This window comes from Variovorax beijingensis (assembly GCF_007828835.1).
GTDB lineage: Bacteria > Pseudomonadota > Gammaproteobacteria > Burkholderiales > Burkholderiaceae_C > Variovorax > Variovorax beijingensis_A.
The window spans coordinates 448,595-550,305 of the sequence record NZ_VIVL01000004.1 but is presented as its reverse complement, the minus strand read 5'-3'; the positions used below and the strand labels follow the sequence as shown (position 1 = coordinate 550,305).

At 67.7% G+C, this 101,711-nt stretch carries 99 protein-coding genes, 1 tRNA gene, 1 pseudogene and 1 riboswitch (1 of these 102 cut by a window edge); of the genes and pseudogenes, 53 read left to right on the top strand and 48 right to left on the bottom strand.

Annotated features, from left to right (window positions below):
* Positions 1 to 1,070: AMP-binding protein (locus tag FB547_RS16125; RefSeq protein ID WP_145743834.1), on the bottom strand; the 1,070-nt coding region annotated here is incomplete at its 3' end.
* A gap of 130 nt (positions 1,071 to 1,200) precedes the next feature.
* A complete protein-coding gene (locus FB547_RS16120) occupies positions 1,201 to 2,997 on the bottom strand; it encodes a carboxylesterase family protein (protein WP_145743887.1) in 1,797 nt (598 codons plus the stop codon).
* A 200-nt stretch (positions 2,998 to 3,197) separates the two neighbouring features.
* Here FB547_RS16120 and FB547_RS16115 point away from each other — a divergent pair, with 200 nt between their 5' ends.
* From FB547_RS16115 to FB547_RS16090, 6 genes are all read left to right on the top strand, one after another.
* The gene (locus FB547_RS16115) at positions 3,198 to 4,274 is read left to right on the top strand and encodes an AraC family transcriptional regulator (protein ID WP_145743832.1); all 1,077 of its coding nucleotides are present in this window, start codon (positions 3,198 to 3,200) and stop codon (positions 4,272 to 4,274) included.
* A gap of 65 nt (positions 4,275 to 4,339) precedes the next feature.
* Positions 4,340 to 5,824 carry a protein adenylyltransferase SelO gene (locus tag FB547_RS16110; protein WP_145743830.1) on the top strand — a complete coding sequence of 495 codons (1,485 nt, stop codon included), beginning with the start codon at positions 4,340 to 4,342 and terminating at the stop codon, positions 5,822 to 5,824.
* Positions 5,821 to 6,231: a peptide-methionine (R)-S-oxide reductase MsrB gene (gene msrB, locus FB547_RS16105; protein WP_012748038.1), complete on the top strand. Its 411-nt coding sequence runs from the start codon at positions 5,821 to 5,823 to the stop codon at positions 6,229 to 6,231. Before FB547_RS16110 ends, msrB begins: the two co-directional genes overlap by 4 nt.
* A gap of 25 nt (positions 6,232 to 6,256) precedes the next feature.
* Positions 6,257 to 6,796 carry a septation protein A gene (locus FB547_RS16100; protein WP_145743829.1) on the top strand — a complete coding sequence of 180 codons (540 nt, stop codon included), beginning with the start codon at positions 6,257 to 6,259 and terminating at the stop codon, positions 6,794 to 6,796.
* On the top strand, positions 6,793 to 7,074 hold the full coding sequence (locus FB547_RS16095) for a BolA family protein (protein WP_145743827.1): 282 nt from the start codon (positions 6,793 to 6,795) through the stop codon (positions 7,072 to 7,074). The genes FB547_RS16100 and FB547_RS16095 overlap by 4 nt, the downstream gene beginning before the upstream one ends.
* 125 nt (positions 7,075 to 7,199) lie before the next feature.
* Entirely contained in the window at positions 7,200 to 7,985 is a 786-nt protein-coding gene (locus FB547_RS16090) for a peptidylprolyl isomerase (protein ID WP_145743826.1), read from the top strand.
* A 69-nt stretch (positions 7,986 to 8,054) separates the two neighbouring features.
* On the opposite strand, the gene purL is transcribed toward FB547_RS16090, so the two are convergent.
* The gene (gene purL / locus FB547_RS16085; protein ID WP_145743824.1) at positions 8,055 to 12,077 is read right to left on the bottom strand and encodes a phosphoribosylformylglycinamidine synthase; all 4,023 of its coding nucleotides are present in this window, start codon (positions 12,075 to 12,077) and stop codon (positions 8,055 to 8,057) included.
* A gap of 115 nt (positions 12,078 to 12,192) precedes the next feature.
* Between purL and map the strand changes: the two genes are divergently transcribed.
* The 4 genes from map (at position 12,193) to FB547_RS16065 (ending at position 17,912) form a co-directional block, all read left to right on the top strand.
* Positions 12,193 to 13,017 (top strand): type I methionyl aminopeptidase, encoded by an 825-nt coding sequence (gene map, locus FB547_RS16080; RefSeq protein WP_012748043.1) that lies wholly within the window; start codon positions 12,193 to 12,195, stop codon positions 13,015 to 13,017.
* A gap of 34 nt (positions 13,018 to 13,051) precedes the next feature.
* Positions 13,052 to 15,658 carry a [protein-PII] uridylyltransferase gene (locus FB547_RS16075; protein WP_145743822.1) on the top strand — a complete coding sequence of 869 codons (2,607 nt, stop codon included), beginning with the start codon at positions 13,052 to 13,054 and terminating at the stop codon, positions 15,656 to 15,658.
* Between the two features lie 94 nt (positions 15,659 to 15,752).
* Positions 15,753 to 17,408, top strand: coding sequence for a phosphoglucomutase (alpha-D-glucose-1,6-bisphosphate-dependent) (gene pgm, locus FB547_RS16070; RefSeq protein ID WP_145743820.1), 1,656 nt, complete (start codon positions 15,753 to 15,755; stop codon positions 17,406 to 17,408).
* Positions 17,409 to 17,435: 27 nt separating this feature from the next.
* Positions 17,436 to 17,912: a putative immunity protein gene (locus tag FB547_RS16065; RefSeq protein ID WP_145743818.1), complete on the top strand. Its 477-nt coding sequence runs from the start codon at positions 17,436 to 17,438 to the stop codon at positions 17,910 to 17,912.
* Here the strand turns inward: FB547_RS16065 and FB547_RS16060 are convergent.
* Genes FB547_RS16060 through FB547_RS16050 form a run of 3 tightly spaced genes read right to left on the bottom strand, consistent with a single transcriptional unit; the run spans position 17,909 to position 20,996 of the window.
* The gene (locus tag FB547_RS16060; RefSeq protein WP_145743816.1) at positions 17,909 to 18,967 is read right to left on the bottom strand and encodes an amino acid ABC transporter permease; all 1,059 of its coding nucleotides are present in this window, start codon (positions 18,965 to 18,967) and stop codon (positions 17,909 to 17,911) included. The two genes, FB547_RS16065 and FB547_RS16060, sit on opposite strands and share 4 nt — an antisense overlap.
* A complete protein-coding gene (locus tag FB547_RS16055) occupies positions 18,964 to 19,965 on the bottom strand; it encodes an ABC transporter permease subunit (RefSeq protein WP_145743814.1) in 1,002 nt (333 codons plus the stop codon). Before FB547_RS16055 ends, FB547_RS16060 begins: the two co-directional genes overlap by 4 nt.
* Positions 19,962 to 20,996, bottom strand: a complete 1,035-nt coding sequence (locus tag FB547_RS16050; RefSeq protein ID WP_145743812.1) for an amino acid ABC transporter substrate-binding protein — start codon at positions 20,994 to 20,996, stop codon at positions 19,962 to 19,964. The genes FB547_RS16055 and FB547_RS16050 overlap by 4 nt, the downstream gene beginning before the upstream one ends.
* Before the next feature lie 172 nt (positions 20,997 to 21,168).
* On the opposite strand from FB547_RS16050, the gene FB547_RS16045 reads away from it, so the two are divergent.
* Positions 21,169 to 21,564, top strand: coding sequence for a DoxX family protein (locus tag FB547_RS16045; RefSeq protein ID WP_145743810.1), 396 nt, complete (start codon positions 21,169 to 21,171; stop codon positions 21,562 to 21,564).
* Between the two features lie 48 nt (positions 21,565 to 21,612).
* On the opposite strand, the gene def is transcribed toward FB547_RS16045, so the two are convergent.
* From def to smc, 5 genes are all read right to left on the bottom strand, one after another.
* On the bottom strand, positions 21,613 to 22,152 hold the full coding sequence (gene def / locus FB547_RS16040) for a peptide deformylase (RefSeq protein WP_145743809.1): 540 nt from the start codon (positions 22,150 to 22,152) through the stop codon (positions 21,613 to 21,615).
* Positions 22,153 to 22,186: 34 nt separating this feature from the next.
* On the bottom strand, positions 22,187 to 22,618 hold the full coding sequence (locus tag FB547_RS16035; RefSeq protein ID WP_145743807.1) for a hypothetical protein: 432 nt from the start codon (positions 22,616 to 22,618) through the stop codon (positions 22,187 to 22,189).
* Positions 22,619 to 22,724: 106 nt separating this feature from the next.
* Positions 22,725 to 24,809: an NAD-dependent DNA ligase LigA gene (gene ligA / locus FB547_RS16030; protein ID WP_145743805.1), complete on the bottom strand. Its 2,085-nt coding sequence runs from the start codon at positions 24,807 to 24,809 to the stop codon at positions 22,725 to 22,727.
* Between the two features lie 22 nt (positions 24,810 to 24,831).
* Positions 24,832 to 25,935, bottom strand: coding sequence for a cell division protein ZipA C-terminal FtsZ-binding domain-containing protein (locus FB547_RS16025; protein ID WP_145743803.1), 1,104 nt, complete (start codon positions 25,933 to 25,935; stop codon positions 24,832 to 24,834).
* A 12-nt stretch (positions 25,936 to 25,947) separates the two neighbouring features.
* Entirely contained in the window at positions 25,948 to 29,463 is a 3,516-nt protein-coding gene (smc, locus tag FB547_RS16020) for a chromosome segregation protein SMC (RefSeq protein WP_145743802.1), read from the bottom strand.
* A 113-nt stretch (positions 29,464 to 29,576) separates the two neighbouring features.
* On the opposite strand from smc, the gene FB547_RS16015 reads away from it, so the two are divergent.
* From FB547_RS16015 to FB547_RS16000, 4 genes are all read left to right on the top strand, one after another.
* Positions 29,577 to 30,338 carry a hypothetical protein gene (locus FB547_RS16015; protein WP_145743800.1) on the top strand — a complete coding sequence of 254 codons (762 nt, stop codon included), beginning with the start codon at positions 29,577 to 29,579 and terminating at the stop codon, positions 30,336 to 30,338.
* A gap of 60 nt (positions 30,339 to 30,398) precedes the next feature.
* Positions 30,399 to 30,728: a helix-turn-helix domain-containing protein gene (locus tag FB547_RS16010; RefSeq protein WP_145743798.1), complete on the top strand. Its 330-nt coding sequence runs from the start codon at positions 30,399 to 30,401 to the stop codon at positions 30,726 to 30,728.
* Positions 30,725 to 32,023, top strand: coding sequence for a type II toxin-antitoxin system HipA family toxin (locus FB547_RS16005; protein WP_145743796.1), 1,299 nt, complete (start codon positions 30,725 to 30,727; stop codon positions 32,021 to 32,023). Before FB547_RS16010 ends, FB547_RS16005 begins: the two co-directional genes overlap by 4 nt.
* A gap of 65 nt (positions 32,024 to 32,088) precedes the next feature.
* Positions 32,089 to 32,781, top strand: coding sequence for a mobilization protein (locus FB547_RS16000; RefSeq protein WP_012748058.1), 693 nt, complete (start codon positions 32,089 to 32,091; stop codon positions 32,779 to 32,781).
* Here the strand turns inward: FB547_RS16000 and FB547_RS15995 are convergent, their stop codons facing one another.
* From FB547_RS15995 to FB547_RS15955, 8 genes are all read right to left on the bottom strand, one after another.
* The gene (locus FB547_RS15995) at positions 32,782 to 33,285 is read right to left on the bottom strand and encodes a disulfide bond formation protein B (RefSeq protein WP_145743794.1); all 504 of its coding nucleotides are present in this window, start codon (positions 33,283 to 33,285) and stop codon (positions 32,782 to 32,784) included.
* Positions 33,282 to 34,379: a sulfate/molybdate ABC transporter ATP-binding protein gene (locus tag FB547_RS15990; RefSeq protein WP_145743779.1), complete on the bottom strand. Its 1,098-nt coding sequence runs from the start codon at positions 34,377 to 34,379 to the stop codon at positions 33,282 to 33,284. The genes FB547_RS15995 and FB547_RS15990 overlap by 4 nt, the downstream gene beginning before the upstream one ends.
* 18 nt (positions 34,380 to 34,397) lie before the next feature.
* Positions 34,398 to 35,300 carry a sulfate ABC transporter permease subunit CysW gene (gene cysW / locus FB547_RS15985; RefSeq protein ID WP_145743777.1) on the bottom strand — a complete coding sequence of 301 codons (903 nt, stop codon included), beginning with the start codon at positions 35,298 to 35,300 and terminating at the stop codon, positions 34,398 to 34,400.
* A gap of 130 nt (positions 35,301 to 35,430) precedes the next feature.
* The gene (cysT, locus tag FB547_RS15975) at positions 35,431 to 36,318 is read right to left on the bottom strand and encodes a sulfate ABC transporter permease subunit CysT (RefSeq protein WP_145743775.1); all 888 of its coding nucleotides are present in this window, start codon (positions 36,316 to 36,318) and stop codon (positions 35,431 to 35,433) included.
* Entirely contained in the window at positions 36,319 to 37,335 is a 1,017-nt protein-coding gene (locus tag FB547_RS15970; RefSeq protein ID WP_145743773.1) for a sulfate ABC transporter substrate-binding protein, read from the bottom strand.
* On the bottom strand, positions 37,332 to 37,907 hold the full coding sequence (locus FB547_RS15965) for an RBBP9/YdeN family alpha/beta hydrolase (protein ID WP_012748064.1): 576 nt from the start codon (positions 37,905 to 37,907) through the stop codon (positions 37,332 to 37,334). Before FB547_RS15965 ends, FB547_RS15970 begins: the two co-directional genes overlap by 4 nt.
* Before the next feature lie 20 nt (positions 37,908 to 37,927).
* Positions 37,928 to 38,569, bottom strand: coding sequence for a peroxiredoxin (locus FB547_RS15960; protein ID WP_145743771.1), 642 nt, complete (start codon positions 38,567 to 38,569; stop codon positions 37,928 to 37,930).
* Positions 38,570 to 38,681: 112 nt separating this feature from the next.
* Positions 38,682 to 39,596, bottom strand: coding sequence for a LysR family transcriptional regulator (locus tag FB547_RS15955; RefSeq protein WP_145743769.1), 915 nt, complete (start codon positions 39,594 to 39,596; stop codon positions 38,682 to 38,684).
* A gap of 130 nt (positions 39,597 to 39,726) precedes the next feature.
* On the opposite strand from FB547_RS15955, the gene FB547_RS15950 reads away from it, so the two are divergent.
* Complete coding sequence (locus FB547_RS15950) at positions 39,727 to 40,374, top strand: FMN-dependent NADH-azoreductase (protein WP_124957836.1); 648 nt, start codon at positions 39,727 to 39,729, stop codon at positions 40,372 to 40,374.
* A gap of 69 nt (positions 40,375 to 40,443) precedes the next feature.
* On the opposite strand, the gene FB547_RS15945 is transcribed toward FB547_RS15950, so the two are convergent.
* Positions 40,444 to 41,001, bottom strand: a complete 558-nt coding sequence (locus tag FB547_RS15945) for an NADPH-dependent FMN reductase (RefSeq protein WP_145743767.1) — start codon at positions 40,999 to 41,001, stop codon at positions 40,444 to 40,446.
* Between the two features lie 186 nt (positions 41,002 to 41,187).
* On the opposite strand from FB547_RS15945, the gene panE reads away from it, so the two are divergent.
* Positions 41,188 to 42,123 (top strand): 2-dehydropantoate 2-reductase, encoded by a 936-nt coding sequence (panE, locus tag FB547_RS15940; RefSeq protein ID WP_145743765.1) that lies wholly within the window; start codon positions 41,188 to 41,190, stop codon positions 42,121 to 42,123.
* 13 nt (positions 42,124 to 42,136) lie between these two features.
* Positions 42,137 to 42,814: an Asp/Glu/hydantoin racemase gene (locus FB547_RS15935; RefSeq protein WP_145743763.1), complete on the top strand. Its 678-nt coding sequence runs from the start codon at positions 42,137 to 42,139 to the stop codon at positions 42,812 to 42,814.
* 4 nt (positions 42,815 to 42,818) lie between these two features.
* Here FB547_RS15935 and FB547_RS15930 read toward each other — a convergent pair whose 3' ends face one another.
* The 13 genes from FB547_RS15930 to FB547_RS15880 form a co-directional block, all read right to left on the bottom strand.
* Positions 42,819 to 44,186 carry an NAD(P)/FAD-dependent oxidoreductase gene (locus FB547_RS15930; RefSeq protein WP_145743761.1) on the bottom strand — a complete coding sequence of 456 codons (1,368 nt, stop codon included), beginning with the start codon at positions 44,184 to 44,186 and terminating at the stop codon, positions 42,819 to 42,821.
* Between the two features lie 73 nt (positions 44,187 to 44,259).
* Positions 44,260 to 45,174, bottom strand: coding sequence for a serine O-acetyltransferase EpsC (gene epsC / locus FB547_RS15925; RefSeq protein ID WP_145743759.1), 915 nt, complete (start codon positions 45,172 to 45,174; stop codon positions 44,260 to 44,262).
* A gap of 114 nt (positions 45,175 to 45,288) precedes the next feature.
* On the bottom strand, positions 45,289 to 45,504 hold the full coding sequence (locus tag FB547_RS15920; RefSeq protein ID WP_007829250.1) for a molybdopterin-binding protein: 216 nt from the start codon (positions 45,502 to 45,504) through the stop codon (positions 45,289 to 45,291).
* Positions 45,505 to 45,566: 62 nt separating this feature from the next.
* Positions 45,567 to 46,853 carry an O-acetylhomoserine aminocarboxypropyltransferase/cysteine synthase family protein gene (locus tag FB547_RS15915; RefSeq protein ID WP_145743757.1) on the bottom strand — a complete coding sequence of 429 codons (1,287 nt, stop codon included), beginning with the start codon at positions 46,851 to 46,853 and terminating at the stop codon, positions 45,567 to 45,569.
* 39 nt (positions 46,854 to 46,892) lie between these two features.
* Positions 46,893 to 47,723 carry an ATP-binding cassette domain-containing protein gene (locus tag FB547_RS15910; protein WP_145743755.1) on the bottom strand — a complete coding sequence of 277 codons (831 nt, stop codon included), beginning with the start codon at positions 47,721 to 47,723 and terminating at the stop codon, positions 46,893 to 46,895.
* Positions 47,720 to 48,694 (bottom strand): aliphatic sulfonate ABC transporter substrate-binding protein, encoded by a 975-nt coding sequence (locus FB547_RS15905; RefSeq protein ID WP_145743753.1) that lies wholly within the window; start codon positions 48,692 to 48,694, stop codon positions 47,720 to 47,722. Before FB547_RS15905 ends, FB547_RS15910 begins: the two co-directional genes overlap by 4 nt.
* An 11-nt stretch (positions 48,695 to 48,705) precedes the next feature.
* On the bottom strand, positions 48,706 to 49,560 hold the full coding sequence (gene ssuC, locus FB547_RS15900; protein ID WP_145743751.1) for an aliphatic sulfonate ABC transporter permease SsuC: 855 nt from the start codon (positions 49,558 to 49,560) through the stop codon (positions 48,706 to 48,708).
* A gap of 8 nt (positions 49,561 to 49,568) precedes the next feature.
* A complete protein-coding gene (ssuD, locus tag FB547_RS15895) occupies positions 49,569 to 50,738 on the bottom strand; it encodes an FMNH2-dependent alkanesulfonate monooxygenase (RefSeq protein ID WP_145743749.1) in 1,170 nt (389 codons plus the stop codon).
* A gap of 22 nt (positions 50,739 to 50,760) precedes the next feature.
* Entirely contained in the window at positions 50,761 to 50,910 is a 150-nt protein-coding gene (locus tag FB547_RS33330) for a hypothetical protein (protein WP_186454174.1), read from the bottom strand.
* Positions 50,910 to 51,866, bottom strand: coding sequence for a sulfonate ABC transporter substrate-binding protein (locus FB547_RS15890; protein WP_145743747.1), 957 nt, complete (start codon positions 51,864 to 51,866; stop codon positions 50,910 to 50,912). The genes FB547_RS33330 and FB547_RS15890 overlap by 1 nt, the downstream gene beginning before the upstream one ends.
* Before the next feature lie 34 nt (positions 51,867 to 51,900).
* Positions 51,901 to 52,035 carry a hypothetical protein gene (locus tag FB547_RS33605; RefSeq protein ID WP_261380295.1) on the bottom strand — a complete coding sequence of 45 codons (135 nt, stop codon included), beginning with the start codon at positions 52,033 to 52,035 and terminating at the stop codon, positions 51,901 to 51,903.
* Between the two features lie 120 nt (positions 52,036 to 52,155).
* Positions 52,156 to 52,740 (bottom strand): NADPH-dependent FMN reductase, encoded by a 585-nt coding sequence (gene ssuE / locus FB547_RS15885; RefSeq protein WP_145743745.1) that lies wholly within the window; start codon positions 52,738 to 52,740, stop codon positions 52,156 to 52,158.
* Positions 52,741 to 52,791: 51 nt separating this feature from the next.
* The gene (locus tag FB547_RS15880) at positions 52,792 to 53,832 is read right to left on the bottom strand and encodes a sulfate ABC transporter substrate-binding protein (protein WP_145743743.1); all 1,041 of its coding nucleotides are present in this window, start codon (positions 53,830 to 53,832) and stop codon (positions 52,792 to 52,794) included.
* 136 nt (positions 53,833 to 53,968) lie between these two features.
* Between FB547_RS15880 and FB547_RS15875 the strand changes: the two genes are divergently transcribed.
* The 5 genes from FB547_RS15875 (at position 53,969) to msrA (ending at position 59,536) form a co-directional block, all read left to right on the top strand.
* The gene (locus tag FB547_RS15875; RefSeq protein ID WP_012748083.1) at positions 53,969 to 54,241 is read left to right on the top strand and encodes an oxidative damage protection protein; all 273 of its coding nucleotides are present in this window, start codon (positions 53,969 to 53,971) and stop codon (positions 54,239 to 54,241) included.
* Between the two features lie 7 nt (positions 54,242 to 54,248).
* Positions 54,249 to 56,108 carry an FAD-dependent 5-carboxymethylaminomethyl-2-thiouridine(34) oxidoreductase MnmC gene (mnmC, locus tag FB547_RS15870; protein WP_145743741.1) on the top strand — a complete coding sequence of 620 codons (1,860 nt, stop codon included), beginning with the start codon at positions 54,249 to 54,251 and terminating at the stop codon, positions 56,106 to 56,108.
* Between the two features lie 33 nt (positions 56,109 to 56,141).
* Positions 56,142 to 57,041 (top strand): transglutaminase family protein, encoded by a 900-nt coding sequence (locus tag FB547_RS15865; protein WP_225612985.1) that lies wholly within the window; start codon positions 56,142 to 56,144, stop codon positions 57,039 to 57,041.
* Positions 57,042 to 57,224: 183 nt separating this feature from the next.
* A complete protein-coding gene (locus tag FB547_RS15860) occupies positions 57,225 to 58,739 on the top strand; it encodes an alpha/beta hydrolase family protein (protein WP_145743737.1) in 1,515 nt (504 codons plus the stop codon).
* Between the two features lie 95 nt (positions 58,740 to 58,834).
* Positions 58,835 to 59,536 (top strand): peptide-methionine (S)-S-oxide reductase MsrA, encoded by a 702-nt coding sequence (gene msrA / locus FB547_RS15855; protein WP_145743735.1) that lies wholly within the window; start codon positions 58,835 to 58,837, stop codon positions 59,534 to 59,536.
* 3 nt (positions 59,537 to 59,539) lie between these two features.
* Here the strand turns inward: msrA and FB547_RS15850 are convergent, their stop codons facing one another.
* Positions 59,540 to 60,571 carry a class I fructose-bisphosphate aldolase gene (locus FB547_RS15850; RefSeq protein WP_145743733.1) on the bottom strand — a complete coding sequence of 344 codons (1,032 nt, stop codon included), beginning with the start codon at positions 60,569 to 60,571 and terminating at the stop codon, positions 59,540 to 59,542.
* A 57-nt stretch (positions 60,572 to 60,628) separates the two neighbouring features.
* Positions 60,629 to 61,801 (bottom strand): NAD(P)/FAD-dependent oxidoreductase, encoded by a 1,173-nt coding sequence (locus FB547_RS15845; RefSeq protein WP_145743731.1) that lies wholly within the window; start codon positions 61,799 to 61,801, stop codon positions 60,629 to 60,631.
* An 87-nt stretch (positions 61,802 to 61,888) separates the two neighbouring features.
* On the opposite strand from FB547_RS15845, the gene FB547_RS15840 reads away from it, so the two are divergent.
* Positions 61,889 to 62,782, top strand: coding sequence for a LysR substrate-binding domain-containing protein (locus FB547_RS15840; RefSeq protein ID WP_012748096.1), 894 nt, complete (start codon positions 61,889 to 61,891; stop codon positions 62,780 to 62,782).
* Here the strand turns inward: FB547_RS15840 and FB547_RS15835 are convergent.
* A complete protein-coding gene (locus FB547_RS15835; protein ID WP_145743729.1) occupies positions 62,779 to 63,807 on the bottom strand; it encodes an aldo/keto reductase in 1,029 nt (342 codons plus the stop codon). The genes FB547_RS15840 and FB547_RS15835 overlap by 4 nt on opposite strands.
* 265 nt (positions 63,808 to 64,072) lie before the next feature.
* Here FB547_RS15835 and FB547_RS15830 point away from each other — a divergent pair.
* From FB547_RS15830 to FB547_RS15820, 3 genes and pseudogenes are all read left to right on the top strand, one after another.
* Positions 64,073 to 64,649, top strand: a pseudogene (locus FB547_RS15830) (N-acetylmuramoyl-L-alanine amidase).
* Complete coding sequence (locus FB547_RS15825; protein WP_145743727.1) at positions 64,646 to 65,209, top strand: hypothetical protein; 564 nt, start codon at positions 64,646 to 64,648, stop codon at positions 65,207 to 65,209. The pseudogene FB547_RS15830 and the gene FB547_RS15825 overlap by 4 nt, the downstream one beginning before the upstream one ends.
* 99 nt (positions 65,210 to 65,308) lie before the next feature.
* A complete protein-coding gene (locus FB547_RS15820; RefSeq protein WP_145743725.1) occupies positions 65,309 to 65,767 on the top strand; it encodes a GNAT family N-acetyltransferase in 459 nt (152 codons plus the stop codon).
* Positions 65,768 to 65,769: 2 nt separating this feature from the next.
* Here the strand turns inward: FB547_RS15820 and FB547_RS15815 are convergent, their stop codons facing one another.
* On the bottom strand, positions 65,770 to 66,228 hold the full coding sequence (locus tag FB547_RS15815) for a MerR family DNA-binding protein (RefSeq protein ID WP_145743723.1): 459 nt from the start codon (positions 66,226 to 66,228) through the stop codon (positions 65,770 to 65,772).
* 242 nt (positions 66,229 to 66,470) lie between these two features.
* Between FB547_RS15815 and FB547_RS15810 the strand changes: the two genes are divergently transcribed.
* From FB547_RS15810 to FB547_RS15735, 15 genes are all read left to right on the top strand, one after another.
* Complete coding sequence (locus tag FB547_RS15810; RefSeq protein ID WP_145743721.1) at positions 66,471 to 67,436, top strand: MurR/RpiR family transcriptional regulator; 966 nt, start codon at positions 66,471 to 66,473, stop codon at positions 67,434 to 67,436.
* Entirely contained in the window at positions 67,433 to 68,389 is a 957-nt protein-coding gene (locus FB547_RS15805; RefSeq protein ID WP_145743719.1) for an isoaspartyl peptidase/L-asparaginase family protein, read from the top strand. The genes FB547_RS15810 and FB547_RS15805 overlap by 4 nt, the downstream gene beginning before the upstream one ends.
* 25 nt (positions 68,390 to 68,414) lie before the next feature.
* A complete protein-coding gene (locus FB547_RS15800; RefSeq protein WP_145743717.1) occupies positions 68,415 to 70,292 on the top strand; it encodes a dipeptide ABC transporter ATP-binding protein in 1,878 nt (625 codons plus the stop codon).
* 70 nt (positions 70,293 to 70,362) lie between these two features.
* Positions 70,363 to 71,916 (top strand): glutathione ABC transporter substrate-binding protein GsiB, encoded by a 1,554-nt coding sequence (gene gsiB / locus FB547_RS15795; RefSeq protein WP_145743715.1) that lies wholly within the window; start codon positions 70,363 to 70,365, stop codon positions 71,914 to 71,916.
* Between the two features lie 80 nt (positions 71,917 to 71,996).
* Positions 71,997 to 72,917, top strand: coding sequence for a glutathione ABC transporter permease GsiC (gene gsiC, locus FB547_RS15790; protein ID WP_145743714.1), 921 nt, complete (start codon positions 71,997 to 71,999; stop codon positions 72,915 to 72,917).
* A gap of 10 nt (positions 72,918 to 72,927) precedes the next feature.
* A complete protein-coding gene (gene gsiD, locus FB547_RS15785) occupies positions 72,928 to 73,848 on the top strand; it encodes a glutathione ABC transporter permease GsiD (RefSeq protein ID WP_027730556.1) in 921 nt (306 codons plus the stop codon).
* 14 nt (positions 73,849 to 73,862) lie between these two features.
* On the top strand, positions 73,863 to 74,939 hold the full coding sequence (locus FB547_RS15780) for a P1 family peptidase (protein WP_145743712.1): 1,077 nt from the start codon (positions 73,863 to 73,865) through the stop codon (positions 74,937 to 74,939).
* Positions 74,936 to 75,757 carry a M55 family metallopeptidase gene (locus FB547_RS15775; protein WP_145743710.1) on the top strand — a complete coding sequence of 274 codons (822 nt, stop codon included), beginning with the start codon at positions 74,936 to 74,938 and terminating at the stop codon, positions 75,755 to 75,757. The genes FB547_RS15780 and FB547_RS15775 overlap by 4 nt, the downstream gene beginning before the upstream one ends.
* 830 nt (positions 75,758 to 76,587) lie before the next feature.
* Positions 76,588 to 78,366, top strand: a complete 1,779-nt coding sequence (locus tag FB547_RS15765; RefSeq protein WP_145743707.1) for a nitrite/sulfite reductase — start codon at positions 76,588 to 76,590, stop codon at positions 78,364 to 78,366.
* Positions 78,363 to 78,758: a DUF934 domain-containing protein gene (locus FB547_RS15760; RefSeq protein ID WP_145743705.1), complete on the top strand. Its 396-nt coding sequence runs from the start codon at positions 78,363 to 78,365 to the stop codon at positions 78,756 to 78,758. Before FB547_RS15765 ends, FB547_RS15760 begins: the two co-directional genes overlap by 4 nt.
* Before the next feature lie 21 nt (positions 78,759 to 78,779).
* Positions 78,780 to 79,415, top strand: a complete 636-nt coding sequence (locus tag FB547_RS15755; RefSeq protein ID WP_145743885.1) for a phosphoadenosine phosphosulfate reductase family protein — start codon at positions 78,780 to 78,782, stop codon at positions 79,413 to 79,415.
* Between the two features lie 43 nt (positions 79,416 to 79,458).
* Positions 79,459 to 80,412 (top strand): sulfate adenylyltransferase subunit CysD, encoded by a 954-nt coding sequence (gene cysD / locus FB547_RS15750; protein WP_145743704.1) that lies wholly within the window; start codon positions 79,459 to 79,461, stop codon positions 80,410 to 80,412.
* Positions 80,412 to 81,749 carry a sulfate adenylyltransferase subunit 1 gene (locus tag FB547_RS15745; RefSeq protein ID WP_145743702.1) on the top strand — a complete coding sequence of 446 codons (1,338 nt, stop codon included), beginning with the start codon at positions 80,412 to 80,414 and terminating at the stop codon, positions 81,747 to 81,749. The genes cysD and FB547_RS15745 overlap by 1 nt, the downstream gene beginning before the upstream one ends.
* Before the next feature lie 43 nt (positions 81,750 to 81,792).
* Positions 81,793 to 82,122, top strand: coding sequence for a ferredoxin FdxA (gene fdxA, locus FB547_RS15740; protein WP_145743700.1), 330 nt, complete (start codon positions 81,793 to 81,795; stop codon positions 82,120 to 82,122).
* Positions 82,119 to 83,153, top strand: coding sequence for an NAD(P)/FAD-dependent oxidoreductase (locus tag FB547_RS15735; protein WP_145743698.1), 1,035 nt, complete (start codon positions 82,119 to 82,121; stop codon positions 83,151 to 83,153). Before fdxA ends, FB547_RS15735 begins: the two co-directional genes overlap by 4 nt.
* Here FB547_RS15735 and FB547_RS15730 read toward each other — a convergent pair.
* Positions 83,140 to 84,450, bottom strand: coding sequence for an aspartate aminotransferase family protein (locus tag FB547_RS15730; protein WP_145743696.1), 1,311 nt, complete (start codon positions 84,448 to 84,450; stop codon positions 83,140 to 83,142). The genes FB547_RS15735 and FB547_RS15730 overlap by 14 nt on opposite strands.
* A 117-nt stretch (positions 84,451 to 84,567) precedes the next feature.
* Positions 84,568 to 84,675, top strand: a riboswitch (TPP riboswitch).
* Between the two features lie 76 nt (positions 84,676 to 84,751).
* Between FB547_RS15730 and FB547_RS15725 the strand changes: the two genes are divergently transcribed.
* Complete coding sequence (locus tag FB547_RS15725) at positions 84,752 to 86,092, top strand: purine-cytosine permease family protein (protein WP_145743694.1); 1,341 nt, start codon at positions 84,752 to 84,754, stop codon at positions 86,090 to 86,092.
* On the opposite strand, the gene thiD is transcribed toward FB547_RS15725, so the two are convergent.
* Complete coding sequence (gene thiD / locus FB547_RS15720) at positions 86,040 to 86,903, bottom strand: bifunctional hydroxymethylpyrimidine kinase/phosphomethylpyrimidine kinase (protein ID WP_145743693.1); 864 nt, start codon at positions 86,901 to 86,903, stop codon at positions 86,040 to 86,042. The genes FB547_RS15725 and thiD overlap by 53 nt on opposite strands.
* A gap of 140 nt (positions 86,904 to 87,043) precedes the next feature.
* Between thiD and FB547_RS15715 the strand changes: the two genes are divergently transcribed.
* The 6 genes from FB547_RS15715 to FB547_RS15690 all read left to right on the top strand — a co-directional run bounded on the left by FB547_RS15715 (position 87,044) and on the right by FB547_RS15690 (position 92,456).
* Positions 87,044 to 88,135 carry an FAD-dependent oxidoreductase gene (locus FB547_RS15715; protein WP_145743691.1) on the top strand — a complete coding sequence of 364 codons (1,092 nt, stop codon included), beginning with the start codon at positions 87,044 to 87,046 and terminating at the stop codon, positions 88,133 to 88,135.
* Entirely contained in the window at positions 88,132 to 88,335 is a 204-nt protein-coding gene (thiS, locus tag FB547_RS15710) for a sulfur carrier protein ThiS (RefSeq protein WP_145743690.1), read from the top strand. Before FB547_RS15715 ends, thiS begins: the two co-directional genes overlap by 4 nt.
* A 36-nt stretch (positions 88,336 to 88,371) precedes the next feature.
* Positions 88,372 to 89,196: a thiazole synthase gene (locus FB547_RS15705; RefSeq protein WP_145743688.1), complete on the top strand. Its 825-nt coding sequence runs from the start codon at positions 88,372 to 88,374 to the stop codon at positions 89,194 to 89,196.
* Entirely contained in the window at positions 89,193 to 90,125 is a 933-nt protein-coding gene (gene thiE / locus FB547_RS15700) for a thiamine phosphate synthase (RefSeq protein ID WP_145743686.1), read from the top strand. The genes FB547_RS15705 and thiE overlap by 4 nt, the downstream gene beginning before the upstream one ends.
* On the top strand, positions 90,122 to 92,290 hold the full coding sequence (locus tag FB547_RS15695; protein ID WP_145743685.1) for a TonB-dependent siderophore receptor: 2,169 nt from the start codon (positions 90,122 to 90,124) through the stop codon (positions 92,288 to 92,290). Before thiE ends, FB547_RS15695 begins: the two co-directional genes overlap by 4 nt.
* Positions 92,291 to 92,380: 90 nt before the next feature.
* Positions 92,381 to 92,456, top strand: a tRNA-Asn gene (locus FB547_RS15690).
* A gap of 69 nt (positions 92,457 to 92,525) precedes the next feature.
* Here FB547_RS15690 and FB547_RS15685 read toward each other — a convergent pair.
* Positions 92,526 to 92,777, bottom strand: a complete 252-nt coding sequence (locus tag FB547_RS15685; protein WP_261380293.1) for a hypothetical protein — start codon at positions 92,775 to 92,777, stop codon at positions 92,526 to 92,528.
* Between the two features lie 297 nt (positions 92,778 to 93,074).
* Here FB547_RS15685 and FB547_RS15680 point away from each other — a divergent pair, with 297 nt between their 5' ends.
* The 3 genes from FB547_RS15680 (at position 93,075) to FB547_RS15670 (ending at position 94,271) form a co-directional block, all read left to right on the top strand.
* Entirely contained in the window at positions 93,075 to 93,482 is a 408-nt protein-coding gene (locus FB547_RS15680; protein WP_145743681.1) for a hypothetical protein, read from the top strand.
* A 119-nt stretch (positions 93,483 to 93,601) separates the two neighbouring features.
* Positions 93,602 to 93,835, top strand: a complete 234-nt coding sequence (locus FB547_RS15675) for a hypothetical protein (RefSeq protein WP_145743679.1) — start codon at positions 93,602 to 93,604, stop codon at positions 93,833 to 93,835.
* A 226-nt stretch (positions 93,836 to 94,061) separates the two neighbouring features.
* On the top strand, positions 94,062 to 94,271 hold the full coding sequence (locus FB547_RS15670; protein ID WP_145743677.1) for a hypothetical protein: 210 nt from the start codon (positions 94,062 to 94,064) through the stop codon (positions 94,269 to 94,271).
* Positions 94,272 to 94,286: 15 nt separating this feature from the next.
* Here FB547_RS15670 and FB547_RS15665 read toward each other — a convergent pair whose 3' ends face one another.
* The 5 genes from FB547_RS15665 to FB547_RS15645 all read right to left on the bottom strand — a co-directional run bounded on the left by FB547_RS15665 (position 94,287) and on the right by FB547_RS15645 (position 98,988).
* The gene (locus tag FB547_RS15665) at positions 94,287 to 94,589 is read right to left on the bottom strand and encodes a hypothetical protein (protein WP_145743675.1); all 303 of its coding nucleotides are present in this window, start codon (positions 94,587 to 94,589) and stop codon (positions 94,287 to 94,289) included.
* Between the two features lie 20 nt (positions 94,590 to 94,609).
* The gene (locus FB547_RS15660; RefSeq protein WP_145743673.1) at positions 94,610 to 96,085 is read right to left on the bottom strand and encodes a DegQ family serine endoprotease; all 1,476 of its coding nucleotides are present in this window, start codon (positions 96,083 to 96,085) and stop codon (positions 94,610 to 94,612) included.
* Between the two features lie 93 nt (positions 96,086 to 96,178).
* On the bottom strand, positions 96,179 to 97,507 hold the full coding sequence (locus FB547_RS15655) for an ATP-binding protein (RefSeq protein ID WP_145743672.1): 1,329 nt from the start codon (positions 97,505 to 97,507) through the stop codon (positions 96,179 to 96,181).
* Positions 97,504 to 98,163, bottom strand: coding sequence for a response regulator (locus tag FB547_RS15650; protein ID WP_028256376.1), 660 nt, complete (start codon positions 98,161 to 98,163; stop codon positions 97,504 to 97,506). Before FB547_RS15650 ends, FB547_RS15655 begins: the two co-directional genes overlap by 4 nt.
* 54 nt (positions 98,164 to 98,217) lie before the next feature.
* Positions 98,218 to 98,988 (bottom strand): IclR family transcriptional regulator C-terminal domain-containing protein, encoded by a 771-nt coding sequence (locus FB547_RS15645; protein ID WP_145743670.1) that lies wholly within the window; start codon positions 98,986 to 98,988, stop codon positions 98,218 to 98,220.
* Between the two features lie 131 nt (positions 98,989 to 99,119).
* Here FB547_RS15645 and pobA point away from each other — a divergent pair, with 131 nt between their 5' ends.
* Positions 99,120 to 100,301, top strand: a complete 1,182-nt coding sequence (gene pobA, locus FB547_RS15640; RefSeq protein ID WP_145743668.1) for a 4-hydroxybenzoate 3-monooxygenase — start codon at positions 99,120 to 99,122, stop codon at positions 100,299 to 100,301.
* Here pobA and FB547_RS15635 read toward each other — a convergent pair.
* The 3 genes from FB547_RS15635 to FB547_RS15625 all read right to left on the bottom strand — a co-directional run.
* Positions 100,298 to 100,696 carry an SRPBCC family protein gene (locus tag FB547_RS15635; RefSeq protein ID WP_145743666.1) on the bottom strand — a complete coding sequence of 133 codons (399 nt, stop codon included), beginning with the start codon at positions 100,694 to 100,696 and terminating at the stop codon, positions 100,298 to 100,300. The genes pobA and FB547_RS15635 overlap by 4 nt on opposite strands.
* 65 nt (positions 100,697 to 100,761) lie before the next feature.
* On the bottom strand, positions 100,762 to 101,673 hold the full coding sequence (locus FB547_RS15630; protein WP_145743664.1) for a helix-turn-helix transcriptional regulator: 912 nt from the start codon (positions 101,671 to 101,673) through the stop codon (positions 100,762 to 100,764).
* Positions 101,674 to 101,710: 37 nt separating this feature from the next.
* On the bottom strand, position 101,711 holds a 1-nt sliver of the coding sequence (locus FB547_RS15625; RefSeq protein ID WP_145743662.1) for a xanthine dehydrogenase family protein molybdopterin-binding subunit. 2,330 nt of this gene lie beyond the right edge of the window; just 1 of its 2,331 coding nucleotides falls inside the window; the start codon falls outside the window, past its right edge — the gene reads right to left on this strand; the stop codon is cut by the window's right edge — 1 of its three bases falls inside, at position 101,711.

Genomic DNA, 101,711 nt, shown 5'->3' with positions numbered 1-101,711 from the left:
CGGATCTGCAGCTGCGCATCGGGCGGCAGCGACAGGTGCTTGTTCTTGAGCGTGCACAGCGTGCCCAGCGGGCTCATCTCGGTCATGCCCCAGGCGTGCAGCACCTCGACGTTGTAGTTCTCCTGGAACGCCGTGATCATGGCCGGCGGACAGGCCGAGCCGCCGATCACGGTGCGGTTGAGCTTGCTGAACTTCAGGCCGTTGGCCTGCATGTGGCCGAGCATCATCTGCCACACGGTGGGCACGCCGGCCGCGAAGGTGACACCTTCGGATTCGATCAGCTCGTACACCGACTTGCCGTCGAGCGCGGGGCCGGGAAACACGAGCTTGCAGCCCACCAGCGCGGCCGAGTACGGAATGCCCCAGGCGTTGACGTGGAACATCGGCACCACCGGCAGCACCGAGTCGCGCGCCGACAGCCGCATGACGTCCGGCAGGGCCGCGGCGTAGGCATGCAGCATGGTCGAGCGGTGGCTGTAGAGCGCGGCCTTGGGGTTGCCCGTGGTGCCGCTCGTGTAGCACATGCTCGAGGCCGAGTTCTCGTCGAAGGTGGGCCAGTCGTAGCCGGTGGATTGCCCGCCGATCCAGCTTTCGTAGCTCACGAGGTTGGGCACGCCGCTGTCCGCCGGGAGCTTGTCGGCATCGCACAGGGCAATCCATTTGCGGACCGTGGGGCACTTGGCATGCACCGCCTGCACCAGCGGCAGGAAGCTCAGGTCGAAGCACAGGATCTGGTCTTCGGCGTGGTTGGCGATCCAGGCGATCTGGTCGGGGTGCAGGCGCGGGTTGATGGTGTGCAGCACGCGGCCGCTGCCGCTCACGCCGTAGTACAGCTCCAGGTGCCGGTAGCCGTTCCAGGCCAGGGTGGCGATGCGGTCGCTGAACAGCAGCTGCTCGCCGTCCAGCGCATTGGCCACCTGCCGGGCGCGAGATGCGATACCGCCCCACGTCGTGCGGTGGATGTCGCCCTCGACCCGGCGCGAGACGATCTCGCCGTCGCCGTTGTGGCGCTCGGCGAACTCGATCAGCGACGAGATCAAAAGCGGTTGGTCTTGCATCAAACCCAGCATCTACGGACTCCTTTTTGAAATGACTTCATGAAAGCTTGCGGACAACGGATTCACGCAAGCTTCGGCCACTTCCACAATGACACAAACCCGCACTGCCGGATTGAACGCAGCGGCTCATTGATGCGCCTGATCAAGGCACGGCCTGCACCGGCGTGACCACGGCCGCCGAGGGCGCGGCGTCGAGCCGCAGCTGCGACGGCCATGTCGCCCAGGTTGCACCAAGTTCGGGCGTGTTCGGGTCGCCCTTGCGCATGAAGGCACCGACGCTGGCCATCACGGCCCTGGACAGCGCGAGCCGGCCCGGCTGGTTGGCCTTGCCGCCCATCACGTTGCTGAGCAGCGAGCCGCTGAAGTTGCCGAACACGAACGGCAGGTCGAACGCATGCGCAGCCCCGTACACGTCGCTCCACGGCGAGGGCTCCTGCGCCCAGTCGAGGCGGTAGTGCCAGATGTTCGACTGGTGCGTCTTCATCGTGTTGAGCAGGTTGTCGCGGTTGGCCTCGAACAGGCCCTTCGTGATGACGGCGGTGGCCGCGTTGTAGCCCGTGCCGGGCGTGTCTACCGGAAGGTAGGACGGATCGATGATGTCGGCCGCCGTGAGCGTGGACTGCGCATCGGGGTCGAAGTTGAACATCATCGAGAAGCGCTGGGCATCGGTGACGATCCAGCCCGGCTTCGGGAAGCCGATGGTTCCCAGCAGCGAGGCGAAGAGCTTGCCCTCGTCGCGCGTATTCCCGGCGAGCATCGGCACCTTGGCGTAGTTGCCAGCCGCGATCGCGCCGATGGGATCGGCAGGTAGCACCGTGCCGTCGGGAATGGGCGCAACGCTGCCCAGGCCATTGGCGACCACCGTCGCCAGCATCGCGCCGCCCTCCTGCGCGCGCAGGTATTCGGCAATCTGCGCCGGCGTGCGCGTGCCGATGTAGGCCTTGGCGGCGGCTGCGTCGGCGGCAGTGCCATCGGCCACGAGCAGCTTCTCGAGGATCGACTGGCCCTGCGCGAGCGAAGCCGAGGCCGGCGCCAGCGTCGGCAGCGTGCCTGGCGGCAGGTTGCTTGCGAGCGAGATCCCGCCGCTCATCTCGAAGGCCTTGTGGAACAGGCCCTTCGCCATCGGCGATGTCATCACAGCCAGCAGGTTGGTGGCGCCGGCCGATTCGCCCGAGAGCGTGACGTTGCCCGGATCGCCACCGAAGTTCGCGACGTTGTTCTTGATGAAGCGCAGCGCCGCCATGACGTCGAGCAGCGCAAAGTTGCCCGAGTCGTCGCCCGCGCTGCCGCCCGGACGCAGTTGCGGCATGTTCAGGAAGCCCAGGATGCCCAGGCGATAGCTGGCGGTGACGACCACCGCGTTGGCGGCCTTGGCGAGCCGGGCGCCGTCGTAGAGCGGATCGGCCGTGTAGCCCGAAATATTGCTGCCGCCGTGCACGAACAGCAGCACCGGCAGGTTCTGCTCGTCCGTGGCCGGGCGCCAGATGTTGACGAACAGGCAGTCCTCGCTGCCGACCGGCTTGCCCAGCATGGTGCCGATGGTGGCGTCGTAGGTGTTGTTGGCACCGGGGCTGAAGAGGCGGCCGATCTGCAGGCAGGCATTGCCGAACTTCGCGGCCGGGCGGATGCCGCTCCAGCCCTCGGGCTCCACCGGCGCACGCCAGCGCAACGCCCCGACCGGTGGCTGCGCGAAGGGAACGCCCTTCCAGAACCAGGTACCCGAGCTGGCGCTGTCGTCCACGCCCTCGACCTTGCCGGCGGTGGTCTGGCGCACCATGGGGCCGTCGGCGGCCGGTGGCGGCGCGGCGGGCGGCGGCGCAGGCGGCGCGGCCGGCAGGAACGAGAACGACCCGCCCGAGGAGCCGCCGCCGCAGGCCGCGAGGGCCAGGCAGGCGGCCGCGGCCAGTGCCCGCGCCGCCGCCGTGGTCGTTGCCGCCACGCCCTGGTTTTCTGGCCGGGCGCGTACCGCTGCTGTCAGTGCCGTATCCATTTTTTGTCTCCACACCGGGTTAATCGGAATTCCTGCCTGCGCGTCCGGTGGCCATACTCCGGCCCGCCGAACCCCTTAAAAATTCTAGGAACGCACGCCGTTTCCGCCGCTATCGCAAGCGCGCCAATTCAATGACTTCAGGAGCCTCCATGCCGCATGCCCAGCGCCGGCCGCAACGCCGGTCCGGCTGCGCGCAGCAGCCCGAGCTGCGGACCAGTTCGGCCGCCTGGCTCGAAGGCGTGCTCTCGATGTTCGAGGCCGAGGGAATCGACGTGCCCTCGCTGCTGCGCGATGCGGGCTTCGATCCCGATTCGCTGCATCGGCAGAACGCCCGCATCCCGGTGGACGAGATCTCCGTGCTCTGGCAACTGGCAGTGGCGCGCGCCGGCAAGCCCACGCTGGGCCTCGCCCGCGACCTGGCCGCCACGCACAGCAAGCTGGGCACGGTCGGCCACGCCATGGCCTGCAGCGCCGACCTGGGCGCGGCGCTGGTGCGGCTCACGCGCTACATGGCCGTCATCTCCGACGCGACCGCCTTCTCGCTGCAGCGCGAGGCGCGCGGCTGCTGGATGGTGATGGAGCACACCGGCGGCAGCCTCCCGATTCCGCGCCAGCGCGTCGAATACGCCCTGCTGACCGTCTTCATGCAGTGCCAGTGGCTCACGCGGCGCGAGCTGCAGCCGCTGGCGCTCGACTTCGTCTATCCGCCGCCCGTCGACGACCGGCTGCACCGCGAGGCCTTCGGCTGCGCCATCCGCTACAACGCGCCGGCCAACCGGCTGCTGCTGTCGGCAGCCGACATGGCGATGCCGCTGCCCACCCACCACCCCACGCTGGGCGAGATGCAGGAGCACCTGCTGGACGACCAGCTGAACCTGCTGGGCCAGACCACCACCAGCACCCTGGTGTGCGCCGAGATCGCACGGCGGCTGCCGCAAGGCGAACCGCGCCGGCAGGACGTGGCCGCCGGCCTCGGCCTCGCGGAGCGCACGCTGCAGCGGCGGCTGCAGCAGGAATCGGTGTCGTTCCAGTCGCTGCTCGACCGCACCCGCCGCGAACTGGCGCAGCAGTACCTGGCGGAAGACCGGCATACGCTCACCGACGTGGCCGACATGCTCGGCTTCGTCGACAGCAGCAATTTCTTCCGGGCCTGCAAGCGCTGGTTCGGGCTGCCGCCCGCCCAATACCGGGCGCGCATCTGGGACACGCCGGCGCTGGCCCACTGAACGGGCCTCGACCCGCCGATGGCCCGCATCGCCAGGGGTCTCGCGCTCTGCCGGACAATCCGGGCATGAGCTTGCTTGCTGAAGACACGGCCGCCGCGGACCTGGGATTGCGCTGGAAACCCGGATTCCGGGCGCTGGGCCCCGCCTTTCTTACCGAACTGCGGCCGACGCCGCTGCCCGATCCCTCCTACTGGGTGGGCCACAGCGAGGCGACGGCCCGCATGCTCGGCCTGCCGTCCGATTGGCGGCAATCGGACGGGACGCTGGAGGCATTGACCGGCAACCTGCCCGTGGCCGGCACGCAGCCCTTCGCCACCGTGTACAGCGGCCACCAGTTCGGCGTCTGGGCCGGCCAGCTCGGCGATGGCCGCGCCATCATGCTTGGCGAAACCGAAGGCGGGCTCGAGGTTCAGCTCAAGGGCGCGGGCCGCACGCCCTACTCGCGCGGCGCCGACGGCCGCGCCGTGCTGCGCTCCAGCATCCGCGAATTCCTCTGCAGCGAGGCCATGCACGGCCTGGGCATTCCGACCACCCGCGCGCTCTGCGTCACGGGCTCCGACGCCCGGGTGTATCGCGAAGTGCCCGAAAGCGCTGCCGTCGTGACACGCGTGGCGCCCAGCTTCATCCGCTTCGGCCACTTCGAGCACTTTTCGGCCAACCAGCGCGATGCCGAACTGCTTGCGCTGGCCGACTACGTCATCGACCGCTACTACCCGGCGTGCCGCACCACCGATCGCTTCAGCGGCAACGCCTACGCGGCCTTCCTGGAAGCCGTGAGCGAGCGCACCGCCGCCCTGCTCGCGCAGTGGCAGGCCGTGGGCTTCTGCCATGGCGTGATGAACACCGACAACATGAGCATCCTCGGGCTCACCATCGACTACGGGCCGTTCCAGTTCCTCGACGGCTTCGATCCGCGCCACATCTGCAACCACAGCGACACCAGCGGGCGCTACGCCTTCAACCAGCAGCCCAACGTGGCCTACTGGAACCTGTTCTGCCTCGCACAGGCCCTGTTGCCGCTGATCGGCGACCAGGAAATCGCCGTCGCGGCGCTGGAGTCCTACAAGACGGTGTTCCCGCGCGAATTCGAGGGCCGCATGCGCGCCAAGCTCGGCCTCGCGCAACCGGCCGAAGGCGACCGTGCGCTCATCGAGGGCGTGCTGAAGCTCTTGGCCGCCGAAAAGGTCGACTACACCATCTTCTGGCGCCGCCTTTCGCAGCACATGGCCGACAGCAACGCCGAACCGGTGCGCGACCTGTTCCTGGACCGCGCGGGCTTCGATGCCTGGCTGCTATCCTTTTCGCAGCGCCATGCGCAGGCGCCGCGCGCGGAAGCCGCAGCCCTGATGCTCGAATCCAATCCGAAGTACGTGTTGCGGAACCACCTGGGCCAGCAAGCCATCGAAGCGGCGAGCCAGAAAGACTTCTCGGCTGTGGCAACCTTGTTGGCCCTGCTCGAAACCCCATTTGAAGAACATCCCGGCGCCGATGCCTATGCCGGGTTCCCGCCCGACTGGGCTTCCACGATCGAAATCAGCTGCTCATCATGACCACTCCCATCGAGAAAACCGACGCCGAATGGAAGGCCCTGCTTGCCGAAAAAGGCGCCGAGCCCGCGGCCTTCGAGGTCACGCGCCACGCGGCCACCGAACGGCCCTTCACCGGCAAGTACGAGGCGCACTGGGACGACGGCACCTACCATTGCATCTGCTGCGGCGCCAAGCTGTTCGAATCATCCACCAAGTTCGATGCGGGCTGCGGCTGGCCGAGCTTCTCGCAAGAAGCCGTGCCGGGCGCCATCCGGAACATCGTCGACCGCTCACATGGCATGGTGCGCACCGAGAATGTCTGCGCCAATTGCGGCGCCCACCTGGGCCACGTGTTCCCCGACGGCCCCACCGAAACCGGCCTGCGGTACTGCATGAATTCCGCCTCACTCGACTTCAAGAAAAAATAAGCAACCGAACCGGCCCGCCCAGCGCATGAAACTGATCCTCGACTTCTTTCCGATCCTGCTGTTCTTCGGCGCCTACAAGCTGGCCGACATCTACACCGCCACCGGCGTGCTGATGGCCGCCACCGTGCTGCAGATGGGCATCATCTACGCGCTCGACCGCAAGCTGCAGGCCATGCAGAAGGCCACGCTGGTGCTGATCCTGCTGTTCGGCACGCTCACGCTCGCGCTGCACGACGACCGCTTCATCAAGTGGAAGCCCACGGTCCTGTACGGCGCCATGGCCATCGCGCTGGCGGTGGCGCTCTGGGCGCTGAAGAAGAACTTCCTCAAGATGCTGCTGGGCTCGCAGCTGCAGCTGCCGGACCGCATCTGGGGGCGCCTGAACGTGGCCTGGATCGGCTATTGCCTCTTCATGGCGGCCATCAACGGCTACGTGGCGGCGTACTTCACGACCGAGGCATGGGTCAACTTCAAGCTCTGGGGCTACGCGTTCCCGATCGTGTTCCTGGTGGCGCAGGGACTCTACATCTCGCCGCATCTCAAGAACGACGAACCCTCCGTATGAGCACCGCCACCACCCATCCGCTGCCCACGGCACGCGAGCTCGAAGCGGCGCTGCGCCAGGCGCTGCAGCCCACCATGCTCGAGGTGATCGACGAGAGCGGCGCCCACGCCGGCCATGCGGGCGCCAATGCCGAGGGCCGGGGCACCCATTTCCGGGTCCGCATTGCTTCCCCACTGTTCGAAGGGAAGCCCCGCGTGGCGCGCCATCGCCTTGTGTATGATGCCCTCCAAGTTTTTATCGCACAGGGTCTGCACGCCATCGCCATCGAGGTGCTCTGAGTCGTTCGATTGCCGGCACGCGCCGAGACGGCCGCGGCGGCCCGACCCCTTTCTTCCCGCTCCTTCGCTTTTTTTCCACGCGCTTTTCCTATCCGCGCATTTCCCTCCAGCCTGATATTCATTTCATGAAAAAACAACTCTTGCAGGCCGTTGCGGCCGCAGCGCTGCTCGGTGCGATTCCTCTGGCGGCCCAGGCGCAGAACGCAGCCATCGTCAACGGCAAGCCCGTGCCCAAGGCGCGCATGGACGTGCTGGCCCAGCAACTGGCGGCAGCCGGCCGGCCAGTCACGCCGGAGATGCAGGGCCAGCTGCGCGAGGAAATCGTCGCGCGCGAAGTGTTCATGCAGGAAGCGCAGAAGCAGGGCCTCGACGCCACCGAGGACTACAAGAACCAGCTCGAACTCGCCCGCCAGGCCATCCTGATCCGCGCCCTGTTCGAGAACTACCGCAAGACCAGCCCGGTCTCTGACGCCGACGTGAAGGCCGAGTACGACAAGTTCGTGGCGGCCAATGGCGGCAAGGAATACAAGGCGCGCCACATCCTGGTCGAAACCGAAGACCAGGCCAAGAAGATCATGGCCGACCTCAAGAAGGGCGCCAAGTTCGAGGACATCGCCAAGAAGCAGAGCAAGGACCCGGGATCGGGCGCCAATGGCGGCGATCTCGACTGGGCCAACCCCGCGAGCTTCGTGCCCGAGTTCTCCGAGGCGATGATCAAGCTCAAGAAGGGCGAGACCACGGCCGCCCCCGTGAAGACGCAGTTCGGCTACCACATCATCCGCGTCGACGACATCCGCCAGGCGCAACTGCCGAAGCTGGAAGAAGTGCAGCCGCAGATCACGCAGCAGCTGCAGCAGCAGCGCCTGCAGAAGTACCAGGAAGAGCTGCGCGCGAAGGCAAAGGTCGAGTAAGCCCCGCGGCTTTCCTGCCCCATGAAAAAAGCGGCCCGCGGGCCGCTTTTTCGTTTCGGGCTTTTTCCTTCAGCCTACCCAGCGGCGCGCATTGCGCCAGATGCGCATCCAGGGGCTCAGCTCGCTCTTGTCGCCGCCGGTCCAGCTCATCTGGATGTTGCGGAACACGCGCTCGGGATGCGGCATCACCGCGGTGAAGCGGCCGTCCGGCGTGGTCACCGAGGTCAGGCCGCCGGCGCTGCCGTTCGGGTTGAACGGGTACTGCTCGGTCGGCTGGCCGTGGTTGTCCACGAAGCGCATGGCGGCAATGGCCTTGGCGGCATCGCCGCGGTGCTTGAAGTTGGCATAGCCCTCGCCATGCGCCACCGCGATCGGCAGGCGCGTGCCGGCCATGCCCGCGAAGAAGATGCTCGGCGATTCGAGCACCTCGACCATCGACAGGCGCGCCTCGAAGCGTTCGCTCTGGTTGGTGGTGAAGCGCGGCCAGGCTTCGGCGCCCGGGATGATGTCGGCCAGCTCGGCAAACATCTGGCAGCCGTTGCACACGCCCAGGCCGAAGGTGTCGGTGCGGCCGAAGAAGGCCTTGAACTGTTCGGCCAGCTTCGGGTTGAAGGTGATGCTGCGCGCCCAGCCGATGCCGGCGCCCAGCGTGTCGCCATAGCTGAAGCCGCCGCAGGCCACCACGCCCTTGAAGTCGGCGAGGTCCGCCCGGCCCGCCTGCAGGTCGGTCATGTGGACGTCGAAGGCTTCGAAGCCGGCTTCGGTGAAGGCGTAGGCCATCTCGACATGCGAGTTGACGCCCTGCTCGCGCAGGATGGCGACCTTGGGGCGCGACGACAGCAGCCCCGGGCCGAGTTCGCCCCAGCCGTTGCCGAGCGGCGGCGAGACATGCCAGTGCAGGCCCGGGTCGCCCGGCTCGCCGGCCGCGGCGTGCTCGGCATCGGCGCAGGCCGGGTTGTCGCGCTCGCGGGCGATCTTCCAGCTGACCGAATCCCACACCTGGTGCAGGTCCTGCAGCGTCGCGCTGAACACCGACCTGGCATCGCGCCAGACCTCGAGCTTGCCCTTGCCGGCCTCCATCGTGGAGCTGGCAGGCCGCGTCTTGCCGACGAAGTGGCTGTGGGCGCTGAGGCCGTGGGCGCGCAGCACCTGCATCACCTCGTTGCGCTCGGCCGTGCGCACCTGCAGCACCATGCCGAGCTCTTCGTTGAACAGTGCCTTGAGCGTGAGTTCCTCGCGCCGCGCGCTGACCTGCTGCGCCCAGTTCTTGGCGTCGCCGGTCTCCATGCGGCTGTCGGAAATGCCGTCGCCTTCGGTGACCAGCATGTCGACGTTGAGCGCCACGCCCACGTGGCCCGCAAAGGCCATTTCGCAGGCAGTGGCGAACAGGCCGCCGTCGCTGCGGTCGTGCATGGCCAGGATCTTGCCGTCGGCGCGCAGCGCGTTCACGGCATTGACCAGCGCCACCAGTTGTGCCGGGTCGTCGAGGTCGGGCACCGTGTCGCCGCTCTGGTTCAGCGTCTGCGCCAGGATGCTGCCGGCCATGCGGTGCTGGCCGCGGCCCAGGTCGATCAGCACCAGCGTGGTGTCGGCCTCCGTGGCGTCGAGCTGCGGCGTGAGCGTGCCGCGCACGTCGGCCAGCGTGGCGAACGCGCTCACGATCAGGCTCACGGGCGAGGTGACGTTCCGGGCTTCGTCGCCGTCTTTCCACTGCGTGCGCATCGACAGCGAATCCTTGCCGACCGGGATCGACACGCCCAGCGCCGGGCACAGTTCCAGCCCCACGGCCTTGACGGTTTCATACAGCGCGGCGTCTTCGCCGGGCTCGCCGCAGGCCGCCATCCAGTTGGCCGAGAGCTTCACGCGCGAGAGCTCGATCGGCGCGGCCAGCAGGTTGGTGATGGCCTCGGCCACGGCCATGCGGCCCGAGGCCGGCGCGTCGAGCGCGGCCAGCGGCGTGCGCTCGCCCATGCTCATCGCCTCGCCGGCAAAGCCCTTGTAGTCGGCCAGCGTGACGGCGCAATCGGCCACCGGCACCTGCCAGGGGCCGACCATCTGGTCGCGGTGGCTCAGGCCACCCACGGTACGGTCGCCGATGGTGATCAGGAAGCGCTTGGAGGCCACCGTCGGGTGCGACAGCACGTCGATGGCGGCCTTCTGCAGGTCGACGCCCGTGAGGTCGAGCGGCTTGAAGGTGCGGGCAACGGTCTTGACGTCGCGGTGCATCTTGGGCGGCTTGCCGAGCAGCACGTCCATCGGCATGTCGACGGGTTGTACCTCGGCGCCCTCGTCGGCCACCAGCAGCTGGCGGTCTTCGGTCGCCACGCCCACCACCGAGAACGGGCAGCGCTCGCGCTCGCAGAAGGCCCTGAACTGTTCGAGCGATTCCGGCGCGATGGCCAGTACGTAGCGCTCCTGGCTTTCGTTGCACCAGATTTCCTTGGGCGCCATGCCCGACTCTTCGAGCGGCACGGCGCGCAGGTCGAAGCGCGCGCCGCGGCCGGCGTCGTTGGTCAGTTCGGGGAAGGCGTTGCTCAGGCCGCCCGCGCCCACGTCGTGGATCGCGAGGATCGGGTTGGCCGCGCCCTGCTGCCAGCAGTGGTTGATGACTTCCTGGGCGCGGCGCTCGATTTCGGGGTTGCCGCGCTGCACCGAGTCGAAGTCGAGTTCGGCCGCGTTGGCACCCGTGGCCATGGAACTCGCGGCGCTGCCGCCCATGCCGATGCGCATGCCGGGGCCGCCGAGCTGGATCAGCAGCGAGCCGGCCGGGAACTGGATTTTTTTCGTCTGCGTGGCGTCGATGCTGCCGAGGCCGCCCGCGATCATGATGGGCTTGTGGTAGCCGCGCTGCACCGTGTCGACGTCGCTCGCCACGGTCTGCTCGTATTCGCGGAAATAGCCCAGCAGGTTGGGCCGGCCGAACTCGTTGTTGAAGGCGGCGCCGCCCAGCGGGCCCTCGGTCATGATCTGAAGCGGGCTCGCGATGTGCTCGGGCTTGCCGTAGTGGCCCTCTTCCGGCCAGAGCTTCGACACCGTGAAGCCGGTCAGGCCGGCCTTGGGCTTGGAGCCGCGGCCGGTGGCCCCTTCGTCGCGGATCTCGCCGCCCGCGCCGGTAGAGGCGCCCGGGAACGGCGAAATGGCCGTCGGATGGTTGTGCGTCTCGACCTTCATCAGCACGTGGCTCAGCGCGCTATCTTTTTGATAGCCTTGCGAATCCGAAGCCGGAATGAAGCGCTCGACCGTCGTGCCCTCCATCACCGAGGCGTTGTCGGCATAGGCAATGACGGTGTGTTGCGGGTTCTGCTTCTCGGTGTGGCGGATCATCGAGAACAGGCTCTGCGGCTGGGCCTGGCCGTCGATCGCGAAGCTGGCGTTGAAGATCTTGTGGCGGCAGTGCTCGCTGTTGGCCTGCGCGAACATCATCAGCTCGACGTCGCTCGGGTTGCGCCCGAGCCGGGTGAAGGCTTCGACCAGGTAGTCGATCTCGTCTTCCGCCAGCGCCAGGCCGAAACCCGTATTGGCCGCCACCAGCGCGGCGCGGCCGCCGCCCTGCACGTCGACCAGCGCCATCGGCTGGGCCGGCAGCTCGCTGAACAGGCTGGCGGCCTGCTCCACCGTGGCCAGCACCGATTCGGTCATGCGGTCGTGCAGCGGGCCGGCCACGGCAGCCAGCAGGTCGCCTTCGAGCACGGGCGCCTTGCCGATCAGCGGGGCCTTGAGCTTCAGGTGGTACTGGGTGACCCGCTCGACCCGGCGCAGCGCCAGGCCGCAGTTGTGGGCGATGTCGGTGGCCTTGGAGGCCCAGGGCGAGACGGTGCCCAGGCGCGGCGTGACGACCACCGAAGCGCCCGCCTTGGCCGGGGCCTCGAAGGGCTCGCCGTAGGTCAGGAGCGCCGCGAAGCGCTCGCGGCCGGCCGCATCGAGTGCCGCATCGGTGACCACCAGGTGCACGAAACGGGCACCGATGCCCTCGATGCGCGCATCGATCGCCTGCAGCTTCGGCAGCAGCTGCCGCGCACGGAAATCGCTGAGTGCGCTGCCGCCCTCGAAAAGGGTTACGACGGGAAGGGCTTGAGGTGCGGGCTGCGTCACGGTCGATGGGGCCTGGGGCCGCGTTGGGAATCAAGAAAATCGGGGGGGATGGCCGCTGACTGGGGCCATCCGCGTAAGCCCTGAATTTTAGCCGGGTGAATGGGATAATTCCGGGATGAGCATTACCTACAAAGACGCCGCAGGCATCGAAGCCATGCGCGTCGCCTGCCGCCTGGCTTCCGAGGTGCTGGATTACCTCACGCCCTTCATCAAGCCCGGCATCACCACGAACGATGTCGACCGCCTGGCCGCCGAATACATGGTCAAGCAGGGCACCACCTCGGCCACGGTGGGCTACATGGGCGCGAGCAGCGTGCCCTTCCCGAAGTCGCTCTGCACCTCGGTGAACCACGTGGTCTGCCACGGCATTCCCAATGACAAGCCGCTGAAAAAGGGCGACATCATGAACGTCGACGTGACCGTCATCAAGGATGGCTGGTTCGGCGACAACAGCCGCATGTACATCATCGGCGATGCCTCCATTGCCGCCAAGCGCCTGTGCAGCATCACCTTCGAAGCCATGTGGCACGGCATCCTGCAGGTGCGCCCCGGCGCGCACCTGGGCGACGTGGGCCATGCGATCCAGAAGTTCGCCGAAGGCCAGGGCTATTCGGTGGTGCGCGAATTCTGCGGCCACGGCGTGGGCCAGCGCTTCCACGAAGAGCCGCAGGTGCTGCACTACGGCCGTCCGGGCACGCTGGAAGAACTCAAGCCCGGCATGATCTTCACCATCGAGCCGATGATCAACGCCGGCAAGCGCGAGGTGAAGGAAGACTTCAAGGGCGGCCAGTACGACGGCTGGACCATCGTCACGCGCGACCATTCGCTGTCGGCGCAGTGGGAACACACGGTGCTGGTCACCGAAACGGGCTACGAGGTGCTCACGCTGTCGGAAGGCAGCCCACCCCTGCCCTCGTTCGTCACCTCCACGAAAACGTGAGCCGCGCGAGCGGCGCGCGGCCGAGGACACAGCCGTGATCGAACCCGCCAAGATCGATGTCGCCACCCTGCGCGAAGCCTATCGCGCCAGGAAGCTGGCGCTGTTCGACACCCTGCGCTTTGCGCGCGCGCCCACGCGCAGCGTTCACACGGTGCTGCGGCAGCTGTCGGCGCTGGCCGACCAGACGCTGTGCGCGCTCTGGCGCGAGGCCGATTTCGGCGACGCGCTCGCGCTGGTGGCCGTGGGCGGTTTCGGCCGCGGCGAACTGTTCCCCTACTCCGATGTCGACGTGCTGCTGCTGCTGCCGCCCGAGGGCGAGGCCGGCGCGATCGATCCGGCCCGCATCGAGGCCTTCATCGGCCACTGCTGGGATGCGGGGCTCGAGATCGGCTCCAGCGTGCGCACCGTCGACGAGTGCCTGGCAGAGGCCGAGAAGGACGTCACGGTCCAGACCTCGCTGCTCGAATCGCGGCTGATCACGGGCGACAAGAAGCTCTTCGTGGGCTTCCGCAGGCGCTTCGCTCGCGCCATCGATCCGCAGGCTTTCTTCGTGGCCAAGTCGCAGGAAATGCGCCACCGCCACCAGAAGTTCGACAACACGCCCTACGCGCTCGAACCCAACTGCAAGGAATCGCCGGGCGGCCTGCGCGACCTGCAGACCATTCTCTGGATGGCCAAGGCCGCCGGCTTCGGCAGCCGCTGGGACGATCTGGCCAAGAACGGCCTGGCCACCTCCTTCGAGGCGCAGCAGATCAAGCGCAACGAAGCGCTGCTCTCGCTGATCCGCGCGCGCCTGCACGTGATTGCCAACCGGCGCGAGGACCGCCTGGTGTTCGACCTGCAGACTGCCGTGGCCGCGAGCTTCGGCTATGAAAGCGAATCGCAGCGCAAGTCGAGCGAGGCGCTGATGCGGCGCTACTACTGGGCGGCCAAGGCGGTTTCGCAGCTCAACCAGATCCTGCTGCTGAACATCGCGGAGCGGCTGCAGCCGGTGGACGAGCAGCACACGCCGATCAACGAGCGCTTCTTCGAGCGTGCGGGCCTCATCGAGATTGCGAGCGACGACCTCTACGAGCGCGAGCCGCATGCCATTCTCGAGACCTTCCTTCTCTATCAGAAGACCATCGGCGTGAAGGGCCTGTCGGCACGCACGCTGCGCGCACTCTACAACGCGCGCCACGTGATGGACAGCAAGTTCCGCAACGACCCGGTCAACCACCAGACCTTCATGCGCATCCTGCTGCAGCCCTACGGCATCACGCATGCGTTCCGGCTCATGAACCAGACCTCGGTGCTGGGGCGCTACCTGCGGGTGTTCCGCAGCATCGTGGGACAGATGCAGCACGACCTGTTCCACGTCTACACGGTGGACCAGCACATCCTGATGGTGCTGCGCAACGTGCGGCGCTTCTTCATTGCCGAGCATGCGCATGAATACCCGTTCTGCTCGCAGCTCGCGGCAGGCTGGGACAAGCCGTGGATCCTTTATGTGGCGGCGCTGTTCCACGACATCGCCAAGGGCCGCGGCGGCGACCATTCCACGCTCGGCGCACGCGACGTGCAGCGTTTCTGCAAGCAGCACGGCATCGCGCGCGAAGATTCGAGGCTGATCGAATTCCTGGTCGCGGAGCACCTGGTGATGAGCCAGGTCGCGCAGAAGCAGGACCTGAGCGACCCCGAGGTGATCGGCGCCTTCGCCAAGCGCGTGGGCAACGAGCGCTACCTCACGGCGCTCTACCTGCTGACGGTGGCCGACATTCGCGGCACCTCGCCGCGCGTGTGGAATGCCTGGAAGGGCAAGCTGCTCGAAGACCTGTACCGCTTCACCCTGCGCGCGCTCGGCGGCCGCATGCCCGACCCCGACGCAGAGGTGGAATCGCGCAAGCGCGAGGCGCTGGTGCAGCTCGCCCTCCGCGCACAGCCCTTCGAGGCCCACAAGGCGCTGTGGGCCACGCTCGACGTCGGCTACTTCATGCGCCACGATGCCACCGAGATCGCCTGGCATGCCAAGCAGCTCTCGCGTTTCGTGCCGCCGCCCAACGTTCCCGTCGATCCGAAGGCGCCGCCGATCGTGCGGGCGCATCTTTCACCGGTCGGCGAAGGCCTGCAGGTGGTGGTCTACACGCCCGACCAGCCCGACCTGTTCGCGCGCATCTGCGGCTACTTCGACCAGTCGTCGTTCAGCATCCTTGACGCGAAAGTACACACCACGAGCAATGGCTACGCGCTCGACACGTTTCAGGTGGTGACCACCTTCCTGCCCGACCACTACCGCGATCTCATCAGCATGGTGGAGTCGGGCCTGGCGCAGACGCTGACCGAAGCCGGCCCCCTGCCCCCACCCAGCGTGGGCCGCGTGTCGCGGCGCGTGCGCAGCTTCCCGATCAAGCCGCGCATCAGCCTGCTGCCCGACGACAAGGCGCAGCGCTGGCTGCTCAACATCTCGGCCAGCGACCGCACCGGGCTGCTTTATTCGGTGGCGCGCGTGCTCGCCCGGCATCACCTGAACCTGCAGCTCGCCAAGGTCACGACGCTCGGCGAGCGCGTGGAAGACACCTTCCTGATCAGCGGACCGGAACTGCAGGGCCAGAAGACGCAGCTGGCCATCGAGACCGAGCTGATGGAAGCGCTGGCCTCCTGAGGCCCTGAGGCACGCTTGCCGCTTGTTTCATCCGCAGGCACATCCTGCGGCATGATGGTGCCGACTTGATTCAACTCGAACGGCAACCCTCGACATGAGCCAGAAAACCAATCCCCTCGCGGGCCAGCCCGCACCGCTGGACCTGCTCGTCAATGTCCCGCGCCTCGTCTCGGCCTACTACGCGGGCCGGCCCGATCCCTCGGTGCCCGCGCAGCGCGTGGCCTTCGGAACCTCGGGCCACCGCGGTTCTTCCTTCGACAACGCATTCAACGAATGGCATGTGCTGGCCATGAGCCAGGCCATTGCCGACTACCGGCGCCAGAAGGGCATCGACGGGCCGCTGTTCCTCGGCATCGACACGCATGCGCTTTCCACGCCCGCCTTCAACAGCGCGGTGGAAGTGCTGGCGGCCAACGGCGTCGAGCTGATGCTCTCGAAGGACGACGAATACACGCCCACGCCCGCCGTCTCGCATGCGATCCTGGTCTACAACCGCGGACGCACGGCGGGGCTGGCCGACGGCATCGTGATCACGCCTTCGCACAACCCGCCCGAAAGCGGCGGCTTCAAGTACAACCCGCCCAACGGCGGCCCCGCGGGCACCGACATCACGTCGGCGGTCGAAGCCGCGGCCAACGCCTTTCTTGCGGCGGATCTCAAGGGCGTGAAGCGCCTGCCGCTCGCCCAGGCGCTGCACGCCCCGACCACGCACCGCCACGACTACCTGAACACCTATGTCGAAGACCTCGCGCAGGTGCTCGACATGGATGCGATCCGCGGCGTGCAGATCGATTTGGGCGTCGATCCATTGGGCGGCGCGGGCGTGCGCTACTGGCCGGCCATCGCCGAGCGCTACAAGCTCGGGCGGCTCAACGTGCTGAGCCAGGAGGTCGATCCCACCTTCCGCTTCATGTCGCTCGACTGGGACGGCCGCATCCGCATGGACCCGTCGTCGCCCGATGCCATGCACAAGCTGATCGGCCTGCGGGAGCGCTTCGGCATCGCCTTCGCCTGCGACACCGACCATGACCGCCACGGCATCGTCACGCGCAGCGCGGGGCTGCTGCCGCCCAACAACTACCTGGCCGTGATGGCCGACTACCTCTTCACGCACCGGCCCCAATGGGCGGCGCATGCGGCCGTGGGCAAGACGGTGGTCAGCAGCCAGATGATCGACCGCGTGGCCGCCAGGCTGGGCCGCAGGCTGTACGAAGTGCCGGTCGGCTTCAAGTGGTTCGTCGACGGGCTGGTGGATTCGTCGCTGGGCTTCGGCGGCGAGGAAAGCGCGGGCGCCACCTTCCTGCGGCGCGACGGCTCGGTCTGGACCACCGACAAGGACGGCATCGTGCCCGCCCTGCTCTCGGCCGAGATCGCCGCACGCACCGGACGCGACCCCGGCGAGCGCTTTGCCGAACTCGCCCAGGCGCTGGGCCAGCCGGTGGCCAACCGCGTGGACGCAGCGGCCACCGTCGAGCAGAAGAAGAAGCTTTCGAGCCTCTCGCCGCAGCAGGTGCTGTCCACCGAGCTCGCAGGCGAGAAGATCCAGAACGTGCTGAGCCACGCCCCCGGCAATGGCGCGGCCATCGGCGGCGTGAAGGTGGTCACCGAGAACGGCTGGTTCGCCGCGCGGCCCTCGGGCACCGAGAACATCTACAAGATCTACGGCGAGAGCTTTCTCGGCGCCGAGCACCTGGGCCGCATCCTCGAGGAAGCGCAGCAGCTGGTGGACAAGGCGCTGGCGGCGGGCTGAAACCTTCATCGAGCGTGCGGCGCCGCCATGAACACCGAACTGTCGCGTCTTGCCGCCGAGGTCGGCCTGAACGATCCCCGGCAGGCATCCCTGCGCCTGGCCTTCGGCCTGGCCTGCGCGGACCGCATCGGACATCTGCTGGAAGACCCGCGCGCCATCGAAGGCCTCGCGGTGGCGCATGCCTTTCTCGACGGCAAGGCCGACGAAGCGGCCTTGAAAGCGGCTCGCGCGGAGTTGGCGGCCGTGGCGAACGGGCACCGTGGCTCGAACTCGATCGATGGCTCGGCGCATGCGGCGGTTTCCGCCACGTATGCGGTGGCCAATGCCCTGGCAAGCCGCGCCCTCGAGGCCGCGAGCTACGCAGCCTACGCGGCGGTCTATGCCTACGGTGGCTATGCGATCACCGACCCGACGGCCTTCGAGGATGAATTCGCGTGGCAGGTCCAGACTCTCAAGGCACTCGCGCAACCGAATGCGAAGGCATCCTTGGCCGACCCGGCCTAGCGCGTGCCCTTTGCCAGCCGCCGCTCGAGCCACACGCTGTAGCGCGACAGCCCGAAGCACAGCAGCCAGTACACGGCCGCAATGAAGAGATAGCCCTCGAGATAGAACGGCCGCCAGGTCGGGTCGCCGCCGAGCGCGAGGCCGAGCGCACCGGTCAGCTCGAACAGGCCCACCACCGTGACCAGCGAGGTGTCCTTCAGCGTGCCGACCACACTGTTGGTCAACGCCGGCACCACGAGCCGCAGGGCCTGCGGCAGCACGATGTCCCGCTGCACCGGCCAGCGGCCGAAGCCCAGCGCCATCGCCACTTCGGTCTGGCCGCGCGGCACGGCCTGCAACCCGCCGCGGATGATCTCGGCCAGGTAGGCCGCCACGAACAGCGTGAGCCCCGCCAGCACGCGCACCAGCACGTCGGGCTGCCAGCCCGCGGGCCACAGCAGCGGCAGCAGGAAGGAAGCCATGAACAGCACCGAGATCAGCGGCACGCCGCGCACCAGCTCGATGTAGCTCGCGCAGAGCGTGCGAACCACCGGCCAGCCCGAGCGGCGTCCCAGCGCAAGCAGCAGCGCCAGCGGAAAAGCCAATGCCAAGCCCACCACGGCAAGGCCGATGGTGAGCGGCAGACCGCCCCAGCGGCTGGTCGGCACGAGGACAAGTCCCGCCACGCCGCCGCGCATCAGCAGCACGAACAACAGCAGCGCCGCAAGCCAGAGCGGCGCCAGCCACCAGCGCCAGCTGCGCGGCCAGGCGCTCAGCACGGTCACGGCGGACAGCACGGCCACGGCAATGGCCGGACGCCATTGCTCTTCATAAGGGAAGCGCCCGAACAGCATCGGCCGCCATTTCTCGGCCACCACGCCCCAGCAGGCGCCATGCTGCACCGCGCGGCAGGCTTCTGCATCGGGCCGGAACACCGCGTGCAGCACGCCCCATTCAATGGCGTGGAAGCCGCCCCACGCCAGCAGCGCGAGCAGCAGCACGGTGGCCAGCACCCGCAGCGGCGAACCCCAGAGTTCGCTGCGCCACGCAACAGGGCCCTGGGCCGCGTTCCTCATCGCCAGCCCCTGAGCGCGACGCGCGCGTTGTAGCGGTTCATGCCGAAGGAGATCACGAGCGACAGCAGCAGGTAGACCGCCATGATGATGGCAATGCACTCGAAGGCGCGGCCGTTCGAGCCGATGGTGGTGTTGGCCACCGACACCAGCTCCGGATAACCCACGGCCACCGCAAGCGATGAATTCTTGACGAGGCTCAGCAGCTGGTTGGTGAGCGACGGCACGATCACCCGCAGCGCCTGCGGCAGGATCACGATGCGCAGCTGCTGCACCGGCGCGAGCCCGAGCGCCTGCCCGGCCAGCACCTGCCCTTGCGGCACCGAGAGGATGCCGGCGCGCACGATCTCGGCCACGAACGCGGCCGAATAGAAGGACAGGCCCGCGACGATGGTCACGTACTCCGGGCTCAGCGCCGCGCCGCCGCTCACGCCGAAGTCGCCGCGTTCGGGCCATTCGAGGTGCGTGGGCCACCAGCCACCGCCCTCCCCCGACGCCGGCCAGGGCACGCTGAGGCCGCCCTTGCTGAGCCACACGCCCGGTAGCAGCCGCACAGGCTCGGTGGGATCGGGCAGCAGGTTGGCAATCGCAAAGGCCAGCATCAGCAGTTGCACGAGCAGCGGCACGTTGCGCAGCAGTTCGACATACGCGGTGCAGATGCCGCGCAGCAGCACATGCGGTGCGAGCCGGCCGATGCCGATCAGGGTGCCGAGCACGACCGAAAAGATGGCGGCGGGCACCGAGGCGCGCACCGTGTTGACCAGGCCCGCGAGAAAGGCGCGCCAGAACGGCTGGCTGGCCTCGAAGCCGAGCCAGCCTTCGCTGATGGAGAAGCCTGCGGGCTCGGCGAGAAAGTCGAAGCCCGAGCGCACGCCCCGCGCCCGCAGCACTTCGAGCGCATGGTTCACGACCCAGGCCGCGCCGGCCACGACGGCCAGCACCAGCAGCACCTGGACGACCCAGGCCAGCCAGGCGCCGCGGCGCGAGGCTTGACTGCTCATCGAACCGGTGGTGCGTAGATCAGGCCGCCCTTGTTCCAGAGGTTGTTCGAGCCGCGCGGCAGCTTGAGCACCGACTTGGGGCCCACGTTGCGCTCGAACATCTCGCCGTAGTTGCCCACGGCCTTGATCGCGCGGAACGACCAGTCCTTGTCCAGGCCCAGCAGCTTGCCCAGGTCCTCGCCGGTGCCGACCAGGCGCTGCTGCGCCGGGTCCTTGCTGCTGGCCTTGAGCTCGTCGGCATTGGCCTGCGTGACGCCGAATTCTTCGGCCTCGATGAGCGCGTTGGGCACCCACTTGGCAATGGCAAACCATTCGTCGTCGCCGCGGCGCACCAGCGGCGCGAGCGGTTCCTTGGAAATGAGCTCGGGCAGGATGATGTAGTCGTCGGGGTTCGGCGCTTCCTTGTTGCGCAGGCCGGCCAGCGCGGAGGCGTCGGTGGTGAAGGCCTGGCAGCGACCCGAGAAGAAGGCCTTGAACGAGGCTTCGAAGCTTTCGAACACCACCGTCTTGACCGGAATGTTCTGTGCGCGGAAGTAGTCGGACACGTTCTTCTCGTTGGTGGTGCCCGACTGCGTGCAGATGGTCGCGTTCTTGAGCTGCCTGGCGCTCGTGACCTTGAGCTTCTTCGGCACCAGGAAGCCCTGGCCGTCGTAGTAGGTGATGGTGGTGAAGTTGAAGCCCAGCGACGCATCGCGCGTGAGCGTCCAGGTGGTGTTGCGCGCGAGGATGTCGATCTCGCCGGCCTGCAGGGCCGAGAAGCGCTGCTGCGAATTGAGCGGCACGAAGTCGACCTTCTTCGGATCGCCCAGCACGGCCGCCGCAATGGCGCGGCAGGTGTCGACGTCCAGGCCCGACCAGTTGCCCTGCGTGTCGGGCGCGGAAAAGCCGGCCACGCCATTGGTCACGCCGCACTTGACGGTGCCGCGCTGCTTGACGGCATCGAGGGTCTTGCCGGCAAGGGCAGGCGCGGCAGTGGCAAGCGCGGCAACGGTTGCGGCAGCGGCCAGCGCGGGACGGAATCGATTCTTCATTGGTGTGTTCTCCTCAACAACAAGCAAAAGGCAGTGTACGAGGCTGCGCGCCGCCCTGCCAAGGAACCAGCAGTTGAATGCATATGCTGCGTGCGCCGCTGTCCACGGGTTTTTCTTGCCGGCTGCATTCACTAACATACGGGCCTCCAACAACTTCACCAGGAATCTGCACATGACCAAATCCGATGACACCGGCAAGCTCGTTCTGCGCGTTGCACTCGGCATCCTCATCCTGCTGCACGGCATCGCGAAGGTCGGCAAAGGCGTCGACGGCATCGGCGGCATGCTGGCGTCCCATGGCTTGCCGGCGGCTTTGGCCTACCTGGTCTATGTCGGAGAGATCCTTGCGCCGGTGCTGCTCATCGTGGGGCTGTTCACCCGTCCGGCGGCGCTGATCGTCGCCCTCAACATGCTGGTGGCGATCTGGCTCGTGCATCAGAAGGACCTGGGCGCGCTCAATGGCCAGGGCGGCTGGGCGCTGGAACTGCAGGGCATGTTCATGTTCTCGGCGATCGCGATCGCGCTCTTCGGCGGCGGCCGGTTCGGCCTGGGCGGCAAGTACAACTGAAAGAAAGAAAGAAGGCACGCGGCCGGCGGTGTACCGGCCGTTCTTTCGTCAATCGTCGTCGTTGGCGTCCAGCCCTGGAAACAGGACGTCGGTATAGCCGAAGCGCGAGAAGTCGCGCACCCGCATCGGATAGAGCTTGCCCAGCAGGTGATCGACTTCGTGCTGCACCACGCGCGCATGAAAGCCGCTTGCGATGCGGTCGATCGGATCGCCGTAGGGATCGAAGCCGGTGTAGCGGATGTTGGCGAAGCGCGGCACCACGCCGCGCAGGCCCGGCACCGACAAGCAGCCTTCCCAGCCTTCTTCTTCCTCGTCGCCGATCGGCGTGATGACCGGATTCAGCAGCACGGTGCGAGGCACCGGCGGCGCATCGGGGTAGCGGGGATTGACGACATCGGTGCCGAAGATCACGAGCTGCTGGTCGACACCGATCTGCGGCGCGGCCAGGCCGGCGCCGTTGGCGGCCAGCATGGTCTCGAACATGTCGCGCACCAGCAGGTGCAGCTCGTCGGTGTCGAAGGCAGCCACCGGCTGCGCAATGCGCAGCAGCCGGGGGTCGCCCATTTTCAGGATTTCGCGGATGGCCATGGCGGGGATTATCGCGAGCGGCCCCGCCGTCCGGTCATGGAGGGGTTTGCCCCTTGGAGTCCGGCGACGTCCACAACCGCTCCGAGCCGCGCGGCGGCTGCGACCGGTACTGCGGAAGCGGCGACACGCCGGCGGCATTGCCCGACGGCCGTCCGCCGCCGCCCCAACCGGGACGAGAAGGCACCGGCACAGGGACCGGCACTGGCACCGGGCGCACCGCCGGATAGCCCGGACGCCCGTAGTAGCGTCCGTCGTAGTAGGGACGGTCGTAATAGCGGCGTCCGCCTTCGTAGTAGCCGCCACCCTGGATATAGACTGGCGCCGGATTCACCACCACCGGGTCCGCGTAGTACGGCTGCGAATAGCCCCCACTGTAATAGGGGTCGCCAGGAACAGCCACGCAGCCGCCGAGCAGCGCGAAGCCGCCAACGGCGACACAGATACCGAGAACACGAATTTTCTGCATGAGGGACTCCTTGTCAGCCTTCTGTTTTCAACGCCGGCTTGTAGACCCTGTTGACTGCGCGGGTGTGAAGTCGCGTAACTGCCGGTAAGAACCGCGCTTCACCCCTTCAACCCGGCACACCGCTGGCGAGCAGCTCCAGCATACGCGCCTCGTCGATCACCTCCACACCGATCTCGCGCGCCTTGTCGAGCTTGCTGCCGGCCTCCTCGCCAGCCACGAGGTAGCTTGTTTTCTTGCTGACCGAGCCCGCCACCTTGGCGCCGGCTGCCTCCAATTTATCCTTCGCTTCGTCCCTGCTCAGCGTAGGAAGGGTGCCGGTGATCACGAAGGTCAGTCCCGCCAATGGCTTGGGCGCCCGGGCGGCGGGTTCGCCCTCTTCCCACGCCAGCCCGCATGCGCGCAGCTGCTCGACCACTTCACGGTTGTGCGGCTGATCGAAGAAGGTGCGCAGGCTTTGCGCGACGACCGGGCCGACGTCGTTGACCTCGAGCAGCTGCTCCTCGGTCGCATCCATGATCGCGTCGAGCTTGCCGAAGTGCTTGGCGAGATCCTTGGCGGTGCTCTCGCCCACGTGCCGGATGCCCAGCCCGAACAGGAAGCGCGGCAGCGTGGTCTTTTTCGAGGCCTCGAGCGCGTCGACGAGGTTCCTGGCCGACTTGTCGGCCATGCGGTCCAGCCCCGCCAGCGTGGTGAACCCGAGCCTGTAGAGGTCGGGCAAGGTGCGGATCAGGTTGGCGTCGACCAATTGCTCGACCAGCTTGTCGCCGAGCCCGTCGATGTCGACCGCGCGCCGCGCCGCAAAGTGCAGGATGGCCTCCTTGCGCTGCGCCGCGCAGAACAGGCCGCCGGTGCAGCGGTAGTCGACCTCGCCTTCTTCGCGCAGCGCCTCCGATCCGCACACCGGGCATTGGTGCGGCATGGTGAACAGCGGGCCCCGCTCGCTGTCGGGCCTGGCGAGGCTTTCGGGCACCACGCCGACCACTTCGGGGATCACGTCGCCGGCACGCCGCACGATGACCTTGTCGCCCACGCGCACGTCCTTGCGGCGTGCCTCGTCCTCGTTGTGCAGCGTGGCATTGGTCACGGTCACGCCGCCGACGAACACCGGCGCCAGCTTGGCCACCGGCGTGAGCTTGCCGGTGCGCCCGACCTGCACCTCGATGCCCAGCACCTCGGTGATCTGTTCCTGCGCCGGGTACTTGTGCGCCACGGCCCAGCGCGGTTCGCGCGACACGAAGCCCAGCCGCCGCTGCAGCTCGATGCTGTCGACCTTGTAGACCACGCCGTCGATGTCGTAGGGCAAGGCATCGCGCTGGCGTCCGATGTTCTCGTGGAAGGCAATCAGTTCGATGGCACCGATCGCACGGGCGGTCTGCGTGGCCACCGGAAAGCCCCAGGCATGGAACTGCTGCAGCCATTCGAACTGGGTCGGAAAATCCGGCCCGCCTTCGCTGGCCGGCGTGACCTCGCCGAGGCCATAGGCAAAAAAGCTCAGCGGCCGCGCCGCCGCAATGGCCGGGTCGAGCTGGCGCACCGCGCCGGCCGCGGCATTGCGCGGGTTGACGAAGACCTTCTCGTTCTTCTGCCCGGCCGCGATCTTCTCGCGCTGGCGCTCGTTGAGCGCCTCGAAGTCGGCGCGCTTCATGTAGATCTCGCCGCGCACCTCGACCACCGGCGGCGCCTTGCCGTTGAGCCGCAGCGGAATCTCGCGCACCGTGCGGATGTTCTGCGTGACCTCCTCGCCGACCTCGCCGTCGCCCCGCGTCGCGGCCTGCACCAGCACGCCATTCTCGTAGCGCAGGTTCATGGCCAGGCCATCGAACTTGAGTTCGCAGACGTACTCGACCTGCGGACCGTCCTCGGCCAGGCCCAGTTCCTTGCGCACGCGGGCATCGAAGGCGCTGGCGCCGCCGGGCGAGATGTCGGTCTCGGTGCGGATCGACAGCATCGGCACCTTGTGGCGCACCTTCACGAAGCCTTCGAGCACCTTGCCGCCGACGCGCTGCGTGGGCGAATCGGGCGTGCGCAGTTCGGGGTATTCGGCTTCCAGCGCCTGCAGCCGCTGGAACAGCCGGTCGTACTCGGCGTCGGGCAGCTCGGGGGCATCGAGCACGTAGTAGAGATGAGCGTGTCGGTGAAGCTGTTCGCTCAGTGCGGCGGCTTCGCGTGCCGCTTCGTCGCGCGTGGTCATGGGTGTCTCCCGAACGATCGGATCAGCTGAAAAGGCGGCGCGCCAGCGGCGAGCCGGCGGCCAGGTCGCGTGATTCGAGCGTGTCGTAGAGCTGCTCGAGATCGGCGCCGATCACGTCCATGGTTTCTTCGCGCAGCAGCTGGCCGTCGCTGTCGGTGACCACGCCGTCCATCTCGCGCGCCAGCGTGGCGGCGGCTTCGCGCATGCGGCGGAACGGCTGCTCGGCGCGGTCGACCTGCGGCACGTCCAGGCTCAGGCTGAGCTCGCGGATGGCCGACTGCGCCGGATCGTCGGCCAGCGCAGCCTGCGTGTCGAACGAAAGTCCGAGGATCGGCGGCAGCCCGGCCTCGCTCGTCGGCAGCACCATGCGTCCCGGAATGATGCCGGCCACGAAACCCAGGCGGGCGGCGTTCTGCTGCACGTAGCCGGGACTCCAGGCCGCATGCAGTGCGCGCAGCACGAAGCCCAGCTGGGCATCGTGCGCACTGGCGAACTGGTCGAGCTCGCGGGCGCGCGCCACCTCGTCGAGCATTTCGGGAAACTCGAGCGCGCCGTTGACCGCATCGGCAAAGGCCTGCGCCTTGACGACGAATTCGGAATACTCGATCTCGTTGAGCGCCCCGGTGCGGTTGGCCAGCTGCACACCCACCTGGAAGGCGCTGTAGCGCTGGCCCGGCACTGGCGGCTCCCACTGGCCGGTGTGCTCGTTCAGGCCTTCGATGGCCACGGGCTTGCTGCCTGCGCGCCGCGTGGGCGGCATGGCGGCAATGGCTGCGTCGCCCGACGCGAGCCCGTCCAGCGACACCGGCGCGATCACGTCGATGAGCGGATCGAGCCCGCCGCGCCGCTCGGCCGTGGGCACCGGGCTCGCGCTGGGCGCGGGCAGGTCGGGGTCGAACAGAGGCTCGTGGCGTTCCTGGCTCGGCAACTGGTGCGGATCGACGTGCAACGTCGGCTCCACGCCGTCGGACGAGGACGATGGCCGATGGTCCGCTTCGGACGGGTCGCGCTCAGCGGCGTCGGGCTGGCGCGGCGCGTTGCGGCGCGAGGTCACGGTGTTGTAGGCAACGACGGCCGCGAGGACGAGGCCGCCGAGGATGGCCAGGGCGAGAGTGAGATTGCTCATGCGCTGCCCGGCTCAAGCAGCTTCGACCATGGAGGCGGCCGCTTCCATGTCCACCGCGACGATCCGCGAGACGCCCTGCTCCTGCATGGTGACGCCGATCAGCTGCTCGGCCATTTCCATGGCGATCTTGTTGTGGCTGATGAAGAGGAACTGGGTTTCGCGGCTCATGGCGGTCACGAGTTTGGCATAGCGTTCGGTGTTCGCGTCGTCCAGCGGCGCGTCCACTTCGTCCAGCAGGCAGAAAGGCGCCGGGTTGAGCTGGAAGATCGCGAACACCAGCGCGATGGCCGTGAGCGCCTTCTCGCCGCCCGAGAGCAGGTGGATGGTCTGGTTCTTCTTGCCGGGCGGCTGCGCCAGCACCTGCACGCCGGCATCGAGGATCTCGTCGCCTGTCATCACGAGCCGTGCATTGCCGCCGCCGAACAGCTCGGGGAACATGCGGCTGAAGTGCTCGTTGACGATCTTGAAGGTGCCCCCCAGCAGGTCGCGCGTCTCGGCGTCGATCTTGCGGATGGCGTCTTCCAGCGTGCCGATGGCTTCGTTCAGGTCGGCGGACTGCGCATCGAGGAAGGTCTTGCGCTCGCTGGCCACGGCAAGTTCGTCGAGCGCGGCCAGGTTGACCGCGCCCAGCGCCACCACTTCGCGGTTCAGGCGGTCGATCTCGCCCTGCAGGCCGGTGAGGCGGACCTTGTCGGCTTCGATCGACTGGGCAACGGCCTCGAGGTCGGCGCCGGCGTCGTCGAGCAGTTGCTGGTACTGCTCGACACCCAGGCGCGCGGCCTGCTCCTTGAGCTGGAATTCGGTGATGCGCTGGCGCAGCGGATCGAGTTCGCGCTCCAACTGCAGCCGGCGCTCGTCGCTGGCGCGCAGCTTCAGCGTGAGGTCGTCGTACTGGCTGCGGGCCGCACCCAGCGCGGCCTCGCGCTCGAGCTTGAGCGCCAGCGCGTCCTGCAGGCCGGCCTGGGCCGCGGCGTCCGACAGGCGGCCGAGTTCGGCGCGGGCGCGCTCGTCTTCGTCGGTAAGCGACAGCACCTGCTGCGATGCGGTTTCGATCGCGCGGTTCAGCTCGCCGCGGCGGGCTTCGAGCGTGCGCTGCGAGAAGGTGGCCTCCTGCGCCTGCCGTTCGAGGCTGCGGTGCTGCTCGCGGCTCGCGGCCAGCGCGCGGCCGGCTTCGATCACGCGTTCGTCGAGCTGCGCGTGGCGCTCCTGGCTGTCGGCCAGCTGCATGTCGAGCTCTTCGAAGCGGCCTTCGGCGGCCATGCGCTTTTCCTGCAGTTCCTCGAGCTGCGCGTCGACCTCGGCCAGGTCGGCGGCCAGCTGCTGGCTGCGCGCGCGCGTCTGCTCGGCAAGCTGCGTCATGCGCAGCGTCTCGACCTGCAGTTCATGCGCACGAGATTGCGTTTCGGCCGCTTCGCGGCGTGCCGTGACGAGGCGCTGCGCGGCATCGGCGTAGGCAGCTTCGGCGCGGACCAGCGCCGTGCGCGCCTCTTCGCTGATGAGGGCCTGGGCGCGCAGTTGGCGCTCGAGGTTTTCCATTTCCTGCTGGCGCGCCAGGAGGCCGGCCTGCTCGGAATCCGGGGCATAGAAATTGACGCTGTGCGAGAACACGGCGTGGCCGCTCTGCACATAGATGACTTCGCCCGGCTGCAGCGTCGCGCGCTGCGCGAGCGCCTCTTCGAAACTCTGCGCGGTGTAGCAGCCGTGCAGCCAGTCGGTCAGCAGGGCCTGCAGGCCGGCATCGTTCAGGCGCAGCAGGCTCGACAGGCGCGGCAGCGCGGCAGCGCCTTGCGGCACGCCGGCTTCGGGCGGGCTGTAGAACGCGAGCTTGGCGGGCGGTGCATCGTTGCCGAAGGCGCGCACCATGTCGAGCCGGCTGACCTCGAGCGCACCCAGGCGCTCGCGCAGCGCCGCTTCGAGCGCGTTTTCCCAGCCCTGCTCGATGTGGATGCGGCTCCAAAGCCCCTGCATGCCTTCGAGCCCGTGCTTGGCGAGCCAGGGCGCCAGCTTGCCGTCGGTCTTGACCTTTTCCTGCAGCGCGCGCAGCGCCTCGAGCCGCGCCGAGAGCTCGGCATGGCGCGCGCCTTCGGTGTTGACGGCCTGCTGCTTCGCGCGGCGGTCGTCATCGAGCTGCGGCACCGATTCCTGCAGCTCATGCAGGCGGGCGTCGGCCTCGCTCGCGCTTTCCTGCGCGGCCGCGTGCTCTTCCTGCAGGGCTTGCAGGCGTGCCTCGTCGGGCGCGGCCAGCGCGTTCTGGTCGGCACGCAGGCGTTCGCTGCGCTGCGTGAGCTGGCGGCTCTGCTCTTCGATGTTGCGCTGGTCGGCGGCCAGCACCTGGATCTGCTGCTGCACCTGCGAGACGGTGCTGCGCTGGGCATTGGCCTCGTCCTGGGCGCGCTGCACGGCTTCCTCGAGCTCGGGCATGCGCGCGTCGTGTTCCTCGAGCTGCGCGGCCAGCAGGACGGCCTGCTCTTCCGCGTCGACGCCCTGGCCGGCCAGGGTTTCGATCTCCGCCTCGGCCTCTTCGCGGCGGCGGCCCCACTGGCCCATCTGCTCGCGCAGCTGGACCAGCCGCTGCTCCACGCGCTGGCGGCCTTCGACCACGAAGCGGATCTCGCCTTCGAGGCGGCCCACTTCGGCACTGGCTTCGTAGAGCTTGCCCTGGGCCTGGTTGACCTGGTCGCCGGCCGCGTAGTGGGCCTGGCGCACGGTTTCGAGTTCGGATTCGATGCGGCGCAGGTCGGCGGTGCGCGACTCGAGGTCGTTGATCGCCTTTTCCGAGTCGGCCTTGATCCTGGCCTGATCGGCATCGCTTTCGCTGCGCTTGAGGAACCACAGCTGGTGCTGCTTCTTCGTGGCTTCGCCCTGCAGCGCGTTGTAGCGCGCGGCCACCTCGGCCTGCTTCTCGAGCTTTTCGAGGTTGGCGTTGAGTTCGCGCAGGATGTCTTCCACGCGCGTGAGGTTCTCGCGCGTGTCGCCCAGGCGGTTCTCGGTTTCGCGCCGGCGCTCCTTGTATTTGGAGACGCCCGCCGCCTCCTCGAGGAACAGGCGCAGCTCTTCGGGCTTGGATTCGATGATCCGGCTGATCGTGCCTTGGCCGATGATGGCGTAGGCGCGCGGGCCGAGGCCGGTGCCCAGGAACACGTCCTGCACGTCGCGGCGGCGCACCGGCTGGTTGTTGATGTAGTAGCTGCTGGTGCCGTCGCGCGTGAGCACGCGCCGCACGGCAATTTCGCCGAACTGGTTCCACTGGCCGCCTGCGCGGTGGTCGGCGTTGTCGAACACCAGTTCCACGCTCGAACGGCTGGCCTGCTTGCGCGTGGTCGTGCCGTTGAAGATCACGTCCTGCATCGACTCGCCGCGCAGCTCCGACGCGCGCGACTCGCCCAGCACCCAGCGCACCGCATCCATGATGTTCGACTTGCCGCAACCGTTGGGCCCGACGACGCCGACCAATTGGCCCGGCAGCAGGAAGTTGGTGGGTTCGGCGAACGACTTGAAGCCCGAAAGCTTGATGGAATTGAGACGCACGACTTGTCGGCCTGCCTTGGCACGACGCCAAGGTGTTGATTTGTAAGGAAAATTGCACGGACCTGCCGTTCGAGACAGGCCGCCGCCCCAGCCGTGGATGATAACGTCAGGGCATGAGCGATTCCCTGGTTTCATCCCCCCTTGCCGTACGCCGCGCTTACGTGCTGGCCGGTGCGGCCACGCTGCTGGGCCTTGGCGGCTGCGCGGCCGTGCGTTCCACCGACCGCGCCGAGCCCTATACCAACCAGGAATGGTTGCAGTCCAGCGCCAACCGCATCGCCAACCTCTCCCTGCGCGACAACCTGCAATCGATCCGGCGCGTGCAGACCACGCTCTACCGGCGCAACCCGCGCGAATGGCGCAAGTCGGCAGCCAGCGTCGAGGCGGCTGCCCAGCGCGCCTGGGATGCGGTGCTGACCGGGCCCGCCCTGCCCGAGTTGCGCGGCGCCACCGGCATCGATGCCATCCGCATGGCCTTCGACACCGGCCCGCAAGGCTACCAGGGCGACCGGGTGGCGGCGCTGGTCGTCGGCTGGGCCACGATGCTCAAGCAGGCCAACGGCGACACCTGGGACCAGACCATGCTCGACGGCGTCAACGCCGAGAACAGCTTCCGGGCCGCGCGCAACTTCGAGATATCGCTCTGGCTGATCGCCTCCAAGACCGGCCCCGACGGCCAGCCGCTGCTGCTGGCCACCGAGATCAGCGAGCGCGGGCGCAACCTCGTGGCCGACCGCGAACTCTCCAAGGTGGTGGCGCGGCTCGACCTGCTGGCCGCCCAGGCCGACGAGAAATACCGGCGCGCGGCGCTCGATTTCGGCCAGAACTGGGTCATGGGCGTCGTGATGCCGTTTTTCACGCTCATCCCCCGGTAGGGATCGCGGTCAGTCGAGGAAACATATTTCCAAAACCCCGGTTTGCGGTAATATATTTCCATGAACAAGCAGGAACTCATCACAGCCCTGGCAGCCCGGCGCGAGGCCGCGGGCCTCGGCAACGCAGAAATCGCGCTGCGCTCGGGCCTCACCGAGCGTTCGGTGCGCAACGCGCTGAGCCTGAAGGGAAATCCGCAGCTGTCCTCGCTGCTGGCGCTGGTGGATGCCCTGGGCCTCGAGTTGCAGCTCGCGCCCAAGGGTTTCGGCGAACGTGCGGACACCGAGCCCGGCTATCGCCCGGTGCCCACGCGCATCGGCAATGCCGTCGGCGCTGCGGCTGCGCCGACGGCTCCGGCTTCCGGGCCCCATGCGAGGAAGCGTTGGCCATGAACGTCAAGATCCTCGAGATCTCGCTCGGCACGCGCCGCTTCGGCAAGCTGTTCCAGTACGCCGACCTCTGCCGCTTCGTGGCGGAGCCCGAACTGGTGGCCGCGCCGCCGCCCGAGGTGCTTTCGCTTTCGATGGTGGCCAGCGACCCCTCGGCGCAGGCCGCCCTGTGGAGCGACGTCAAGAACCCGCTCTTCAACGCACAGGGCGGGCAGCTGCCACGCTTCTTCCAGAACCTGCTGCCCGAAGGCGTCCTGCGCAGCCACATCGCGCAATTGCGCGGCTGCCGCGACAACGATCACTTCGAGTTGCTTGCGGCCTGCGGCGGCGACCTGCCCGGCGCGGTGAGCGCCCGGCCGGTTGCGGTCGACCGCGGCACCTTGCAGCGGCTCATCACACAGGACCAGGACGCGCTCGAGATGTCCGTGGTCGAACTGCCGATGCCGCAGGGCATCTCGGTGTCGGGCGTGCAGCCCAAGCTCGGCCTGCGCCGGCAGGGCGGGCGCTACGTGGCCCGCACCCGCGCCGGCGCGAGCACCCGCGTGATCGCCAAGCTGCCCGTGGCCGGGCGCCCCCACATGCCGCAGCTGGAGATGCTCTCGCTCCAGCTGGCGCGGGCGGCCGGCGTCGAGGTCTGCCACGCTGAACTTGCGCCGCTCTCGGCCATTGCGGCCGAGCACAGCTACGCGCTGCCCGACGAGCCCGACTTCCTTGCCGTCACGCGCTTCGACCGCGAGGGCGCGCGCCGCATCCATTTCGAGGACTTCGCGCAGGTGCTCGCGGTCGACCCGATGCACAAGTACAGCGCCAGCTACCTCGACATGGCACTGGCCATGCGCGCCTTTCCATCGCTCGGCGAGGAAGCGGTGCTCGAACTCGTGCGGCGCCTCGCGGTGAACGACCTGCTCGGCAACCCCGATGCGCATCTGAAGAACTTCGGCGTGCTGTACCCCGACGGCATCGCACCGCGGCTGGCCCCGGCCTACGACATCGTGGCCTATGCCGCGCTTCAGGGTGTCGACGGCCATGCCCTGCCTCTTCTGCCGGCGTCGCCGGGCGAGGCTGCCCCCCGACGCACCGCCCTCTTCACGCCCGCCAACGTGCGCGCCTTCTGTTTCTCGACGGGGCTGCACGAACCGCTGATGCGGCGCGCCGTTGCGGACACGGCGCGGCTCGCGCGCAGCCGCTGGCCCGAAATGATCGAGGCCTCGACGCTGCCGGCCGCCTGGAAAAAACGGCTGCAGCAGCGTTTGCAGGCACATCCCTTGCTGCAGGGCATGGCCAGGCGCGGCAAATAGAAAAACGCGGCCCCTAGAATGATCCGGCCCTTCACTCCTCCACCCTTTCGAGGCAGCAGCAACTCATGAGCTCCATCAATTTCATCGGCGGCGAAAAAGGCGGTGTCGGCAAGTCGGTCACGGCGCGCGTGCTGGCGCAGTACTTCATCGACCACAGCAAGCCTTTCACGGGCTTCGACACCGACCGCTCGCACAGCTCGTTCACGCGCTTCTACGAAGGCTTTGCCTCGCCCATCGTGGTCGACAGCTTCGAGGGCCTGGACACCGTGGTGAACGGCTTCGAGACGAATCCGCAGCAAAGCGTCATCGTCGACCTCGCGGCCCAGACGCTCGCGCCGCTGTCGCGCTGGATCAAGGAATCGGACCTGTTCGACGTGTTCGACGAGCTGGGCGTGGCCGTGAACTTCTGGCACGTGCTGGACGACGGCAAGGACTCCACCGACCTGCTCGGCACGCTGATCGACACCTTCGGCAACCGGCCCAACTACATCGTGGTGCAGAACTACGGCCGCGGCAGCGACTTCGGCATGCTGCTGGCGTCGCAGTCGCTTTCCAAGGCCACCGCGAACGGCGCCCGCGTGATCACGCTGCCGCGCCTGCATGAGGCGAGCATGCGCAAGATCGATGCGCAGAACACCAGTTTCTGGAAGGCCGTGAACGACCGCGAAGGGCCGCATGCGCTCGGCCTGCTGGAGCGCCAGCGCGTGAAGTCCTGGCTGGCGACCGCCTACGCAGCCTTCGACACCCTGCCGCTCTAGCTAGCGCGCCGCGGGCCGGCGAAAAAGCAGCACGAGCAGCAGCACCGCCAGCACCACGAAGGCGATGAACGACCAGTTCGCGAGCGTCAGGCCGAACAGCGACCAGTCGACCTTCGAACAATCGCCGCCGCCGCGGAAGATCATCGGCAGCGCCCGCTTGAGCGGAAAGGTCTCGATCATTCCGTAGAGGTCGCGCCCGCAGGTCACGACCTCGGGCGGGTTCCACTGGAGCCAGCTTTGCGCCGCCGCGGTGTAGGCGCCGCCCGCGGCCGCCACCAGCGCCAGCACGCCGCCCGTTGCCTGCAGGCCGCGGCTCCTGAACACGCCGGCCAGCCCGGTGAAAAGCGCCACCAGCACCAGCGCATAGCGCTGCACGATGCACATGGGGCAAGGCTCGAGCCCGACCACGTGCTGCAGGTAGAGCCCGAAGGCCAGCATCAGGACGCAGGCCAGGCAGACCAGCCCATACGCGCGGCGCGGCGCGCCGAAGTACCAATCGATCAAGGGGAAACCCAATCTTCTTCTACGAACACCCGGGCCTTGCGCGGCGTGGCGACGACCGTGTCGCCCTCGTGCAGGCCCAGTTCACGGAACTGTTGCGCAGGAAGTTGCGCCTCGATGATGGTTCCGGAGCCCGGATTATCTGGATTCGTTTCGGTGGGCTCAAGTTCCAGCCGCGCGATCGGGCCGACCACGATGGCGCGCGACAGGGTGGCGACGATGCCGGTGGCGCCGGCGGTGTAGCGCTCCACCGTGAGATCGTGCGGGCGCACGTAGGCCATGGCCTTGGCGTCGCGCGCGCCGCTGTGTTCGGGCGAGTCCAGGCGCATGCCGTCCAGCTGCACCGCGCCATTGTCGGCCCGGCCGTGGAACAGGTTCACGTCGCCCAGGAAGCCATAGACGAAGGGGCTCGCGGGCTGGTCCCACACCTCTTGCGGCGAGCCGACCTGCTCGATGCGGCCCTTGTTGATGACCACCACGCGGTCGGCCACTTCGAGCGCCTCTTCCTGGTCGTGCGTGACGAAGATCGAGGTGACGTGCAGCTCGTCGTGCAGCCGGCGCAGCCAGCGCCGCAGCTCCTTGCGCACCTTGGCGTCGAGCGCGCCGAAGGGTTCGTCGAGCAGCAGCACCTTGGGTTCCACCGCCAATGCGCGCGCCAATGCGATGCGCTGGCGCTGGCCGCCCGAGAGCTGCGACGGGTAACGGTCGGCCAGCCAGTCGAGCTGCACCAGCTTGAGCAGGTCGGTCACCTTCTGCTTGATCTGCGCGTCGCTCGGGCGCTCCTTGCGCGGCTTCACGCGCAGGCCGAACGCGACGTTCTCGAACACCGTCATGTGGCGGAACAGCGCGTAATGCTGGAACACGAAGCCCACCTGCCGCTCGCGCACGTGCACGTCGGTGGTGTCCTCGCCCGAAAAGAGAATGCTGCCGGTGTCGGCCGTCTCCAGCCCCGCGATGATGCGCAGCAGCGTGGTCTTGCCGCAGCCCGAGGGGCCGAGCAGCGCGACGAGTTCGCCCGACTCGACGTCGAGGTTCACGTTGTTCAGTGCGCGGAAGTCGCCGAACTGCTTGCTGATGTTGCGGATTTCGATGCTCATGGTCTTGTTCTTTCTCTCTCAGGCCGCCGAGGGCTCGGGTGGCCGCTCTGGCGGCAGCTCGGCAATGGCCTTCATTTCGCGCTCATGCCGCCATTCGATGACCGACTTGATCACCAGCGTGACCAGCGCCAGGATGGCGAGCAGCGAGGCCACGGCAAAGGCCGCCACCGACTGGTATTCGTTGTAGAGCACTTCCACATGCAGCGGCATGGTGTTGGTCTGGCCGCGGATGTGGCCCGACACCACCGACACCGCCCCGAACTCGCCCATGGCGCGTGCGTTGCACAGGATCACGCCGTACAGCAGGCCCCACTTGATGTTGGGCAGGGTCACGCGCCAGAAGGTCTGCCAGCCGGTCGCGCCGAGCACGATGGCGGCCTGCTCCTCGTCGGTGCCCTGCGCCTGCATCAGCGGCACGAGTTCGCGCGCGATGAACGGGAAGGTCACGAACACCGTCGCCAGCACGATGCCCGGCACCGCGAAGATGATCTTGATGTCGTGCTCCGCGAGCCACGGGCCGAGCCAGCCCTGCGCGCCGAACACCAGCACATAGATCAGCCCCGCCACCACCGGCGACACCGCGAACGGCAGGTCCACCAGCGTGGTCAGGAAGGCCTTGCCGCGGAACTCGAACTTGGCGATGGCCCAGGCTGCGGCCACGCCGAACACCAGGTTCATCGGCACCGCGATGGCGGCCGTGATCAAGGTGAGGCGAATCGCGCTCCAGGCGTCGGGCTCCTTCAGTGCTTCGAGATAGGCATCGAGGCCCTTGCGCAGCGCTTCCGTCGCCACGGCGGCCAGCGGCAGCACGAGGAACAGGAACATGAACGCGAGCGCAATGCCGATCAGCGTCCAGCGCACCCAGGCCGATTCGGTGGTGCCGGCCTGTGCGCGGCGAATGATCTTGGACGGCGCACTCATAGCGAACTCTCGATGAGGCTGCGCGAAGGAACACCGCAGAACCGGCTTTGCCGGGCTGCTGGTGTTGCCCCCGGCGAGGGGGTTGGCGAAGCGACACGAAGTGCGCGAAGACTGGGGGAGTGCAACATTCCTAGGCTCCTGCGCGGCGACGCTGCCAGGCCTGCAGGCCGTTGATGACCAGCAGCAGGACGAATGAAAGGACCAGCATCACCAGCGCGACCGCGGTGGCGCCCGCATAGTCGTACTGCTCCAGCTTGCCGATGATGATGAGCGGCGTGATCTCCGAAATCATCGGCATGTTGCCGGCGATGAAGATCACCGAGCCGTACTCGCCGATGGCGCGTGCAAAGGCCATGGCAAAGCCCGTGAGCAGCGCCGGCGCGATCGACGGGAAGATCACCTTCGTGAAGGTCTGCAGCCGCGTCGCGCCCAGCGAGGTGGCGGCTTCCTCGAGTTCCTTCTCGGCGTCTTCCAGCACCGGCTGCACCGTGCGCACCACGAAGGGCAGGCCGATGAAGATCAGCGCAATCACGATGCCCGCCGGCGTGAACGCCAGCTTGATGCCGTGCGGCTCGAGCAATTGCCCGATCCAGCCGTTGCCCGCGAGCAGCGCCGTGAGCGAGATGCCGGCCACCGCCGTGGGCAGCGCGAACGGCAGGTCGACCAGCGCATCGACGATGCGCTTGCCCGGGAACTTGTAGCGCACCAGCACCCAGGCCACGAGCAGGCCGAACACCGCGTTGACCACGGCCGCGATCAGCGAGGCGCCGAAGGTGAGCCGGTACGAGGCCATCACGCGCGGCGCGGTCACGGCCACCCAGAACTGTTCCCAGCTCAGCGTGAAGGTCTTGAAGACCAGCGCCGAGAGCGGGATCAGCACGATCAGGCTCAGGTAGAGAATGGAGAAGCCGAGCGTGATGTGGAAACCGGGCAGCACCCGCTTGGAGCCCCCTGCCCGGTTCACATGCGAAAGCGGCGCTCCCGCGGACGGGAGCGCCGAAGAAACAGCGCCGCTCATTTACTTCGCGCCAGGGGTGTAGAGCTTGTCGAACTGGCCACCGTCGTTGAAGTGCACCTTCTGGGCGTCGCCGAGGCTGCCGAACAGTTCCTGCACCGTGAACAGCTGCAGCGGCTTGAAGGTGGCGGCGTACTTCTTGAGCACGGCCTGCGAGCGCGGGCGCAGCGCGTGCCTGGCGGCAATTTCCTGCGCCTCTTCGGAATAGAGCCAGTCGAGGTAGGCCTTGGCGAGTTCGCCGGTGCCCTTCTTCTTGGTGGTGCGCTCGACCACGGCCACCGGGTTCTCGGCCACGATGCTGATCGACGGATAGACCGAATCGACCTTGCCGGAGCCGAACTCGCGGTCGATCGACACCACTTCGGATTCGAAGGTGATCAGCGCATCGCCGATGTTGCGCTGCAGGAAGGCGGTGGTCGCGTCGCGGCCGCCGCGCGCCAGCACCGGCACGTTCTTGAACAGCTTGCCGACGAACTCGGCCGCCTGGGCGTCGGTGCCGCCCTTCTTCTTGACGTAGCCCCAGGCCGCCAGGTAGGCGTAGCGCCCGTTGCCGCCGGTCTTGGGGTTGACGATCACGACCTGCACGCCGGGCTTGACCAAGTCTTCCCAGTCCTTGATGCCCTTGGGGTTGCCGTTGCGCACCAGGAACAGCATGGTCGAGGTGGTGGGCGATGCGTTCTCGGGAAACTTCTTGTTCCAGTCCTTCGCGACCACGCCGGCGTTGGCCAGGAAGTCGATGTCGGTGGAGGTGTTCATGGTCACCACGTCGGCATCGAGGCCGTCGGCCACCGCGCGCGCCTGGGCGCTCGAGCCGCCATGCGACTGGTCGATCTTCACGTCCTTGCCGGTGGTCTTCTTGTAGTTGGCCACGAACGCCGCGTTGTAGTCCTTGTAGAACTCGCGCGCCACGTCGTACGAGGCGTTCAGCAGCGTGCTGCCCTGCGCGAAGGCGCTGCCGCCGGCGAGTGCGGAAGACGCCAGTGCGAGCACGGCGGCAAAGGTCTTGAATCTGGAAGTCATGTGGTTGCCAAGTTTTCTGAAAATTCACGGCCTGCCGGCCAAGCGGCGGGCTCGTCGGTCAGCGACTGGAGCAAGGCGAGGCCGAGCGGCCAGTCCCCATGCCCCGAATCGATGTTGATATGGCCCGCATTCTGCATGCGGACAAACTCACTGCCCCAGGCGCGGGAATAGGCGCCGGCCAGCCGGATCGGGCAATACGGGTCGTTGCTGCTCGCCACCACGATGCTGCGGTACGGCAGCGCCGCATAGGGCACGGGCGCGAAGTCCGACAGCACGGCCCGGCGCTCCGGATCGGCCGGTGCCACCAGCAGCGCCCCGCGGATGCGCGCCGCCGCCTCGGCCGGCAGGTGCGCCGTGGCAATGCAGCCCAGGCTGTGTGCGGCAATCACCACCGGCCCGGGGCTTTCGAGCACCAGCCTGGCGAGCGTGGCCACCCAGGCCTCGCGCTTAGGCGAAGCCCAGTCGTCCTGCACCACGCGCGCCGCACCCGGAATGCGCTCTTCCCACAGGCTCTGCCAATGGCCGGGCCCGGAGTCGCGCCAGCCGGGCACGATGATCACGGAAGTCTGCATGAAGGCGCTGCCCTGCCCGCTTACTTGTTGGGCTGCGGCGTGATGCGCAGGTAGGGCTTCACGGCCTTGAAGCCCTTGGGGAAGCGCTCGGCCAGTTCGGCCGGGTCCTGGATGCTCGGGATGATGACCACGTCGTCGCCATCCTTCCAGTTCACGGGCGTGGCCACCTTGTGGCTGTCGGTGAGCTGCAGCGAGTCGATCACGCGCAGGATCTCGTCGAAGTTGCGGCCGGTGGATGCCGGGTAGGTGATGGTCGCGCGGATCGCCTTCTTCGGATCGATGATGAACACGCTGCGCACCGTGGCAGTGGCCGATGCGTTCGGGTGGATCAGGTCGTACAGGTCGGCCACCTTGCGGTCATGGTCCGCGATGATCGGGAAGTTGACGGTGGTGTTCTGCGTCTCGTTGATGTCGCCGATCCACTCCTTGTGCCTGGTGGCCGGGTCGACGCTCAGCGCGATCGGCTTCACGCCGCGCTTGGCGAATTCGCCCGACAGCGCCGCGGTCTTGCCGAGCTCGGTGGTGCACACGGGCGTGAAATCGGCCGGGTGCGAGAAGAACACCACCCACGAATCGCCGGCCCACTGGTAGAAGTCGAGGGGGCCTTCGCTGGAGTCCTGGGTGAAATTGGGGGCTGTGTCGCCGAGTCGCAGGGTCGCCATGGTCGCTCCTTGGATGGATGGGAGCCTGGGATTGTGCGAAGCGCAGCTTCAATGCCAAACGAATATCTACTTGTTTGGTTATGGCGTTTTTCGCATAAGAAGCCCCGATCCGCTAATACATGCCCGATTGGCTCCCGCTCATGTGCTCGGTCAGGAAATCGATCAGCTGGCGAACCGCCGGCACCAGGGCCCGCCGCGGCGGGAAAACCATGTGGGCGATCACCGGCGCAGGCCCCCAGCCGGGCAGCACCTGCGCGAGCCGGCCCGCCTCCACGTCGGCGCGGCACATGTAGCCGGGCAGCAGCGTCGCGCCCACGCCTTCGAGCGCGACCAGCTGCAGCGTCGCCAGATCGTCCGCCACGCAGCGTGGCGTATGGACGTGCACGTGAATCTCGCCTTTCGGCCCCTCGAGCCGCCATTCGCTGCGGCCCTCGGCGTTGGCCGACATGGCCGTCGTCGGCAGCCGCGCAAGGTCGTCCGGCGTGCGGACCGGCCCGAGGCGCTGCAGCAGCTCCGGCCGGGCCACGAGCACGGCGCGGCTGGTGCCCAGCACCTTGGCCACGAGCGTGGTGCTGTCTTCGATGGCGGGGCGCACGCGCAGCGCGATGTCGATGCCCTCCTCGATCAGGTCCACGGGCCGGTTCATGACGCGCAGGTCGACGCGCACCGCCGGGTAGCGCTCCATGAAGCGCGGCAGCAGCTGTGCAAGCCCGCTGTGGGCGATGGTGATCGGGCAGCTCAGGCGGACCGTGCCGCAGGGCTCGGTGTGCACCTGCGCCACCGCCTCGGTCGCGGCCTGCGCCGCGTCCCGCACGGCGGCCGAATGCCGCAGGAAGATCTCGCCCGCAGGCGTGAGCGACAGGCGCCGCGTGCTGCGCTGCATCAGCTGCACGCCGAGCCGATCCTCCAGTTCCGCCACACGGCGCGACAGGCGCGACTTGGGAATGCCGAGCGCGCGGCTGGCCGCGGCAAAGCCGCCGCGCTCTGCCACCTCGGCGAAGAAAACCATGTCGTTGAGGTCTTGCATGCGTTCATTGTCCTGCACATGGGACGATGTAGTCAAAATTTGGCTACTTATCATCCACTCGCATCAAAAATAGAATTACGCCATCGCCGGCCACCTTTGAGCGCCGACCTCCACACGAAAGTGATCGACCATGAAGCTGCTCCATATCGACTCCAGCATCCTGAGTGCCAATTCGACCTCCCGCCTCCTCACGGCCGAGATCGTGGCGGCCTGGAAAGCCGCGCATCCCGACACCACCGTCGAGTACCTCGACCTCGCCGCCAACGCCCCGTCGCACTTCGGCGCCGATGCCCTGGGCATCAAGACCGGCGTGCAGGCCCAGCCGACCGAAGCCCAGCAGCGCGAGAACGCGCTCTCGGAACAGCTGGTGAGCCAGTTCCTGGCTTCGGACGTCATCGTGGTGGGCGCACCGCTGTACAACTTCTCGGTGCCGACCCAGCTCAAGGCCTGGATCGACCGGCTCGCGCAAATCGGCCGCACCTTCAAGTACACCGACAAGGGCCCCGTGGGCCTGGCCGGCGGCAAGACCGTGATCGTGGCGTCCAGCCGCGGCGGCATCTACTCGACGACCGAAGGCGGCCAGGCCGCGGAGCACCAGGAGAGCTACCTGAAGGTGGTGTTCGGCTTCTTCGGCATCACCGACGTGCGCTTCGTGCGTGCCGAAGGCGTGGCCATGGGCGATGCCACCAAGGCCGCCGCACTGGCCGCGGCACGCGTCGACATCCGGGCGGCAACAGCCGAAGCCGCCAACCAGAAGGACGTGGCGCAGGCTGCCTGAGCCTCGGTTCCACCCCAATGAAAATGCCGCCCCCAGGGGCGGCATTTTTCATTGGCGGATTCGGCTGCCTCAGGCGGCCGCGTGGCTCTTGACCCAGGCCACGTACTTGTCCATCCAGCCCTGCAGGAACTTCTTCGTGCCTTCGTTGCCGATGTGGCCCGTGTCATCGAACAGGCCTTCCTTGACCTGAAGGAACGCCTCGGGCTGCCCGAGCGTGGGGACATCGAGGTACGCCAGCACAGTGCGCAAATGCTGCTGCGCCACCGCGGTACCGATGGCGCCTACCGAAATGCCCAGCACGCCCGCCGGCTTGCCAGCCCAGGCGCTCTGGCCATAGGGACGCGAAGCGTGATCGATCGCGTTCTTCAATACGCCGGGGAACGAACGGTTGTATTCGGGCGTGACGAACAACAAGCCCTGGGCCGCCGCGATCTCGGTCTTGAGCCGCTTCACCGAAGGCGCCTGGTTGCCGTCGTCGTCCTGGTTGTACAGGGGCAGATCGTCGATGCGCAAATGCTCGAACGTGAAGTCAGAGGGCGCGAGGTGCGCCAGCGCAAGGGCCAGCTTCTGGTTGAACGAATCCTTGCGAAGGCTGCCGACGATCACGGCAATTCGGGTCTGGCTCATGGATGAAGCTCCTTTGAAGTGGGGAAAACACGAACGGAAAGGAATGACCGGGGCGATTATGCGAAGCGCCCAAGACCTTTTCCAGAAAAGCTCTTGGGCCCCGCCCCGGCTTTGCGGCATGCGCAGCAGGCTTGCGCAATCGCGTGCATCATCGCCCGAGACCTTTGATCCCAGGAGCAGTTCACGATGCGATTTCTAGTAGTGGGTGCCGGTGCACTCGGTGGTTATTTCGGCGGCCGGCTGCTGGAGGCAGGACGCGACGTCACCTTTCTGCTGCGAGCGCGACGCGCGGCACAGATCGCGAAGACCGGACTGGTGGTTCAAAGCCCGTTCGGCAACCTGCAACTGCCCTCGCCGCCCCACCTGCTGGCCGAGGACATCAAGGCGCCCTTCGACGTGGTCGTGGTCGGCAGCAAGGCCTACGACCTCGACGCGACCATGGCGTCGTTCGCGCCGGCCGTCGGCCCCGGCACGGTCATTCTTCCCCTGCTCAACGGCATGAGCCACATCGACCGCCTGGCCGAGCGCTTCGGCAGCGAACGCGTGCTCGGCGGCCTGTGCATGATCTCCGCCACGCTGGACGACGAAGGCCGCGTGCTGCACCTCAACGACATGCACGGCCTTGCCTTCGGCGAGCGCGCGGGCGGACGCTCGGCGCGGGTCGATGCCATTGCCGCGCAGTTCGCGGGCGCGAAGTTCGATGCCACGCCGAGCGAGAACATCTCGCAGGACATGTGGGAGAAGTGGGTCTTCATCGCCTCGGCGGCCGGGCTCACGAGCCTGATGCGCGCGTCCATCGGCGACATTGCGAGCGCGGGCGGACAGGACGTGGCGCTCGCGATCTTCGACGAATGCTGCGCCATTGCCGCGCACAACGGCTTCGCGCCGCGCCCGGCCGCCGTCGAGCGCGGCCGCGCCATGATGACGGCGCCGGGCTCCCCTATGACCGCCTCCATGTACAAGGACATCGTGCGCGGCGCACCGATCGAGGCCGACCACATCGTCGGCGACCTGCTCGGCCGCGCGCCTGCCGCCTCTTCTTCCTCGGTGCCTTCGGTGCTGCGCACGGCCTACGTCCACCTGAAGGCCTACGAGGCGCGGCGCGCGCGCGAAGCGGCCTGAGCCTCTCGTCTCGATGAACGACGCCATCGCCTTCCTCCACACGGCGCAGGCCCATGTGCCGACCTTCGAGCGCCTGGCCCGCGAGATCGCGCCCGAACTGGAGGTGCGCCACCTGGTGATGGAGGAACTGCTGCACGAAGCCCGCACCCTAGGCATCGACAACCCGATGCTGGCCGCGCGCGTGCACGAGGCCATGCGCGAGGCGGCATCCGAGGGCGCCGCCGTGGTGGCATGCACCTGCTCGACCATCGGCGGAGTCGCGGAAAAAACCCCGACAGGCGGCGCCTTCGCAGCCCAGCGCATCGACCGCGCGATGGCCGACCGCGCCGTGCGCGCCGGCCCGCGCGTGCTGATTGCAGCGGCGCTCGAAAGCACACTGGAGCCGACCACCGCGCTGGTTCTTTCGGCCGCTGCGCAGGCCGGCGTCGGCGTCCGGCCGAGCACGCTCCTGGTCGCCGGGGCCTGGCCGCACTTCGAGGCCGGCGATACGGCCGGCTACATCGAGATGCTCTCCGGTGCGATCCGAAGCGCCGCCACCGGCGCCGACGTGGTGGTGCTGGCGCAGGCCTCGATGGCCCCCGTTGCGGATGAGCTCGCAGACCTCGGCATCGAGGTGCTCGGCAGCCCCGGCCCGGGCGTGGCGCATGCCGTGGCCACGCTGCGCGCCTCGCGCTCGGCGTGGGCGACCTGAGTCGCTACTCCGACTTGAGGATCGTCTCGCCCTTCAGTGCGCCCATGTCGCGGATGTTGAAGCGGTGCCGCTTCCAGCCAGCCCAGGTGCGGCGCAGGTGGGTGATCGAGATGAAGTAGTAAAGAAACTTGAACATGCCGAGCGCGCGCCACATCGGCGTGCCGCGGTAGATGTCGCCGGCCAGCAGCGACATCAGCCCCTCCTTCACGCGGAACGGATTGCCCGGGTGCATGAACATGTCGCGGATGGTCGGGTTGGTCACGCGGTAGATGAACCACGAATATTCGCGCGGTCCCTTGCGCATCATGGCTTCGAAGCTTTTTCTCACCAGCGCCAGCTCGGCCGGCCGGTCGAGCGCGGTGGCCACCAGCTCGGCGCCGTCGAAGGCGCTGTGCATCGCGAGGTACACGCCCGACGAGAACATCGGGTCGATGAAGGTGAAGGCATCGCCCAGCATCAGGTAGCGGTCGCCCGTGGCGTGCGTGCTCGAGTACGAGAAGTTGCCGGTGGCGTGCACCGCATCGTCCACCAGCGTCGCGTGCTTCAGCCGATCCACCAGCACCGGGCACAGCGCGATGGTGTCGTAGAAGAACTCCTTCAGCGGCTTGTCGCGCGTCTTCAGGTAGTACGGCCAGCAGACCGCGCCCACGCTGGTGGTGCCGTCGGCCAGCGGAATGAACCAGAACCAGCCGTGCGGGAACCAGCAGATGCTGATGTTGCCTTCCTTCTTGCCCTCCAGCCGCTCGGCGTTGGTGAAGTGGCCGAACAGCGCCGTGCTGTTGTGGTCGGGGTTCTTTTCCTTGCAGCGGAATTTGTTGGCCAGCAACGTGTCGCGTCCCGTGGCATCGACCACGAAGCGGGCGCGCCAGCTGCGCCTGGCACCGTCGTCCATCTCGGCCTGCACCGTGGCGCCATCGGCGTCGAAGGCCACGTCGCGCACCTTGCAGCCTTCGAGCGTCTGCGCGCCGCGCGTGGCGGCATTGCGGAACAGCAGTTCGTCGAGTTCCGAGCGGCGCACCTGCCAGGCGGAATCGAGCGACTTGTCCATGCCTTCGGCAAATTCCACATAGCTGCGGTGCTCGTGCTCCGGCGAGACGAATTCGATGCCGAACTTGGGCATGCCGATTTTGTCAACCTGGTCGCGCACGCCGAGCCTGTCGAACAGCTCGACGTTCCCGGGCAGCAGCGATTCGCCGATGTGAAAGCGCGGGTGATGCGCCTTCTCGAGCAGCACCACCTTGCGGCCCTGCTGCGCGAGCAGCGCGGAAATCGTGGAGCCTGCGGGGCCGCCCCCGATCACGAGCACGTCGCAGGACGCGTCGCCCGCCGGGGGGGCGGAAGAAATGGAGGAAGTGGCTTGAGGCAATGACATGCGAAGGCAAGCTACATAGTTGACAACGGCCAAGCATAGCGCGGCCGAAGCCGCCCGCTCCTCGGTGCCGTTCCTATGCCGCGTTCGCCTTCGGCGCGTTCTGCAGGCTCGCCTGCGTCACGCTCGCGCCCGCGGGCACGTTGTCGGTGATCCACACGTTGCCGCCGATGACGGCGCCCTTGCCCAGCGTCACGCGCCCGAGGATGGTGGCGCCGGCATAGATCACCACGTCGTCTTCCACCACCGGATGGCGCGGCAGGCCCTTCTGCAGGTTGCCGTCGGCATCGGTCGGGAAGCGCTTGGCGCCGAGTGTGACGGCCTGGTACAGGCGCACGCGCTTGCCGATGATCGCCGTTTCGCCGATGACCACGCCCGTGCCGTGGTCCATGAAGAAGCCCGCATCGATCTGCGCACCGGGGTGGATGTCGATGCCGGTCTGCGCATGCGCGAGCTCGGCCACGATGCGCGCCAGGAGCGGCAATTCAAGCTTGTAGAGCTCGTGCGCCAGCCGATGGTGGATCATCGCGAGCACGCCGGGATAGCACAGCAGCACCTCGTCCACGCTGCGCGCCGCCGGGTCGCCCTGGTAGGCGGCGAGCACGTCGGTGTCGAGCAGGCGGCGCAGGCCCGGCAGCGCGTTCGCGAACTGGCGGATGGCCTCGGTGGCGAGGCCTTCGACTTCGCTCGCGGGGCGCGGCTCGTGGCGGGCGTTGTAGTTGAGTTCCAGCCGCGCCTGCACCAGCAGCGCCTGCAGGGCGGTGTTCAGCGTGTGGCCGACGTAGAAATCCTCGCTCTCGTGGCGCAGGTCGGGCGGGCCGAGCCGCATCGGAAACAGCGCGCCCTTGAGCGATTCGATGACCTGCGCCAGCGCATCGCGCGACGGAAACTCGCGCGTGCCGGGCTCGCGCGAGCGGCGCTGCGAATCGCGCCATTCATCGCGCGCGGCGTGCAGCGCGCGGACGATGTCGCCTACTTCGAAATTGGCCATGGCTTCTCTCCGGGCGTTGTGCAGATCACACTGTAGAAGCCCATGGCCGATGTGCCAAGAACTGAAAACCCGGCGCCACGGTGGCACCCGGGTTGTTCGCAAGCCCCGGGATCGTCAAAGCTTCGCGATCGAAACCTCGGTCGACTTCACGAGCGCGACCACGTCGGAGCCCACCTTGAGCTGCAGTTCGTCGACCGAGCGCGTGGTGATGACCGAGGTCACGATGCCCCAGGCGGTTTCGACGTCGACTTCGGAGACGACGTCGCCGCGGATGATCTCGCGGACCTTGCCCTTAAACTGGTTGCGGACGTTGATGGCTTGGATGGACATGGTGTTTCTTTCTCTTTGGGGTTGAAGGAAGGGTTCGGGCAGGAGAAACAAGGGCAAGGCGGTCACCCGGCGGCAGCCAGCGCCTGGTCGAGGTCGGCAACGAGGTCGTCGATGTGCTCGATGCCGACCGACAGGCGCACGGTGTCTTCCGTGACGCCGGCCCGCGCCAGCTCTTCTGGCGAGAGTTGCCGGTGCGTGGTGGAGGCCGGGTGCGTGGCGAGCGAGCGCACGTCGCCGATGTTCACGAGCCGCGTGAAGAGCTTGAGCGCATCGAGGAACTTCGCCCCGCCCTCGCGGCCGGCGCCGATGCCGAAGGTCAGCACGCCGCTGGAGCGGCCGCCGAAGTACTTCTTCGCCAATGCATGGTCGGGGTGGTCTTCGAGCGCCGCGTAGTTGACCCAGTTGACGGCCTTGTGCGTCTTCAGGTGCTGGGCCACCGAAAGCGCATTGCTGCTGATGCGGTCCATGCGCAGCGCCAGCGTCTCGATGCCCTGCAGGATCAGGAAGGCGTTGAACGGCGAGATGGCCGCGCCGGTGTTGCGCAGCGGCACCACGCGCGCACGGCCGATGTAGGCGGCCGGGCCCAGCGCCTCGGTGTAGACCACGCCGTGGTAGCTCACGTCGGGCTCGTTCAGGCGCCGGAAGCGCTGCTTGTGCTCGGCCCACGGGAACTTGCCCGAATCGACGATGGCGCCGCCGATGCTGGTGCCGTGGCCGCCCAGGTACTTGGTGAGCGAGTGCACCACGATGTCGGCGCCATGCTCGATGGGCCGGCTCAGGTACGGCGAAGGCACGGTGTTGTCCACGATCAGCGGCACACCGTGGCGGTGCGCGATCTCGGCGATGGCCGCGATGTCGGTCACGTTGCCGGCCGGGTTGCCGAGCGATTCGACGAACACGGCCTTGGTCCTCTCGTCGAACAGCTTCTCGAAGCTCGCTGGATCGCGGTGGTCCGCGAAGCGCGTGGTGATGCCGAACTGCGGCAGCGTGTGCGCGAACAGGTTGTAGGTGCCGCCGTAGAGCGCGGTGCTGCTGACGATGTTGTCGCCGGCCTCGGCGATGGTCTGGATCGCATAGGTCACGGCCGCCTGGCCCGAGGCCAGCGCGAGCGCCGCGATGCCGCCTTCGAGCGCCGCCACGCGCTGCTCGAGCACGTCCTGCGTCGGGTTGTTGATGCGGGTGTAGATGTTGCCGGGCACCTTCAGGTCGAACAGGTCGGCGCCGTGCTGCGCGCTGTCGAAGGCATAGGCCACCGTCTGATAGATGGGCGGCGCCACGGCGCGCGTGGTCGGCTCGGGCGAATAGCCGGCGTGCACCGACAGGGTTTCGAATTTCCAGTTCTGCGACATGCGACTGCCTTTTTCGTTGTGATTGGATGAACGATGGATTCAGATCGCCCAGCGCAGCGTGTGCGCGGAAGGCTGCAGCCAGCTGGCGTCCGTGGCGGCGGATTCGGCCTCGCCGGGCTTTTGCAGCACGCGGTCGAGAATGCGTTTCTCGATGGCCGCGAACGCCGGGTCGCCCTGCGAGCGCGGCCTGGCAAGCGCAATGTTCTCGTCGAGCGCGATGCGCCCGTCCTCAATCAGGATCACGCGGTCCGCGAGCGCCACGGCCTCCTGCACGTCATGCGTCACCAAGAGCGCGGTGAAGCGGTGGCGCTGCCACAGGTTCTCGATGAGGCGATGCATCTCGATGCGCGTGAGCGCGTCCAGCGCGCCCAGCGGCTCGTCGAGCAACAGCAGGCGCGGGTGATGCACCAGCGCCCGTGCGAGCGCCACCCGCTGGCGCTGGCCGCCCGACAGCCGCGCCGGCCATTCGTTCTCGCGGTCGGCCAGGCCCACCTGCGCGAGCACCTCCTTGCCCCGTGCCTTGGCTTCGTCGGGCAGGCCGAGCGTCACGTTGTCGAGCACCCGGCGCCAGGGCAGGAGGCGCGCTTCCTGGAACATGATCCGGGTGTCGTCGTGCAGGCCGTCGATGGCCTTGCCGTCCGTGAAGAGCCCGCCGGCGCTGGCCTTCTCGAGCCCGGCAACCAGCCGCAGCAGCGTGCTCTTGCCGCAGCCGCTGCGCCCGACGATGGCGATGAACTGCCCCGGCTCGATGGCGAGTTGCGTGTTGCGCAGCACCTCGCGCTCGCCATAGCGCTTGTGCAGGCCGCGCGCCTCCAGGCGAACGCCGCCCGAGATGGCCAGCGGCCGTGTGTCTTTCAGAACGGCATTCATGATGATTTGAGGCCCGGTTGGAAGAGCGCCACGTCGAGCGCGTTGATCTTTCTCGGCAGCAGCTTTTCCGCAAAGAAGGCATCGGCGATGCGCTGCTGTTCGACCAGCGCCTCGGCCACCACCGGGCGCACCGCGTAGCTGCGGCGGGCGTTGGCCTGCTCGATCGTTGCCGCGTCCAGGCCCCAGACGGGCGACAGCAGCGCCGCGGCATCCTTCGGGTTCTGCTTGACCCATCGGCCGGTTTTCTCGAGCTCGGCATAGACCACGCGCAGCACGTCCGGGCGCGCCTTCGAGAACTTGGTGCTGGCGAGGTAGTAGCGCTGGTATGAGGCGATGCCCGTGCCATCGGCCAGCACGCGCACCCTGGCCTGGCGCTGCGCAGCCGCCAGGAATGGATCCCACACGACCCAGGCGTCGATGGCGCCGCGCTCGAAGGCGGCACGGCCGTCGGCCGGTGTCAGGTAGGCAGGATCGATGTCCCTGAAGGACAGGCCGGCCTTCTCCAGCGCCGCGATCAGCAGGTAGTGCGCGCCGGCCGCCTTGGCGAAGCCGACCTTCTTTCCCTTGAGATCGGCCACCGACCTGAGCGGCGAGTCCTCGCGCACGAGAATGGCCTGTGCTGCGGGCGAAGGCGCTTCCTGCGCGACAAAGGTCAGGTCGGCGCCGGCAGCCTGCGCGAACACCGGCACGGTGTCGGCCACGTCGGCACTGATGTCCAGGTTGTCGAGGTTCAGGGCCTCGAGCAGCGGCAGCCCGCTGGTGAACTCGTGCCAGCTCAGCGTGGCGTTGAGCGGGGCAAGCTGCTTCTCGAGCGTGCCCTGCACCTTCAGCAGGGCGATCAGCGTCGAGGACTTCTGGTAGCCGAGCCGCACGGTGACGGGCCGCGCGGCCCCGCCCTGCGCGAACACGGCACCGGCGCCCAGTGCGCCCAGCATGGCGATGGCCGCGCGTCGCGAAATGATGTTCTTCATGCGCCCGGCCCTCACTTCGCCGTCTTTTTCTGATAGCCGGGATGCCAGCGCAGCCACCATTGCTCCAGCCCGCGCGCGAACAGGTCGGCCAGCTTGCCGAGCAGCGCATACAGCAGGATGCCCACCAGCACGATGTCGGTCTGCAGGAATTCGCGGGCGTTCATCGTGAGGTAGCCGATGCCGGCCTGCGCCGAGATGGTTTCGGCCACGATCAGGATCACCCACATCAGCCCCAGCGAAAAGCGCAGGCCCACCAGGATCGACGACAGCGCGCCGGGCAGGATCACCTCGCGGTACAGCTGCCAGCGCGAGAGGCCGTAGGTGCGCCCCATCTCGATCAGCTGCGGATCGACGTTGCGGATGCCGTGGAAGGTGTTGAGGTAGATCGGGAAGAACACCGACACCGAGATCAGGAACAGCTTGGCCGACTCGTCGATGCCGAACCACAGGATCACGAGCGGAATGAGTGCCAGCGCGGGAATGTTGCGCACCATCTGGATGGTCGAGTCGAGCAGCGTCTCGAAGAACTTCACCGAGCCCGTCAAGAGGCCCAGCACCAGCCCCGTTCCGCCGCCGATGGCGAGGCCCGCGAGCGCACGGCCCGCACTCACCTTGACGTGCGTCCAGAGCTCGCCCGATACGGCCAGCGCCCAGGCAGCCTTGACCACGTCCACCGGCGCCGGCAGCACCCGCGTGGAGAGCCAGCCCAGCGACGAAGCGATCTGCCAGAAGACGATCAGTCCCACCGGCACCAGCCACGGCACCAGCCGAACCACCACGCTGGCGCCGAAGGCCTTGAGCGCGCCGCCGGCGTTTTCTTCCGAAGAAGGCGCAACCGCCGGCAGTTCCTGTACTTGTTCCGTCATGAAGTTCCTCAGCTTTGGGAAACGAGGCGCGAAGGCGCATCGAGATTGGCGACCACTTCGCCGAACGGCCCGCTCAGCGATCCGCCCGCGAGCCGTGCCTGTGCCTTGCGCGAGAGCAGCGGGAACACCAGCTCGGCGAAGCGGTAGGCCTCTTCAAGATGCGGGTAGCCCGAGAGAATGAATTTGTCCAGGCCCAGCGCCGCGTATTCCTCGATGCGCGCCGCCACCGTCTGCGGGTCGCCCACCAGCGCGGTGCCCGCGCCGCCGCGCACCAGGCCGACGCCGGCCCAGAGGTTGGGAGAAATCTCGAGCTCGGCGCGCGAGCGCCTCGCGCCGCCTGAATGCAGCGCGGCCATGCGGCGCTGGCCTTCGGAATCCATGCGCGCGAAGGCGGCCTGGGCGCGGATCACGGTCTCGTCGTCGACGCGGCTGATCAGTTCCTCGGCGGCCTTCCATGCGGCGTCGTCGGTCTCGCGCACGATCACGTGCAGCCGGATGCCGAACTCCACCGTGCGGCCCTTGCGCGCGGCGCGGTTGCGCACGTCGGCAATCTTCCTGGCCACCTCGGCGGGCGGCTCACCCCAGGTGAGATAGGCATCGACCTGCTCGGCCGCAAGCTCGTGCGCGGCAGCCGACGAGCCGCCGAACCACACCGGCGGATAGGGTTCCTGCACCGGCGGATAGAGCAGCTTCGCACCCTTCACGCTCAGGTGCCGGCCTTCGTAGTCGAAGGCCTGGCCGCCATGGCTGCGCGCGAGGATCTCGCGCCAGATGCGGATGAACTCGGCCGATTGCTCGTAGCGCGCCGCATGGTCGAGATACACGCCGTCGCCTTCGAGTTCGGCCTGGTCGCCGCCGGTGACCAGGTTCACCAGCAGGCGGCCGCCCGACAGGCGATCGAAGGTCGCGGCCATGCGTGCGGCCAGGCTGGGCTGGTGCAGGCCGGGCCGCACCGCCACCAGGAACTTGAGCTTCTTCGTCGCGCCGATCAGGCTCGAGGCAATCACCCACGGGTCTTCGCACGAGCGGCCGGTGGGAATCAGCACGCCTTCGTAGCCGAGGTTGTCGGCCGCGCCCGCGATCTGCTGCAGGTAGGCCAGGTCGATGGGCCGCGCGCCTTCGCTGGTGCCGAGATAGCGGCTGTCGCCATGGGTGGGGAGAAACCAGAATATCTGCATGTCGTCTTTCGGTGGTGCTGCGTCAAATGGCGAAGAAGACGCCGCGCACGCGGGGCAGCGCGCAGCGCGAGCGCGGCAATGCAGTCCGCAGGCGCCGCGGCTCCGCAATGCCCCAGGCGCGCGTGGTCGTGGCGAGCACGCGGGCGGCGCGATGGCGCAAGGCTTCCTGCATCACGCGATGCCCGCCGCAGCGGCCTCGAGCACGCTGATCCTTCGGGGGATCAGCTTCAGGTCGAAAAAGGTGTCGGCGATCTTCTGCTGCTCGGCGAGCACAGCCTTGCTGATGGGACTGGTGCCATAGGCCGCGCGCGCCACCGTCAGTTCGGCCACCGGCTTCGGCAGGCCCCACAGGGCAGCGAACTCGGCGGCAAGATCGTTCCTGTGGGCGGTGCCCCAGACGTCGACCTTGTTGATCTCCTCGATCGCGATGGCCAGCACGTCGGCGTTCTTTGCGGCGTAGCCGAGCGACGAGAAGTAGTAGCCGCGGTTGCCCACCACACCGGTCGCGTCGGCCAGGACGCGGGCCTCGAGCGATTTTTCGGCGGCGGCAAGGAACGGGTCCCAGATCACCCATGCATCGACCGAACCCTTCTCGAAGGCCGCGCGCGCATCGGCCGGCGGCAGGAAGACGAGGTTCAGGTCGCTGTAGGCAAGGCCATGCTTCTCGAACAGCTTGACGATGAAGTAGTGGACGTTCGAGCCCTTGTTGAGCGCAACCTTCTTTCCCTTCAGCTCGGCCACGGTCCGGATGGCCGAGCCCCTGGGCACCAGCACCGCTTCCGACTGGGGCCGCGGCAGCGTGGTGGCCACGTAGGCCAGCGGCGCGCCCGCGGCCTGCGCGAAGATCGGCGGCGCCTCGCCCACGTCGCCGAAGTCGATGGAGCCGACGTTCAGTGCCTCGAGTTGCACTGGGCCGGCGGTGAACTCGGTCCACTTCACGGCCACGCCGAGCGGGGCCAGGCGCTTCTCGAGCGTGCCGCGGCCCTTGAGGATGCTCAGCGCGCCCTTCTGGTGGCCGATGCGCAACTGGCGCGCCGGCGCCTGGGCCAGCGCGGCGAAGGAAGGCACTGCGATGGCGGCGGCGGCACCCTGCAGCAGGCGGCGGCGCGGGAGGGAGAGGAAAGTCATGGGCTGTCCTTTTCGAATGCGGGTGGAGGCGGCCTCAGGCCGAGATGAAGCCGACGATGAGCGCGATGGCGGTCACCACGATCGTGCTGATGGCCAGGTCCCGCAGCGCCTTCCAGATGGAGCGCGGCTGCGTGTCGAGCGCGGAGTCTTCGGTGGCAACGGGGTTCATGGGTGGATTCCTTGTGCAAGAACTTCAGGCAAAGCTGCGCCCTCGCCGCGCAGCGGCGACTTGAAAAAACGGGAACAGGAAATGGGGCTGGCCGGACTCGGGTTCGATCAGGAACCCGTTCTAGACGCTACATCGCACCCTGGAGAAAGGCACGGGCTCGAAGCCATGCGTGGCCGGCAGCTTCAGTCCTTCGGTAGTGAGCACCTCGACGGCTTCGTTGAGCCGCTCAGCCAGGTCGGCATGCACCTGGTAGGCGTTCTCGGGCGTCAGCGTGATCTGCGAATCGGTCGCATAGACACCCGGCAGGATATGGCGCGCCGAGAGCGCATGCAGCACCGGCCGCAATGCGTAGTCGAGCGCGAGCATGTGGTGCGGGCTGCCGCCGGTGGCCAGCGGCAGCACGGTCTTGCCCTTGAGCGCGTTCTGCGCCAGCAGATCGAGAAAAACCTTCAGCACGCCGCTGTAGGCGGCCTTGTAGACCGGCGTCGCCACCACGACTACGCGCGCATGCGCCACCTGCGCAATCGCACGCTCGATGGCCGGATGGTTCCAGTCGGCCAGGAGCAGCGCCTGAGCCGGCAGTTCGCGGATCGCGAGCCGCTCGACACGCGCGCCGCGCCCGGCCAGCCGTTCGCCCACGGCCTCGAGCAAGGCGGTGGAACGAGAAGGTGCGGAGGGACTGCCGGCAATCAGGAGAACGGACACAAGAGGCTTTCGGTTTTTCTTCGGGAGTGCGCTTCGAGGGAGCGAGGCGAATTACTTCTGCTTGGCGGTGTAGATCTGGTCGAACGAAGCGCCGTCGGCAAAGTGCTCCTTGTCGGCCTTGGCCCAGCCGCCGAAGGCCTGGTCGATGGTCACCAGCGTGAGCTTGGGAAACTGCTTGTCGTATTTGGCCTTGGCCTTCTCCGAGGTCGGGCGGTAGAAGTTGCGGCCCGCAATGTCCTGGCCTTCGTCCGAATACAGGTACTTGAGGTATTCCTCGGCCACCGCACGGGTGCCCTTCTTGTCGACCACCTTGTCGACCACTGCCACGGTGGGCTCGGCCAGGATCGAAATCGACGGCACCACGATCTCGAACTTCTCGGCGCCGAATTCCTTCTGCGCCAGGAAGGCCTCGTTCTCCCAGGCCAGCAGTACGTCGCCCACGCCGCGCTGCACGAAGGTGATGGTCGAACCGCGCGCGCCGGTGTCGAGCACGGGCACGTTCCTGAACAGGCTGCCGATGTATTCCTTGGCCTTGGCGTCGCTGCCGTACTTGCGCTTGGCGAATTCCCAGGCGGCCAGGTAGTTCCAGCGCGCGCCGCCGGAGGTCTTGGGGTTGGGCGTGATCACCTGCACACCGGGCTTGACCAGGTCGTCCCAGTCCTTCAGGCCCTTGGGGTTGCCCTTCTTCACCAGGAACACGATGGTCGAGGTGTAGGGCGCCGAGTTCTGCGGCAGGCGCTTCTGCCAGTCGGCCTTGACGAGCCCGCCGTGCGTGGCGAGCGCGTCGATGTCGCCGCCCAGCGCCAGCGTGGCGACGTCGGCATCGATGCCGTCGATGATCGAGCGGGCCTGCTTGCCCGAGCCGCCGTGCGACTGCTTGATGGTCACGTCCTGCCCGGTCTTGCCCTTCCAGTATTTGGCGAACGCGCGGTTGTAGTCGACATAGAGTTCGCGCGTCGGGTCGTACGACACGTTGAGCAGCGTCACGGGCGCCGCGCCCTGCTGCGCGAACGACGGCAATGCCGTCAGGGCCATGGCACCGGCCACGCCGGCACCCAGGGAAAGCTTGATAAAGTCGCGGCGAAGGCTCATGGTGTCTTGCTCAAAAAGGCATATCAATGAAGCTGCGTATTCTCAATACGACATATGGAAACTGGAACGACCGAGTTCTCAGTTCTAAATAGCCAAATCAACTAAGCAACCGCTTTCCCCACCAGAGGCAATCAAAATGGCACGCATGGTTCAGTGCATCAAGCTCGGCAAAGAGGCCGAAGGGCTCGACTTCCCGCCCTATCCCGGGGAGCTGGGCAAGCGCCTGTGGGAAAACGTCAGCAAGGAAGCCTGGGCCGCCTGGCTCAAGCAGCAGACCATGCTGGTCAACGAGAACCGGCTGAATCTGGCCGATCTGCGCGCCCGCCAGTACCTGGCCCGGCAGATGGAAAAGCACTTCTTCGGCGAAGGCGCGGACGTCGCGCAGGGCTACGTCCCCCCCTCGAACTGAGTCCGCCTTGGCCGCCGAGCCCGTCGCCTGGCGCGCCGACGGCGTGCCGCACAGCGAGCGCTTCGGCGACATCTACCACACCGAAACCGGGGCACTGGCGCAGTCGCGCCACGTATTCCTGGGCGGCTGTGGCCTGCCCGCCGCCTGGTCCGGACTCCCTCAATGGCGGATTCTCGAAACCGGATTCGGGCTGGGGCTCAATTTCCTGACAAGCTGGCAAGCCTGGCGCGCCGACGCAAACCGGCCGCGGATGCTGCACTTCGTCTCCATCGAGGCCCACCCGGTCGGGCCCGAAGACCTGCTGCGCGCCGCCGGAGCCTATCCGGAGCTGATGCCGCTGGCCGAGCAATTGGCCGCGCAGTGGCACGGACTGCTGCCGGGCTTTCACCGGCTGGCCTTCGACGCCGGCCGCGTACTGCTCACGCTGTGCATCGGCGACGTGCAGGCGATGCTGCGCGCGCAGCGCTTCGAGGCCGACAGCATCTTCCTCGACGGCTTCAGCCCGCAGCAGAACCCCGCGATGTGGTCGCCCGACACGCTGAAGGCGGTGTCGCGCTTTGCGCGCCAGGGCACCGGCCTGGCCACCTGGACCTATGCACGTGCGGTGCGCGATGCGCTCTCCCAGAACGGCTTCCAGCTCGAAAGGCGGCCGGGCCTGCCGCCCAAGCGCGACTGCCTGGGCGGCGTGTTCGCGCCGGCCTGGACGGTTCGCCGCCGCGGCCCCGCACCCGGGCACGTCGAATCGCCGGGCCGCTGCGCCGTGATCGGTGCCGGGCTGGCCGGCGCGGCGGTGGCCGCCAGCCTGTCGCGGCGCGGATGGCAGGTCACGGTGCTCGACGCGGCGGGCCACCCCGCCGCCGGTGCCTCCGGGCTGCCGGCCGGCGTGATGGCACCGCATGTCTCGCCCGACGATGCCCTGCTGTCGCGGCTCACGCGTGCCGGCATCCGCGCGACCTGGCATGAACTGGAACGGCTGCTGGAGGAAGGCCGCGACTGGCGCGCCAGCGGCGTGCTGGAGCGCCGGCCCGAGGGCGGCACGCGCGTGCCCGCCGGCTGGAGCGACAGCGGCCCCAACGAGTCGTGGCCCGCGAGCGCCGCCCAATTGGCACAGGCCCGCTTGCCGGCCGATGCGCCGGCCCTCTGGCATGCGCGCGCGAGCTGGGTGCGGCCGCATCGGCTGATCACGGCCTGGCTGCGCGGGCCGGGCATCGAGTTCCGCGGCAACGCACGGGTGGCGCGCATGGCGCACGGCGGCGGCGCATGGCAGCTGTTCGATGCGGCGGACCAGCTGCTGGCCGAGGCGGAACGCGTGGTGGTCGCCGCGGGCTTCGAATCCGGCCGCTTCGCGCCAGGGCTTCCGCTGCAGCCCGTGCGCGGCCAGGTCATGTGGGGCGCCATGGCTGCGGATGAGGGGCTGCCCGCGACCCCCATCAATGGCGATGGCCACCTGATCGCGCATGTACCCACCGACAACGGTGCCCAACTCTGGCTGGCGGGCGCCACCTTCGACCGCGACAGCACCAAGCTCGAGGCGAGCAGCGCCGATGCCGCCGCCAACCGCGAGCGCCTGGAGCGGCTGCACCCCGCCGCGGCCGCCGCGCTGGCCGCGAGCCTCGACCGCGGCGAGGCCCGCGCCTGGGTCGGCGTGCGCTGCGCATCGGGCGACCGCCGGCCACTGATCGGCCCGCTCGATGCCGATGGCGCGTCCGATGCACCCGCTCCCTGGGCCTGCACCGCGCTGGGCTCGCGCGGCCTGAGCTTCGCGGCCCTGTGCGCCGAGCTGCTGGCCGCGCAATGGCATGGCGAGCCGCTGCCGCTGCCGGCCAATCTGGCCAAGGCGCTCGCGACCGATCGAACGCAAGCGTAGGCGCTGCCGCGCCAAGGCCCCAGAATGCAGCGCATGGCCATCCAATACGACATCATCCACACCACCGTCTACCGCTACAGGAAGCCGGTCACCTTCGGCCTGCACCGGGTGATGTTCCGTCCGCGCGACAGCCACGACCTGCGCGTGCTCGCCACCGACCTGCAGGTGAGCCCCGAGTCGTTCACGCGGCTGATCCAGGACCCGCATTCGAACTCGGTCGCGCTGGTGCAGCCCATGGGCGAGGCCACGGAGCTGCGCATCGTGTGCTCCTTCACCATCGAGCACGTGCCGGCGCAGCAGGACCAGCTCGCGCTCGATCCGGCCGCCGAGTTCCTGCCCTTCGCCTATTCGGTGCAGGAGCGCCTCGACCTCGAGCACTACCTGCGCCCGCACCACGACGACGATGCCAACGGCACGCTGATCCGCTGGGCCCACCAGTTCCTGCACATCGACCAGCCCAACAGCACGCGCGAAGTGCTCGCGCGCATGAACGCGCACATCGGCCAGAGCCTCGAATACAAGGCACGCGACGAGGAAGGCACGCAGACGCCGCTGCAGACGCTGGCGCTCGGCAGCGGCAGCTGCCGCGACTACGCGCTGCTGATGATGGAGGCCGCGCGGCGCCTGGGCATTGCCACGCGCTTCGTCTCGGGCTACCTGTACGACGCCGCGCTCGACCGCGCGGCCCAGGCGCCCGGCGAATCGATGACCGGCGCCGGCACCACGCACGCCTGGCTGCAGGCCTACCTGCCGGGCATCGGCTGGCTCGCCTTCGATCCCACCAACAACCTCATGGGCAGCGGCCAGCTGATCCGCGTCGGGGTCACGCGCGACCCGGCGCAGGCCGCGCCGATCTCGGGCAGCTGGTATGGCGATGCCGAGGCCTATGACGGCCTCGAAGCCACGGTGGTGGTGACGCGCCGCAAGGGCTGACACGCCGCGCGCGGTGTCGCGCAGGAGATAGCAGCTACGGGAAAGCCCGGGCCGGTGCGCCCGGCAACGCCCCTACGCTGCGCCGCCGGTCCAGCGAAATAGCACGGTCGTTCTCTACGGCCGCGCAAGGCTGTGCTGCGCCGGGCTTCTTCCCAACAACACAAGAACAGAGAGAGACATCCCATGCATTCCGCGCGCCTGACATTTCTTGCCCTTGCAGCCAGCCTTGCCGTCGCATCCTGCGGCGGGGGCGGCGGCGGCAACGGCTTCGCCTTCACCCCACTGCCGCCGGCGCCGGCACCCGCGCCGCCGGCGCCGCCTCCTCCACCTGCGCCACCCCCGCCGCCCGAAGAAACGCGGCTGCAGGACAGCCGCAACTCCTTCGCCCCCGCCGACCCCGCGGCCACCACCTTCGCGGCGCTGGCTCCCGATGCAGGCGACACCGTCGACAACACCACCACCAGCCGCTGGGCCGGCATGCTCGGCGGCGCGCAGTACCACGTCGAGGTGCCCGCCAACTGGAACGGCAAGCTCGTGATGTACGCGCACGGCTACGCCGGGGAAAGCAACGTGCTGCAGGTGAACAACCCCTCCATCCGGCGCCACCTGATCCAGAACGGCTACGCTTGGGCCGCCTCGAGCTACAGCAAGAATTTCTACGACGTGCGCGCGGGCGTGGAAGACACCAACGCGCTGGCCCTGCAGTTCAATGCCATCGCCAAGGCCAACGGCCGCGAGCTCGCGGCGCCCTCGAGGATCTACATCACGGGCCATTCGATGGGCGGCCACATCACGGCGGCGGCCATCGAGGACGAGGCCTTCGCCACTGCCAACCACAAGCTGAAGTACCACGGCGCGGTGCCGATGTGCGGCGTGATGGGCGACACCGAGCTGTTCGACTACTTCGCGGGCGCGCAGGTCGCCGCGCAGGCGCTCGCGGGGCTGCCGAAGTACCCGACCGTCAACTGGCTGGACATCCGGGCGCAGGTCACGGGCACGCTGTACACCGCCTTCCCGGGCACGCCCACGGCCACCGGCCTGAAGTTCGGCTCGGTGGTGAAGAACCTCACGGGCGGCGAGCGGCCGATGTTCGACCTCGGCTTCACGCAGGGCGGCTCGTTCGCGGCGGTATGGGGAGTGTTCGGCAGCGACGGCACGGTCAACGGCATCCTGAACCGGAGCACGCTCGACACCAACCGCTTCACCTACACCATCGACGGCGATGTGCCGGGGACCACGGCGCTGAATGCCTCGGTGCTCAAGCTCAGCGCGGCGGCCGACGCCAACCGCCTGCGCACCGATGGCCTGCGCTGGATTCCCAAGGCCAACGGCGAGTTCAGGATCCCGGTGGTCACGCTGCACACGCTGGGCGACCTGTACGTGCCCTTCAGCATGGAGCAGATCTACCACCAGCGCGTGGCGGCCAAGGGCAACGGCGGCTGGCTGGTGCAGCGCGCCGTGCGCGGCATCTCGCATTGCGACTTCACGATCGCCGAACAGGTCGAGGCCTTCGATGCCATGGTCAAGTGGGAGCGCGACGGCGTGAAGCCGGCGGGCGACGACGTGGTCACCGCCGCCACGGTGGCGGACCCGGCCTATGGCTGCACGTTCACGCGCCCGCTCGGCACGGTGGACGAAAGCAGCACCAGCAAGGCCACGCGTCCGGGCGCGGCCGCCGCACGCCCCTGCCCGCCCTGAGCGATGTGATCGGCAGCCGAACATTGACGTGGGCTGGAATCAGCGGCAATGTCGCTCCCATCGGCCTGGCATCCAGCCTTCTTCAAGGACAGCCCATGAGATTCCCCGCACTCACCGCCGGCATGCTCGCCGCCGCGGCGCTGGCCTGGCATGCCGCGCCTTCGTTCGCAGAGCCGGCCCGGCGCGTGCCGGCACCCGCGATCGACCTGCCGGCCTCGCCCACCATGAAGTACGACACTGCCGTGTTCGCCGGCGGCTGCTTCTGGGGCGTGCAAGGCGTGTTCCAGCGCGTCAAGGGCGTGAACAACGCCGTGTCGGGCTATGCCGGCGGCGACGCGAAGACGGCGCGCTATGAGCACGTGGGCTCGGGCCGCACCGGCCACGCCGAAGCGGTGCGCATCACCTACGACCCGCGGCAGATCAGCTACGGCAAGCTGCTGCAGATCTATTTCTCGGTGGCGCACGACCCGACCCAGCTGAACCGGCAAGGACCGGACACAGGGCCTCAATACCGCTCCACCGTGTTTGCCGAGAACGCCGAACAGGCCCACATCGCGAAGGCATACATCGTGCAGCTGAACCAGGCCAGGACCTTCGGCAAGCCGCTGGCGACCACCATCGAGATGGGGAAGCCGTTCTATGCGGCCGAGGCCTATCACCAGGACTTCCTCACACGCCATCCAGGCAACGAATACATCGTGTTCAACGATCTGCCGAAGATCGAAGGCCTCAAGAAGCTGTTTCCCGAGAGCTATCGGCCGACGCCCGTGCTGGTGAATGCGGCAAAGGGCGGCTGAAGCTCAGCCTGGCGTCGGCGCATCCGCCCGCGCATCGTAGGCGCCGCGGCGCGCAGCCTGGTTGCAGCGGGCGCGGTGCACCAGCGCCTGCTGCGCCACGGCAACGTTGGCGGCATCGCCCTTCCAGGCGTCGAGCGCCGGCTGCTGGACCGCGCGCGAATAGGAAAACGCCAGCGCCCACGGCAGGCGCGAGCCGGATCTCGCATTCATGGCGTTCAACCGGGCCGATGCAAGCTGTGCCGACTGGCCGCCCGACAAAAAAGCGATGCCCGGCACGGCCGCGGGCACGGTGCGCAGCAGGCAGGTCACCGTAGCGTCGGCGACTTCTTCCACGCTCTCCTGCTTCGGGCTGTCCTGCCCCGGCAGCACCATGTTGGGCTTCAGCAGCATGCCTTCGAGCAGCACGCCCTGCAGGCGCAGCTGGGCGAACACCGCGTGCAGCGTCTCTTCGGTGATTTCCGCGCAGCGCGCGAGGGAATGGTCGCCTTCCATCAGCACTTCAGGCTCGACGATGGGAACGAGTCCGGCCTCCTGGCACAGGGCCGCATAGCGGGCCAGCGCATGGGCGTTGACCTCGATGCATGCGCGGCTGGGCAGGCCGAGGCCGGGCGTGATGACGCCGCGCCATTTGGCGAAGCGAGCCCCCATGCCGGCATATTCGGCCAGCCGTTCGCGCAGGCCGTCCAGGCCTTCGGTGACCGTCTCGCCGGGATGGCCCGCCAGCGGCTTCGCGCCAGTGTCGACCTTGATGCCGGGAACGATGCCCGCGCCGCTGAGCACCGAGACGAAGGATGCGCCCGTGCTGGTTCGCTGGCGGATGGTTTCATCGAAGAGAATCGCGCCGCTGATGCAGGCGCCGAGGCCCGGCGCGGTGACGATCAGCTCGCGCCAGTCGCGCCGCGCGTCCTCGGTCTGGGGAATGCCCAGTTTCACGAAGCGCTTGTGGCAGGTGGCGTTGCTCTCGTCCATCGCGAGCAAGCCCTTGTCGCCGGCGACCAGCGCCCGGGCGGTGTCGACCAATGCCTGTGCAGTCATGATGCTGAGACCCTCGCTTGCTTGGCAAAAGATCGTACGCCTCCACCCGCGCCGAGGCTAGATCACGTTCTTCTCGACCAGCGGCCGGTTCTCGAGAATACGGGCGAACGACACCGGCGACAGGTCGAGGCTGCGGTACTCGCCATAACGGATGAGTTCCGCCACGCCGCGCCCGGCAGCCGGGCATTGCTGGAGCCCGTGCCCGGAGAAGCCGTTGGCGAAAAACAGGTTGTCGCAGTCCGGATGCAGGCCGAGGATCGCGTTGTGATCGAACAGGTTCATCTCGTAGTAGCCGGCCCATGCGCCGGTCATGCGGATGGCTTCGAAGGCCGGTACGCGGCGCGCCAGTGCGGGCCAGATGAAATCGTCGAAGACGCGGTAGTCGACTTCGAGCGGCGCGTCGTCGCGGTCGCGGTCCTGGGGCGGCGCAAAGCCGCAGATGAAGCGCCGGCCTTCGGGGCGCAGCCAGATGCCCGAAGTGTCGATCACCAGCGGGCAGCCCGGCAGGGTCTCGGGGCACGAAAAGCTGAACACCATGCGGCGGCGCGCGCGCACCGGCAGATCGATGCCGGCCCAGCCCGCCACCCTGGCAGCCCAGGCGCCGGCGGCGTTGACCACCACGTCGGCCTCCAGCAGGTTGCCGATGTCCAGTTCCACGCCCGCCACCGCGCGGCCGCTGCGCTTCAATCCCGTGGCCTGCAACTGCACATAGCGCGCGCCCTGCGAAATGGCTTTCTTGCGAAAGGCCTGCAACAGGCTGTAGCCGTCGTACCAGCCCTCGCCCGAAAGGCCCAGCGAGGCCAGGGCAATGCCCTCGGTCGAGATCCACGGGAAGCGCGCCTGCAGCGCGTCGGGCGCCAGCAGGACCACGTCGACGCCGTGCGCCTTCTGCACCGAGTGGTTCTCGCGCAGTACGTCGAGGCCCTCCGGCGGCGCCAGGTACAGGTAGCCCGGCTCGACCAGCCCGATGTCGGGCACGTTGTCGCCGACGCGCAGGTTTTCGCCCAGGTGGCGGAAGAAGTCGATGCCGTAGAGCGACATCTCGATGTTGATGGCGCTCGAAAACTGCTGCCTGATCGAACTGGCCGACAAGGCCGACGAAGCCTGCGTGTACGAAAAATCGCGCTCGACCACGGTGACGTCGAACGGTTCCTCCTGCGGATCCCGGTTGAGAAAATAGGCGATGGCGGAGCCGATGGCACCGCCGCCGATGATCACCACACGACGCATGAAATTCCTTTCTTGCTGTTCGCCGACAGGTCCAATCCGCGCAAGCCGCCGCAAAAAACCGCGAGCCCGGCACGCAGAATAGCAACGATGAGAAAAGACATTCCCAACCTGGGTGCCTTGCAGGCCTTCGAGGCCTCGGCGCGCCTGGGGAGCTTCACCCGCGCGGCGGCCGAACTCGCGCTGACGCAAAGCGCCGTCGGGCGGCAGGTGGCCACGCTGGAGCAGCGGCTGGGCGTGGCGCTGTTCTCGCGCGTGCGGCGGCGCCTCACGCTCACCGACACCGGGCGCGAGTACGCGGCGCGCATCCGCCGCCACCTCGACCAGATCCGGCGCGACACGCAGGAGATCAGCGCCGGCCACGACATGGGCTTCGTGCTCGAAGTGGCCGTGGTGCCCACCTTCGCCACGCAATGGCTGATCCCGCGGCTGCCCGATTTCAGCCGGCGGCATCCCAACATCACCGTCAACCTCTCGGCGCGCTCGCAGCCCTTCTCGTTCCAGGAAAACGCCTACGACGCGGCCATCTATTTCGGCGACCAGTTCTGGCCCGGCACCCAGGGCGGGCTGATCTTTTCCGAGGGCCAGATGGTGCCGGTCTGCAGCCCCGCCTTCCGCGACGCCAACGGGCCGTGGGACGAATCGGCCTTCGAGCGCTGCCGACACGTGCACCTGGGCACCCGCGCCCATGCCTGGCGCGACTGGTATGCGCAGCAGGGCTGGGACTACACGGTGCACGCCTCGCGCGGCCCGCGCTATGAGCTCTTCACCATGGTGACCGCCGCCGCGGCCGCCGGCATGGGCGTGGGCCTCGCGCCGCGCATCCTGATCGAGCGCGAGCTGCGCACCGGCGAGCTCGTGATCCCGATCGACCGGCACCTGGAAGTGCGCCAGGGCTACTACTTCGCCTATCCCGAGGGCCGGCCGGCTTCCGGGGCGCTGGAGCACTTCGAGCGCTGGGTGCTCGGACTCGCGCCGTCCTAGACCGGGTTGGGATTGCGCTCCAGGAAACCCTGCTGGTGCCAGTACGGATAGGCGCGCGTCGTGGCGCTGGCCGCATCGAGCTCGGCGACCTGCGCGGGCGTGAGCTTCCAGCCCTCGGCGCCCAGGTTCTGGCGAAGCTGCGCCTCGTCGCGCGCGCCGATGACCACGCTCGACACGGTCGGCCGCTGCAGCAACCAGTTGAGCGCCACCTGCGGCACGGTCTTGCCGACTTCGGCCCCGACCTTCTCGAGCGCATCGACCACGCGAAAAAGCAGCTCGTCGGGCACCGGCGGCCCCATGTCGGCCGTCACGTGCAGGCGGCTGGTGGCCGGCAGCGGCTGGCCGCGGCGGATCTTGCCGGTGAGCCGGCCCCACCCCAGCGGGCTCCAGACCACCGCGCCCACGCCCTGGTCCTGCGCGAGCGGCATCAGTTCCCATTCGTAGTCGCGCCCGACCAGCGAGTAGTAGGCCTGGTGCGCCACGTAGCGCGCGTAGCCGTGGCGTTCGGCCACCGCCAGCGACTTCATCAGGTGCCAGCCCGAGAAGTTCGACACGCCCACATAGCGCAGCTTGCCCGCGCGCACCAGGTCGTCGAGCGTGGACAGCGTCTCCTCCACCGGCGTGCTCGCGTCGAAGCCATGCAGCTGGAACAAGTCGATGTAGTCGGTGCCCAGCCGCCTGAGCGCGCCATCGACCGCGCGCACCAGGTGGTGGCGTGACGACCCCACCTCGTTCGGCCCCTCGCCGCTGCGAAAGGTGGCCTTGGTCGAGATGAGGATCTGGTCGCGCGGGCGGCCCTTGATCGCCTCGCCGAGCACCGACTCGGCCGCGCCGGCCGAATAGATGTCCGCGCTGTCGAACATGTTGACGCCCGCCTCCAGGCAGATGTCGATCAGCTTGCGCGCCTCGGCCACGTCGGTCTGGCCCCAGGCGCTGAAAAGCTCGCCCTTGCCGCCGAAAGTGCCGGTGCCGAAACTCAATGCGGGGACCTTGAGGCCTGATTTTCCGAGGTGACGGTATTCCAAGGTGCTGCTCCTTCGCAATTGCAGATTCAGGAAGAAAGCCGAAAGGTTGACCGGCTTGTCGGCGGCCATTGTTGGATCAAGCGATGAACCCATCCGGGCGAATGGGCTTTGCAGCATTGGCCAGGAGTAGTTGACAAAGCCTTCACAGAAACCCCTTCGGTGGCCTGTAGCATGTGCCGCGAGGTGGTGATCTGTGTGGCATCTGATCTCGCAAGAAACGCCTCTCAAGAGAATCGACAACTAATAAATTTTCAGGAGGAACCGCATGCTTGTCGAAATTGACGCAAACGGAATGATTAATCACGCGCGAGTCAGAAATGCTCGCAGCCCCGAAATCGAACGAGGCAGGCGGACCAGTGCAATCACGGGCATCGTCGTGCATCAAACCGACGCCGATACCTCGGCGTCTTCACTGAACAGCTACAAGCGCCCGAAGGCGAACGGCGCACACTTTCTCATCGATACGGATGGGACGATCTATCAGACCGCGGCGATCTATCAGCGCACGAATCACGTGGGGCCGCTGAAGGCGAGATGTCTGGCACGTTATCCGAGCAACATGGAGGCCATCGGGATAGAGATGGTTGGCAGGGCAACGCTGCCGGTAGGATTCAAGCCACCAGGTGAAACAGCAAAGTGGCCGCTCGAAAAACAACGAGGTGAATTCGGCATATTCGGTACCCCGACTGCAGCTCAAAATCTATCTCTCGTGGCTTGTCAAGGCGCTCGAAGATTCCATGCAGATTCCTTCGAGTGAAATCTTTCGTCATCCCGTAGTCAGCAGAAAGAATCCAACGGAAGCCCAGGGTGCGAACTGGAATCCGCCCGTACCAACGCCATGAGCAAAACCCACATTCGCGTGACCGTGGCGGCGCTGATCCTGGCCGCGATCGCATCTCCGGCGCAGGCAGCCGACAGGCGCTATTCCCTTGCATATGTGGAGAAAGTGGAGATTACAGAACCTTCAGGCCAAACTGCCTGGGAAAACAAGGATGTCCTGGACTGCGACGACGTCGTGTTGACAGAAGAGGATGTCCGCCATGCCTTGCAGCACATGCGCAGAGTTCCGTGGAAGGCCTACAACCCCGCAAACACCGACACCACAGGGTGTAAAGGGAGCGCGCTCGTTACCTTCCAGAACGGGAAGGTCCTCGCCATGGGCGTTGAACCCACAGGGCGGATCAACACCCAAGAGTACGACGCGAAGATGAAGCTCGCGGCCAGTCCACCGGGCTTCTACGATTGCGCTCCTTGCGGTGAGCGCAAGATGGCACTCTTGAAGGACGCGCAGTATCGAGCGCACGAGCGAGCACTGAGGAAACTGGCGGCTGAAGGGAAGTTTCCGCCTGACGAGGTGGAGCGCCGGCTGAAGTGGTTCCGGGCCAGCCGCGAAAAGCCCTGACGCGCCAACCACGGCCAAACCTCCCAAACCCGCCTCGGCGGGTTTTCTTTTGGCCGCAGGAGCACCATAAGATTCCGCGAACCAACGGAATCCCTCCGCATGAACATTGCCCTTGAACGCCCCGGCCAACCCGACGTCATCGAGCTCATCAATGACCTCGATGCATACCAGAAGCCGCTGTACCCGCCCGAGAGCCACTACGGCATCGACATTGCGGCGCTGTCGGCGGCGCACGTGCTCTTTGCGGTCGCGCGCGACGAGGCGGGCACGGCCATCGGCTGCGGCGCCCTCGTCATGAACCCCGGCTATGGCGAACTCAAGCGCATGTACGTGCGGCCGCAGAACCGCGGCCAAGGCGTTGCCGCGAAGGTGCTGGGCTATCTCGAAGCCGAAGCGGCGGCGCGCGGATGCGCCGTGTTCCGGCTGGAGACGGGCGTGCGCCAGCCCGAGGCGCTCGCGTTCTATGCGCGTGCGGGGTATGCGCGGCGCGAGCGCTTCGGCGACTATCCCGACGATCCGCTGAGCGTGTTCATGCAGAAGGAGAAGGCGGCGCCGTAACCTTACCCGCGTCGCGCCTCGCAGCCGGCGAACCCCTCGAGCCCGGCCAGCTCATCCAGGATGGGACATTCCGGGCAACCGTCGCCGTCGCAGCAGTGGGCCAGGCGCTCCAGCAATCGCTGCATGTGCGCGAGCTCCTCGATCCGCTGGGCCAGATCGTCGGCCCGTTCGAGCGCGATGCGCTTCACATCGAAGCTCGCGCGATGCCCGTCGCGCCACAGCGCGTGCAACTCGGCGACTTCCGGTGTTTCGAATCCCAGCGCGTGCGCCCTTCGCGCGAAGCGCAGTGTGGACACGGCGCGTTTGTCATAGCGGCGGCCGTCCTCTTCGTTGCGCGCCATGCCGTCGAGCAGCCCGAGCGACTCGCAGTCGCGCAGCAATTGCGCGGACGCGCCGGACCGGGCAACAACCTCGGCAACAGACAAGCGCGCCCCAACAGCCAGTGCCATGGGGTGTTCCATGGAGTTCTCCTTCGAAAGCCAAAGAACGGAGTCTTGGCCTTCACACCGTGGGAGAGTCAAGAAGCCGCACGGCGGGCCTCAAAGGCGACATCAGGGTAATCCCTTGGTTTTGCCTCAAAGCCGCTCGTTCCTGGCCCGCTACTTGCAATATCGTCCGAAAATGACAGAAAATTTTCTTAACTGACATATATTTGTAAATTCATTTTCATTGCGCGCACCCTTCGAGGTGCATCGCCCGCCCCATGAGCACCAACGTCGACACCAATGGCACCACCGTGGCCCAGCGCATTGCGCAGGCGCTGCCGCGGCTGACGCGTTCGCACCGCCAGGTGGCCGACTTCGTGCTGGAGCACCCGTTGCAGGTGGCCACGCTGCCCATCGACGAACTGGCGGCCGCGGTGGGCGTGTCGGTGGCCACGGCCAACCGCTTTGCGCGGGCGCTGGACTTCGACGGCTACGCCACCTTCCGTGCCGAACTCGTGCGCGGCTTCGAATCGCTGGTGGCGCCGGTGGAGCGCCTGCGCGGCAACCTCGAGCACCCGACCACGGTGGCCGAGGTGTTCGCCACCGCGCTCGACGAGAGCCGCCGCAACATCGAAGCCACGCGCCAGTCGCTGGACTACGCCGCCTGCGAAGCCGCAGTGCAGCGCATCCTGAAGGCGCGCTCGATCTACATCGGTGGCTTTGGCGCCAGCGCCTGGCTCGCCGGGCTGCTGCAACACGGGCTGGACGGCAGCTGCAGCGACGTGCGGATGCTGTCGAGCGTCAGCGGCGTCACGCATGCGGCGCGCACGCTGATGCATGCCGGCCCGCAGGACCTGTTCATCGGCCTGACCTTTCCGCGCTATCTCACCGACACGGTGGCGCTGGCTCAGATCGCCAAGGGCCAGGGCTGCGCCGTGCTGGCGCTGACCGACCGCCCGAGTTCGCCGCTGGCGCCGCTGGCCGACGTGGCGCTCTATTGCCAGACCGAGACCAGCTACCGGCCGAACTGCGAAACCAGCGTGCTGGCATTGATCGAGGCGCTGACCAGCGCGGTGGCGCTGCGTGCGCCGCGCGCGGTGCAGTCCGCGAGCCGCATCCTGCAGGCGGTGCGGCCCTGGCTGCACGGCGCGCAGGGCCTGCCGCGGGCGGAAGTCTCCTCGGCACTGCCCGTCGGCGCGTTACCGGCCGGCGTTCGCCAGAAAAAGAAGAAAGCTTCCCGATGAAGAACATCACACCCGTCATCGCCATCCACGGCGGTGCCGGCACCATCAGCGCCGCCACGACCAGTGCGACGCAGGCGCAGGCCTACCACGACGCGTTGCAGGGCATCGTGCAGGCTGCACAGGCACAGCTGCTCAAGGGCGCATCCGCGCTCGACGCCACCTGCCTCGCGGTCGAACTGCTCGAAGAGTGCCCGCTCTTCAACGCGGGCCACGGCGCGGTCTTCACGCACGAGGAAACCCATGAGCTCGATGCCGCCGTGATGGACGGCGCCACGCTCGCCGCCGGCGCCATTGCCGGCGTCTGCCACATCCGCCGCCCGGTGCGCGCCGCGCGTGCCGTGCTGGAGGACGGCGCCCACGTGCTGCTGGCCGGCGCGGGCGCCGAAGCCTTCGCGCGCGAGCACGGCCTCGAAATGGTCGAGCCCTTCTTCTTCTCCACCGAGGCGCGCCGCCAGCAGCTCTACCGCGTGCGCGACACCGGCCGCGTGGTGACCGACCACGAAGGCGCGGCCATGACGCCGCCGCTCGACGAAGACAAGAAGTTCGGCACCGTCGGTGCGGTCGCGCTCGACATGCACGGCCACCTCGCCGCCGCCACCTCGACCGGCGGCATGACCAACAAGCGCGTCGGCCGCATCGGCGATTCGCCACTGATCGGCGCCGGCACCTATGCCGACGACCGCACCGCTGCCGTCTCGTGCACCGGCAGCGGCGAAATGTTCATCCGCGTCGCTGCCGCCTACGACATTTGTGCGCGCATGGCCTATGGCGGCGCCACACTCGAAGCCGCCACGCACGCCGTGGTGCACCAGTCGCTGCCCGCCATCGGCGGCACCGGCGGGCTGATCGCCATCGACCGCCACGGCAACCTGAGCCTCGCCTTCAACACCGAAGGCATGTACCGCGGCCACGCGCGCGGCGACGAAGCACCCCGCACCGCCATCTTCGCCTGACACGCACACGTTTTTTTCTCGCACCATGTCCTCCCCTGCCCTCGCCCTGCCAGACGGCCGCGTTCTCGCCGTCGACGACCTCACCGTGCGCTTCTCGACCTCCGAGCGCACCGTCGATGCGGTCAAGAACCTTTCCTTCCACGTCGACCATGGCGAAACGCTCGCGGTGGTCGGCGAGTCGGGCTCGGGCAAGTCGGTGACTTCGCTCGCGCTGATGCGGCTGGTGGAACACGGCGGCGGCCGCATCCTGGACGGGCGCATGGCGTTTCGCCGCCGCAGCGGCGAAGTGCTCGACCTCGCGCAGGCGCGCGACGCCGAGATGCGCAACATCCGCGGCGCCGACATCGCGATGATCTTCCAGGAGCCGATGACCTCGCTGAACCCGGTGTTCACCGCCGGCGAACAGATCGCCGAGGCCATCCGCATCCACCAGGGCAAGAGCAACGCGGCCGCGCGCGCCGAGGCATTGCGCATGCTGGAGCTGGTGCGCATTCCCGAGGCGCGCAACGTGCTCGACCGCTTTCCGCACCAGCTTTCGGGCGGCATGCGCCAGCGCGTGATGATCGCGATGGCGCTGTCGTGCAAGCCGCAGCTGCTGATTGCCGACGAGCCCACCACCGCGCTCGACGTGACGATCCAGGCGCAGATCCTCCAGCTCATCCGCGAGCTGCAGAAGGAGATGCGCATGGGCGTGCTCTTCATCACGCACGACATGGGCGTGGTGGCCGAGATTGCCGACCGCGTGCTCGTGATGTACCGCGGCGACAAGGTCGAAGCAGGCAGCTCCGATACGGTGTTCGCTTCGCCGCAGCACCCCTACACCAAAGCGCTGCTGTCGGCCGTGCCCAAGCTCGGCGCGATGCAGGGCACTGACCTGCCCGCCAAGTTCGAGCTGCTGCGCACCGAGGGCACGCCCGAGACCGTGCCCTGCACAAGCACCACGCCGCAGAGCACCGTGCGCGAAGGCGCCGGCCCGATCCTGCGCGTGCGCGACCTCGTCACGCGCTTCGACGTGCGCAGCGGCTTGTTCGGCCGCGTGAAGCGCCGCGTGCATGCGGTGGAAAAGATCAGCTTCGACCTCTACCCCGGCGAGACGCTGGCGCTGGTCGGCGAATCGGGCTGCGGCAAGTCGACCACCGGCCGCTCGCTGCTGCGCCTGGTCGAGAGCCAGAGCGGCGCGATCGAGTTCGGCGGCCAGAACATCCGCGACCTGCCCACGCGCGAGCTGCAGGCCCTGCGCCGCAACATCCAGTTCATCTTCCAGGACCCGTTCGCCTCGCTCGATCCGCGCGTGACGGTCGGCTTCTCGATCATGGAGCCGCTGCTGATCCACAACATCGCCAAGGGCGCGGAAGCGCAGCAGCGCGTCGACTGGCTGCTGCAGAAGGTCGGCCTGCCGCCCGAGGTGGCGCAGCGCTATCCGCACGAATTCTCGGGCGGCCAGCGCCAGCGCATCGCGATTGCGCGCGCCCTCGCGCTCAACCCCAAGGTGGTGGTGGCGGACGAATCGGTGTCGGCGCTGGACGTGTCGATCCAGGCGCAGATCGTCAACCTCATGCTCGACCTGCAGCGCGAGCTGGGCGTGGCCTTCCTCTTCATCTCGCACGACATGGCGGTGGTCGAGCGCATCAGCCACCGCGTGGCCGTGATGTACCTCGGGCAGATCGTCGAGATCGGTCCGCGCCGCGCGGTGTTCGAAGCGCCGCAGCATGCCTACACCCGCAAGCTGATGGCCGCGGTGCCGGTGGCCGACCCGTCGCGCCGCCACAAGGCGCGCGCGCTGCTCGAAGGCGAGATCCCCAGCCCGATCCGCGCCGTGGGCGACGAACCCGACGTGCCGCCGCTGGTGCAGGTGGCGCCGGGCCACTTCGTGGCGCGGCACGCCATCGGCGGCGCCTTCTGAGCGACCGGCAGATTTTTTCAACCCGCAGGCCCTCCTGCTTTTTTTCTCGAACCGACTGGAGTTTCTTTCCATGAAGCAATCTTCTTCCTCCCTGCGATGGGCATCGGCACTGCTGGGCCTGGCCGCACTGGCTGCATCGGGCACGGCACTGGCCGCGAAAGACGTGGTGCTGTCGATCGGCTACCAGCCGGAAACGCTGGACCCGTACAACACCAACACCACCATCACCACGGCCGTGACCAAGACCTTCTATGAAGGCCTGTTCCAGTTCGACAAGGACCTGAAGGTGCAGAACGTGCTCGCCGAGAGCTACGACGTCTCGAAGGACGGCCTGGTCTACACCATCAAGCTGCGCACCGGCGTCAAGTTCCATGACGGCACCGACTTCAACGCCGAGGCCGTGAAGTTCACGCTCGACCGCGTGCTGAACCAGGACAACAAGCTGCTGCGCTACAACCAGTTCAACCGCGTGAGCAAGGTCGACGTGGTCAACCCCAGCACCGTTCGCATCACGCTGAAGGAGCCCTTCGGCCCCTTCATCAACTCGCTGGCCCACGCATCGGCCGCCATGATCTCGCCCACCGCGCTGAAGAAGTGGGGCAACAAGGACATCGCCTTCCACCCCGTGGGCACCGGCCCCTTCGAGTTCGTCGAGTGGAAGCAGACCGAAGCCGTCAAGGCCAAGAAGTTCGACGGCTACTGGAAGAAGGGCTTCCCGAAGATCGACAACGTCTCGTGGAAGCCGGTGCTCGAGAACAACACGCGCGCCGCGATGCTGCAGACCGGCGAGGCCGACTTCGCATTCCCCATTCCCTATGAGCAGGCCGACCTGCTGAAGAAGAGCGAGAAGCTCGAAGTGGTGGCCACGCCCTCGATCATCACGCGCTTCCTGGCATTCAACATGCTGCAGAAGCCCTACGACAACCCGAAGGTGCGCGAAGCCATCGGCTACGCCATCAACAAGGAAGCGCTGGCCAAGGTCGCCTTCGGCGGCTATGCCTTTCCCGCGCAGGGCGTGCTGCCCCAGGGCGTGAAGTACGCCGAGAAGATGGCTCCCATTCCCTACGACCTGAAGAAGGCCAAGGAACTGATGAAGGAAGCCGGCTACCCCGACGGCTTCGAGTCGGTGCTGTGGAGCGCCTACAACAACACGACCAGCCAGAAGACGATCCAGTTCGTGCAGCAGCAGCTCGCGCAGATCGGCATCAAGCTGCAGGTGCAGGCGCTCGAAGTGGGCCAGCGCACCGAGCAGGTCGATGCATGGCCCGATCCGAAGACGGCCAAGGTCCGCATGTACTACACCGGCTGGTCGTCGTCGACCGGTGAAGCCGACTGGGGCCTGCGCCCGCTGTTCGCCTCGGAAGCCTGGGCGCCCAAGCTGAACAACATGTCGTTCTACAAGAGCGAGGTGGTCGACAACGCGCTGGCCAAGGCGCTGGTGACCACGGACGAGAAGGAACGCACTGCGCTGTACAAGACCGCGCAGGAAGAGATCCGCAAGGACCTGCCGCGCGTGCCGATGATCACCGAGCAGAACCTGTCGGCACACGCCAAGCGTCTCTCGGGCGTGTTCGTGATGCCTGACGGCAACATCAACATCGACGCCATCGCCGTGTCGAACTGATCCCGGCTCCTTCGTTTCCTGACTGACTGCCCGGCGGGCGGTGGCACTGCGCCATCGCCCGCTCGCGGCAACCGCACCCCATGCTGAATTACTTCCTCAAACGACTGTTGGGCCTGATCCCCACGCTGCTCATCGTGGCGGTGCTGGTGTTCCTGTTCGTCCACATGCTGCCCGGCGATCCGGCGCGCCTCGCCGCCGGCCAGGACGCCGACGAGCAGACCGTGGCCATGGTCCGCGCAGAACTCGGCCTCGACAAGCCGCTGCCCCAGCAGTTCGTGAGCTTCTTCACCCACATGCTGCAGGGCGACTTCGGCACCTCGATCCGCACGCGGCGGCCGGTGTCGATGGAGATCGGCGAGCGCTTCTTCCCGACGGTGATGCTGACCATCACCAGCATGGTGTGGGCCGTGATCTTCGGCATGGGCATCGGCATCGTCTCTGCGGTGTTCCGCAACCAATGGCCCGACCGGCTGGGCATGACGCTGGCCGTGTCGGGCATTTCGTTTCCCGCATTTGCCCTCGGCATGCTGCTGATGCAGATCTTCTCGGTCCAGCTCGGCTGGCTGCCCACGGTGGGCGCGAGCAGTTGGAAGCACTACATCCTGCCCTCGATCACGCTGGGCGCCGCGGTGGCCGCGGTGATGGCGCGCTTCACGCGCGCTTCGTTCGTCGAAGTGATCCAGGAAGATTTCGTTCGCACCGCGCGTGCCAAGGGCGTGCGCGAGCGCACCGTCATCATCAAGCATTGCCTGCGCAACGCGCTGATCCCGGTGGTCACGATGATGGGCCTGCAGTTCGGCTTCCTGCTGGGTGGCTCGATCCTGGTCGAGGCGGTCTTCAATTGGCCGGGCCTCGGCCGCCTGCTGGTCGATGCCGTGCAGATGCGCGACTACCCCGTGATCCAGACGCTGGTGCTGCTGTTCTCGCTCGAATTCATCCTGATCAACCTCGTGGTCGATGTGCTCTACGGCTACATCAATCCCACCATCCGCTACAAGTGAGCAGGAAGCCATGACGCAAGCTACTGGCGTGACCGCCGAATCGATCACTCCGCCCGTGGTGGCGGTTCAAACCGCGGGCAAGGTCCGCACGCCCTGGGGCGAATGCTGGCGCCGCTTCAAGAAGCAGCCCGTGGGCATCGTTGCCGCGCTGTTCGTGCTGCTGCTGGTGTTCGTCGCGGTGTTCGCGCCGTGGATCGTGCCCTTCGACCCGGAGAACTTCTTCGACTACGACATGTTGAACACGGGGCCTTCGGCCACGCACTGGTTCGGCGTCGATCCGCTGGGCCGCGACATCTTCAGCCGCATCCTGATGGGGGCGCGCATCTCGCTGATGGCGGGCTTTCTCTCGGTGCTGGTGGGCGGTTTCGTCGGCACGGCCTTCGGCCTGCTCGCGGGCTACTACGAAGGCTGGTGGGACCGCATCGTGATGCGCATCTCCGACGTGCTCTTTGCCTTCCCCGGCATTCTTCTGGCACTGGGGGTGGTCGCCATCCTCGGCAGCAGCATGACCAACGTGGTGGTGGCGGTGTCGGTGTTCAGCGTGCCGGCCTTCGCGCGCCTGGTGCGCGGCAACACGCTGGTGCTCAAGCAGCAGACCTACATCGAGGCCGAACGCAGCATCGGCGCGTCGGACTGGACCATCATCGTGCGGCACATCCTGCCGGGCACGATCTCTTCGATCGTCGTGTACTTCTCGATGCGCGTGGGCACCTCGATCATTACGGCCGCCAGCCTCTCGTTCCTGGGCATGGGCGCGCAGCCGCCCACGCCCGAATGGGGCGCGATGCTCAGCGAAGCCCGCGCCGACATGGTGACCTCGCCGCACGTGGCGCTGTTCCCGAGCCTGGCCATCTTCTTCACCGTGCTGGCGTTCAACCTGCTGGGCGATGCGCTGCGCGACGCGCTCGATCCGAAGATCGACCGCGAATAATTCGATCTGTCTTCATGCCAGCGACCCCCCTGCCCTACATCGGCACCCTGCTGCAAGGCGCGCGCAACGCCATCACCGACGTCGAAGGCATCACGGTCGGCCACCGGACGCTCGACGACGGCGGCGTGCAGACCGGCGTGACGGTGATCCGTCCGCATGCGGGCGATCCGTTCCGCGACAAGGTGCCGGCCGCCGCCGTAGTGCTCAACGGCTTCGGCAAGAGCGTGGGGCTGGTGCAGCTCGCGGAGCTCGGCGTGCTGGAGACGCCGATTGCGCTGACCAACACTTTTTCGGTCGGCACGGTGGCGACGGCGCAGATTCGCCATTGCCTTGCGGCCAACCCCGAGAGCGGACGGTCGCTGCCGACGGTGAATCCGCTGGTCTTCGAGTGCAACGACGGCTTTCTCAACGACATCCAGCGGCTGGCCGTGACCGAGGCGGACTACCTGCACGCACTCGAGAGCGCCGGCGCCGACTTTGCGCAGGGTTCGGTCGGCGCGGGGCGCGGCATGTCGAGCTTCCAGCTCAAGGGCGGCATCGGCAGTGCCTCGCGGCGCATCTCGGCGCCCGGGGGCGGGCTGCACACCGTGGGCACGCTGGTGCTGGCGAACTACGGGCGCCAGCCGCAGCTGGTGCTGGCCGGCCATCCGGTCGGCGAACGGCTGGCCGCGCACGGCACGCGCGAATGCAGGGAGCCCGAGAAGGGCTCGATCATCATCGTGGTCGCCACCGATGCACCGCTCGACGCACGCCAGCTGCGCCGCCTCGCGCTGCGCGCGGGCGCGGGGCTGGCGCGCACCGGTTCGGTCTTCGGCCATGGCAGCGGCGACATCGTGCTGGCCTTTTCGACCGCCTACACCGTACCCGACCGCGTCGACCGCCCGATGCCGGCCATCGCGATGGTGCACGACGGGTTGCTCGACGGCCTCTTCCAGGCCGCCGCCGACAGCACCGAGCAGGCGATCCTGCATGCGCTCTGGCGCGCCACGGCCGTGACGGGCCGCGATGGCCATCACCGGGCGGCGCTGTCGGAACTGCTGCCGCCCTCTTCCCTTTCCTCTTCCTTCGCGCAACCGCACCCCCTCCCATGAAAGTCCTGATCTCCACCGACATCGAAGGCGTTGCGGGCGTCTACCACCACGAGCAGGCCCGGCCGGGCAACCCCGAGTACGAACGCGCGCGCCTGCTGATGGCGCACGAGGCGAGCGCGGCCGTTGCCGGCGCCTTCGAGGCCGGCGCCACCGAGGTGCTGGTCAACGATTCGCATGGCGGCTTTCGCAACATGCCGCCCGACGTGCTCGATGCGCGCGCCCGCGTGGTGCAGGGCAAGCCGCGCTACCTGAGCATGGTGGCCGGCGTGGAAGAGGAAGGCGTGGACGCCGTCTGCATGGTGGGCTACCACTCGCGCGCTCAGGGACGCGGCATCCTCGCCCACACCATCAACAGCTTTGCCTTTGCAGGCATCCGGCTCGGCGACCAGGAACTGGGCGAGGCCGGGCTCTATGGCGCACTGGCCGGCGAATACGGCGTGCCGGTGGTGATGGCCAGCGGGGACGATGTGTTCATTGCCGAGAACCGGGCGCTCTTTCCGCACGCGACCTTCGTGCAGACCAAGCGTGCCACGGGGTTCAACAGCGGGGTGTCGCTGTCGCCCGAACAGTCGCGCGCCGCCATCCGGGCCGGCGTGGCCGAGGCGCTGGCTGCGCGCGGCAATGCGAGGCCATTGGTGTTCAAGGGACCGCAGGTGGTCACTCTGCGCACGCAGTCGCCGATGATGGCGGATCTGTTCTGCCAGTGGCCGTCGTTCGAACGCATCGACGGTGTCACGCTGCGGTTTTCCGCTGAGACAGTCGAGGCCGCGGTGCGGATGCTGAACTGCTGTTCGGCGATGTCTTCGATGTTGCGTTGAGTTTTTTTGGGGTTCCGGGGCCGGGACTCGCCCCGGCGGGCGACTCACTTTCTTTGCTTCGCCAAAGAAAGTAAGCAAAGAAAGGCGACCCCTGCTGTCTGCGTCCCTCCGCTTCGCTGCGGGCAACCTGCGGTGCTCGACTCCGGCGGGGGTCCGCAGAACTCGCTCCACTGCGTTCCGCTCAGACAGCTGCGGCCCTGATCCCGCCTCCATCTGCGCTCCTCGGCGCAGCCAGAAGGGGTGGGAGCGGGCAGCCTTCGCTTCGCTCGGCCCCAAGACCAACAGCCCAACTCAATCCCAACCACCGCAGGCGCTGCGCGCCTGCGGTGGCTTGGCGGCCGAGCGCAGCAATGGCCCGTTCGGTTTGCCCTCCCCTCTGGCTGCGCCGAGGAGCGCAGGGTTTCGCGGATCAGGGCTCGCAGCTGTCTGAGCGAAGCGAGTTCTGCGAGACCCCGCGAAACCCGAGCACCGCAGGTTGCCCGTAGCGAAGCGAAGGGTCGCAGACAGTGGGGTCGCCTTTTCTTTGGCTACTTTCTTTTGGCGAAGCAAAAGAAAGTAGCTCGCCCGCCGGGGCGAGACCCGGCCCCGGAACCCCAAAACACCCCGCCCCAAAACCCCTCATCCACCCCCAACCAAGCCCCTTCCCCCTTATCCAGAATAAGCATCCAACCGCCCCGAAACCCGCATACCCATTGAAGAATAAGCTTATCCGCATAAAGCCCGAACCAAAAAATAGTTTGCTTCCATAAGGCCGGGTTTCAGAATCTCGGCTTCTTGCTGGGGCGCCCCGTTGTACGTGCGGCACCGCACTTCTTCAAGAAGATCACACGATGTACCAATACACAGAATTCGATCGCCAGTTCGTCCATCAGCGGGCTGCCCAGTTCCGAGACCAGCTCGAACGCTGGCAAAAGGGCCGCCTCCACGAAGACGAGTTCCGCCCCCTGCGGCTGCAGAACGGCTGGTACGTGCAGCGCTACGCGCCGATGCTGCGCGTGGCCGTGCCGTACGGCGAGCTTTCGAGCCGCCAGCTGCGCGTGCTGGCCAAGATCGCCCGCGAGTACGACGAGCCCGAAGCCGAGGTCTACCGCAAGGCCATCGAGACGCAGGGCCTGCTCGGCAGCCACAAGCTCCCCACGCACTACGCCCACTTCTCGACCCGCCAGAACGTCCAGTACAACTGGATTCCGCTGTCGAAGTCGGCCGACGTGATGGACCTGCTGGCTTCGGTCGACATGCACGGCATCCAGACCAGCGGCAACTGCATCCGCAACATCACGAGCGACGAGCGCGCCGGCATCGCGGTCGACGAAATCGCGGATCCGCGCCCCTACGCCGAAATCATGCGCCAGTGGAGCACGCTGCACCCTGAATTCGCCTTCCTGCCGCGCAAGTTCAAGATCGCGATCACCGGCGCCGCCGAAGACCGCGCCGCCACCGGCTGGCACGACGTGGGCCTGAAGCTCGTGAAGAACGAGGCGGGCGAGATCGGCTTCCGCGTGCAGGTGGGCGGCGGCATGGGCCGCACGCCCATCATCGGCACCGTGCTGCGCGAGTTCCTGCCGTGGCAGCAGATCATGAATTACCTCGAAGCGGTGATCCGGGTCTACAACCGCTATGGCCGCCGCGACAACATCTACAAGGCGCGCATCAAGATCCTGGTGAAGGCCGAAGGCCAGCGCTACATCGACGACGTCGAGGCCGAGTACAAGCAGATCATCGAGCACGACGGTGCGCCGCACACCATCACGCAGGAAGAGTTCGACCGCGTGGCCGCCTCCTTCGTGCCGCCGACGCTCGCCACCCGCGTGCTGCAAAGCGCCGAGAAGACCGATGCCGAGCTGCGTGCCCACGCCGCCGACGACGTGATGTTCGCGCGCTGGCTGGCCCGCAACGTGGCCGCGCACAAAAACCCCGCGCTGCGCGCCGTCACGCTCTCTTTCAAGCGCCTGAAGCAGGCGCCCGGCGATGCATCGGCCGCCCAGCTCGACACGCTCGCCGAACTGGCCGACCGCTTCTCGGCCGGTGAAGCCCGCGTCACGCACGACCAGAACATCGTGCTGCCCTGGGTGCATGCCGAAGACCTGCACGCGCTGTGGCTCGCCGCCCGCGCGGCCGGCTTTGCGAGCGCCAACGTGCACCTGCTGACCGACATGATCGCCTGCCCCGGCGGCGACTTCTGCGCGCTGGCCAATGCACGCTCCATTCCCATCGCCGAAGCCATCACCGAGCGCTACCAGGACCTCGACGAGCTCGACGACCTGGGCGAGATCGACCTGCACATCAGCGGCTGCATCAACTCCTGCGGCCACCACCACAGCGGCCATATCGGCATCCTGGGCGTCGACAAGGACGGCAAGGAGTGGTACCAGGTCACCCTCGGCGGCTCCGACGGCTCGGCCCTCAGCGGTGCGCCGCAGGCCGGCAAGGTGGTCGGCCCCTCGTTCTCGGCGGCCGAAGTGCCGGGCGTGATCGAGGCCGTGCTCACCACCTACCGCGACACCCGCGAAGGCGGCGAGACCTTCATCGACACCCTGCGCCGCGTCGGCCACGACCCGTTCAAGGCCGCGGCCAACGGTGCGCGCTTCAAGGTGGAGGAAGCGGCATGAATCGGCGCCTCAACATCCTTTCGGCCGAAGAACACATCGACGATGGCGACCCGAAGGTGCTGCAGCTGCCCAACGATGCCGATCCGCTCGCCATCGAGGTGTGCCTGGAAGACATCGAGCGCATCGACCTGAACTTTCCGAAGTTCACCGATGGCCGCGCCTACAGCCAGGCCTTTCTGCTGCGCCGCCGGCTCGGCTTCAAGGGCGACATCCGCGCCACCGGCGACGTGCTGATCGACCAGCTGGTGCAGATGGAACGCACCGGCTTCTCGAGCGCCGTGCTGAAGGAAGGCGTGGACGCCACCGATGCACAGCGCCAGTTCGACCGCTTCTCGGCCTTCTACCAGGGCGATGCGGTGCAGCCCGCGCCGCACTTCGCGGCCGGCACCTGAGCCCGCATGGGAACCATCGACATGAGCATCGCCACCACGGACATCGATTTCGCACGCATCAACGCCGAGCTCGGCCGCAACGCCGAGGGCCTGGTGGACTGGGCCATCGGCCTCGGCCAGCGCGCGATCGTCACCACCAATTTCCGCCCGTTCGAGGCCGTGATCCTGCACATGGTCACGCGCGCCAGGCGCGACGTTCCCGTGGTCTGGATGGACAACGGCTACAACACCGAGGCCACCTACCGCTTTGCCGACGAGGTGACGAAGCAGTTGGGCCTGGACCTGCACATCTACCTGCCGCGCCGCTCGCGTGCGCATCGCGAAGCGGTGGAGGGCCCGACGCCGGCGCTCGACGATCCGCGCCATGCCGCCTTCACGGAAGAGGTGAAGCTGGAGCCCTTTGCCCGCGCGCTGCGCGAGACGGCACCGAAGGTCTGGTTCACCGCGCTTCGGGCCACCGACACGGCCGTGCGCGCGCAGATGGACCCGGTCAGCGTCAACCCCGACGGCCTGATCAAGGTCGCGCCGCTGCTGCACTGGTCGTCCAAGGACCTGTACGCGTACTGCGAAGCGCACGGCCTGCCCAACAACTTCGACTACGTGGACCCTACCAAGGGCGAAGACAACCGCGAGTGCGGACTGCACCTCTCTCACTGAGAGTCCGCGCCGCACCGCTCCTCCGCATTCAGCACACCACCCGATGAACGCCCGCACCGAAACCGAACTGCTGCTGCCGCCCATGCACTCTCCCGCGCGCCTGTCCAACACCCACCTCGATGCGCTGGAAGAGGAAACCGTCTTCATCCTGCGCGAAGTGGCGGCCGCCTTCGAGCGCCCCACGCTGCTGTTCTCGGGCGGCAAGGATTCGCTGGTGCTGCTCAAGTGCGCCGAAAAGGCCTTCGGCGCCGGCCGCATTCCCTACCCGCTGCTGATGATCGACACGGGCCACAACTTCCCCGAAGTGACGGCCTACCGCGACCAGCGCGCGAAGGAACTGGGCGCCGAGCTGATCGTGCGCAGCGTCGAGGACTCGATGGCGCGCGGCACCGTGCGGCTGGCGCACCCCGGCGAATCGCGCAATGCGCACCAGTCGGTCACGCTGCTCGAAGCCATCGAGGAATTCCGCTTCGACGCGCTGATCGGCGGCGCGCGCCGCGACGAGGAAAAGGCGCGCGCCAAGGAGCGCATTTTTTCGCACCGCGACAGCTTTGGCCAATGGCAGCCCAAGGACCAGCGCCCCGAGCTGTGGACGCTGTTCAACACCCGCCTCGCCCCGGGCGAGCACTTCCGCGTGTTCCCGATCTCGAACTGGACCGAGCTCGACGTCTGGCAATACATCGAACGCGAGCATGTGGGCCTGCCGTCGATCTACTACACGCACAAGCGCGAGGTGGTCGAGCGCCGCGGCCTGCTGGTGCCGGTGACCGACCTCACCCCGGCGCGCGACGGCGAAACCGTGCAGGTACGCGACGTGCGCTTTCGCACCGTGGGCGACATCACGACCACATGCCCGGTCGAGAGCCTCGCGGCCGATGCGGGCGATGTGGTGCTCGAAACGCTGTCGGTCGACGTCAGCGAACGCGGCGCCACCCGGATGGACGACATGACTTCGGAAGCTTCGATGGAAAAACGCAAGAAAGACGGTTACTTCTGATGAGCGCGACGACTGCAACCCCTGCCGGCACCGACATTCACGGGGACACCGGCACCGCCCTGCGCTTCATCACCTGCGGCTCGGTCGACGACGGCAAGAGCACGCTGATCGGCCGTCTGCTGGTCGACAGCAAGACCGTGCTGCAGGACCAGCTCGCCGGCGTGCAGCGCGGCGGCGAAACCGACCTGGCGCTCCTGACCGACGGCCTCTCGGCCGAGCGCGAACAGGGCATCACGATCGACGTGGCCTACCGCTACTTCTCGACCGCCAGGCGCAAGTTCATCATCGGCGACGCGCCGGGCCATGAGCAGTACACCCGCAACATGGTCACGGCCGCCTCGGCCGCCGATGCCGCCGTGGTGCTGGTCGATGCCACCAAGCTGGCCTGGGCCGCCGAGGTGGAAGACGGCACCGTGGTCAAACGCGAACTGCTGCCGCAGACGCGCCGCCACACGCTGCTCGCCCACCTGCTGCGCGTGCAGTCGATCGTGTTCGCGGTCAACAAGCTCGACGCCATCGACGACGCCGGCCTCGCCTTCGAACGCATCTCGACCGCGCTGAATGCCTTTGCCGAAGCGGCTGGCGTGCAGGTGGCCGCCATCGTGCCGATCTCCGCCCTGAAGGGCTGGAACGTGGCCACGCGCCACGCCGACTGGGTCGGCTACGAGGGCCCGAGCCTGCTCGAGCTGCTCGAAGAGCTGCCGGTCACCGTGCAGGACGAGGCCGTGCCTTTCGCCTTCCCGGTGCAGTGGGTCGAGAAATTCTCGTCCTCGGCCGACACCTCGCAGGGCCGCCGCGTGTTCTGGGGCCGCGTGGCTGCCGGCCATGTCGAACCCGGCCAGCGCGTGACCGTGCTGCCCAGCAACCAGACCGCCACGGTCGCGCAGGTGCTGAGCCACACGCGCCAGCCCAAGGTGGTGCATGCAGGCCACAGCGCCGGCATCGTGCTCGACCGCGAAGTGGACGTGTCGCGTGGCGACTGGCTGCTGGCGCCCGGGGCCTTCGAGCCGGTGCGCGAAATCACCGCCACCGTGGCCTGGCTCGACGACGAGCCGCTGGTCGCAGGCCGCGTCTACTGGGCGCTGCAGGGCCACCGCTGGGTCAAGGCCAAGGTGGCGCGCATCGTCGACCGCGTGAACATCACCACGCTCGAATCCGAGCCCGCAACGCAGCTGGAAGCCAATTCCATCGGCGATGTGGTGCTTTCGCTGCAGCAGCCGCTGGCGGTGCTGCCCTTCACGCAATCGCGCGCCCTGGGCTCGCTGGTGCTGGTCGATACGGCCTCCCACAAGACCGCTGCCGCCGTGCTCGTGCAGCCCGCCGCCGCAAAGGCCTAAAATCTGGGGTTTTCCCCGACCTCACATTGACGTTAGAAGACAAATGACCCACGTCGTCTCCGAAGCCTGCATCCGCTGCAAATACACCGACTGCGTGGACGTATGCCCCGTGGATTGCTTCCGCGAAGGCCCCAACATGCTGGTGATCGACCCGGACGAATGCATCGACTGCGCGGTCTGCATCCCCGAGTGCCCGGTCAATGCGATCTATGCCGAGGAAGACCTCCCGGCCAACCAGATCGCGTTCATCAAGCTCAACGCCGAACTCGCGGTGGCCGATGGCTGGAAGAGCATCACCAAGCGCAAGCCCGCGCTGCCCGACGCCGAAGAGTGGAAAGACAAGACCGACAAGATCGGCGAACTGGTCCGTTGAACCCCGAAGGCCGAGCCCCCGTCGAAACCGATGCGCTGATCATCGGCGCCGGTCCGGTCGGGCTGTTCCAGGCCTTCCAGCTCGGCCTGCTTGAGATCTCCTGCCACATCGTCGATGCGCTGCCCGCCGCGGGCGGCCAGTGCGTGGCGCTCTACGGCGACAAGCCGATCTACGACATTCCGGGCACGCCGGTCACCAGCGGCCGCGGCCTCGCGCAATCGCTGCTCGAGCAGATTGCGCCGTTCAAGCCCCAATTCCATTTCGGCGAGCAAGTGGCCACGCTCGAAAGGCAGGCCGACGAGCGCCTGCTGCTGACCACCTCGGCCGGCACGGCTTTCCTCGCGAAGACGGTGTTCATCGCGGCGGGTGTCGGTGCCTTCGTGCCCAAGCGCATCGCGCTCGAAGGCATCGCGCAGTTCGAAGGCCGCTCGCTTTTCTATCACCCCGATTCGCTGGACCGCTTTGCCGGGCAGGCGGTGGTGGTGAATGGCGGCGACGACGTGGCGCTGGAAACCGCCGCCGCGCTCACGGCCATTGCGAAGCAGGTCACGCTGGTCCACCGCCGCGACGGCTTCCAGGCCGATGAAGGCCTGGTCGCCTCGATGCGCGCGCTGGTGGCCGAGGGCAAGCTGGCCTTCAAGGTTGGCCAGCCCACCGCCTTCGACGGCAGGCAACTGCAGATCACCACGCCCGATGCAACCACTGCCGATCTGCCGCTCGACGCGCTGATCGCCTGCCTGGGCATCTCGCCGCGCCTCGGCCCCATTGCCGATTGGGGCCTGGAACTCGAGCGCAAGCAGGTGCCGGTCGACACCGAGAAGTACGAAACCCGCGAACGCGGCGTGTTCGCGGTGGGCGACATCAACACCTACCCGGGCAAGAAGAAGCTCATCGTCTGCGGCTTCCACGAGGCCACGCTGGCCGCCTGGGGCGCCACTGCCATCGTGTTCCCGGGCAAGGCCGTACCGCTGCAGTACACGACTACCAGCACGCGGCTGCACGAGCTGCTGGGCGTGGCTAGTTCGCGCTAGGCAGCAGCAGCAGCGCGCGGTATTCGCCGATGAAGCTGCCGATGGCGGCGGCGAATCGGTCGATGTCCGCGTCGGTCAGCGGCAAAGACAGCACGATGAAGCCGCGCGGCGAGGCGTAGATGCCTTCGCCCAGCAGGTGAAAGAACAGCAGCTGCCGCAGCCGCCCGTCGACCGCCGCCAGGTCATCCACGCACCGCACCTCCCCGCGCACGAAATGCGCGTTCATCAGAGAGCCGGTGCCGGTGAACTGCATGGCCACGCCCTCCTTCGTGCACAGCGCATTGAGCCGCGCGCGCATCGCCTCGCCGCGCTCGGCCAGCGCGCCGGCCGCTTCAGGGGTGAACAGCTTCGTGAGGCCCGCGTACCCGGCCGCCATGGTCATCACGTTGTTGTTGAAGGTGCCCGAATGGGAGAGCGATCCCGTGCGCGGATCGAACTGCGCCATCACGTCCGAACGCCCGCCGAAGGCGCCGAACGACATGCCGCCGCCGATGTACTTGCCGAGCGTGGTGAGATCGGAACGGATGCCGAGCCTGTTGGCCAGGCCCTGCGGCCCCAGGCGCGAGGTCATGACCTCGTCGAAGATCAGCAGCGCACCTACCTTCGCCGCGCCATCGCGAAGTGCTTGCAGGAAGTCGAGGCGCCCCGGAATGCAGCCGCTCGCGCCCTGCATCGGCTCGACCAGGATCGCGGCAATCTCCGGCCCGTGCCTGGCGATCTGCTCGCTCGCAGCCTGCGCATCGTTGTAGGGCAGCACCAGGAAGTCGAAGGGCACCGTGGTCGGCAGCGGCTTGGCGCCGAAGCCGAGCACGCCGCCGTGGTAGCCGCCCGAGAACACCACGATCTTTCGCCTTCCCGTGAAGTGCAGCGCGGCCGTGAGCGCCATCAGGTTGGCCTCGGTGCCCGAGTTGGTGAAGCGCAGCTGCTCGATCTGCGGAAAGCGCTCGCAGATGGTCTTCGCGAGCCGGCCTTCGAGCAGGTTGTGGCCCGTGAGGTTGATGCCGCCCTGCATCGCCTCGAGCACCGCATCGCGGATCTCGGGTGCCGAGTGGCCATAGACGCCGGCCGTGTACTCGGCGATGAAGTCGGCATAGCGGTGGCCGTCGGCATCCCAGAGCGCGGCGCCCTCGCCCTTGGCAATGGTGAGCGGAAACGGCGCATAGAAAAGCACCGAGCGGCTGTTGGCGCCGGGCATGTAGCGCGCCTGCGCCTCGAACTGGCGCCGGCTGGCCGGGTTGGCCTCGGTGAAGCGCTGGAAGGCCTGGGCAAGAGACTGGTCGATTGCGGAATCGCTCATGGAACACATCCTCGAAGTGGTGGCATGCAGGTTGCCATATCCGGACCATGATCGATGGTTTGGAGGCAGGGCGCACAGGCTCGTACAATAGTTTCCGCTCTGCGCCACGGCGCGGAGCACCACCGCTAGGGGTGTCGAACCGGAATCCGTTCCGGGGCTGACTGAGAGAGTCCCTTTGAACCTGACTGAGGTAATCCTCGCGCAGGGAAGCTGGTCCGGCGGCCTGTCGCGTTGTCTCGCGCGATGGCCCCACCGCCGGAGCCTCGCCCACCTGCCAAACCTTTTGCACTGGAGCAACTGGATGGCACACGACGACGAACCTTCTTCCGCCAACGAGGCGCTGGCGCCCCTGCCCGCGTCGCAGCGCGCGTTCGGCTGGCACGACCACGCATCGCTCTGGTTCAGCCTGGGCGTCGGGCTGCTGGTGATGCAGATCGGCGCCTACCTGGTGCCGGCGGTGGGCACGCGGGACGCGGCCATCGCGATCGTGCTGGGCTCGCTGCTCGGCGCGGGCCTGCTGGCCTGGACCGCACGGCTCGGCTGCGAGAGCGGCCTGGCGAGCGCCGGGCTGATGCACGCCACCTACGGCAGCGCCTTCGCGCGGCTGCCGGTGCTGCTCAACATCGTGCAGCTGGTGGGCTGGACCACCTTCGAGCTCGTGATCATGCGCGAGGGTACGCAGGCGATCGGCCAGCAGGCCTTCGGCCTGGCGCTCGGCGGACCGCTGGGCGGCGCCCTCACCACGCTGCTCTGGGGCGCGGTGCTGCTGGCGCTTCTGGCCGGCTCCATGGTCAAGCTGGTGCGGCGCTTCGTGAGCCGCTTCGGCCTGCCGCTGGTGGTGCTGTCGCTGCTCTGGCTGAGCTGGCAGTTCGCAACCCGCCTGCAAGCCAAGGGCCTCGACGCCTTCTGGGCCCGGCCGGGCGATGGCGGCATGGGCATGTTCGGCGCGCTCGACCTGGTGATTGCCATGCCGGTCTCATGGCTGCCGCTGGTGGCCGACTACGCGCGCCACGGCAAGCGCAGCGCGGGCGGCCTGGGCAGCGCCTTCAGCGGCACCTGGATCGGCTATGCGCTGGCCAACGTCTGGTGCTATGCGCTCGGCGTGATGGTGGTGAGCGTGGCGGAACCGGGCACAGGCCTGGTCACCGCCCTGCTGCTCGCCCAAGGCGGGCTGGTGGCGCTGGGCCTGATCCTGATCGACGAACTCGACAACGCCTACGGCGATGTGTATTCGGGCTCGGTGTCCACCCACAGCCTGCTGCCGCGCTGGAGCGTGCGGCGCTGGGGCCTCCTGCTCGCGGCGCTGTGCACCGCGCTCGCGCTGGTGCTGCCGATGCATACGCTCGAGCCGTTCCTGCTGATGCTGAGTTCGGTGTTCGTGCCGCTCTACGGCGTGATCCTGGGGCGGCTGGGCACGCGCCAGGCGGTTTCGTCGGTGGGCATGCGTCGGGTCGACCTGGGCGCGGCGCTGATCTGGATTGCGGGCATCGCGGCCTACCATGCGCTCGCCGGGTGGGCGCCGCAGTTCGGCTCGGCACTGCCGACGCTGGCCGCGACCTTCCTGCTGGCCTGGGCCAGCCGGCCCAAGGCTACGCCGACGACGGCAGGCGGTGCGTCGGCACTGGCGCAAAGCCGTGGTTGAGCGGACCGTGTCCCGCGCCGGTCTTCACATGCGCGCCGGCGGCCATCGCGCCGAGGATGTAGGCGCGTGCGCGCTCGACGGCCTCGGGCAACGCCAGCCCCAGCGCCAGGTGCGCGGCAATGGCGGACGACAGCGTGCAGCCCGTGCCATGCAGGTTGCGGCTCGCGATGCGCTGCGAGGCCAGCCGCTTGCGCGTGCCGTCGGATTGCAGCAGCACGTCGACCACCTCGTCGCCCGGCAGGTGCCCGCCCTTGAGCAGCACGGCCTGCGCGCCGAGTGCCAGCAGTTCGTTGGCCGCAACGTCGAGCGCATCGATGCCGTCGATCGCATGGCCGATCAGCAAGGCCGCTTCGTCGAGATTGGGCGTGACCACCACGGCGCGCGGGAACAGCTCGCGCACCAGCACCTGCACGGTTTCCGAAGCTATCAGCCGGTCGCCGCTGGTGGCGACCATCACCGGGTCCAGCACCACGTTGGGCAGCCGGTAGTGATCGATGGCCCAGGCCACCACCTCGACCACCTCGGGTGCATGCAGCATGCCGAGCTTGACCGCATCGACGCCGATGTCCTCGACCACGGCCTGGATCTGCGCCTTGAGGAAAGCAGGCGGCACGCCATGGATGCCCGACACGCCGAGCGTGTTCTGCGCGGTGAGCGCCGTAATGGCTGTCATGCCGTAGCAGCCAAGCGCCGCGAAGGTCTTCAGGTCGGCCTGGATGCCGGCACCGCCGCCGCTGTCGGAGCCGGCGATCGAGAGCACGCGTGCGTAGCGCAGGGGCGCTTGGGGCGCGTCGGAAAGTGCTTGGGTCATGCTGAAAATTATCGGCGACCGGCCCTGCCTTTCTCCCTCCCCTCCCGGGGGAGGGCTGGGGTGGGGGCAAGCGGCGTGTCTACCGCGCGCTCTGCCCGCCCCCATCCCAACCTTCCCCCAGCGCGGGAAGGAGCAAGGCCATGAGCCTCCCATTCCAATCCGCCGCCATCCTCGGCGCGGGCCTCATGGGCCGGCTGCTCGCGGTCACGCTCGCTCAAGCCGGCTGCAAGGTCGAGCTGTTCGAGGTGGGCAGCCCCGAGGCCGAAGGCGCCGCCGCGCGCGTGGCGGCCGCCATGCTCGCGCCGCTGGCCGAATCGGCCGTCGCGCCGGTGCCGGTCGTGCGCATGGGGCAGTACGCGCTGGGCCGCTGGCCCGAGCTGCTGGCGCCGCTGGCGCAGCCTGTGTTCTTCCAGCGCGAAGGCACGCTGGTGCTGTGGCACCGCCAGGACGCCGCCGAGGCCGCGCGGCTCGCGCGCGTGCTGGCGCGCACCGGCACGCAGGTGTCCGAGCTCGCCCCGATGCGCACGCTCGACGGCAGCGGGATTGCCGCGCTCGAGCCGTCGCTCGGCCAGCGCTTCGCACAGGGCTTGTTCCTTCCGGGCGAAGGCCAGCTCGACAACCGTGCGCTGCTCGCTTCGCTGCTTGCCACGCTGCAAGCCTGCCCGGGCGTGAAGCTGCATTGGCAGTCGCCACGCGAACCCGGCGATTTTTCTCCGGGCGCGCCGGGCCAGCCCGACTGGGTGATCGACTGCCGCGGCCTCGGTGCCAAGCCGCAGTGGAGCGCGCTGCGCGGCGTGCGCGGCGAGGTCATCCGCGTGCACGCGCCCGAGGTGGCGCTGCAGCGGCCCACGCGGCTGGTGCATCCGCGCTATCCGCTCTACATCGCACCCAAGCCGGGCAGCGTGTTCGTGATCGGCGCGACCGAGATCGAGTCGGACGACATGTCACCCGCCAGCGTGCGCTCCACGCTCGAACTGCTCAGCGCGGCCTACGCGGTGCACAGCGGCTTCGCCGAAGCCCGCATCCTCGAGATCGCGACCCAATGCCGGCCCACGCTGCCCGACAACCTGCCCGCCATCCGGCAGCCGCAGCCGCGCGTGCTGCAGATCAACGGCCTGTACCGCCACGGTTTCATGATCGCGCCCGCGGTGCTCGATTCGGCCATGGAGCTGCTCGTGCACGGCCGCTCGGCACTGGCGCAGAAGCTCGGCCTGGAGACCTCCCAAGCATGACGATGAACGTCCTGATCAACGACAAGCCCTACACGCTGCCGGACGGCGCCACCGTGATCGACGCGCTGGCCGCACTCGATGCCGTGCCGCCGTTCGCGGTGGCCGTGAACCGCGAGTTCGTGCCGCGCTCGGCCCATGCGGCGCGCGCACTGCAGCCCGAAGACCGCATCGAAGTGATCCGCCCCGTGACCGGCGGCTGAGCCAGGCAACCCACAGAGATGGAGACAACACACACCATGACAACGACCGCATCTTCCAATCCGGACAACGACCCGCTGGTCCTCTACGGCCAGACCTTCCAGAGCCGCCTGCTGCTGGGCACCGCGCGCTATCCCTCGCCGGACCTGCTCGAAGCCGCGGTGAAGCGCGCCAAGCCCGCCATGCTGACGGCCTCGTTGCGCCGCCAGTCCGCCAGCCCCGGCGCGAGCGACAGCGGCAACGGCTTCTGGGAGCTGCTGCGCCGGCTCGCGGTGCCCGTGCTGCCCAACACCGCCGGCTGCCACAGCGTGCAGGAAGTGATTGCCACCGCACAGATGGCACGCGAGCTGTTCGACACGCCGTGGATCAAGCTCGAACTCATCGGCGACGACTACACGCTGCAGCCCGACACGCTGAACCTCGTCGACGCCGCATCGCAGCTGATCCGCGACGGCTTCCAGGTGCTGCCCTATTGCACCGAGGACCTCGTGCTGTGCCAGCGGCTGGTCGACGTCGGCTGCCAGGCCGTGATGCCCTGGGCGGCACCCATCGGCACCGGCCGCGGGCCTGTCAATCCCTACGCGCTGCAGCTGCTGCGCGAGCGGCTCGACGTGCCGATGCTGGTCGATGCGGGCCTGGGCCTGCCATCGCATGCCTGCCAGGTCATGGAATGGGGCTACGACGGCGTGCTGCTCAACACCGCCGTGGCGCTGGCGCAGGACCCGGTGTCGATGGCCGGCGCATTTGCCGACGCCGTGCAGGCCGGCCGCGCGGCCCACCGCGCCGGTGCCATGGCCGCGCAGGACTCGGCGCAGCCCAGCACGCCGGTGCTCGGCACGCCCTTCTGGCATCACGCAGCATGAACGCTTCAACCGATTCCCGCGCCATCTCCCACCCCATCGTCGCAGCCCACGGGCTGCGCTTCGGCGCCGCCACGGCCGCGGCCATTTCGGCCGGCCGCTTTTCCTCGGACGATCCGGTGTATCGCGGCGCGAAGCAGGCCTGCACCGCGCTCGGCTTCATCGAGATCGATGCCGAATGCCTGGCGCGGGCCTGGCAGGCGCAGACCGTGCGCAACGGCACCTTCGATGCCAACCAGTGGCCCGAGACGCCCGCCGATTTCGGCATGCGCGCGTTTCCGCCCACCGAACGCGCCGACGCCTTCGCGCCCTGCCCCGAGCGGCTCGGCCTCTACGCCGTGCTGCCCGATGCGCAATGGGTCGGCCGCATGGCGCGCGCCGGCGTTCCCACGGTGCAGCTGCGCTTCAAGTCCGACGACGCGGCAGCCACTGAACACGAAGTGCATGCGGCCGTCGATGCCGTGCGCGGCACGGGCGCGCTGCTCTTCATCAACGACCACTGGCAGACGGCCATCGCCGCGGGTGCCTATGGCGTGCACCTGGGCCAGGAAGACCTCGACGCGCTCTCGCCCGAACAGGTGCGGCAGATCCGCGATGCGGGCCTGCGGCTCGGCGTCAGCACCCACGGCTATGCCGAGATGGTGCGCGCCGATGCGGTGAGCCCGAGCTACATCGCGATGGGCGCGGTGTATCCGACCACCCTCAAGAAGATGGCGACCGCGCCGCAGGGCGTGGCGCGTCTTGCGGCCTATGCGCGCCTGCTGCGCGGCTATCCGCAGGTGGGCATCGGCGGCATCGATGCGGTGCGGCTGCCAGAGGTGCTGGCCACCGGCGTCGGCTCGGTCGCCGTGGTACGCGCGCTGGTCGCCGCAGAAGATCCCGAGGCCACGGCCGCGCAATGGATGGCGGCCATGGGCGCCGCCTCCGCATGAATGAACCAATGACACAAAAGCAATTCCGATCCTGGCCGCTGTTGCCGATCTCTCATGCAGTGGGCATCGCCCTTCTTCTGGCGGCCGGCGGCGCGCAGGCCCAGCAGCCAACCGATCTGCCCGCCATCACGGTGAACGAAAGCAGCGCAGCCCCGCAAGCCGACGTGAGCGGCTTCGGCGACGTGCCGCTGCGCGAACTTCCGCTCTCGGCCACGGTGGTCGACAGCACGCAGCTTCGCGCGAGCGGCGCGCGCCGCCTCGCCGACCTCACGCAGTTCGATTCGTCGGTGACCGATGCCTACAACTCGGCCGGCTACTGGGACTACCTCACGGTGCGCGGCTTCGTGCTGGACAACCGCTTCAACTACCGGCGCGAGGGCCTGCCGATCAGCGCAGAGACATCGATCCCGCTCGACAACAAGGAGCGCATCGAGATCCTGCGCGGCACCAGCGGCATCCAGGCCGGCACCAGCGCGCCGGGCGGCCTGGTCAACTACGTGGTCAAGCGGCCCACCGAGCAGGACCTGCGCACGCTGCGCATCGAAACCACCAGCCGCGGCAGCGTGCTCGGCGCGCTCGACCTGGGCGGGCGCTTCGGTGCGAACCGCGAGTTCGGCTATCGCCTCAACGTGGCGAACGAAAACCTCAGGCCGCTCGTGCACAACCTCGACGGCAACCGCAACCTGTTCTCGCTGGCGGGCGACTGGCGCATCACGCGCGATTCGGTGCTCGAGTTCGAAATCGAGCGCAGCCACAAGACGCAGCCAAGCCAGAACGGCTTCAGCCTGCTGGGCAGCACGCTGCCCGCGCCAGTGGACCCCAAGATCAACCTCAACAACCAGCCGTGGTCGCAGCCTTCGGAGTTCAACGCGCTCACAGGCAGCGTGCGCTTCAGCCAGGCGCTCAATGCCAACTGGCGCTGGAGCGCGCAGATCGGCCAGCAAAGGCTCAAGACCGATGACCGGCTGGCCTATGCCTTCGGCTGCGGTGCCGAGGGCAATTACGACCGCTACTGCTCCGACGGCACCTTCGACTTCTACGACTTCCGCAGCGAGAACGAGCGGCGCACGCAGACTGCCGGCAGCCTGAATCTCAAGGGCAACGTGATGACCGGCAGCGTGCGGCACGAGCTCGGCTTCGGCCTGCTCGCGAGCCGCGTGCGCAACCGCTTCCAGGACCAGGCCTACAACTACGTCGGCACCGGCAACGTCTGGGCCACCGCCATCGTGCCGCCCGACCCCACGCTGACCGACGCCAACACCAACCGCGACGAGCGTTCCACCGAGCTCTCGGTGCAGGACGCGATCCGCTGGAACAGCCGTTTCACCACCTGGCTCGGCGTGCGCCACACGCGGCTGGACCGCGACAGCATCCGCACCGATGGCACGCGCCCCACCGGCTACAAGGACGGCATCACCACCCCATGGATCGCCGCCAGCTTCGCCATCCAGCCGGGTCTCCTGGCCTATGCGAGCTGGGGCAAGGGCGTCGAGTCGCAGGTGGTGCCGAACAAGAGCTCGCAATACACCAATGCCGGCGAGGCGCTGCCCGCGCTGACCTCGCGCCAATGGGAGCTCGGGCTCAAGGGCGGCAGCGACGCCTTCGCCTGGCAGCTCGCATGGTTCGACATCAAGCGCCCGATGACGAACCTCGATGCCTGCAACCGGCTCGGCACCACGCCCTGCGACGGACGCTACGACGGCAGCGCCGTGCACCGCGGACTCGAAGCGGGCGCGCAGTGGAACACGGGGCCCTGGCGCCTTGCGGGCAGCCTGACATTGATCGATGCCAAGCGCCGCGGAAGCACGGCCGAGCCCGTCACCAACGGCCAGTCGCCCACCAACGTGCCCAAGCAGGTGCTGCGCGCGCAGGCCGGCTACCGCGTGGCTTCGGTGCCGGGCCTCGAGCTGCTCGGACAGCTCTCGCATGAAGGCCGCCGCAACGTGCTGCCCGATGGTTCGATCGCGCTGCCCTCATGGACACGCGTCGATGCGGTGCTGCGCTACGACACGCGGATGCGCGGCGTGAACACGAGCTGGAGCATCGCCATCGACAACCTGTTCGACCGCCGCTACTGGAAGGAATCGCCCTACCAGTTCGGCCACGTCTATCTCTTTCCAGGTGCGCCGCGCACGCTGCGCCTGGGGTTGAGCGTGTCGCTCTGAGCGCGGGCCCAAAAAATTTTCAGAAATTTATTACGTCCGCATTGGTGTACTCAAACGACGCAAAAAACCACGCTATAATCTGAGGCTTGTTCCTCGATAGCTCAGTCGGTAGAGCGCCGGACTGTTAATCCGTAGGTCCCTGGTTCGAGCCCAGGTCGAGGAGCCACTACAAGCCGCAAGGCCTCTGGATGCCCCGCTACTCACAAGGTAGCGGGGCATTTCCTTTTGGGGCGCCTCACCCCATCTTCGGCAGCCCGAATCCGAAGCCGAAGACGGATCCGCTCTTCTTGGCCTTCGCCGGCTCGGGCTCATCTTCTCGCGGCCCGACATCGAGATCCTCGACCAACTTCTGCAGTTCGAGCAAGCCGGCGGCCATCGCGGCCTTGTAGGTCTTCATGGACCTCGACTGCTGGCCGAGAACATGCCAGCCTTCGCCCTCGAACTCGATCAGGCGCCAGCGGTAGGCGCCCTCTTCCTCTTCGATCACGGTGACTGCAATCCGGCGGAGTGGCTGCATGGCGCGATGCTCGTCCGGATCCGCGCTTCGGCATGTCGGACAACCTCGACTGTCCGGTCGCATCAGACAAAAAAACGCCCAGCACACGGCTGGGCGGAATCCTCGGCGATGTCGCCAAGGGCCCCGCAAAACCAAGATTCGGGGGCAACTGCAAAAGGGGGTTCGAGCGCAATATTACTGTATATTCATACAGTCTTGATGCGGAGGGTCGAGATACCCGTTCGAAGGTCAGGCGCTTTCCAGCAAGAAGACGCAGGAGAAATGAACATGAACCAAGCCGAACTCTTTTATCCCCAGGCTCCGGCTCCAACCCAAGGGGCCGCGCTCCCGCAGGCCGATGTTTCGGAAGACCCGCCCTTCAGGTTCGAAGACATCGAGCCCGAACCCCGGGTTGCCTATACCGTGCGGCTTGCCGACTACCCGCACCCGGCAGCGGACGCCGTCAAGGTCTCGGAGCAGCGCTTCCGGCGCGAACTCGACCGGCATCTCGGCGGCGACGTCATGCGCGCACTGCGCGCGTTCCACAATGCCAGCGAGTCCAGCGAAACCGACCTCACCAGAGAAGAGATGGCGCTCGCCAGGCGATGGATGAAGGCCTACGACGCGGCCCGAACTGCCGGCTTTCGCGACCTTGGGGACACCGATGAAGCGTTCTTCGACGTGCGGCCAGTCTGAGTGAGCATCCGGCCTGTTGTGGCCGTGCAGCCGGTCCGACGCCTGTAGGGTGATCCGCACGAATCTCATCGACGCAGGCTGAACACGAACCGCCACGGTTGGGTCATGATGTTCTCATCGTGCCAGCGACACCCATTGAGTACCTGCTCGAACTCGAACATGCCAGGTTCCCGGTTCACGTCCGGGATCCGGAGTTGATCCAGGCCATCGCGACGCTCAAGGCCCTGGGCTGCGTCGAAGCGGACATCTCCCCGCCGCTCGATCTTCGCAGTTCGTTCAGGAACTACGAATCCGCGGTGGTCGTGAAGATCACCTCGGAAGGAATCACGGAACTCGCACTGGCGTACGGGTAACCGCCTCCTTCACCCGCTTCAGGTTCTTCCAGCCTGGGACGAGTGGCTCATCCCTTCCTTCGAGTTCGTCTGCTCACCGACACGGTGGAACGGGCCGCACAAGCCCCATCGATGGAGTGCTACGTCCCTGCGGCAAAGCAAAAAAGAGGGTATATCCCAGAATACAAATTGGGCGCCGAACGGTAACGACGCGTACATTAGCGCCAACGTACTATCGCCTTGCGCCATGCACTTGAAATCTCTACTCATCACCGCGCTGCTGCTTGTTGCAGGCGGTCTGTTCTGGTGGTGGGCCTCCGGCGGCGGATTCATTGCCGTGATTGTTGCCATTGGCCTGGGCGCCGTGCTCTTCCTGGTCCTTCGAGGAAACCGGTCCGTCAAGGACGAACTCGACGCGCAGGCCCCCGACAAGGATCCGGGCAACAAGGAATCCTGAGCCGGGGCGCCGGCCTCAGCGCAGCGCAAACGCCAGCGTCACCGCACCCAGGGCCAGCAGCGCGAGGCCCGCGATGAAGACCATCTCGCCCCAGGCTTCCAGCCGCACGCCCGAGCCGCGCGAGCGCATCGAGATGAAAGACAGCAGTGCACTGGCCAGGAAGACCAGCGCGTCGATGGCCAGCAGGCGGTCGATCAGCAGCCGCAGGTCGTCGCGCGGGCCCAGGTGGCCGATCGACATCACGGTCATGCACACGCCGATCATGGTGGCCGACGTGGGCAGGATGTGCGCCGAAAGGCCGCCCTCGGATGAAGCCATCTTTTGTACTGGCGCGGGCTTCAGCCGATCCGCACCGGCACGAAGATCTTGTCCTCGCCGCGCTGGATCAGCAGCGCCACCGACTTGTCGGCCTTGGCCACCACCTCGCGCACCTGCTCCAGGCTCCTGGCGGGCGTGCCGTTGATGGCCAGCAGCACGTCGCCCGCCTGCACCCCGGCCATGGCGGACGGCCCCGCCACATCCTCGACGAGCAGCCCGTTCTCGATGGCGGCTTCGCGCTTTTCCTGAGGCTGCAGCGGCCGTAGCGCAAGGCCGAGCTTGCCCTGCCCCGCCGCACTGTCGTTCTTGGCAACCTGCACCGGCTTGTCGCTCGCATCGCCGAGCTTGGCCGAAAGCTCCTGCCGCTCGCCCTGGCGCCAGACTTCGAGCGTGACCTTCTTGCCCGGCGTCTGCTGCCCGATGACCGCAGGCAGGTCGCCCGACGAGACGATGGGCTGGCCGTCGACCTTGCGGATCACGTCGCCCGCCTTCAGGCCGGCCTTGTCGCCGGGGCCGCCCTTCTCGATGTTGGAGACCAGTGCACCCTCTGGCTTATCGAGCTTGAAGGAATCGGCAAAGGCCTGGTTCACTTCCTGCACCGCCACGCCGAGCCGCGCATGCGTGGCCTTGCCGGTCGCGACGATCTGGTCTTTCACCTGCACCGCCACATCGATCGGAATGGCAAAGGACACGCCCTGGTAGCCGCCGCTGCGGCTGTAGATCTGCGAGTTGATGCCAACCACTTCGCCACGCGTGTTGAGCAGCGGGCCGCCGGAGTTGCCGGGGTTCACCGCCACGTCGGTCTGGATGAACGGCACGTAGCTGTCGTCGGGCAGCGAGCGGCCCTTGGCGCTCACCACGCCGGCCGTCACCGTGCTCTCGAAGCCGAAGGGCGAGCCGATGGCCAGCACCCATTCGCCGACCTTCAGGTCCTTGGTGTTGCCGAGCGCGAGCGTGGGCAGGTTCTTGGCGTCGATCTTGAGCACCGCGATGTCGGTCTTGGCGTCGGCGCCGAGCACCTTCGCGCGGTATTCGCGCCGGTCGGTCAGCTTGACGGTGACCTCCTTGGCATCCTTCACGACGTGGGCGTTGGTCATGATGATGCCGTCGGGGCTCACGATGAAGCCCGAACCCTGCGCCCGCACCGGCACCTCGCGCTGCTGGGCGCGCGGGCCCATCTGGCCCTGGAAGCGGCGGAAGAACTGGAACATCGGATCGTCCGGATCGATGCCCTGCATCTCGGCTGCGGCCTGGTCCTCGGACGCCTTGGCGGTGCCGGTCACGCTGATGTTGACCACCGCAGGGCCGTCACGCGAGGTGATGGTGGAGAAGTCGGGCAGCGTCACCATGGCCGCGGGCGCCACGCTCGTGGCATTGGTGGTCGGCGCATTCACGGCGCGGGCACTGGTGTAGGCGCCGGCACCGACGGCACCGATCACCCCGGCGGTCGCCAGGGCAAGAACCAGGGCATGGGGAGAAGTCAGGCGGGTGTTCATTTCTAGCTTTCCTTTCAATGCGTCTGCACGCAAACACGATGGAAGGAATGTCGGCCCGCCGGCTTAAGCGCGGCTTAAACCGCGGACGGCGGTTCAGGCCTTGGCGGCAAAGCGCACCAGTACCCGCAAGCCGCCCAGCGCCGGCGAAGCCGCAAGCGCGACCGTGGCGCCGTGCATCTCGGCGATCGACTTCACGATCGCCAGCCCGAGGCCGCTGCCCGGCGCCTGCGGCTCGCCCGAGCGGTAGAAGCGGTCGAGCACGCGCTCGCGCTCGTCCTCGGGCAAGCCGGGGCCGCTGTCGTCCACGCTCAGCTCCACCGCCGTGCCCAGGCTTGCTATGCCGACGTCGACCCGTCCCTCTTCGGGCGTGTACTTGACGGCGTTGTCGATCAGGTTGCGCAGCAGCATGCGCAGCGCCTCGGGCTGGCCGTTCACCACGGCCGGGTCGGCATGCGAGATGCCGATGTCGATGCGCCGGGCCTGCGCGGCCGCGACTGCATCCGAGATGGCCAGGCGCGCCACTTCGCTAAGGTCGACCGGTTCCGGCTTGGCCCCCGCAGCCATGCTGGCCTCGTGCCGGGCCAGGGCGAGCATCTGCTCGACCAGGCGCGTCGCGCGGTCGATGCCTGCCACCAGCCGGCTCACCGCGAGTTCGCGCGACGCGGCATCGGAGGCGCGCTGCAGGCCCTGCACCTGCAGCTTGAGCGCGGCCAGCGGCGAGCGCAGCTCGTGCGCGGCATCGGCCACGAAGTGCTTCTGCGCGTCGAAGGCCTGCCGCACCCGGTCGAACAGGAGGTTGAGCTCCTGCACCAGAGGACGCACCTCGTCGGGCAGGTTCTCCTCGCTCACGGGAGAAAGATCGTCGGCCTGCCGCGACGCGACCTGCCCCCGCACGCGCGCCACCGGCGCGAGCGACCGGCTCACCACCCACCACACCACCAGCATGAGCAGCGGCGCCATCAGCGCCACCGGCGCGATGGTGCGCAGGGCCAGTGCGCCGGCCATGTTGCGGCGCGCCGCCATGTCCTGCGCGACCTGGATCACCAGCCCGCTCGTCTGCATCGAGAACACGCGGTAGGTGGTGCCGCGCGCGCGCACGTCGGCAAAGCCCAGCACCGCCAGCTGCGGCAGCGCGGCCTGCTCGGCCGATTCGAAGATGCGCACGCCGTCGGCGGTCCACACCTGCACCACGAAGTCGAAGTTCTGCTCGCCGCTGCCCAGGCCGCCCACGGCCGCGCTCGGCGGCAAGCCCGCGCGCAGCGACAGCGCCATCTGCTGCATGTGGTAGTCGAAGATCTCGTCGGCCTCCTTCAGCACCGTGCGATAGGCCACCAGCGCCTGCGCGCCGGCGGCCAGCACGATGGCCGCGAGCAAAAACCACAGCAGGCGCGCACGCAGCGATCCGGTCAGCGTGCGGATCATGCCTTCGGCACCATGTAGCCGACGCCTCGCACGTTGCGGATCAGCTCTGCGCCGAGTTTCTTGCGCAGGCCGTGCACGTAGACCTCGACCGCATTGCTGCTGATTTCATCCTTCCAGCTGTAGAGCTTTTCCTCGAGCTGGGCGCGCGACAGCACCATGCCGGGCCGCGCGATCAGCGGTTCGAGCACGGCCCATTCGCGCGCCGAAAGCACCACCGGCTGGCCATCCACCGCGACCTCGCGCGTGGCGGGGTTGATGCTCACGCCCATGTGTTCGTAGACCGGCTCGGCGCGCCCCGCGGCGCGGCGCAGCAGGGCGCGGATGCGGGCCAGCAGCTCGTCGAGGTCGTAGGGCTTCAGCACGTAGTCGTCGGCCCCCGCGTCGAGCCCTTCGATGCGCTGCTGCACCGAGTCGCGCGCGGTGGCAATCAGCACCGGCATGCGCTGCTTGCGGGCGCGCAGGCTGCGCAGCACCTCGAGCCCGTCGCGGCGCGGCACGCCCAGGTCGAGCAGCACGAGGTCGTACTGCTGGGTGCGCAGTGCGGACTCGGCCGCCTCGCCGTCCTTCACCCAGTCCACCGCGTACTGCTCGGCACGCAGCAGGTCTAGCACGGCCTCGCCGATCATCACGTCGTCTTCGAGAAGCAGGAGTCGCATGGTGTTGTCTTGTCCATTTCGGGATTCGAGGCGGCGGCCGTGCGGAAGTTCATCTCACAGCAGCGACCGGACTTCGCGCGCCGCCTCGAAGAGCAGCGGCAGCATCTCGCGCTGGAGCGTCTCCTCCTGGTAGCGCGTGCCGGACAGCACCACGTTGAGCGCGGCCACCGTGCGGCCCTGCATGTCGCGCAGCGGCACCGCCAGCGCCTGCACGCCGAGCTCGTGCTCTTCGCTGGCAAAGCAGTAATCGTCCTTGCGCACGCGGGCGATCAGCTGGCGCAGGCCGCGCGCCTGGGTGGTGGTGTGCGGCGTGAGCCGCGCAAGGTGGCGCCCCTTGAGCCACTGCGTGAACTGGGCCGGCGCCATGGCCGCGAGCAGCACCCGGCCTGTCGAGGTGGCATGGGCCGGCAAGCGGGCGCCCAAGTGCAGGCCATAGGCCAGCACGCGGGTCGGCGTGCCGTAGGCGCCGCTGCGCGCGATGATGACCGCCTCTTCGCCATCGAGCACCACGGCCGAGAACGATTCGCCGGTCTGCGCCGCCAGCCGGTTCAGCGTGGGCTGCAATGCGCGCGGCAGGCGCGACGACGCCAGGTAGCTGCCCGAGAAGCGCAGCACCTTGGGCGCCATCCAGAAATAGCTGCCGTCGGTCTCCAGGTAGCCCAGGTGGGCCAGCGTGAGCAGGTGCCGGCGCGCAGCGGCACGCGTGAGGCCGGCGCGCTCGGCGGCCAGCGTGGCGTTGAGGCGCTGGCGCTCGGTGTCGAAGCTTTCGAGCACGGCCATTCCCTTGGCGATGCCCTCGATGAAGTCGGCCTTGGCGATGGTCATTTCGGTCAAATCTGCGAAGTGTTGCGCGATGATCGCGCAGCCATTCGCATGATCGCACAGAGCCTTGCCGCACGCCGCGACATCCGGCCGCACACGTCCTACGCTCTCGGAAAACCATTGGAGACACGAACATGCGCACACAGGTCGCGATCATCGGCGCGGGCCCGGCAGGCCTGCTTCTCGGGCAGCTGCTTTTCAAGGCCGGCATCGACAACATCATCGTCGAGCGCCAGAGCGGCGACTACGTGCTCGGGCGCATCCGCGCCGGCGTGCTCGAACAGGTCACCATGGACCTGCTGGCGCGCGCGGGCGTCGATGCGCGCGCCAAGGCCGAAGGGCTGCCGCACGAAGGCATCGAACTGCTGTTCAAGGGCGCCCGGCACCGCATCGACATGCACGGCCTGACAGACGGCAAGCAGGTCACGGTCTACGGCCAGACCGAAGTGACGCGCGACCTGATGGAAGCGCGTTCGGCCGAGGGCCTTGCCACCATCTACAGCGCCGCCAATGTCAGCCTGCACGACTTCGATTCGCAGCGCCCGCGCGTGCGCTACGAGAAGGACGGGCAGACGCACGAGATCGAATGCGATTTCATCGCCGGCTGCGACGGCTACCATGGCGTGAGCCGCGCCAGCGTGCCGGCCGACGCCATTCAGACCTACGAGAAGATCTATCCCTTCGGCTGGCTCGGCGTGCTGGCCGAGGTGCCGCCGGTGTCGCATGAACTGATCTACGCCAACACCGAGCGCGGCTTTGCGCTGTGCAGCATGCGCAGCGCGCATCGCAGCCGCTACTACGTGCAGGTGCCGGCCGACGAGAAGGTCCAGAGCTGGAGCGACGAGGCCTTCTGGAACGAGCTGCGCGCACGGCTCGACCCCGAAGCCCGCGAGCGGCTGGTGACCGGCCCCTCGCTCGAGAAAAGCATTGCGCCGCTGCGCAGCTTCGTGGCCGAACCGATGCGCTTCGGCACACTGTTCCTGGCCGGCGACGCCGCGCACATCGTGCCGCCGACCGGCGCCAAGGGCCTCAACCTGGCAACGGCCGACGTGGGCTACCTCTCACGGGCGCTCGAGATCTTCTACGGCGAGAAATCGGCCTCCGCGCTCGACCGGTATTCCGACCTCTGCCTGCGCCGCGTCTGGAAGGCGGAACGCTTCTCATGGTGGTTCACCTCGCTGATGCACCGCTTTCCCGAAACCGGCGCCTTCGGCCAGAAGATCCAGGAAGCCGAACTCGACTACCTCGTGCATTCGCACGCGGCCTCCACCGCGCTGGCGGAGAACTACGTGGGCCTGCCGCTGGAAGACTTCTAGGCCGCTTCAAGCGTCTTTTTCATCGCCACGCCGCCCTGCGCCATCATCGGTTCGATGTGGGCGGCCAGTTCGTCGGGCAGCACGTCGGTGATCCAGACGAAGCGCGAGCGGCCTTCACCCAGCGCGAACACCTGGGCCGAGGCGTGGTGGTGGCTGGCCTTGCCGCCGGTCACGGTGTAGGCCAGCCGGCGGTTGGGCTCGTCGATGCCCACGAGCAGTTCGCGCGCCACCAGGCCGTTGGCAAAGCTGACGATGCGCGCGCCCTTGCCGTCCAGCTCGCAGCCGGTGAGAAAGCCGGGCGCAAGGCGCGTGTGCACGGCGCCGAAGTCGCGCAGCGCATCCCAGACGTGCGACGCATCGGCTTCGACGATGAATTCCTTGTAGATCGTTGCCATGGTCGTTCGCCTTCAGGGGCAGACCGCCTCACGGAAGCGCCGGCTCGCGGCAAGGTCTCTGGCTTTCAGTCCGATGTGGTCGTGCATGGCGATGGCTTTCTGCTCGATGGGTGGATCAGGCGGTCATCATCGGAGAGTGCGGCCAGGCGGTCTTGGAAAATCTTGCGGTCGCCCTTGGCAGCCTGGCGAAAGCCGCGCGGCGACACGCCGGCCGCGCGGTGGAAGGTGCGAACGAAGTTGCTCAGGTCGGCAAAGCCGACCTCGAAGGCCACGTCGGTCACGGGCCGGTCGTCGTCCACCAGCAGCCGCGCCGCGTGGCGCAGGCGCGAGCGGACCAGGTACTGGTGCGGCGTGACGCCGAGCACCTGCGAAAACAGGCGCAGGAAATGGAACGGACTCAATCCAGCTTCGGACGCCGCGGTTTCGAGGCCGATGTCGTCCTGCGAATTCGCGTCGATCCACATCGCTGCATCGACCGCACGGCACCTGTCGCGTGCGGCGGCGGATGGCGGCGCGGGTTTGCCGCGCCCTTCCACCACCTCGACGAAACGGCTCGCGAACCACATGCCCAGCTCGTCGAGTCCCGCATCGCTGCGCCCCTCCGCCGCGGCCTGCGCAAGCTCGCCAAGCACCATCAGTTCGGGCAGCGGCGGAAGTCCTGCCGTGTGCCAGGCCCGCTGGTCGCCGCCGATCAGGTCGACGAAGCCCGGCGACAGATGGAACGCCAGGCATTCATCGCCACAGACATGGTGATCGTGGGTGCAGACGTACTCGTCGCCCGGACAGCCCACCAGCACGGACCCGGCCACCAGCTCGTAGGCGTTGCCGCGCGTGCGGTAGCCGAAGCTGCCCTTGCGTACGTACGAAACCGAATGCTCGGTGTGCATCTCGGTGAACGGCCGCGCGCCGGGCCGGGCGTCGCAGCGGTAGCTCGACACGCGGATCGCATCGGTCTGCAGTTCGGTGGTGACGAGCATGGTGCGCGAGAGCTTCGATCACCCGGCTTGAAGGTGCT

Excerpts from the sequence above, each read along its gene's own strand:
- FB547_RS16115 (WP_145743832.1), top strand. The coding sequence starts at position 3,198 with ATGCCGCATGCCCAGCGCCGGCCGCAACGCCGGTCCGGCTGCGCGCAG.
- FB547_RS16110 (WP_145743830.1), top strand. The coding sequence starts at position 4,340 with ATGAGCTTGCTTGCTGAAGACACGGCCGCCGCGGACCTGGGATTGCGC.
- msrB (WP_012748038.1), top strand. The coding sequence starts at position 5,821 with ATGACCACTCCCATCGAGAAAACCGACGCCGAATGGAAGGCCCTGCTT.
- FB547_RS16100 (WP_145743829.1), top strand. The coding sequence starts at position 6,257 with ATGAAACTGATCCTCGACTTCTTTCCGATCCTGCTGTTCTTCGGCGCC.
- FB547_RS16095 (WP_145743827.1), top strand. The coding sequence starts at position 6,793 with ATGAGCACCGCCACCACCCATCCGCTGCCCACGGCACGCGAGCTCGAA.
- FB547_RS16090 (WP_145743826.1), top strand. The coding sequence starts at position 7,200 with ATGAAAAAACAACTCTTGCAGGCCGTTGCGGCCGCAGCGCTGCTCGGT.
- map (WP_012748043.1), top strand. The coding sequence starts at position 12,193 with ATGAGCATTACCTACAAAGACGCCGCAGGCATCGAAGCCATGCGCGTC.
- pgm (WP_145743820.1), top strand. The coding sequence starts at position 15,753 with ATGAGCCAGAAAACCAATCCCCTCGCGGGCCAGCCCGCACCGCTGGAC.
- FB547_RS16065 (WP_145743818.1), top strand. The coding sequence starts at position 17,436 with ATGAACACCGAACTGTCGCGTCTTGCCGCCGAGGTCGGCCTGAACGAT.
- FB547_RS16060 (WP_145743816.1), bottom strand. The coding sequence starts at position 18,967 with ATGAGGAACGCGGCCCAGGGCCCTGTTGCGTGGCGCAGCGAACTCTGG.
- FB547_RS16055 (WP_145743814.1), bottom strand. The coding sequence starts at position 19,965 with ATGAGCAGTCAAGCCTCGCGCCGCGGCGCCTGGCTGGCCTGGGTCGTC.
- FB547_RS16050 (WP_145743812.1), bottom strand. The coding sequence starts at position 20,996 with ATGAAGAATCGATTCCGTCCCGCGCTGGCCGCTGCCGCAACCGTTGCC.
- FB547_RS16045 (WP_145743810.1), top strand. The coding sequence starts at position 21,169 with ATGACCAAATCCGATGACACCGGCAAGCTCGTTCTGCGCGTTGCACTC.
- def (WP_145743809.1), bottom strand. The coding sequence starts at position 22,152 with ATGGCCATCCGCGAAATCCTGAAAATGGGCGACCCCCGGCTGCTGCGC.
- FB547_RS16035 (WP_145743807.1), bottom strand. The coding sequence starts at position 22,618 with ATGCAGAAAATTCGTGTTCTCGGTATCTGTGTCGCCGTTGGCGGCTTC.
- ligA (WP_145743805.1), bottom strand. The coding sequence starts at position 24,809 with ATGACCACGCGCGACGAAGCGGCACGCGAAGCCGCCGCACTGAGCGAA.
- FB547_RS16025 (WP_145743803.1), bottom strand. The coding sequence starts at position 25,935 with ATGAGCAATCTCACTCTCGCCCTGGCCATCCTCGGCGGCCTCGTCCTC.
- FB547_RS16015 (WP_145743800.1), top strand. The coding sequence starts at position 29,577 with ATGAGCGATTCCCTGGTTTCATCCCCCCTTGCCGTACGCCGCGCTTAC.
- FB547_RS16010 (WP_145743798.1), top strand. The coding sequence starts at position 30,399 with ATGAACAAGCAGGAACTCATCACAGCCCTGGCAGCCCGGCGCGAGGCC.
- FB547_RS16005 (WP_145743796.1), top strand. The coding sequence starts at position 30,725 with ATGAACGTCAAGATCCTCGAGATCTCGCTCGGCACGCGCCGCTTCGGC.
- FB547_RS16000 (WP_012748058.1), top strand. The coding sequence starts at position 32,089 with ATGAGCTCCATCAATTTCATCGGCGGCGAAAAAGGCGGTGTCGGCAAG.
- FB547_RS15990 (WP_145743779.1), bottom strand. The coding sequence starts at position 34,379 with ATGAGCATCGAAATCCGCAACATCAGCAAGCAGTTCGGCGACTTCCGC.
- cysW (WP_145743777.1), bottom strand. The coding sequence starts at position 35,300 with ATGAGTGCGCCGTCCAAGATCATTCGCCGCGCACAGGCCGGCACCACC.
- cysT (WP_145743775.1), bottom strand. The coding sequence starts at position 36,318 with ATGAGCGGCGCTGTTTCTTCGGCGCTCCCGTCCGCGGGAGCGCCGCTT.
- FB547_RS15970 (WP_145743773.1), bottom strand. The coding sequence starts at position 37,335 with ATGACTTCCAGATTCAAGACCTTTGCCGCCGTGCTCGCACTGGCGTCT.
- FB547_RS15965 (WP_012748064.1), bottom strand. The coding sequence starts at position 37,907 with ATGCAGACTTCCGTGATCATCGTGCCCGGCTGGCGCGACTCCGGGCCC.
- FB547_RS15960 (WP_145743771.1), bottom strand. The coding sequence starts at position 38,569 with ATGGCGACCCTGCGACTCGGCGACACAGCCCCCAATTTCACCCAGGAC.
- FB547_RS15955 (WP_145743769.1), bottom strand. The coding sequence starts at position 39,596 with ATGCAAGACCTCAACGACATGGTTTTCTTCGCCGAGGTGGCAGAGCGC.
- FB547_RS15950 (WP_124957836.1), top strand. The coding sequence starts at position 39,727 with ATGAAGCTGCTCCATATCGACTCCAGCATCCTGAGTGCCAATTCGACC.
- FB547_RS15945 (WP_145743767.1), bottom strand. The coding sequence starts at position 41,001 with ATGAGCCAGACCCGAATTGCCGTGATCGTCGGCAGCCTTCGCAAGGAT.
- panE (WP_145743765.1), top strand. The coding sequence starts at position 41,188 with ATGCGATTTCTAGTAGTGGGTGCCGGTGCACTCGGTGGTTATTTCGGC.
- FB547_RS15935 (WP_145743763.1), top strand. The coding sequence starts at position 42,137 with ATGAACGACGCCATCGCCTTCCTCCACACGGCGCAGGCCCATGTGCCG.
- FB547_RS15930 (WP_145743761.1), bottom strand. The coding sequence starts at position 44,186 with ATGTCATTGCCTCAAGCCACTTCCTCCATTTCTTCCGCCCCCCCGGCG.
- epsC (WP_145743759.1), bottom strand. The coding sequence starts at position 45,174 with ATGGCCAATTTCGAAGTAGGCGACATCGTCCGCGCGCTGCACGCCGCG.
- FB547_RS15920 (WP_007829250.1), bottom strand. The coding sequence starts at position 45,504 with ATGTCCATCCAAGCCATCAACGTCCGCAACCAGTTTAAGGGCAAGGTC.
- FB547_RS15915 (WP_145743757.1), bottom strand. The coding sequence starts at position 46,853 with ATGTCGCAGAACTGGAAATTCGAAACCCTGTCGGTGCACGCCGGCTAT.
- FB547_RS15910 (WP_145743755.1), bottom strand. The coding sequence starts at position 47,723 with ATGAATGCCGTTCTGAAAGACACACGGCCGCTGGCCATCTCGGGCGGC.
- FB547_RS15905 (WP_145743753.1), bottom strand. The coding sequence starts at position 48,694 with ATGAAGAACATCATTTCGCGACGCGCGGCCATCGCCATGCTGGGCGCA.
- ssuC (WP_145743751.1), bottom strand. The coding sequence starts at position 49,560 with ATGACGGAACAAGTACAGGAACTGCCGGCGGTTGCGCCTTCTTCGGAA.
- ssuD (WP_145743749.1), bottom strand. The coding sequence starts at position 50,738 with ATGCAGATATTCTGGTTTCTCCCCACCCATGGCGACAGCCGCTATCTC.
- FB547_RS33330 (WP_186454174.1), bottom strand. The coding sequence starts at position 50,910 with ATGCAGGAAGCCTTGCGCCATCGCGCCGCCCGCGTGCTCGCCACGACC.
- FB547_RS15890 (WP_145743747.1), bottom strand. The coding sequence starts at position 51,866 with ATGACTTTCCTCTCCCTCCCGCGCCGCCGCCTGCTGCAGGGTGCCGCC.
- FB547_RS33605 (WP_261380295.1), bottom strand. The coding sequence starts at position 52,035 with ATGAACCCCGTTGCCACCGAAGACTCCGCGCTCGACACGCAGCCGCGC.
- FB547_RS15880 (WP_145743743.1), bottom strand. The coding sequence starts at position 53,832 with ATGAGCCTTCGCCGCGACTTTATCAAGCTTTCCCTGGGTGCCGGCGTG.
- FB547_RS15875 (WP_012748083.1), top strand. The coding sequence starts at position 53,969 with ATGGCACGCATGGTTCAGTGCATCAAGCTCGGCAAAGAGGCCGAAGGG.
- FB547_RS15865 (WP_225612985.1), top strand. The coding sequence starts at position 56,142 with ATGGCCATCCAATACGACATCATCCACACCACCGTCTACCGCTACAGG.
- FB547_RS15860 (WP_145743737.1), top strand. The coding sequence starts at position 57,225 with ATGCATTCCGCGCGCCTGACATTTCTTGCCCTTGCAGCCAGCCTTGCC.
- msrA (WP_145743735.1), top strand. The coding sequence starts at position 58,835 with ATGAGATTCCCCGCACTCACCGCCGGCATGCTCGCCGCCGCGGCGCTG.
- FB547_RS15850 (WP_145743733.1), bottom strand. The coding sequence starts at position 60,571 with ATGACTGCACAGGCATTGGTCGACACCGCCCGGGCGCTGGTCGCCGGC.
- FB547_RS15845 (WP_145743731.1), bottom strand. The coding sequence starts at position 61,801 with ATGCGTCGTGTGGTGATCATCGGCGGCGGTGCCATCGGCTCCGCCATC.
- FB547_RS15840 (WP_012748096.1), top strand. The coding sequence starts at position 61,889 with ATGAGAAAAGACATTCCCAACCTGGGTGCCTTGCAGGCCTTCGAGGCC.
- FB547_RS15825 (WP_145743727.1), top strand. The coding sequence starts at position 64,646 with ATGAGCAAAACCCACATTCGCGTGACCGTGGCGGCGCTGATCCTGGCC.
- FB547_RS15820 (WP_145743725.1), top strand. The coding sequence starts at position 65,309 with ATGAACATTGCCCTTGAACGCCCCGGCCAACCCGACGTCATCGAGCTC.
- FB547_RS15815 (WP_145743723.1), bottom strand. The coding sequence starts at position 66,228 with ATGGAACACCCCATGGCACTGGCTGTTGGGGCGCGCTTGTCTGTTGCC.
- FB547_RS15810 (WP_145743721.1), top strand. The coding sequence starts at position 66,471 with ATGAGCACCAACGTCGACACCAATGGCACCACCGTGGCCCAGCGCATT.
- FB547_RS15805 (WP_145743719.1), top strand. The coding sequence starts at position 67,433 with ATGAAGAACATCACACCCGTCATCGCCATCCACGGCGGTGCCGGCACC.
- FB547_RS15800 (WP_145743717.1), top strand. The coding sequence starts at position 68,415 with ATGTCCTCCCCTGCCCTCGCCCTGCCAGACGGCCGCGTTCTCGCCGTC.
- gsiB (WP_145743715.1), top strand. The coding sequence starts at position 70,363 with ATGAAGCAATCTTCTTCCTCCCTGCGATGGGCATCGGCACTGCTGGGC.
- gsiC (WP_145743714.1), top strand. The coding sequence starts at position 71,997 with ATGCTGAATTACTTCCTCAAACGACTGTTGGGCCTGATCCCCACGCTG.
- gsiD (WP_027730556.1), top strand. The coding sequence starts at position 72,928 with ATGACGCAAGCTACTGGCGTGACCGCCGAATCGATCACTCCGCCCGTG.
- FB547_RS15780 (WP_145743712.1), top strand. The coding sequence starts at position 73,863 with ATGCCAGCGACCCCCCTGCCCTACATCGGCACCCTGCTGCAAGGCGCG.
- FB547_RS15775 (WP_145743710.1), top strand. The coding sequence starts at position 74,936 with ATGAAAGTCCTGATCTCCACCGACATCGAAGGCGTTGCGGGCGTCTAC.
- FB547_RS15765 (WP_145743707.1), top strand. The coding sequence starts at position 76,588 with ATGTACCAATACACAGAATTCGATCGCCAGTTCGTCCATCAGCGGGCT.
- FB547_RS15760 (WP_145743705.1), top strand. The coding sequence starts at position 78,363 with ATGAATCGGCGCCTCAACATCCTTTCGGCCGAAGAACACATCGACGAT.
- FB547_RS15755 (WP_145743885.1), top strand. The coding sequence starts at position 78,780 with ATGAGCATCGCCACCACGGACATCGATTTCGCACGCATCAACGCCGAG.
- cysD (WP_145743704.1), top strand. The coding sequence starts at position 79,459 with ATGAACGCCCGCACCGAAACCGAACTGCTGCTGCCGCCCATGCACTCT.
- FB547_RS15745 (WP_145743702.1), top strand. The coding sequence starts at position 80,412 with ATGAGCGCGACGACTGCAACCCCTGCCGGCACCGACATTCACGGGGAC.
- fdxA (WP_145743700.1), top strand. The coding sequence starts at position 81,793 with ATGACCCACGTCGTCTCCGAAGCCTGCATCCGCTGCAAATACACCGAC.
- FB547_RS15730 (WP_145743696.1), bottom strand. The coding sequence starts at position 84,450 with ATGAGCGATTCCGCAATCGACCAGTCTCTTGCCCAGGCCTTCCAGCGC.
- FB547_RS15725 (WP_145743694.1), top strand. The coding sequence starts at position 84,752 with ATGGCACACGACGACGAACCTTCTTCCGCCAACGAGGCGCTGGCGCCC.
- thiD (WP_145743693.1), bottom strand. The coding sequence starts at position 86,903 with ATGACCCAAGCACTTTCCGACGCGCCCCAAGCGCCCCTGCGCTACGCA.
- FB547_RS15715 (WP_145743691.1), top strand. The coding sequence starts at position 87,044 with ATGAGCCTCCCATTCCAATCCGCCGCCATCCTCGGCGCGGGCCTCATG.
- thiS (WP_145743690.1), top strand. The coding sequence starts at position 88,132 with ATGACGATGAACGTCCTGATCAACGACAAGCCCTACACGCTGCCGGAC.
- FB547_RS15705 (WP_145743688.1), top strand. The coding sequence starts at position 88,372 with ATGACAACGACCGCATCTTCCAATCCGGACAACGACCCGCTGGTCCTC.
- thiE (WP_145743686.1), top strand. The coding sequence starts at position 89,193 with ATGAACGCTTCAACCGATTCCCGCGCCATCTCCCACCCCATCGTCGCA.
- FB547_RS15695 (WP_145743685.1), top strand. The coding sequence starts at position 90,122 with ATGAATGAACCAATGACACAAAAGCAATTCCGATCCTGGCCGCTGTTG.
- FB547_RS15680 (WP_145743681.1), top strand. The coding sequence starts at position 93,075 with ATGAACCAAGCCGAACTCTTTTATCCCCAGGCTCCGGCTCCAACCCAA.
- FB547_RS15670 (WP_145743677.1), top strand. The coding sequence starts at position 94,062 with ATGCACTTGAAATCTCTACTCATCACCGCGCTGCTGCTTGTTGCAGGC.
- FB547_RS15665 (WP_145743675.1), bottom strand. The coding sequence starts at position 94,589 with ATGGCTTCATCCGAGGGCGGCCTTTCGGCGCACATCCTGCCCACGTCG.
- FB547_RS15660 (WP_145743673.1), bottom strand. The coding sequence starts at position 96,085 with ATGAACACCCGCCTGACTTCTCCCCATGCCCTGGTTCTTGCCCTGGCG.
- FB547_RS15655 (WP_145743672.1), bottom strand. The coding sequence starts at position 97,507 with ATGATCCGCACGCTGACCGGATCGCTGCGTGCGCGCCTGCTGTGGTTT.
- FB547_RS15650 (WP_028256376.1), bottom strand. The coding sequence starts at position 98,163 with ATGCGACTCCTGCTTCTCGAAGACGACGTGATGATCGGCGAGGCCGTG.
- FB547_RS15645 (WP_145743670.1), bottom strand. The coding sequence starts at position 98,988 with ATGACCATCGCCAAGGCCGACTTCATCGAGGGCATCGCCAAGGGAATG.
- pobA (WP_145743668.1), top strand. The coding sequence starts at position 99,120 with ATGCGCACACAGGTCGCGATCATCGGCGCGGGCCCGGCAGGCCTGCTT.
- FB547_RS15635 (WP_145743666.1), bottom strand. The coding sequence starts at position 100,696 with ATGGCAACGATCTACAAGGAATTCATCGTCGAAGCCGATGCGTCGCAC.
- FB547_RS15630 (WP_145743664.1), bottom strand. The coding sequence starts at position 101,673 with ATGCTCGTCACCACCGAACTGCAGACCGATGCGATCCGCGTGTCGAGC.